The following is a 115,343-nucleotide window of genomic DNA, read 5'->3' on the forward strand; positions in this document are numbered from 1 at the left end:
GTCTTGGCTATCCTACGCATTCTTCCTCGTGTAGCTTCAAACACTTCGACCCCTTAAATGTGGCGAATTCACCATTCGCATGCGAGAACAACTACTACTTTGAAAATGGCTATCACGTCCATGAGCAAGTCATGACGTTACCTTGCGGCAGAAGATTCGAACAGTGTTGAAAGATGTGTCGGCACAAAATCCGTCGCGCGGGTGAGACAGGGGACTGTAAACGAGCGATGTAACTCCCGATCATGGAAGTGCACCTGATGACCGACATGATGTCCGGCGTGGAGAACGCTGAGGACTCGAAGCCCTTGACCGGCCTGGACGGCTTGGACGAGCAGCTCGTCGCGCAGCTGCTGAGCACCGCCAAGGCCAGCGGGCTGAAGCTGACCGGTGAGGGCGGGGTGCTGCAGCAGCTGACCAAGCGGTTGCTGGAGTCCGCGCTCGAGGGCGAGATCACCGATCACCTCGGCTATGACAAGCACGACCCGGCCGGCCGCGGGACCGGCAACTCGCGCAACGGCACCCGCTCGAAGACCGTGCTGACCGATGTCGGCCCGGTCGAGATCGACGTGCCGCGAGATCGGGACGCCAGCTTTGAGCCCAAGATCGTCGCGAAGCGGCAGAAGCGCCTTGGCGGTGTGGACGAGATGGTGATCTCGTTGGCCGCCAAGGGATTGACCACCGGGGAGATCTTCGCACACCTGGCCGAGGTCTATGGCGCCGAAGTGTCGCGGCAGACCATTTCCACGATCACCGACAAGGTGGTCGAGGGCATGACCGAATGGCAGAACCGGCCCCTGGACCCGGTCTATCCGGTGATCTTCATCGACGCTATCCACGTCAAATCCGTGACGGGCAGGTGGCCAACCGGCCGATCTATGTCGCGCTCGCGGTGACCTGCGAGGGCCGCCGGGACATCCTTGGCTTGTGGGCCGGCGACGGCGGCGCGGGCGCCAAGTACTGGCTGCACGTCCTCACCGAGCTGAAGAACCGCGGCGTGGCCGACGTGCTCATGGTCGTCTGCGACGGGCTGACCGGCCTGCCCGACGCGATCACCACCGTCTGGCCGCAGACGATCACCCAGACCTGCGTGGTGCACTTGCTGCGCAACAGTTTCCGCTACGCGGGGCGTCAGCACTGGGACGCGATCGCCAAGGCCCTCACACCGGTCTACACCGCACCGACCGAGCCCGCCGCAAAGGAGCGGTTCGGCGAGTTCACCGAGACCTGGGGCGCCCGATATCCGGCGATCGTGCGGTTGTGGGACAACGCCTGGGCCGAGTTCGTGCCGTTCCTCGCGTTCGATCCGGAGATCCGGCGGGTGATCTGCTCGACCAACGCGATCGAGAGCGTCAACGCCCGCATCCGCCGCGCTGTGAAGGCCCGCGGGCACTTCCCCAACGAGCAGGCCGCGCTGAAATGTGTCTACATGGCGATCATGAGCCTGGACCCGACCGGCACCGGCCGCAAACGCTGGACCATGCGGTGGAAACCCGCGCTCAACGCGTTCGAGATCGCCTTCGACGGCCGCCTGGCCGCCGGACGCAAGTAGTTTCCGTCAACCCGACTTACACCGCTCGTTTGACAGACCCCTCACCGGCCGCAGTGATCTGAGGCTGCTTGATGCCGTCCGCGGCTTCACCGGCACCCCTGACCAGCTCAAACTTGACAGTGGCATCAAGCAACAGCTCAACCTTGGCGGTCCACGCGCGAAGGCACACTAGCCACGGTTAGCCTGGCCAATCCGGCGGACTGCCGTACTGGGAGGCTCCACTGCCGCCTCGCCACACGTCGGCGGCGCCGCATCCACCGGGGTCGGTGCGATCGACCGCAGCATCGTCGGTGTAACCGCCAGCGCGTCCGACGTCCACGACCTCTCCGCCGCCCGCGACCGAACCAGCGGGTGTTGCCTCCATCGCGCGCCGGAGGAGCGGCGCTGCTCCTCTGAGCGTGAAGTTGATCTTCTTGACTGAGTCAAGTGGTCGAAGTGCGGGTCGAGCTCGATGAACTCGTTCGCTGCGTCGTGCAGGCGAGCTGATCGCGCGACCAGGACACGCCCTCCGCCCCCGAGGCTGCAAGGACTCGATCGTCGGCGGGAAGTCGCCGGTCGCCGGAACCGCTGCTACTCGCCGGGGTCGTCCTGGAATGGCAACGACCCGTCACCTTCGGGGATGCCGTGTGGCGAGTCCAGGTCCTTGATGAATCCGTCGCCGTAGTCCAGCTTGTGCGTCCTGCTTACGCCTTTGACCTTTGGTCGGTCGTTGTCGATGATGATCAGCTGAAAGGGGCGTTCATAGCGGCCGTCCCCGATTGTGCCGCGAATCTGCAGGGCGTCGAGGAACTTCTGGTACACCCGGCGCGCCAGTTCCCGGTCGGCGGTGTTGGTCCCGAGGTTCTTCTGCGGCGAGTCGATGATCAGCAGGCCCGGAAGGCTCGACTTGTCCATCTCCAGGGTGTAACTGAGCAGAGTCAAGCTGTAGGCGACCGAAACAGCCACCCGAGCACCTCCGCCGCGCCCCTCGAATGGCTGTTCGTCCACCAACGGCAACAGGGTGTCCGCGTCGATGCGTGCCCGACCAGTGGCGTTGGGCAACCCAATGTCAGCGATGGTGCTCCGGAAAATGTCGGTTAATGTCTCGGCGACCCATTCGCGATGTTCGCGGTCGGACTCAGCGACACGCAGCTCCTCGTAGCGCTGTCGCTGCTGCGCCTTCAGCTCGTCGATCGCGCGTCGTTCCTCCTCAAGGCGGCGCAGCGCTGCGTCGACCTGCCGCAGATCGGTCAGGCGTTGCCGCAGCGCGGCTAGTTCGGCAGTGGCGGCCGCGATGGCGTCCACGTGCGGGGCGACCGAGTGTTCGGTCTGTGCGTGGTGGGCGGCCAGCTGCGTGGCAAGGTCGGCGCGGGCGGCCTCGACTGCCTTCTGCGTCAGCTCGTCGGCCTCGCGCAGCTTGGTCAGCTTCTGCTCGATCATCTGGCGCTGCTTCTGCAACGCGATTCGGGTCGCAAGGTTCTGCTGTCCACGCAACGGCCGGCAGCAGAGGTTGCAGTGCCCAGGTGGTGGCACGTACTCCAGCAGGTTCGCCTCGCACTCGGGGCAGGTCCTCTCCGAGATCAGCTCAAGGGTGACCCGGTCGGCGGGGTCGGCGGCCTCCAGCTGTCCTAGCACAAGCAGCGACTTGTCGACCTTTTCCAGGTCAGCCTCGGCCTCGCCGAGATCCCGACGCGCGAGCAGCAGTTTCTGCTCGGCCACGTTGACTGCGTCGTAGGCGGCACGACGGCGTTGGTGCCACTGTTCAGCACTGTCCAGGGCAGCGTTGGCGGACTTGCGCAGCACGGCCAGGCGGGCCGCAGATGCCGCTTCGTCCGCGGACAGGTCGGTCAGAGCCGCGCGCACCGCCGCCGGGTCGGTCGCCTGGGAGGACGCCAGGAACTCCGCGATGCCGGAACACTTGCGGTGTCGCTGATTGATTTCGCGGTCGATCCTTTCCAGCTCGGCCCGGCGCTTGGCCAATTCGGTGTCGGTGATACCGGTCATGATCTGCAGCGCGTCCAGGCGAAGCCGGTCGGAGGAGGACGGCAGCACAATGTGCCGGTCGATGTCGAACTGGCTGCGGTGCAGGTAGGGCCACACTGCAGAATGGAACGTCGGCTTGGAGCCGAGCACGGCGAACTCCTCAGCCATGCCGAGCTCCTCGAACAGCCAGTCCGACATCGTCGTTTCCCCGCTGCGCTGCTTCACTGGGAAACGCCCCACCAGGTCGCCGACCTCGTCGGTCACCTCCACCCGCGAGCTGGACGAACGCAGCCGCCGCAGCGTGTAGGTGCGGTTGCCCAGCCTGATGGTGAGCACGACCTCCAGGAGATGCAGGTCCACAGCGCCACGGAAATGTACGTTCTCAAGGCCCATCGCGAAGCCAATCGCGTCGGGGATCGAGCTCTTGCCGGTGTCCGCCGGGCCATAGATGACTACGACCTGGGCGTCCAGATCGTACTCGTGGGCCTGCCACCCGCGTGTAGTCCTGATCTTGAGATTCAGGACACGCAGCACCCGCACCATGGGTGCTCCTTCCTCCGCGGCCATAGCCGCAGGCGTTCGACGACGCAGCCGTGGGCCGCTGGCCTGAAAACCCTGCACGAGAAGCGGAGCGGTGCAGGTTCACCGCGCCTCCGCACTACCCATTCGGCCGTACAAGACCCCTCGAACGGCCGCACTGCACAATCACGTGATTCCAACTTGCGTGAAGTTATAGCGGATGGAAGGAGAGTCGCGCCAGTCGGGCCCCGATCGGCACGCTGCGCGGTGTGCGCTGGAAACGCCGAGGCTCGTGGGTCCCCTGTCATCGTTGTTTCGCAACATCCTTGGACTCGTTGATGCGTATGTCGCACTCGACTGACACAAAGGACTTGGCCGGGCCTATTGCGTCACAGGCGACACGCGAGCCCGAACCCAAACTCGAAAGTTGGATTCCAAGTGTGTAGAGTTCGCCGGTGAGTAGATCGCGCACGAACGCGACGGAGGTGGCGTGCATGGTCGGGACGCAACACACTGACGACGGGTCACCCCCGCCGAACGTGGACGTCTTGGTCGAGGGCATCCGGAAGTTCCTGGGCTTGACGCAGACGTTGCGTCAAGCAGGAGCAGTCGTGCAGCTTCCGCCGCAGCTGGTGCAAGTATGTCGTGAGGTTCTGAACGAGGTCGAGAGCTCGCCCGCGAGCAGCCCGCGTCCCCCGTCCAGCGGAAACTCGCAAATGTCGGTCGCGGACAAGGCGCTACAGGAGTTACCTCTGCGGCGCCTGCTGCTGCAGGTGATCACTCCAGGGGAGACCTTCACGGTGACGGAGGTGGTCAACCGTCTCGCAATGCTGGGCGTGACTGCCGACTCGGCCAAGGTCAGCAATGCCCTTGGCTACCAGGTAGACCGTGGGCAACTGGTCCGCGAACACAGGGGCCTCTACACCTACCCGGTGGAAACCCTCTCGGCCAACGCCACCGGCACCACCGTGCCGGGCTACGCGCCAACGCCGGACGCGGTCGGCGGATCCACTCACGACGATCGTCGCCAGTCGGGCAACGATCACGGCCACCGCACCGTGGCGGTGCGGGGACAGGAGGACCGCCGTGGCAAAAGCACGGCGCAGGAGCGGAAAAAAGCCGTGTAGATCAGGAATCTACCGGCCCCTACTACGACGAAGGAGCCCCGCTTCGCCGGGCTGCCACCCGGCGGGGACTCCTCGTCACGTCCAGTGCCCTCAAGCACGTAAGACTCGACTTCACGGTACCAGTAGCGCCTTGCAGCGTCTATCGCTGCTGGCCCGCTGGTGCGCTGCGATCGTCGGGTTCTGGTGGAGTTTGCCACCCGAGGTACACCTCTGGGTGGCTAACCGAATTCAGGAATTGATCAGCTAGAGCTGCAGGGTGGGGTGGCGCACGACCGGCCACCTCACCGCTTAACAACAGTATGATCCATACCAGATGGATGTCGAGAGAATGAGACACGGAGACGCGCAGATGGTGTCCCGCCCGTCGTGGCCGCGAGCCACACGATCAAGACACGAACCCATCTGGACACGGCAAGTGCGGCGACAACGCGGTGCAGGTAGAACAGGTCGATGTGGGTCGTCTCCAACCTGTGCAGTGAGTATTCCACGCACGTCTGCAAGTAGTCCGGGCGCCCGTTCGGGCCGCCGACGAACTTCCCGGTCTGGTCGAGAGTGACCCTCACCCTTAGTTGCGACGGTCAGTCCGTCCCGGCGCCTCTTTAGCGCCTGTCCGAGCTGTTCCTCTCCACTGAAAGGTCCGTACATGTCCGCTGTGTCGACCATCGTGACGCCCAGTCGACGGCACGGTGAATGGTCGCCGTCGCCTCGGCCTCGTCCGGGGTGCCGTACATCGCCATCATGCCCATGGAGCCAAGACCCTCGACGGAGGTGACGAGGCCGTGCTCGCGGATTCTGCGTTTCCGTCGCGCCTCCCGCTCGCGTCAGGCACCCTCTCGCCGTCCGGGTGGCCGATGTTCACTTCAGCGGCGAGGTGAAACGCCAGTCCAAGAAGACTCGCGGTCGAGGCCGTCATGGTCGAACCTGCTCATCGGGTCGGCGTGCAAGCCGGCGGTGCGTACCGCGAGGATGAAAAAGCCGGATCTTGAATGACCCTGTGACTTTGTCTGTCTGCTCACGGCGCAGTCGCCGAGATCAGTGTCAAGGCGTCGACGTTCCTTGGTTTGGCACTTGACAAAGGATGGACTTGAGCGCTCGGCGTACGTCGCCGTCTGAGTCGCAGGTCAGGAGCCGCGTGACTGCCGCGGTTCCCACAAAAATCGACCTGAGCCCATTCGCGCGGACGGCTTGTCGATATGCGGATTGTCATGAAACGTCGGGCTTGACGGCGTCATGCCGCACCGGTGCCGATCTCCTCCGCCTAGGCAGGCCGAGCAGCTCGGTCACGGCGTGATCCTGGCCGCAAGCACGGCGCCCTAATGCGTCCCTGTCCGCCGTAGAGCTGCTGTCATGGGGCTCGTATAGGTCACATAGAGAAGGACTGGAGTCGTCCTGCGCAGACTTGTCGTCAGAGCGTCTAGGGCTGGAGGGACACATGGAACAGGTTCGAGTGGCTGTCTCTGCCTCGGATCCGATCAGTCAGGCCGGGCTCGTCCGCTGCCTCGAATCGCAACCTGACCTGGCAGTGGTCGCTCAGCCGGAGTCAGGACAGGTCGACTGCGTTGTCGCGGCCTTCGAGCACCTCAACGCCGCTGCCGTCGCGACCCTGCGCACGTTGGCCAACGAGCTGGACGTTCCGATCGTACTGATCGTCAACGAGATCAAGGACGAAGAGCTGTTGACGGCGGTCGAGGTCCGCGTGGCGGCGATCCTGCCGCGTGACGCGGTGACCGGCACCCGGCTGGTCACGAGCGTCCGCGCCGTGGCGGAGGAGGGCGCGGACATACCGTCCGACCTGCTGGGGCGGCTGATCGCGCAGACGGAGCGACTGCACCGCGAAGTGCTCGTACGGAAAGACATGGTGGGTGCCCCTGGCCTCACCGCAAGAGAGATCGACGTGCTCCGGATGGTGGCGGATGGCCTGGACACGAACGAGATCGCGCTCAACCTGCGCTATTCGGAACGGACCGTGAAGAACATCCTCTACTTGATGACCAACCGGCTGGGGTTGCGCAATCGATCACATGCGGTCGCCTACGCGATGCGTGCCGGGGTGATCTGAGTTCGCTATCCGGGTGAATGACCACGGATCGGTCCGGTACACGGCCGCGACCTGTACTGAGCCAGGCTGAAAGGAGCAGGCCCCCTTGGTCAAGGGCGGCTGTCGATGAAATGTCCTCGGTGGACGACGGTGAAGACAGGCGTACGGCTTTCGGCAAGCTGTTGTTCGGCTACCGGCGCCGAGCAGGCCTTTCGCAGGCGGACTTGGCGCGGGCATCTGGCATGAGTGTGCGCGCGCTGCGGGATTTGGAACACGGCCGGGCACAGGGGGCACAGCGGCGTTCGGCCGAAGTGCTGGCGGACGCGTTGCGGCTCGGCGGTGACGAGCGCGAGTCGTTCCTGATCGTCGCTAAAGAAGGGCGTCGCCGTACGGCGCGGATCTTGGACGAGGCGGGCCTGTGCATGGTGCCTTCGGCGGTGCCGGACCTCCTCGGGCGTGACCGTGAACTGGCTCGACTCCGTGACGAGGCTCGGACGGGCGGTGTCGTCACGATCGTCGGTCATCCCGGTGTCGGCAAGACCGCGCTGGCGGTGCGGGCGGCCCACGACCTGAGCGCCGACTTCCCGGATGGTTGTCTCGCGATCGACATGCGCGGCATGGACCAGGTGCCGTTGTCCACCCGAGTGGCACTCGATCGGCTGCTGCGGGCCTTGGGTGTGGCGCAGTCGGAGATCCCGGTTTCCGAACCAGATCAAGCCAACCTGCTCCGGTTACTCATGGACGGGCGCAAGGTGCTGCTGTTGCTGGACGACGCGGCAGCTGAGGCGCAGATCCGTCCGCTACTGGTCACGGGAAACGGCTGCTTGACGCTGGTCACCTGCCGCCGCACGCTTTCAGGATTGGCGGAGGCGCGTACTGTGCGCCTGGCCGCCCTGTCGGGCCCCGACGCAGTGGGCTTGCTGAAGGCGATCGTGGGGCCGGACCGGGTTCTGGCGGAACCCGGTAAGGCGATAGAGCTGGTCGCGTTGTGCGGGAATCTGCCGCTCGCCGTCCGGATCGCCGGCAATCGCCTTGCCACCCGGCCGCACTGGTCCCTCTCGTACCTTGTCGAACAGCTTCATGATGAGCGGACCCGGCTCAGTTCGTTGTCCGCCGGTGATATCCAAGTGCGCTCGGCCTTCGCGGTCTCATATCGCCGCCTGTCTCCTGCCGCGCGGCTTTTCTTCCGGAGACTGTCCCTCCTGCCTGGTGCGGATTTCGGTGTCGAGCTGGCTGAGGTGGCCACGGATGCTTCCCCCATCGAGGTACGACGTAACCTCGACGAACTTGTCGGTGCGAGTCTGCTGCAAGTCACGTCCGAGCCGGATCGGTTCCAGTTTCACGACCTGATCCGGCTCTTCGCCCACGAGCGATTGGGCACGGAGGAGAAACCCGGGGAACGGGACCGACTGTCAGAGCGCGTATTCGATCACCTGTTCAGCACGGCGATGGCCGCGGCCAAGGTGTTCTTCCCCGACGCACTCGAGACGGGGCCCTTCTCATCGCGAGACAGCGCTGCGGAGTGGCTGACTCGTGAGTATTCACATTGGCTGGCCGCGCTTCGCACGGCCGGCAGGAGCGGGCGGCACCGCGAGGTGGTGGATCTGGTCCTCGCCATGCATTGGTATTCCGATTTTCGCTACCGGGAGTATCCATGGGATGAGATCTTCGGGTTCGGTGTCAGGGCCGCTCGTGCACTCGGCGGCCGCACCGAGGAAGCCACGCTGCTGAATTTCCTCGGCTGGGCGCAGCGTGCCTGCGTCGGGGACAACGCGACCGCGCTCGCCACGCACAGGGAGGCGCTGGCCGTCGCGGTCGAAGCCGGATCTCGGCGTGAACAGGCGTGGGCACACGCCTACCTGGGATCGGTGCTGATGCGCCTGGGACATGGCGACCAAGCTCTCGAGCATGCGAGGCGATCTTGCGAAATGGCCGGAGATTTCGAGCTCAGAACGGCGGAGTTCTCCGTCCGGAACGGGTTGGGCCGGGTCCTCCAGTCGATGGGCCGCCACGAGGAAGCACTGGACGTCCATCGCGCTCTGCTCCTGGAGGTGGAAGATCACCGAGACGAGACTCATACGGAGATGTGGCGGTGGCACCGGGCGGTGATCATGACGGAGGTGGGCAACTCGCTGTCAGGGCTGGGGCGGACGGAGCACGCTGCGGCGGCGTATCACGAGGTGCGGTCCATGCATGCCGAGGCAGGCTTGGCGATCCTCGAAGCCGACGTGGCACTGCTGGAGGGTGTCGCGTGGCGCGCGAGCGGTCAGAACGGGCGAGCGCGCGAATGTCTGGAAAGGGCGCTTTCGGTCTTTGAAGGTCCTGTCTTACGCGCGCAGCGAGAACGTACCTTGTCCGAGCTGGCACTTTTGCCGGAAGTCTGAGGGGTAAGATCGCGGGCGCAAAGGGACACTTTTCGACCTGCCCACCTGGCACAGCCGGAATCATTTTGTTTGAATGGCGAGAATTCCACAAATAGCGGGGAGTCTCGTGATTCAGTCGAATGGACCGTCAAGGGATGTGTCGACCGTAGCGCCGGTCGTCCGTGAGAAAGCAGCCATCACCGCTCTCACCGGGCTGGCGGACGGAGTCCTGCGATGAGAGCGGCCTGTGCTGCCGCCGGCCCGGATTTCGTGCTCTCCGACGAGGAGTTCGGAGTCTTGTGGCGTGCGCTGGAACTCGGTGAGGTGCCTCCTCCCTTGAAAGCGCCGTTCGCGGATGCCGATGCGGCCCAGGTCGCCGCTCTCACCGCCGAGGTGTATCGGGAACTCGCGGACCGGGAGGTCGTGTCCGGGACCGATGTCGACACCGACCTGGTGGAGTTGCTGCGATTGCTCGGCAAGTACCGTGCCTCGATCGAGGTGGTGGGTGACGTCGGCTACCCGTTCCGGGCGCTGGCAGCGGTCGGTCACGAGGCGGGCGTACTCGCCGCACAGGCCGGTGGTGAATTGTGGATCACGAGAATCGAACCGACGGCGCTGGTGCCGGCGATCGTCGGTATGCTTCCCGCCGCAGGCCCGGGGCCGGGCACGCCGATGCGGGTCCACCACAGCGCGGCCCGTGCGGAGGACGATGTACTGGAGTTCTTCGCAGATCTGGTGGAGGAGGGTCCGGCAGACGCCGCGACCGGAGGTCTCTCGGTGCTGTTGGCGCGGCGGCACGCCGTCGGCCGGTTCGGGTTTTCCGCAGCTGATCACCATCGATCCGCGGCTGTGGTGCCCTGGTTCGACACCGAGCAGGGCCGCTACCTGATGATCGCCGAGGACGGCCTGCTCACCGTGAGTTCGGCAGATCGCGTCGGGATGGAGCGGTACCTCAGCGCTGTGCTGTCCACAGTGGCCTGACGGGGACGTGGCAGCTCCGCGCCCACCTCCTCAGAGAGCCAGGTCGTCCGCGGTGAGCAGGGTGAGTTCGGACATCGCGGTGGAACCGCTCATCGCGAGCCGTGACGCCTGCCGGTCGGCCATACTCTCGAATACCTTTCGCGCGGTCCGGCCGTTGCCGAACGTGCCGTCCTTGGGAATCTTCTCGAAGTATTCCAGCAGGGCGTCTGCCGCGGGCGGATCCAACCGGTAGTCGTGCCGCTTGCAATGTGACGCCACGATGGTCACGAGCTCGTCGGCCGTGTAGTTGGTGAACTCGATCGTCCGGCTGAATCGCGATTCCATGCCGGGGTTCGCCTCGAGGAAACTCCGCATTTCATTGGAGTAGCCCGCCGCGATGACGACCACGTCTTCGCGGTGATCCTCCATGAGCTTCACGAGGGTGTCAATGGCTTCGCGGCCGAAGTCCGGTCCTGACCCGCCGCCACCCGCGGACAAGGTGTACGCCTCGTCGATGAACAACACGCCACCGAGTGCGCTGTTGAACGCTTCGGTCGTCTTGATCGCCGTACCGCCGATGATGTTCGCGACGAGGTCCGCTCTGGCCACTTCGACGAGGTGCCCGGAGCGTAGCACGCCGAGTTGGTTCAGGATGGCACCGTAGAGCCGGGCGACCGTGGTCTTGCCCGTGCCGGGCGCGCCGGCGAACACGAGATGCCGTGACATCGGCGGTGCCGAGAGTCCCGCGTTCTTGCGGAACTGTGCCATCTTGTTGAGATTCACCAGCGAGGTGACCTCGCGTTTGACGCCGTCGAGCCCGACCAACCCGGTGAGCTCGGTCATCGGGTCTCCTGCGCCGGGCCGCGGTCGTGGTACAGCTGTGCCGGACTCTGCCGCGGAGTCCACCGTCGTCGAGGCCGATTCACCGTAGGCGTCCGGGATACTGTTGTCCAAGCTGGTGAGCCCCTTGACCTCCACCGCTCCGCTCGCCTTCAACTGCCGCAGTCCGGCGCCGCCGTTGTCGCGCACCGTGCAGCCGGCTATGTGCACCGCGTCCGTGCTGCGCACCTGGATACCGTCGGCGGTATTGGCCACGAATTCGGAGTCGGTGATCCTGCCGGAGGCGCCGGAGTCGACGTGAAGCCCGTTGCCCGCGCAGCGCTGCACGCGGCAGCGATGGATTTCCAGCTCGGCGCCGTTTCCGGCGTACACCCCGTCGGCACCGGCTCCGGCGATGTCGCAGTCGGACAGTTGCACCGATGCTTCACTGACCGACGCCCCGGCCTCGGTCGTACCGCGAACGGTCAGCCCGCTAACTGAGCTTCGCGCACCGGCTTCGACTCGAAGACCCACAGTCGCGGCCCGGTCGATCTCGACGTTCTCGAGCCTTCCTCGCGCACCGTCGTACAGCCGGATACCGATACCCTCGGAGCCTGCGACGCGCAGCTGCCGGAAGAAGGGATCTGCCTCGCCGCCGATCTGCACACCCGCGAGTTTGCTGTCCGACACGCTCAGCCGGTCGAACTCGGTGGTACTTTGCCCGGCCACGTCGAGCCCGGCACCCGTGCTCCCGGAAGCGTCGCATTCGATCACCCGGCCCGCCGCCTTGCCGGTAAAGTGGAACCCGTGCCTGCCGGCGCGGCTGACCCGGCAGCCCTGCAATACCGGGGCGCATGATTCGGAGACGAACACGCCGTCCGCTCCGCTGCCGACGACCGAACACTCGTCGAGCGTCACGGTCGCCCGGGTGGCGAGATAGAAGCCGATCCCTTTCGTGTCACGGACCTTGATCCTGCTACCCGTGGTCGTTGCCCGCTGTTCGACCGCCATCGCCGGCTGACCCGCCCCGGTGATCGTGGTGTCCTCCACGACGGCATGCCCCTGCCCGTTGAGGCAGATCCCGTTTCCCCCGGTGCGGTCGATCTCGCACAAGCGGACACTCAGCGAACCGCTCTCGGCGACGACGATGGCCGAGGTGCCCAGATCGCTGAGCCGGCAGCTCTCCAGGACGTTGTCCTGGGAAGTGACGACGACACCAGCACCGGTCGCGTTCTGCACCCGGCACTGCCGCATCAAGATCGTGCCCCTGTCCAGGGCGTATACCGCTGCCCAGCCCGCGGCCCGAACGTCGCATTCGGTAACACTCAGCTGACCTGCGGACACGACAATCGCCGGGCTGTCCGGATCGTCGGCTTCCACCGTGAGGCCGGACAGCGCCGCGGATTCCGCGGTCAGCGTGATCGCGCTGCCCGACGGCGCGGCCACATGGACGGTGCCAGGACCGTCCTCCGCGGCTATCGTCACCGCCTTGGTCAGCGTGAGGCTTTCCGCGTAGCGGCCCGCCCTGACGACGATCAGCGAGCCATGCGTCGCCGCGGCCAGCCCGGCCGCGATACTTCGGTAGCCGTTCTGAGTCTGGCCTACCTGAATCACATCGTGGCCCACATATGCTCCTGATCGTGTCACGCGCTGACCGCGGTGAGCAGTCCTCGAGCCTTCGCCGCAGCGAGATCGACCCGGGAACGGCAGCCGGTCTTAAGGAACAACCGCGTTAGGTGGTACTCGACAGTCTTTTCCGTCACCCGCAGAGTGTCCGCGATCTGACGGTTCGTCCGTCCGACCCGGATGAGGTCGATGACGCGCATCTCCGTGTCGGACACCGTGGGCCGGTCGGCATCCGCGCGAGGCGGCGCCACGTCGCGGTCCCGCATGATCGCTTTGCTCCTCGCCCGGAGCGGTGCGGAGCCGAGGCCCCCCGCGATCTCGTACGCGTCGTGTAACCAAGGCCGCGGATCCACGGCCAGTTCGCCGAGCGCCAGGAAAGCGACGAGCAGGTCTGGGAAATGACCGCGACGCCGCGCCATGTCGGCGCTCGCCCGCAGGCTGCTTTCGTCCTTGGTGGCGACGCCACGGACGAATTCCAGGGCAGCGCGGCCGACGGGGCTTCCCATGCGATCGGCGAGCGCCGTCATCACGGTGAGCAGCCTTCGGCCCCAATCAGCCTGCCCGCCGCTCATGGCGATGGTGGTCAGACGCGACAGTAGCCGCTCCCCGCCGACCGGGACCTCTCCGGCACCGAACTGCCGGTATGCCCACCAGCCCCGTGCCAGCGCACTGGCATTGTCCCCGTCCGCCGCCAGCAGCCCGATCTCGGCCCAGCCACGCATCGCAGCGATCCTGCGATCGTCCCCGACCGCCGCGAGCCAGTTCGCTGCCTGCTTGAGCTCTCCGGTCGTGACACAGATTTCGGCGGCCAGCAGGCGACCGAGGTTCTGGACCGGGTTGGCGGAGTCGGCTGGCATCGGGGTGGCGATGAGTGTACGAACGGCTGACAACGCCGCCGGAAAGTCTCCGCGGGAGTACAAGGTGACGACACGGTGGTACCGGGCCAGCACGCCATGGTCGGGAATGCCGGAGTTCGTCCTGATAGCGAGTAGCGCCGCGACATCCCACATCGCCAGGGCATCGGCGAGCCCGTCGGACTCGGCAGTGTTCCGGTCGACGGAAAGCGGAGCGGTGATCGCAACCAAGCCCGCGAAGTCGATACTGTCGCCTGCGAACCAGCTGTCGTGCCATTCCAGCATCTCGTCGTCATCCTCGACGGCCTCTCGAACATCGTTCCCGATCGGGGAGGACGTGTGCAGAGCGGCGATGAGCGCCGCGGCCGAGAGTTCCTTCGGGTCGATGAATCGGGCGTGTTCTTCGGCAACGACGCTGAGACGCTCGTAGTCACCCGTCCGGAGCAGCAGTCGAAGCAACGCCGACAGCACTCGTGGTCGCACCTGGTCGTCGCGATCCAGGTGCCACAGGGCCGCGTGGTACCAGCGCGCGGCGCCTTCCTGCTCGTTCTCCCCGGAACCGCCCGCCTGGTCGAGAAGCACTCGCGCGAACGTGGCCGAAGGAGTTACCTCCTTTTCCGCCGCCGCGATGTGGTCGGCGATGGCGGTCTCGTTGCCACCGGTCTTCAGTAGATGCTCGGCGACTTCCCCGTGTAACCGGCGGGCCACCGGGAGGGCGTCGGCGAGCACCGCCTCGGACAGCGCCGGGCACGTGCTGCTCAATTGTCCCGACTCGTCGCTCACCAGCGCGCCGACCGCCGCCAGGGTGTCGACCGCGTGGCCGTATTCGGCGAGGTCGCGCCCCGTCGTGGCGGCGAGCGTGGGGAGATCTTCGACGCCGAATGCGGGCCCCGTGGTCGCGAGCACCATGAGCTCATGTCCGGCTGTTCCCAGCCGTCGCACCTGGCTCACGAGATCATGGCTTGCTGCGAGCCTTATCGGGGCGTCACCCGAGAGACATGCCCGACCGTGCACAATGGTGATCCGCCCGTCGCCGCAGAGTTCGTCCACTGTGGACAAAAGTGTTCCGGGGTCGCAGGCAAGGGGGCCGAGCGTGTGCCGAAGCGCGGTGAGCAGTGAATCGTCCGCGGTCTTGCGGATCCGTTTGCCGACGAGCGGGCCGACGTAGTCCTCGGAGAGCGGTCCGAGGTCGATCAGGTGGTCGGCCAGTTGAGCCAGCTGCACCGCAGGAGCGGCGAAGCGCCCGTCGTCGCGACAGGCCGCGACGACGAGGCATCCCGGTAAGCAGGCCGGAGCGAGCGCGAGCGTGGGATTCGGGACGGTGTCGAGATCATCGGCGATCACCACGATCGGGCCATGACGGTGAATCTTGCCGAAGATCATCGCGAGGTTCACGAGGAGACTCGAGCGCTGCCGCGTCGAGCGATAACGCTCGGGTGTGCCCAGCAGGCTCGCGGAGTTGACCGCACGGATCAGTTCGAAGTCGCCGAGTTCGTTGCAGAACTCCTGAAGCGCCGCGATGATCGCGTTGAAACCGAAGAGATCCCACGGCTCGACCGCCCCGGAGAACGGGATCCGGATGACAGTATGCCCGTCCTGCTGCCACCCATGCGCTGCCGCGGTGAGCAGCGCGGTCTTTCCGATCCCCGGCGTGCCCCGCACGACGGCGAGTGTGTGCCGATGAGAGTTGACGTCGGCCAGCGCGGCGTTCAGTTCGGACATTTCCGCGTCTCGTCCGGAGAGCGTTGTCCGTGCCATGCCGACTCCTTTCGCACTCATTGACTGTGTGTGTTCATGATGCGTGAGCCGGAAGGAGTACTCATTGGTTCAGTGACGGCACCCGTCTAACGTTGCCCGAACGACCATGGCCGGAGGGGACTGTGTGAGGGAAAACCCGTAAAGGTCACCAGGCCGAGGTGGCACTTGTACCGCTGCCAGCGGCAAGTGTGGTGAGGTGCAGGACGACCCATTTCCCCGGACGGGAGAAGCTGACGTGACGGGAGCCGCGATCGAAACGCGTCCTCTGGTGCCAGGTCCGGAAGAGGACCGGCTTGTGGCGGAGTGGCATGGTCCACACGCGCTGGTCCGTTGCCGGAACGAGCAGGCAGGAGAAGCTGAGCAGATCGCGGCATGGCCACGACGGACCGGGCATCTCACGGTCCTGGTGTCGGCCGCGGCGCACGGAAACAGTGCACTCGACGACACCGTCATGGGGCTGCTTCACACTGTGGTTCGTCCGGGATCCGAGTTTCACACCGTGTGGATCGCGCTGGACGGTCTCGGCGGGGAGCAGGGCAGCGGGATGCCATTGGCACGGCGTGTCCTGGCGGAGCTCCGGGTCGACCTCGTCGCTCCCGACGGCGCTCTCGCGGGAACGCCCGCCAACGGCCTGTATGTGGGGCCGAGCACGGGGTCGGTCGGTTGGCGCCGGTTCCACGGCGGCAGCCCGAGCACGGTGGTGGCCACCCGGCTCCCGGTGCCGGCCTGGGAACGACCTCTTCCCACGTCGCCACTGGCCGCGGGAGATGCGGTCGCCGAGCCGGTAGCCGCCGGCCTGCTCGTGCGCGCCGCACCCGCGGCACCGCTGACCTCGGCACATCCGGCGTTCCGGATTCCCATGGACCTGGCACGGCCCAAGCTGATCATCGAGGATCACGATCTGCTGCCGAAGCAGGTGAGTGCGCTGTTCGACACGGTATCGGCGGCCGTGCGGGCCGCGTTGCTGGTCGTCCCCCTGAACCCGGCCGGCACCGGTATCGGCTGGATCTCTCAGCTGGCTGATCTGTGGTCGCACGACGTCGTGTTCAGCACCGGGGTCCAGGTCGCCGTATCGCCGACACGGTACGTGGTCGTCACGGGACCTGACAGCGACAAGGGTTTCCGGCCTTTTCCCACTGTGGTGCGGCAGCGGCTGGGCACGTACGAACAGGAGGTGCTGGACGTCGCAGCGCCCCCGGACGGTTGGACCCGGTATTCGACGGTGGGATACCGGATGGCGGATGGCGGTCCGGTCGCGGAGGTGGTGCCCGCCGGTCTGGTCCTGCGAAGTGAGTCACACGCCGTATCCGGCCCGCGTGCGCCGTTCGATCCAAACGGTTGGACACTGACGGTCGGCGTGCTCGGTGAGGAGATCACGGATGACCTCGTGACCGCGTTCGACCGGCTGCTCGTAGGTGCCGGAAAGGATCGGCTGCGTACCGTCCGGGTGCAGGTCGACGGTGTGCTGGACCTGCGCGGCCGCGCGCGGCTCGCCGCTTTCGCCCACAAGGCCGGCGTCGTCGTCGATCTCCCCGCGGTGCCTGTGCCGCCCGAAGACGACAGCGTGGAGTCGCTTCCGGCCACTGAGGTTCCGGCGTTTCCGGTCGCCACGGTGTCCGGCCCGGGAACGCCGTCAACGACCGCGTATCCCCCTGTTGCCGAGGTGGTCGGACCAGAAGGCCCGCTGGAGACCGAAGTGGCCGGTGCGACGGAATCCGAGGACGACGTTGTGGTGATGGCGGATGTCGCGCCATGGCCGGAACGCACGAGCACGTCCGGTGAGCAGGCCCGGTTCAGCACCGCCGCAGGGAGCTCGTTCGCCGACGGGCTCTCGATGGTGAACTCGGCCATGGCCACCTGGCCGGCGCTCCGGCGGACTGAACTCGGGGCGAAGGCGGACTATGTCGCCGTGTGTCTCTACTTGACTCGTGGGCCGACAGGCGCCGTGGAGGTGAATCAGGCGCTGCGGGCGGGGGAGGAGGTCCAGCTCGACTCTTACCTCGCCTGTCTGGTGTCGGGCCTCGGCAGGCTGCCCGTCCATCGCCGGGTGGTGTTGCGACAGGCGCGATCCGATCGGAACTGGGACATCGGTACGGTTCTCACCGATCCCGGCTTCGTGAGTGCCAGCGTATCGCACGACGTCGGTGTCCCGGACGCCGAAGTCGACCTGCTCGTCTGGCCGGTCTCGGCTCGCCGTACCTCCGAACTCGTGCTGCACCGGCCGATCGACGAAGCGGTGTTCCTACCTGGCCGGCGATTCAAGGTGCTCGCGGTGCGGACCGCGGAACAGACCGATGACGATGACGACGTCCCTTCCGCGCCGGCCACGACCGTGTTGCTGCGCGAGTTGAGGCCGGACGAGCCCGATGCGCGGAGCATGGACGAGGCCGCGCTCGCGCGGCTGGAGCGTGCTTGGGAGAAACGGAAGCGTACGCAGGTGAGATTCATCGAAGAACCTGACGTGGTCCGCCGGCTGACAGTACCGATGGTCGTGGCAGGCTAGTGCTTCTCATCAGGTGATTTCTCACTGACTTTTAGGGCAGAACGCACTGAAGAACGTACAGATCGATACCCGCTGAGCTGGGCCAGGTGAACCATGTGGGTTCTCTGCGGCTCCCTTCGTCGCATGTTCATCTAGCTCGTCTAGAGGTCGGGTGAAGAGACTATGAAGGTCTTCGGGTCACCCTGGGTATGTGCCAGAACCCAGCGAGTACCCGGGGGCAGTCGTGAAACCTGTTCAGGTCTCGATTCACACTTCGGATTGGCTTCTTCGAGCGGGAATCACCGCGCTGCTCAAAAGCTCGCCCGACGTCAGCCTCGTGGCCGACACCGAGCGGACGGCCCCAGAGGTACTCGTGTTCGCCGAACACGTGGTCGCGTCCGCGCAGGTCGAGACCATCCGTCGGCTTTGCTCGGGCGGTACGACGAAGCGGGGCGCCCGATGTGTGGTCGTGGCGGATCGGTTCGACGTGGACACTGTCTTGACCGCTGTCCAGGCCGGCGTGACGAGCGTGCTGCCGACGCCCTGTGCGAACGAGACCAGGCTGACGGACGCCATCGTGGGCGCGGGTGGCTCCGTCGCGCTCATGCCACGACGGCTGCAGACGGTGTTCCTCCGGCAACTCCGTACTTTGCAGAGCGAGGTGCTCGAGCCCAACGGGTTGACGTTCTCGGGGCTGGAACTGCGAGAGCTCGACGCGATCCGGCTCGTGGCAGAGGGTTTCGCCACCGGCGAGATCGCCTCGAAGCTGTCCTGTTCGGAGGGCAGCGTGAGGGCGATGCTCTACGGCCTCATTCGCAGGCTTGGTCTGGCGAATCGGCCGCATGCGGTCGCCTACGCGATCAGGACCGGTGCGCTCGCCTGAAAGGCGCGGGCGACAGGGCTTTCGAGATGTGTTGTCGGCGCGAATGGTCATTCCGTCCGCGCCCTGATTCCATGCCGCTGTCTCGTTCTCGAATAGATCGGAGAAAGACGTCCCATGCGCTACGGAGTGCGGGACCAGCGTAGACCGCTGGTATTCCCTCGGGGGTTCCTTTGGGGTGCCGGTACATCCTCCTATCAGGTTGAAGGGGGTGTCACGGAGGGCGGTCGAGGTCCGTCGATCTGGGATGTCTTCACCGGCCGTCCGGGGACGGCCCATCACGGTGACACCGGGAAAGTCGCTTGCGACCAGTTTCACCGGTACCCGGAAGACGTCGCCACCATGGCGAAGATAGGACTGCCGGTCTACCGGTTCTCTGTGTCGTGGGCACGGGTGATGCCGGACGGCAAGCATGTATCGCAGGCGGGACTCGATTACTACCGTCGGTTGATCGATGAACTGCGCACTAAGGGAATCGAGCCGATGGTGACGCTCTACCACTGGGACCTGCCGCAGGCGCTCGAAGACGAGGGCGGGTGGCGTTCGCGTGCACTGGTCCGGTGTTTCGCGGCGTACGCGAAGATCGTGCACGCCGCGCTCGGCGACCGGGTCCGGTACTGGATCACGATCGACAAGCCGTTCTGCGGGGCATTCCTGGCCTATGGCAGTGGACTTCATGCGCCCGGCCATGGCGACCCATCTGCCGCGCTCCTCGCGGCGCACCACCAGATGCTGGCACATGGAACGGCAGTCGCGGAGTTGCGTGCCTCCGCCCCGCCCGAACACAAATTCTCGCTGGCGTTGAGTTTCTCCCCGGCGCTTCCCGAAAACCACGAACCGGAGAATATCGACGCGACGCGGCGATTCGATGGCCTGCGCAATCGGTTCTTTCTCGATCCGTTGTTGGGAAAGGGATATCCTACGGACGTTCTGGCTGACGCCGCCCAAGTGGCCGACCTCGGTGCCGCTGTAAAGGACGGGGACCTGGCGAAGATCGCCGAACCGATCGACTGGCTGGGGGTGAACTACTACGCACCGACCAGGATCAAGCGGCTCGCCGATACGAACGCTCCGAGAGAGTGCGCGCTGCCCGGGTTCGGTGGGATGAGTGTGGCGCCACCGCATGGCCGGCTGACCGCGTTCGGCTGGGAACAGCATCCGGATTCGCTGTCGGACTTGTTACGCTGGTTGAACTGGGAAACCGGCGGTCTGCCGTTGGTCATCGTGGAGAACGGCGCGGCGTTCGACGACACCGTCGCCGCGGACGGTCGGGTACATGACATCGAGCGGATCAACTATCTCCGAGAACATCTGCGAGCCGTTCATTCGGCGATCGAGCGAGGTGTGGATGTGCGCGGCTATATCGTGTGGTCCTTTTTGGACCACTTCGACTGGGTGGCGGGGTACTCGAAGCGGTTCGGTATCGTCCATGTGGATTTCGCTACACAGCGGCGCACCCTCAAGGACAGCGCATATTTCTATCGTGACGTGATCGTCGGCAACGCAGTACCGGCCATCGGGGCATCGAGTGGTTGAGCCGTGCGGGCCGAATAGACGTTCACGGTAGGTCGGTGATCCGGCGGGCGAGTCGATCGCGTCCGGCGGTGTCCAGCTTCGTGAGTAACCGCTTGACATGTGCCTGCACTGTGCGAGGCGGCAGGCCGAGCTGATTCGCGATCATGTTATGCGAATGCCCGGCGGCGACCAGCCTGGCGATGTCGATCTCGACCGGGGTCAGCGATGCCCACTCGTGCCGAGATCGTAGTGGCGCAGCGAGGGCCCGGCGGCGGATACCGAACGCGGAAAGGCGGAAATCCGCTCGCTCGAGGTCCCAGCTGGCCGCCAGTGTGGAGTAAAGGTCGGCGACCTCGTCGAAGATCGCTTGTGCGGTGACGAGCTCGCCGGTTCCGGCGAGCAAGGCGGCCAGATCCTCCAGCACCTGGCCGAGCTCGACAATCCGACCGACCTTGCGGTAGTGATCAGCGGCCACCCGCATCGCCTCGGGGTCGCCCTCGATCATGCCGCGACACCAGTTGCCTGAGGCGGTCGCCGCTCCAGCGAGCTTTTCCTTGGCGGCCTGGTGTTCACAGATCCCCAACGCACGACGAGCTCGGTCGTGGTCACCGACGCCGACGGCGAGGCGAACGATGATCGGCATCCATTGGTGCCGGCCTGGCAGTACCGATTCATACTGGGTCAGTAAAGGCGTCAGCAGTTCGAGCGCGGGTTCCCGGCCACCTTTCCGCGCGGCAGACATCGCTTGGGCGGCCAGGAGGAAGTCACCCGCCACGTTTTCGGGGTCTCTCGCCGGCGCGTACTCTTCGGCTGCGCGGAGGTGCGTGGTGAAGAGTTCCATGTCGCCACGTTTGCCCGCGATGAACGCCGCGATGCCATGGAGAAGAAGGACGGTGCTGGTCGGCTCCCGCGTGCCGAGAAACGTGAAGGCCAGCTCCTCCTCTGATCCCGACTCGACTTGGATGAGTGCTTCGTCCCACTTGCCGGTCCAGAAGTAGTGCACCATGGCCGGAACCCGGACGTCGTTCGGGGAGGCGCTGACGGCCGCGGCTCGCTGGGCGAGGAGCAGCGTTTCCTCGGCTTCGTCGAGCCGGTCCAAGCTGTGCAAGGCGAAGATCCGGTTGTCGAGCAGATCTAGCCTAAGGTCGCTGGATGCGTCCAACCGGTCGGTGATGGCGAGGGCCTTGTCGATGTGTACCAACGCACCCTCGTGATCTCCACGGGTCGAGCGGACGAGGCACAAGGTCTGCAGCGCGTGTGCGGTGCGGTACTCGTCGCCCGCGGCAGGAAGCAGCTCTTGGCGCGCCGCGGCCTCCGCCGCGTCGAGATCGTCGAGAGGGCCGCGTCGGAAGTTCGCGATGAGATGTTTGTGCCGTAGCCGCCACAGTTCCGGCACGTCCGGGTCGTCGATGGCATCGGAGAGGATGCGCATGGCATTGGTGGTCTCGCCGGCGCGGAACTGGATGGTCGCGAGCAGCTGACGCATTTCGGAGGCACGCGACGGGTCGGTCGCGACCGCCAGTGCCATCCGTGCCTGTGCCAGTGGCTCCCGGTTGAGCCGGAAGAGCACCTTGACCAGTGCAGCGGCGAGGACCTCCCGATGTGGATCGCGCGGAGGGCAGCTTTCGACAGCGTTGGCCAGCAGATCCGCGGCGACCTGAGGTGCCCGGCTCGAGACCTTTTCGTGGTTGTCGGCCAGCCACTGGAGCACCCAGGGATCGGCGATGTCGATCGCGGACAGCTGCTCGGCCACTCGACCGGGTGACGTGCCGGCCGACGCCAGTGCCTCGGCTGCCTGGCGGTGCAGGCTGGCGCGGGCGCCAGGCGGGATCCCATCGTAGAAGGCCTGTCGCAGTAGTGGGTGCCGAAAGGCCAGGTGGCTGGCGGAGTCGACGACGACGTGGGCGGCGGCTGCCTCTTCGAACACCACCAGCAGCTCCGACGGGCGTTTGCCGGTGACCGCGGCGACGTCCGACATGGTGAACTCAAGACCGAGCAGAGCTGCCCAGCGCAAGGCTTCGCGAACGTCGTCGGACAGCACGTCGAGCTTGCGTTTGATGGTGGCGACGAGCGACTTCGGCACGGTATAGCCACCGAGATCGGTGAGGTCGGCGGTACCCACGTCGGTGACGAGTGCGTGCTCGCGAACCAACCCGTCGGTCAACTCGGTGATGTACAACGGGTTGCCTGGGGTACGGGCTACCAGCTCACGGAGTCCTGGCCCTGCCGATGCGCCGATGATGGTCTCGTGCAGTCGGAGTGCCTCAGCTGAGGTCAAGGGAGTCAGTGGGAGGACCGTCCCGCCCTGGGCCTCGATGGCCCGGAGAAGCTGGTCCAGGTCCGGCCTGCGTGGGACGAGGCGAGCCGCACTGATGAGCAGCAGAGGGGCCGTGCGCGTCGCGGCGGCGAGGCGATGCCACAGCAGCACGCTTGCCTCGTCCGCCCACTGCATGTCGTCGATGATCAGGATCAGCGGAGCACGCGCGCACAGTTCGTCCACGTGGCCGAGTATCTGGCCGGCGACCGTGAGGGCCGGGTCCGAGCGGCTCCAGACGCTCGACGCGTTAGGTGAGCCGTGTTTGGTCGGAGCCAGGTCGCGAGGCTGGGGTGCCAGGCCGGGCTTGTCGATGTCCAAACAGTCGAGAATGACCTGGAAGGGCATGCGGGCGGACAATTCGTCGGCGATCGCCCAGCCGAGCTGGTAACGATCGCCGCGAATCGACCCGACGGCCTGGGCCAGCAACTCGGACTTGCCGATGCCGAAATCACCTTCGACCCATACCAGGCCGCCGTGACCGCGGCCGAGCTCGTCGACAAGACCGCGCAAGCGGTTCAGCTCTTCGTCCCGGCCGACGAAGGGAGCGGGTTCGCCTGATTCGAGCCTGCGTGCCACCTGGGCCGGCACCGCGAACAGCCGGTGTGAGCGGTCGGCTCCGTCGTCGTCGAGCACAGTGTTTCTCGGTACGCTCAGGGCCGGATCCTGGGCGAGGATCTGCGCGTGGAGCCGGCGCAACCCGGTTCCGGGCTCGGCGCCGAGTGTTTCGGCGAGGATCGCGTGCGCTTCTCGGAAAGCTTCCAGCGCCGCTGTCCGCCGTCCGCTCCGGTAGAGCGCCAGCATCCACAGCTCGCGGAGCCGCTCCCGCAGCGGATGGTCGTGTACGAGCTCCGAGAGTTCGGTATGAAGCTCGCCGGGCTCACCGAGGGTAAGTAGCGCCTCCGCGCGCAGTTCGATCGCCGCGAGCCGCAATTCGGTGAGGCGTACACGCTCGCGCTCCGCGAACGGCCCGGGCAGGCCGGACAAGGGCTCGCCATGGCACATCGCGAGGGCTTGATCGAGCAAAGCGACCGCGTTCCTCGAGATGCTCGCACCGCCCTGCCGCGCCCGCCCGATCAGCCGTTCGAACGCCGCGGCGTCGAGGAGTTCGGGCTCTATACCCAGGGTGTAGCCCGCGCGGCCCTTGACGAGCAGGACATCGGTGGACGATCGACCGCCATGCGGCTCGAGGGCCCGCCTGAGGCCGGAAACATAGTTGTGAATACCGGCGTCGGCACTCGACGGTGCGCTCTGGCCCCATACCGCGGAGACCAGTTCTGCCGTGGTCACCGGTTGACCGGCGCGCAGCGCGAGTACCGCGAACACCGCGCGTTGGCGGGGCGGGCCGAGTTTGAGCTCCGTGGGGCCGCTCAACGCGCGGACGGGCCCGAGTACCTCGATGCGAAGTCCGTCGCCTTCGCCGACCATGTACACACTCCACCACGTCCTCGGGCCTGTGCTACCGCGCCGCATTGCCACCGCACCGGGAGCAACGACAATGGTAGGCCGGTGCCGGTGAAGAGGCCGGGACGTTCATGATGCGGGTCCGCCCCTCGCCTTGAGTTCCCTCTCGACGAATGGCCGCCAACCCTAGTCCAGTCGACCCGCGGGGGCGGCGGCCGGGGGGAGAGCGGACAGCCGAGGTGTGTGCCTCACTGCGGAACGCGGAACCAGGCGGTGTCATGGGCACCGTTGATCACCGACATGGCCAGCTCGACACGCGACTGGACACCGGTGCGGGCGAACAGACGCGCCAGCCTGCTTTCGACGCTCTTCTCGCTGGCTCGCAGCACCAGCGCGATCTGCTTGTTGCTGAGTCCGTCGGCGACCAAGGTCGCCAGCAGACGTTCGTTCTCGGCAACGGTCTGTTTACGACCGGGTATGGAGAGGTCATGGTGTTGCATGAGGTTCCGGAGCCAGGCGCGGTGCAGCAGGGCATCCAGATCGTCGGCCAGCTCGTATGCCTCGTACAGCAGGGCCGGATCACAGAGTTGATGAGCGACGAGCTTCGCGAGCACGTTTCCGAGTTCGAACGGCCGGTCACGTTTCCGGGCCAGCCGGATAGCCTCCTCCGCGGCCGCATGGTCCTGTTCGACGAGAGCCGCAGCCAGAGAACGGTTGAGGAGGGCACTGTCAGTACCGGTCAACGAAGCCACGCGCTCGATCTCGGCCAGGCAAGCGTGCGCGGACGAGACGTCGCCGTGCTTCACCTCGAGCTCGGCGAGTTGCCGCCACAGCTCATCGGCTTCGATGACCAGTCCGTGTGCAGCGGCGTACGTGAGCCCGCGACGCAGTTGTTGCCTGGCTTGATCCGTCTGGCCCAAGGTCCGGTCGAGCAGCGCTTCGGCGCAGTCCAACAGGTGTGGCAGCGGAGGCCGGCTCTCGCGTGCCAAGCGCAGCAGTTCACGTCCGCGGGAAAGCTTGCCGCGGGACAGCTGGATCATCGCTGCGGAACGGTGCAAGAAGGTATGGGCCAGCTCATGGCCGTATACCGCGCCGCCCGCGATGGTCCGCCGGGCGAGTGTCATCGCCTGGTCGAACCTGCCTTGGTCGCTCGCGAGGATGGCTTGGATCGCGGGAGGCAGCGCTGAGTCGAACAGCGTGGATCGCTCACTCGACAGCTCGCCGGCGACACCGGTGAGCAAGGAAACCAGCAGTTCGAAGCCACGGAGATCCGCGCGATGCAGCGCAGAATGCTCAGGGAGACGTCGGTATGCGTCGTCGATGTGTGCTTTGACGAGGCCGTACCGACCTGAGACGAAGTGCGTCTGCGCTTCGAGGAAATGTCCGAAGAAAGCGGACATGGGTATCTTCGTCCAGCTGTCACGCTGCGCGTCCAGGAGGGTGCCGCATTCGTGCCAGCGGCCGAGGAGCTGCAGCGCGGTCGCTCTACCGATGACGTCTCGCCGGCTCGGATCATCCGCGATCCGCTCGACCGCCGTGAGGTCACCGGTGCCGTGCAGGGCGAGGACCTGCGCCCGATCCAGTTCGACGAGCTCGTCGTCGGTCAGCTGGGGGCCGAGTTCGCGTCGGACTGTGTCCGAGTGCAGCAAGGTTTGCCCATAGTCTCCCCGCGCGAGTGACATCGCCACGCGTACGAGCAGTATCCGCGCCTGATCCTGCTGTCCGGTAGGCAGGGCCGCCGCTGACCGCAGCCAGAGGTCGTTGTAGTCGCCGTTGGCCGGGATCGCGGCGGTCGCGTGCCGGACCAGTTGGGTACGGGCTCGCTCCGGGTCGACGAGCTTGCCCGCGATGGCCAGTTGATCGGCTGGGAAGTCCTCATCCTCGCACTGTGCCTTCTTCTGCCAGAGCGCGGTGATGGTTCGTTGCGCCAGGTGCCGTCGCTCATAGGGGCCGAGGTGTGTGGACAGCGCCGAGGCCAGCAGTGGTACCCGGAAACGCCAACCGCGTCCAGTGCGGCTGCGCTGGAGTACGGCCGCTTCTTGCAGTTCGTCGAGGAGCTCGAGGGCCGAACTCACCTTGATGTCCAGGAACTCACTGAGCAGTGTCGGTACCGATTCCCCGAGCTGGCACAGGACGGAAACCGCCTTGGCCGCCGTCCACAGTCGAGAGCCGAGCCTCCGGACGTTCATGACCAGTGGGTGATGTTCCGGCAGTGATAGATCACGGCGTTGCCGCACCAGGTGCGCGTATCCGTCGACGATCCGGATCGATCCGGTTCCCTGGTACTGCTCGATCACCGGAACGAGTGCGGCCGGGAGGCCCGCAGTGAGCCGCCGCAGGCCCGACACCAGCTCCTGGTCCGGCTTGGCCCCGAACGCGACCACGCCCAGCGCGGCGATGTCCGCCGTCCCCAGCGGCCGGACATTCACGTGGCTCAACAGCCCTTCGCGCCGCATTCTCTCGAAAGTGTCACGGCCGGCCGCGAGCAGGGGGGAAGGAACCGGCACTCGTATGGCGCAGACACAGCGCACAGTCGTTCCGGCGATCTGGCGTGCCAGTGACTCCAAGATGGCCAGCGAAGGAGCGTCGATCCATTGCGCGTCGTCGACCAGGATCGCGACACTGCCTTCTGACAGCAGCGGTTGCGCGATCGCCGCCGCCGTCTGCTCCGGGGTCGTGGCGGCGGGCGAGCCGAGCAGTGGTGAGGTGGATGGCCGCGTAGACGCCGAATGGGGGTCGTCACCGGACCGTCGGGCGACCGAGAGCAAGGCAGCGTGCAGTGGGTTGGCGAGCGGGTTCGGCGACAACCGCAACGTGACGGTGCGGATGCCCGTGCCGATCAGGATCGGCTCGAGCTGGCTCAGCAACGCACTCCGGCCGATGCCGAGCGGACCGGTCAAGGCTGTGATCGGAGATCCGGTGGCGCTCGTGACCATCTCCACGATCTCCGACAGCACCCGCTCGTTTCGTGCGGTGTCCGCCGGGGCCCGGTTCTCCCCGCTCACCGGTCGTCCCAGCTGCCGGACCACGGTTCGCGATGGGTCTTCAGGTGGAGTGCGTAAGTGTGGGGCTCGCTACCGCACGGTTCGGACAGGAGGCGAATTACCGTTTCGTCCGCGGCCGGTCGGGGATTGTCGATAACTGGCATTCGTCGTACCTTCCAGGTTGGCCGACGGGTCGAAGATACAGTTTTCCGTGGTCCACCGGTGCGCCCTGTGCGAATGGCGGACTTTCTTGAAGTGGTTGTGCCCGCGAGGCCGCGCTTATGTACGGTAAGCGGCCGATGCTGCCCAATAGTCTCTTTCCGCGGAAAATCGGAGAGTTCAACCTGCGGCGGCGAGCGAAGTCGCTGTGCTGGTCAAGGGGCCGACGTGCTGTCGGTGCCGGTTGAGCAGCGGATCGAATCCTTCGATCAAGAGTGCCTCAAGCTTGCGGGAGCACGTACGCTTCGACGACCGGTGTGCCTTAGTGTCGTCGGGAGCCGTTCCCGTGAGCGTAACGGAGGCGGCTTGCGGCAATGGTGCGTGCAAGACCGGCTGGAGGTAGTCATTATGGATCAGTCCGCTTTTTCCGGAGTCGGCGATCAGATCAAACCGCGGCGGAGAGCATGTGCGACAGCGTGAGCGCGGTTGCGGAGGCCGAGTCGAGTGTGCATACGGTGCAGGATGTTCTTGACGGTGCGTTCGGAGTAGTTCAAATGAGCGGCGATCTCGACGGTATCGAGTCCATCGGCGAGCAGCCGAAGTATTTCGGTCTCGCGGGAGGACAGGCCACTGAGTGTCAGGTCCAACGGGGCAAGAGTCTTTTCCTGCAGATAGGTCAGCTCGCGCAGAAGCCGGCCGAGTTGGTCGGCCGGCAGGTCACCTCGGTTGTGGTAGGCGTCCGAGACGGCCCTGAGCAGTCGTGTCGAGGTCACCTCCTGGCGCGGTACCAGCACGGTCAGTCCGCGTTCGATAGCGGTCCACAGATCGTCCATCTTGGGGCGATCGGCGATCAGGACCAGCCGACAGCCAGAGGGGATCAGGTCTTGCAGGCTGGGTTCGGCGACGGCGACGACGACCTCGGCTTCGGCCAGTTCATTCCTGAGTTCGATGCCTGGCTTGGCGCTGAGTTCGCCGATGAGGCCGGACCGTACGAGTCGGTCGGTCGCATGTACGGCGACACGAACCGGGGATGTTAGTGAACGGATCTTGGTCTTCTCATCGACTGGGGCAAGGGTTGAGGACATACTGCAAGAACACAGGTTGTGGTCGGCTCGTGACAAGGTCGGCAGGGCGGCAGTTTCTCGCGACGGTCAAGATTTCCGGTACGGTCGATGACCGCGGATGAGGCCGGCCTGGGGCCGTCGTTGTTCGGCAGTCTCCTCCTCGCCCATCGGAAGGCGGCCGGCATGTCACAAGCCGAGCTTGCCCGGGCATCCGGTATCACCGACCGCACAGTGCGGGATCTTGAGCGAGGCCGGACCAAAGCAGCCCAGCGACGTTCTGCCGAGATACTGGCCGATGCCCTGGCACTGACCGGTGATGAGCGTGAGAGCTTCCTCTCCGCGGCGAAGGACGGCCGCCGTCGTGCGGCGCGTACGTCCGAGATCGTGGCGGGGAACCGTTTTTCTCAGCCGGCGGTACCGGATCTTCTCGGTCGCGAATTCGAATGGGACCAGATTCGCCTGGCGGCAGGGGCCGGAGGCGCTGTGACCGCCATCGTGGGGCCTCCCGGCGTGGGCAAGACCGCGTTGGCCATGTGGGCCGCGCATCAGCTGGTCCCTGACTTCCCGGGCGGCATCCTGTCGATCGATCTGCGGGGCATGGATCAGCGGCCGGTCACCGTCCGTGTCGCGCTCGACCGACTGTTGCGTGCGCTCGGAGTGCCACCTGCGCAGATCCCGACGTCCGAGGTCGAGCGGTCGAACCTGTATCGGAGGTTGCTGGGTAGCCGTCGCGTCGTGGTGCTGTTGGACAACGCCGCCGACGAGGCGCAGGTCCGCCCGTTGCTGGCCAGGAGTTCCGGATGCTTGACCTTGGTGACCTCCCGTGTCGCACTCGCCGGTCTCGAGGCGGTCCGTTGGCTGAGGCTGAGTTCACTCACGTCCTCGGACGCGGTCGGGATGCTCACCACGATCGTAGGTGCGGAACGGATTGCGGCGGAACCTGAGGCAGCCGCGGAACTGGTGGCGCTCTGCGGGTATCTACCCCTCGCGGTGCGGATCGTGGGTAACCGGCTGGTAGCCCGGCCGCATTGGTCGCTGACATATCTCGTCACGCAGCTGCGTGACGAGAGTACTCGCCTCAGCTCGCTGCGCGCTGGAGATCTCCAAGTGCGGTCGGCGTTCGAGATGTCCTACCGCCGTCTCTCGCCGGCCGCGCGGTTGGTGTTCCGGCGGTTGGCGGCGATCCCCGGGGCGGACTTCGGTACGGAGCTCGCCGAAGTGGCGACCGGGATGACGGATATCCACCTCCATCTCGACGAGCTCGTCGACGCCGGTCTGCTTCAAGGCGCCTCGGTGGCGGGACGTTTCCGGTTCCATGACTTGATCGGCATTTTCGCCGTGGACAGGCGGAACGACACGGAACGACCGGAGGAATGTGAGCGGCAGGATCGAGAGGTACGCGAACACTTGCTCGGCACGGCGACGGCCGCCGGCCGGGTGCTCCTGCCGGAAACACTTGACACTCAGGAATTCCGCTCACGGCAGGAGGCCGCCGACTGGTTGGAGAGGGAAGGCGTGAACTGGACGGCGGCGCTGCGCCGTGCGGCGCGGCAAGGACAGCACCGTGAGGTGCTCGACCTGGGAAAGGCGATGCACTGGTACTCCGGCATCCGCACTCAGGAGTTTCCCTGGGACGAGATCTTCGAGTACGGCGTGACCGCTGCCCGCGCACTGGGTAGCCGACACGAAGAGGCCATGTTGTCGAACTTCCTCGGCTGGGCGCACTTCGTCTGCCGGGGCGAGGATGAAGTCGCGCTCACCTGGCACCGAGAGGCCCTGACGATCGCCGTCGAGATCGGAGACCGGGTCGAGGAGGGGTGGGCACACGTCTATCAGGGTGTGGTCATGCTGTGCTTCGCGCGAATCGATGAGGCACTTGTGCATGCGCGGAAAGCACATGACCTCTTCGGTGAACTAGCCTTCTGGGCACGCGGCGCTACCGCCAAAGTCTTGTTGGGCAGATGCCTCCTGGCTACGGGGAACACAGCCGAAGCGCTGGAGGTCCACAGGGGAGCGCTCAGCGCCTGCGAAACACATCGGTCCGAGGCCAGTCCGGAGGTTCGGCGATGGATCGGCTCTCACATCCTCGGATCGATGGGCCAAGTGCTGATGAAGGTGCCGGACCCACGTCGGGCCGCAGAGGCGTTCCGGCGTGCACGCGAGCTGTACCGGGAGGGGGGCTTGCACTTGCGTGAAGCCAACGCCGCGTTGAGCGAGGGCATCGCCTGGCGGGCGGCAGGCAACTACGCAGAGGCGCATCAGTGCTTGAGCATCGCCGCGGCGATGCTCACCGGTGTGTCGACCCGGACACAGTACGAGCGGGCCATGTCTGAATTGGCTCGGCTTCCCGAGTGCTGAGCCCTTTGTGGCTCTAGGGGTGCCTGCGGCGCATGAGGAGAGTGAGCAGTAGCAGGCCGGCGACGACGAGTGTGATCCCCAAGACGACAGTGCCGGATACGTCGGCTCCTGTGCTGGCGAGCCGGCGCCCCGGCAGGGTGGAGTCGTTCGTGCCGGTGCGTGCCGGAGACGTCGTGGCGGTGCCGCTGTCGTTGTTGAGCTCGGAGGGCGCGCCACCACCTCCGGCGGGCGCGGTGGTGGTGGCGGTGGTGGTGGTCGTCGTGGTCGCTGACGTGGCGGGGAGCGAGGGTACGGATTGCGTACCGGTACTGGTAGACGTGGTGGCCGAGGGTGGCGCAACCGAAGTGGTGGGTGTGGCGGTCGAGGTCGCGTCGGGCGGTGTGCTCGTCGAAGTGGGAACGTAGCCGACGTCGAACCGGTTCGTCGCCGACTGTTCGTCCGTCACCTCGACATGCGCGAATCCGGCACTGTCGAAGTCCGAGTCGGTACCACGACCGTCGCCTTGGTTCGGTGCGGTGATGGCAAAGCCGGGAATCGCTGTCGGCACCTGCACGATGACGCTGCCCGGCGACACATCGCCGAGCCGATAGCGGCCTCGGACGTCGGTGATGGCACGTTGCGCGGTTCCGACGATCTGGACCGTCACGCCGGCCAGGGGAGGGTCTGTGGGCTGCCGGATCCCGTCGCCGTTCGTGTCTTGCCAAGCTGATCCGCGGATGGATCCTGTCCGGGTGGTCGTCGTACTGATGCCGGTGATCGTCGCCTGTGAGGTGTCTTGAGTCGTCTGCGCGGATGCGGTGATATCGATGGCCGTCGGGAGAGAGGCGGATTTCGCTGTCATTGCCGGCGCGGCAGTGAGCGTCACGATGAGCCACCCGGGAGCGGCGGCCGCGGCGGCCACCCAGTGAGCTCTCTTCAAGGGGGAGTCCAATCAAGGTGTGGGCTGGTCAGGTGAGCGACCTCCAGCAGAGGAGGGCCGGCACGCTCAGTCGATCGCGTACCGACTGCGTGGAACCTCTGCCCGAAAGTCTCGCCAAACCGGAACCGGGTCACTATGCGGCGGTCGCCCAGAGTGATTGGTCCGATGGATCATCTTCCAAGGCTCGCAGTCCTCTGTGGTGCTTCACGGTGCTCACCACAAATAGCGAGGATGCGGTCGGTTCGCGAGGTCATAGTGCGATGAATGCCCTCGAACCTGGGTAACGTGCCCGATAGGACCAGGTGCTCGCCGGGTGTGGACAGGCGAGCAGCGGCGAGCGCACCTGGCGGGGACGAGTCTAAAGGGCAGCGTATCCCCGAGGGGAGACAAGACTGCCGAGGTCGTCTGGTCGTCGTGGCGTGACCGATCGTATTCTTGTGGGAACAATTTTGGGAGTCCGCCTCGAAGATCACAAGAATGATTGAGCCATGAATGATGACACGGATACTCCAGTAGCTGTTCCGTCGAAAGAGCGCCATGTCACACACCTTCACAATGCGGTGTTCGACCTGATTTTCAAGAACGGCAAGAAGGTGCCGATCAGGCTCGTTCTTCGGTATGACACGTTCGATCCTTATGCGGTGACGTTCTCCTTCGGAAAGTACTCGTCCGACTGGGTCTTCGGGCGCGAGCTCCTGGTGGCCGGCCTGGAAGAGGGGTGCGGGGAAGGAGACGTTCGGATCCGGCCCTCCACCACCCCCGGCCGAACCGTCATCGAGCTGGAATCGCCGGATGGGTACGCCCTGCTCGATTCCTCCACGCGGCAGCTGGAGGAATTTCTCGACTGTATCAACGAGATCGTTCCGCTGGGCTGTGAAGCTGCGTTCTTCCAGATCGACGACGAGTTGCTGACCTGGCTCGGATGACTCGTCATGGCTGACGTGACCTGAAATCGGCTGAACACACTCGGCTGTGACACCGGACGTGGCCGTGCCGTCGCGATACCTCGCAGGCTCGCTTGCGCACGACGCGGCGGAGGTCCTGTCGATGTTGTCCTCGACCCAGTAGCGCAGCGCTCGCCGTGGCTTGACAGTGCTGTGACCGAGCTCGGTCAGCGAGTACTCGACGTGCAGCGGCATCGCCGGATAGACGGTGCGGTCGATCAACCCGGACTTCTCCAGGCGTCGCAAACTCTGGGTGAGGACCTCGGGGCTGATGCCCTGCAGGCGCCGCTGTAACTCGCCGAAGCGCAGCGAACCGTCTTCCGCCGACGTCGACGTCGTCATCGACTTGGTCGGTGACCAGCACGACAGCACCAGCATTCGATCGCTGGACGTGCTGGGTTCCGGTGGCTTGATCGTCGCGATCCCCTCCGGTGTCTCGCCCGGGCTGGCCGCCGCGGCCGACGCGAAGGGGATGCGCGCCACGGCGTTCCTGGTCGAACCGGACGGACCGACGTTGACCCGCATCGCCCAGCTGATCGACTCCGGCGAAGTGGTCGTCGAGGTGGACGAGGTCTTCCCGCTCGATCAGGCCGTCGCCGCCCATACCCGCGGCGAGTCCAAGCACACCCGCGGCAAGCTCGCCCTGCGCGTCGCTTCCTGACGCTGTCGACGGCGACTGTCAACCAGCCGTCGACAGCGACCCTGAGATCCTGAAGCTGGTGGACAAGTGCTGGTCCCAGGACCCGAGGTCGGAACCGTAGCGCCGACGCGGCAGCGCGGAGCGGCCGCGAGTCGATCCGTTGTCGTGCTTCTGTCGACCGGACCGGATTCTGCCGCAACTGATCGCCTCACTCCTCGGTGCCTGAAATGGCGACGGTGACAGCGATGTCGTTGAGGTAGCGCGGCGACCTGACCAGGTCATCGAGTTCGTCGAGGGGCATGGCGGCCATTAATGATCGGGATGGAACCTCGTGCCGTGAATCGCCAACGTGGCCGGAATGTAAAGCGCGACAAACTCTGAGTGTGTGTCCGGGCAGGAAGTCGAATACCTTTACGAGCCACCTAAACTGAAGGACACCGAGCGGCGGTCACGCGAAGCTGCTTTCCGCACGAACCCGGCCGAAAGACCACTTGACCACGTATGGTCCCCTACCGACTGGTTGTGAATAGGCGGCAGTTGTGAGGAGAGGTCGCTCGGCCATGGTCTGGCGTGCGTAGGCCTGCCTGGGCTGGGACATCAGTGGTTTTCGCTTGTTCGCGTCTCGGTGCGCGAACCCGATTATCGGTCTGTCCAGGTATAGCGAAGGGATCGGCATGAACAACCGCAAGGCATTGGTTCTGGGGGGCGGGGGTCTTACCGGCGGTGGCTGGTTGATCGGCATGCTGTGCGGGCTCGCGGACGCCGGCGTCGACCTGTGCGAGAGTGACCTCATCGTGGGCACTTCATCAGGCGCCTTGGTGGGCGCACAAGTCGCTACAGGGTGTGATTTGGAGGTGCTGTACGACCAAACGGTCTTTGCGGCTCATCCGGAGCCCGCGCTGGAGTTGAGTTCCACCGCACTCGCCACCTTGGGCGGGCTTTTGGGTGGTGCGCAGAATCCGCAATTGTGTCGAGCCCGGGTAGGACACGCGGCGATGGAAGCGAAAAGCGCTTCGTCTCACTTGCGCGAATTCATCGGAGCTCGCCTCCCGGACTCGGAATGGCCGGAACGAAGACTTCGCCTCACCGCAGTGGAAGCGTTATCCGGTGAGTTCGCGGTTTTCGACAGCGAATCCGGCTTGTCACTGCTCGACGCTGTCGTAGCGAGTTGTGCTCTGCCGTTCGTCTACCCGCCGGCCCGGGCGCTCGGCCGGCGCTGGATCGACGGCTTCACCAGGTCGCCGGCGAATGCCGACGTGGCTGAGGCGTACGGCCGGATAGTGGTGCTGGCGCCGATGCCGGAGGGATTCGCCGCAAACAGCCGGGTCGTCGACCAGACCGCCGAACTCGCTTCGCGAACCGGCGCTTTGATCGCGACTGTCGTCGCGGACAGTGTGCCGGTCAGGCCGCTTGACCCCGCTCTGCTTCCGGAAGCTGCCGTGGCGGGCCGCGCCCAGGCGGCCGCTGTGGTGGACGAGATCGCCGTGGTCTGGAACGTGCCTTCGAAGGCGTCGGCGCCGGCCGGTCCAGCGGTGCGATGAGGAAGGAGCCGTCATGATGTCGACGGATGCTCAGTGGGTCGACGACCTCCTGTTGGCTCGATCCGATGGCACCCTTCTGCTCGATCGACCGATGACCCGAGCCGTCCTCCGGGAAGCCGTCGAGGCACGTCAGCAGGAACTGCGTGACCTCGGTATAGGATCGGAGTCATCAGTGGCCATCCGGGTGCCCGCGTGCGCTGAGTTCGTGACGACCGCGCTGGCGACCTGGCGATGCGGAGCCCGGCTCATCCTTGTCGACCACCGGGTCCCCGACGTCTATTGGGAACGAATCCTCGGTGAGTACCACCCTGATATCGGCGTGACATCGAGCGACGAAGCGTATCCCGACGGGCGGCTGGGCACTCGGCTGACACAACTGCCTGGAAGGCCACCAGCCACCGAGCACGCTCTCATCCAGTTCAGCTCCGGCTCCACCGGGATCTTCAAGGGAATCGGCCGGAGCGTCGAAGACATCGTGGCCGAAGTCGAAAAGACCGCCAGTGTGGACCACGCCCCCAAAAATGGCGAGAAGGTCGTTCTGTTGACCGCCTTCTCACACGCTTACGGGCTCTTCGCGGGGCTGCTCAACTCTTTGCGCACGGGCGCCGACTTGATCGTCCGCGGTGAGGGCACCGCCTTCGCGGTCTTTCGTACCATTCAGGAATGCCGTGGGCCCACCACGGTGCTCGGCGTACCGTTCCACCTCAGGATGCTCTCGACGGTCATCGACCCGCCGTCGCTCACTCACTTCGAGCGGTTCATTTCCTCTGGTGAGGTCGCTCCGGCCGACTTGTGCGACGCGGTCGCCGACCGCTATGGAACCCGGGTCGGTCAGATCTACGGTATGACCGAGACCGGAATGATCGCAGCCGACCTCGGCGGTCGGCTACGCCCGGCGGTCGGCGTTCTCGCACCCGGCGTGGAGGCGCGGACCAGGCAGGGAGAACTCCTCGTCCGGCTGTCCGCGTCACCGTATGTGAACGGTGCCGATCAGCTACGCGGCGGGTGGCGAAAAGGGTGGTTCCATACCGGGGATGCGGCATCCATCGATGACGAGAACCGGGTGCGTTTGGACGGGCGACTGGATTCTCAGATTGCGGTCGGCGGGCTGAAAGTCGACTTGATGGCCGTCGAAGACATCCTCGCCGCGATCGAGGGCGTACGCGACATCGTGGTCGTCCACCACAATGCGATACACGCCTACCTGGTGCTGGACACGCCCGACGTGCTCAACCACGTCCGCGACGCGGCCAACCGGTTGCTGGCGCCTCATCAGCGGCCTGCGGCCTACCACGTCGTACCAGCGCTGCCGGCCACGCCCACGGGAAAGCGAATACGCGATCCCGAACAACTCTCAGCCGCCGCGACGGTATCGTCTGCGCGGGTCGCCCGATGACCGGCCGACTGGAGTTGGAACGCATCACTGCTCAGATCGTTGATGCGCTGTGCTCTGTTGAACCGGCGACGCCGTATTGCGCTACGGCCACCCAGTTGGGCAGACCAGGTCTCGGGTTCACTGGCGATGAGTTGATCGAGCTCGTGCTGGGGCTCGAGAGACGCTTTGGCGTCGAGCTGCCCGATGAGCAGTCCGTACGCCTCGAGACCATGACGGTCCAAGAACTCACGGCCGACTTCGCGGCCCTGCTGAGAGACCCTGCGTTTCTCCGCAGCGGAGAAACGCGGTTGCCGACGCGCGCAGAAGTGCTGCACCTGGTCGCGGAAGCTCGCGGCGTCGATCCAGACGAAGTCTCCGAGGAAATCGACTCCTTCACGCGGATGTGGGTATTGCACGCAATGGAGCAACGTCGGCACGCGCACCTGGAAATCCCGAGCACCCGACTCGCGCGTATGGACTCGGTAGACCATGCGGTGCAAGTACTCAGGGAAGAGCTGCAACGGACCGAAACTGGCCAGCGCTCAGATACTTCGTCACCGGGCATGTCAGGAAAGACTTCAACGCAGGGAGCGTGAGCACGCGATCCCGTCGCCGTCACGGCGTCACGGCGTCACGCTGTTCGCGCGTGGCCGATGGACGACACAGCCGCTGTCGGATACGCCCCGGCACGGACACCGGCTGAACCAAAGTCATGTCGGAAACTCTCCCAGGTTATGCTAATTGTGTAAAATCTGGCGACTTTGTTGACTTCTTCGGTTTCGGGGATGTTCCATTGGCTGGTTCGGAACCATGAATTCTGAACAAGGGATTTCTATTGCCGATCCAGTAGGAAATGGTCGAAGTCGGGTGTGGAACGTGACAGTGAGAACGACGCGAGAACCTTCGGTCGCGACACGAAGGGTCCTGATGATCGGATTCTTCGTGATGGTCTTGGAAGGGTACGACCTGATCGCGTTCGGCGCCACGGTGCCGCTGCTGCTGCGGTACGAGCCGTGGGGGCTGACGCTTCCAGCCTTGGGGATCCTGGGCAGCCTTGCGCCGATCGGGATGCTGTGCGGGGCGCTGTTGGCGGGACCATTGAGTGACCGGTACGGCCGCAGGCGCACCACGCTGTTGAGTCTTGTGGTCGTCTCGGTCGCAATGCTTGCGTCTGCGGCGGCACCCGGCCCGTTCCTATTCGGTGTCAGCCGCGTAGTGGTCGGGCTCGGCGTTGGCGCGATCTTCCCCGCGATGGTGCCCTTGGTCTTTGAGTTCGCTTCTCCGAAACGAAAAAACTTCAATTCCGCGATCATCCTCTGTGGCATCACGGTAGGCGGTTCATTCGCGGCACTGGTGGCGGCGAATTTCCTGGTGACGCAGGGATTTCGCACGGAGTACCTCATCGGCGGGATGGTCGGCCTCCTGCTGGTGCCGATCACCCTTCGGTGGCTGCCGGAGTCTCCGGAATTCCAGAGAACGGACGGGGCGACATCGCGAATCAGGCCGGTTACTCGCGGTGTCGGCTTGGTGCTCCGGCGCCCATACCTGGCCAGGACGGTGCTGTTCTGTGGAACCGTGACCTGTTCCTACCTGCTCATCTTTGGAATGAACACCTGGTTGCCGCAGTTGATGCTGGCGGCGCGGTACCCGCTGGGCTCGTCACTGACCTTTCTGATGCTGCTCAATCTCGGCGCCACCGTGGGGACACTTCTCATGGCACTGCTTGCCGACCGTGCCGGCTCCAAAGGGCCGGTCGTTGCCTGTTTCGTGCTCGGCGCGGTCGCGATCGTCGCGCTGAGTGTCCGATCTGCGCCGGTAGTCCTTTACGCCATCATCGTCCTTGGCGGCTGTGGTGTGATCGGCGGGCAGGCACTGATTACCGTCTACATTTCCCGCACCTATCCGTCGCGTGCCCGAGCCAGCGCTGTCGGCGTCGCACTCGGTGTCGGCCGGATCGGCGCTATCGTGGGGCCTGCGCTCGGCGGGTGGATCCTTGCTGCCGGCTTGCCGCCGCAGTGGAACTTCGTGCTGTTCGCGGTGCCCGCGGTTCTCGGCGCGATCCTCACGTTGGTGATCCGTACCCGCTCGGAGGAAACAAAGGGAAACCCGTTCACCGCGATACCGCTGAACGGCCGCGACCTCGCAAGCCTGGTCGGCGAGGCGAACTGGCGCCCGACACTCGTTGGCACAAGGCCACACGCAGTCCCTGCTCGACGGGGCCGCGGCAGAAAGCGCCGATGAACACCCGCCCACGGACCGCTCCGCCACCTCAAAAGTCAGCGGCTGATCGGTCGGCTGATCGCGGACTTCAACTCGTTGTCCACTGAGGGCGAAAGCCAGGCCGATCTCGTTCCCGGACCAGTTGGATGTCGAGAGCCCGGCTTGCTCCCTGCTGTGAGCGTGGGGTGGGGCCTTGCCGGCGTGCCGTTGTTGTATGGCGCCGACAACGCCATCGCCACCGATTACCCACGGGGACGCTCGCCGCCTGCCGTGAAGGTCCCGGGAAGCGCGCCGAGCGACGAGGTATGGCTCCGGCCATAGACCCCGCCTAGGTCGCATCCAGATGGAATGAAGGACGGAGGCTGACAGTAGAGGTTGACCAGACGAAGTATCCAAGTAGGTGATCGTGATGGCTGAGAATCATGTGGCGGACGACTTGAACCAGCGAGAGTACGCGATTCTGCGCGCTGTCGCGGAGGGGCGCGGCACGCTCGTCGCCGGCTGTGAACCCGATCTTGCCGTCGATGGTGGCTGGTGTGACCACATGGCCGTGCACTGCCTTGTGACACGGGGCCTCATCTGCGGGGAGCGACCAGTTCCGGTCGGCTCTCCGACACCGGCGATGGTGACGTCGGCGGGCAGGGCCGCGCTGAACCAGGTGGCTCACGGAATGGCGGCGTGAGTCGACGGTCTCCTTGTGGCTTTCGGCCGGGCGCCGCAGTAGAACGGTGTCAGACTGTGACGACCTTGACACCCGCGCGTTCGATCTCCTCGGCCATCGTCGAATCGACACCGTCATCGGTGAAAAATGTATCCACTGCCGACAGATCAGCGAAGCGGGCGAACTGGTCGTTGCCGACTTTGGTGTGATCGGCGAGCAGGACCACACGGCGTGCACCGGAAATCGAAGCACGTTTGACCGTCGCCTCCGCCGGGTCCGGGGTGGTCAGGCCGCGCTCGACGGAGATTCCGTTCGTGGCCATGAACGCGACCTCGACGAAGGTCTCGCTCAGTGCTTGCAAGGCCCATGTGTCGACCGACGCGAGCGTGCGTGGGCGCAGCCGCCCGCCTACCAGCATCACCGTAAGGCTCGGACGCTTCGAGAGCGACAACGCGATGTTCAGGGAGTTCGTGACCACCGTGAGGTCGCAGTCGAGCGGCAATGCCTCCGCCAGGTATGCGGTGGTCGTTCCGGCGTCAAGCAGGATCGCGCCCTCCTCGGGAAGGAGGTCCAGCGCAGCCTTCGCGATACGCTTTTTCTCCGCCGTCATCACGGTTTCGCGGATGGTCAACGCAGGTTCGAAATTGACCCGTCCGATGGGGATCGCCCCACCGTGTACCCGGCGAAGGGAACCGTGATGCTCCAGTGACGTGAGGTCACGGCGGATGGTTTCTGTCGTCACGGTGAATTCGGTGGCGAGTGAGGCCACGTCCACGCGGCCTCGCACTTGGGCGATCTCGAGGATCCGCTGCTGACGCTCCTCTGCGTACATGGTGGCCCCTGACCGGTTCGGCTGTGCGGTTGGTGATGTGACTTCATGTTGTATCACGTTTGGCGGTGTCTGTCAGAGTTGCCCCTTGAGATGTGGCTTTGTGTTGTTTTGATGCTGGTGTGCACACTGGGCGAGGTTGCCAGGAAGTCGGAATATGCGCTGTGTACTCAAGGGCACAGAATCTGTCCGTTGGTCTCATCGGCCTCCTCGGACTTGCAAAGCACAGGGAAACAAAGGCAAAATCACTCAAACCCATGAGGTTTGATTTGAGGTGTGTGGAAGTGATCGTGACCTTCACGGCGAATCCGAGCGTCGATCGCACGATCGAGCTGGACAGGCTTGATCGGGGCGGCCTGCACCGAGCCTTTCGGGTCAGGGTCCAGCCTGGCGGCAAGGGCATCAATGTCACGCGGGCGCTGGTGGGCAACGGGTTCAAAGCACGTGCGGTGGTGCCCGCAGGCGGGTCTGAAGGTGACAACCTGATCAGTCTGCTCAGGGACGACGAAATCGACGTGATCCGGATCCGGATCGAAGGTCCGGTGCGCAGCAACATCAGCCTCGTCGAGCCGGACGCGACAGTGACGAAAGTGAACGAGGCCGGCCCGCGCTTGTCCGACTCTGAGATGAAGGCCTTGTGCGAGGTTCTTTTCACACAGGTCGCCGACGCGGACTGGGTCGTGCTTGCGGGGAGTCTCCCTCCCGGTATGGACTACCAGATTTATGCCGACCTGGTCGCGCGGCTGAGCATGACCGGAGTCAAGGTCGCCGTCGACACCAGCGGGCCGGCTTTCCTGGCGTCGGTGAAAGCTGGGCCGGCGCTGGTCAAACCGAACCTCGAAGAGCTTGAGGAGGCAGTCGGCCGACGGTTGGACACCTTCGCCGACGTCATCGACGCGGCACAGGAACTTCGTTCGCTCGGTGCGGGTGCCGTGCTGGCAAGTCTCGGCAGCGAAGGTGCCGTGCTCGTCGAAGACACCGGGATCTGGCGTGCCAACGCCTCGGCCGTGCCGTTGAGTTCGGTCGGTGCCGGTGACGCGATGCTGGCCGGTTTCCTGGCTGCCGGGGGGAACGGTTCCGAGGCGTTGGCGGAAGCCGTCTCCTGGGGCGCTGCCGCCGTGTCCCTTCCGGGAAGCACGATGCCGAGCCGTGAGGACGTGACGAGGTGTGAAAGTCATGTCGACCCGAAACCCGACTGGGACGAAAGCGTGCGGGGCTGATCGGTGGCCCCGCGTTCGCCATCGGCCGATGGCGCAGCTCTCCACAATCCATATCCGAAAAGGAAGCCAACGATGTCTACCACCATGGATTCCGGCACCGAAAGCCCGAAGAAGGTCGACCGGCTGAAGGTCACCATCCAGCGTTTCGGCGGTCATCTCGCCGCGATGGTCATGCCGAACATCGGCGCTTTCATCGCTTGGGGCCTGATCACTGCCCTGTTCATCCCGAGTGGGTGGGCACCGAACGCGAAGATCGCCGAACTCGTCGACCCACTCATCAACTTCCTCCTCCCCGTCCTCATCGGCTACACCGGTGGCCGGATGGTGCACGGACGGCGCGGCGCGGTCGTCGGTGCGGTGGCGACGGTCGGGATCGCGGTCGGGGCGGCGATCCCGATGTTCCTGGGCGCGATGCTCGTCGGCCCGCTCGCCGGCTTCGTGCTCAAGCTGTGGGACGAGAAGGTCGGTAGTAAGGCCGCACCCGGATTCAAGATGCTCGTCGACAATTTCAGTGCAGGCATCATCGGTGGAGCCATGGCCGTGCTGGGCATGCTCGGTATCGGGCCGGTCGTGCAAGGCATCACGAAGGCGCTCGGTAGTGGTGTCCAGGGCCTGATCGACATACACCTGCTGCCGATCGTTTCCGTGCTAGTGGAACCGGCCAAGGTGCTGTTCCTGAACAACGCGATCAACCATGGCGTGCTCAGCCCGCTCGGCGTGGCCGACGCGGAGCAGCATGGCAAGGCCATCGAGTTCTTGATCGAGCCGAACCCCGGCCCAGGATTGGGAATTCTGCTGGCACTGATGGTCTTCGGCGCAGGCGCCGCGCGGTCCACCGCGCCCGGCGCGATCATCATCCAGTTTCTGGGTGGAATCCACGAGATCTACTTCCCGTACATTTTGGCCGCTCCGCGCCTGCTCCTGGCCGCGATCGCCGGTGGCGCCGCTGGGGTGGCGGTGTTCAGCCTGACCGACGCTGGCCTGGCCGCGACACCTTCCCCGGGCAGCATCATCGCGATTCTCGCGGTGACACCGAAGGGCGGCTACGTGGGAGTGATCGCCGGTGTCCTGGCCGCGACCTTGGTCTCGTTCGTGGTGGCGTCCGCGCTGCTCGGATTCGGCCGCAATGCCCGGAAGGAAGAGCGTGCCGCGGCGGTTGCCGCCGGCGGTCCCGTCGGATGACCGATCAGTGTCGATCGAGGAGAGGTAAGTACGGCTATGAACACGATCGAAGGCAAAGACGTCGAGAAGATCATCATCGCCTGTGACGCGGGTATGGGAAGCAGTGTGATGGTGGCGTCCCAGCTCGCGAAGCGGTTGAAGCCCTATTCGGTGAAGGTGGAACACGTGCCTGTCAACCAGATTCCGGCGGACGCGCAGGTGGTGCTGTGCCAGGCCACGCTGGCGGACCGGGCTCGCAAGGCGAACACCTCGGCTGTGGTCCTCGGGTTCCAGAGCTTCCTGGGTGATCCGGTGTTCGACCGCGTCGAACAGGTGATCCGGGATGGGGGCAGCCTTGACGGCTGACAATGCGATTCTCGGTGTCGAAGGGATTCTCGTCGGCTGTACCGCCGTCGACCGGCGCGACGCGATCGACCAGGTCGGGCGGAAACTGCTCGAACTCGGCGCGATCGAGCCGGAGTACATCGGTGCGATGCACGAACGTGAGCGTTCGGTGACGACCTTTCTCGGCGAGGGCGTGGCGATTCCGCATGGGACCGATGAGTCCCGGCGGTTCGTCAAGCGGGCCGCCCTCGCGGTTCTGCAGTTCCCCGACGGAGTCGACTGGGACGGTAGCGATGTCCGCTTATGCGTTGGTATCGCGTCCAAAGAAACCGAACATGTCCGCATTCTGGCGAGTCTCGCCAGTGTCCTGATCAAGCCCGAGCAGGCGCGACAGCTACGTGAAGCCCCGGACGCGGACACGATCTTCCGAATGTTGGACCATATGGATGAGGAGCTCTCTTGATGAAGGTGGCACGTTTCTACGCGCCAGGAGATCTGCGGGTCGAAGACGCCGATGAGCCGTCGCCCGGTCCCAACGAGATCAAGATCAAGGTGCACAACACTTCCACGTGCGGCACGGACTTGAAGATCTTCCGGCACGGGCATCATCACATCGATCCGCCCCGCGTGATCGGCCACGAGATCGCCGGCGAGGTCGTCGAGACAGGTGACGGCGTCCCTTGGTGGGAGCCGGGCGATCGGGTCCAGATCATCGCGGCGATCCCGTGCGGCGAATGCCTGCAGTGCTCACGCGGCTACGAGACCATCTGTCCGAACCAGCTGTCGATGGGTTACCACTTCGACGGTGGGTTCGCCGAGTACATGATCGTGCCCGAGCGAGTCCTGCGGGTCGACGGTGTCAACCTGATCCCGGCTGGAGTCAGCTATGCCGAGGCGTCGGTCGCTGAACCCTTGGCATGTGTCCTCAATGGACAGAACTTCGCGCAGGTCGGTGACGGCGATGTCGTCGTGGTGGTCGGTGCCGGGCCGATCGGCTGCCTGCATGTGCGGCTGGCCAGGGCGAAGGGCGCGGCCGCGGTGTATCTGGTCGACCTGAATCGTGGCCGCCTCGACATGGCGGCCGCGCTCGTCAAGCCGGATGCGGCGATCTGCGGCGCCGAGGTTGATTCGGTCGAGAAGGTTCTCGAACTTACCGACCACGTCGGCGCGGACGTGGTCATCACGGCCGCGGCGGCGGGTAAGGCACAGGAAGACGCACTGAAGATGGCTTCACGTCGCGGCCGGATCAGCTTTTTCGGTGGTCTGCCAAAGGACAACCCGATCATCGCGTGTGATTCCAATCTGGTGCACTACCGCGAACTGACCATCTACGGAGCCAACGGATCGAGCCCTGAACACAACCGGCAGGCGCTCGAACTCATCTCGACCGGACAAGTACGGGTCGACGACCTGATCACGCACCACCTGCCGCTTTCGGATGTGCTGCGGGCGATCGACATCGTCAGCAGTGGCGAGGCCATCAAGGTGACCATCGAGCCGGGTGCGGCCGACGCCGCTTGAGGCGCGGGCCGCCGACGACGAATAAGAAGGTGGATAGTGCAGGTCGACGAATTACGCGGTAACCCGGCCAGCTCCGGAGCCGCGGTCGGGCCGGTCGTGCGGTTGACGCCGCCGCTGGTTCTGCCCGAGCGGTGGGATCCGCGGGTGACACCGGAGGTCGAACTCATGATCGCCGTCGATGCCCTCAATGCGACGGCAGAGGACTTGGAGAGGAGGGCGTCGGCTGTTGACGGAGAGCTGAAGGCAATCGCCGAGACCCAGGTCATGATGGCGAAGGACCAGTCGCTGCGGACGGGGATCAAGACGTCGGTGGAGACGGGCCGACCGGCCGCGTGGGCGATCAAGGACGCGTTCGACACACACATCACCGAGCTCCGGAACGTCGGAGGCTACCTGGGAGAACGGGTGGCTGACCTGATTGACATCCGGGACAGGGCGATCGCCGCCGCACTGGATTTGCCGTCGCCTGGCATACCGGAGTCCGATCGGCCGTTCGTCTTGGTGGGGCAGGACATCTCGCCGGCCGACACGGTACTGCTCGACCCGGCGAAGGTCCTGGGCATTGTCACCGAGAAGGGCGGGCCGACAAGCCACAGCGCGATCGTCGCCCGTACTTTGGGTATTCCCGCTGTCGTCGGGTGCTCCGCTGCCGCGTCGCTGGATGACGGGCAAACGATCGCGGTCGACGGCGCGCGTGGCGTGGTCGTTGTCGATCCTCCGGCCGACTACGTCGATCGGATCAGAGCGGAAGCGGTGGCCTCACAGGCGAAGGCCGCGTTGCACAGCGGCCCGGGAGCGACCGCGGACGGGCATCCGGTCAAGCTTTTGCTGAACGTCGGCGGCGCCAATGCTGCGGAAGCGACGGCCGATGCCGAAGGTATCGGGCTGTTCCGCACGGAGTTCCTGTTCCTCGACCGCACGGAAGCTCCGGGGGTCGAGGAACAGCGAGCCGCCTACGAGGCCGTGTTGCGGTGTTTTGCCGGCCGACCGGTCGTCATCCGGACACTGGACGCCGGTGCCGACAAGCCCGTCTTGTTCGCCAACTCCGACGAGGAACCTAACCCAGCACTCGGTGTCCGTGGTTTCCGCATCGACATACGCAACCCCCAGCTGCTCTGTACGCAGCTGGAGGCGATCAGCCTCGCCGCCGCCGGCTGCCACGCGGATGTGCGGGTGATGGCGCCGATGATTTCGACCGTGACCGAGGCCGTCGCGTTCCGGACGCTGGCCAAGTCGTACGGCCTCGAGAAGGTCGGCGTGATGATCGAGATACCGGCTGCGGCCATCAGGGCGAAGGACATCCTGGCGGAGGTGGATTTCGTCAGTATCGGTACCAACGATCTTTCGCAGTACACCTATGCCGCAGACCGCCTGCTCGGGGAACTGGGCGAACTGCTCGATCCCTGGCAGCCTGCGTTGCTCGCGCTCGTGGCGACGGTGGCCGCAGCGGCCACGGAGACCGGTAAGCCGGCAGGGATCTGTGGCGAGGCCGCCGGCGACCCAGGCCTCGCCCCGATTTTCGCCGGTATGGGCATTACAAGCCTGTCGATGTCAGCCTCGGCGGTGCCGGCGGTCCGTGCGGCGCTGAAAGGCTACAGCCGCGAGCAGTGTGAGGCCCTCGCTCGTGAGGTCCTCCTTGCGAGGGATGTGCAGATGTCGCACAAGATCGGACGAATTGGTCCCAAGCAGGCCCATTCCTAACGGCAATGGCTGCCATGTAGTTATCTGGAGATTGGATTTCGGCAATGCCGAGCAGGAATGTGGTAATCGGTTCGCCCGTCGGCCTGCACGCCCGGCCGGCGCGGCTGCTCGTGGAAGACGTGGCCAAGCGCGCAGTGCGGGTAAGGATCGGACGGAGCGAGGACGATCTCGTGGACGCGTCCAGCATCCTTGCCGTGATGTCGCTCGGCGTCCGCGGCGGCGAGGAGATTCTGCTCTCCGCCGAGGGGGAGGGAGCGGAGGTCGCGGTGTCCGAACTTGCCGAGCTGCTGGCTCGCGACCTCGATTCGGTCGAGTGAACGGCGGCGTGGAGGCCCACCCTTAGGCCAGCCGCGTCGTCGCTTCGGGCGAGTGCTGGAGCGAGCCGACACAGCTTGGTCTCCAGCTCTTCGGTGGGGCGTCCGGTCACTGTCCGGGCGCCCCACCGAAGCCCGCCCGGTCAGACATCTGGATCGGATTCGATCCCGTGTGAAGGAGATCAGTGTCAGAGGAAGTCATCGCATCGGCCGTCGCCGGGCACGCGTGGGTCGGCGCGGTCCGGCGTGCGCCGTCAGGAGCGCTCATCGTCCAGCCCTCGGCGGATGCCGTATTCCTCGGACGTCGGCCTTGGGCATTGGTCAGCGAGTACATCGAGAACTGGACTGATCTATACGAATGGGCGTTCAGAGCAGCCGATCTGGATGACGCCGCCGATGCGGACCTCGCGGGACTGACTTCCACTGCCCGGCAGTTGCCGGATACTGACATTCGTGAGTGGCTCGACCATACAGTGGCCATGGTGCTGGAGTCCTGGCCCCGGCGTCTACTGGAGCTCGGATGCGGAACCGGGCTTTTACTGCGGCACTTGCACGGGCACATCGGATGCTACGTCGGGGCCGATGTGTCCAGGTACGCGGTGGATCGGATCCGGGCGGCATCTCTGCCCCACACTCAGGCGGTCATCGCCGGGGCACATGGCATCGCGTCGCAACAGGTCAAGCGGGCGATGGCCGAGACTATGGGCATCGGGAAGCGGCCAGACTGTGTGCTGATCAACGGTGTCGTGCAATGCTTCCCAGGCACCGAATATCTTGCCGCCGTGCTCAGCGACGCGATCGATCTGGTCGAGGTGGGGGGCCGGGTGATCCTCGGCGACTTGCGGAACTTGAGTCTGCGCAAGGAGTATTTCGACTGGCTGGAATCAGGCGCGGAATTGGGGGCCGGTCGTTTCCATGGCGAGGAAGAACTATTCGTCGACCCCCGGCTGATCGCTTACCTCGCCGAGCTCTCTGATCGGTGTGTCAAGGTTTCGGTCCGCGCGAAGACCATGAGCGGGGATACCGAGTTCACTCGATATCGGTACGACATGGTGCTGCATGTCGATACGAAGAACGATCAACCGGCCCTCGACGAGGTGTGCTGGGAAGATCTCTCCGGCGATCGTCTTGAGGCGTTGTCACTCCTGGTCAAGGCCAGGCCCGTCGTGGTCACCGGAATACCCAACGCATTTCTGGACCCACATTCGGATGGAGTCACGGCCAACGAGTTGAGTGTCGTGCTGGAAGGTACCGGCCTGGTCGCGGCAATGGCACTGGAGAGCCCGACACGACTCGAGGTTCGGCCCGCGGGAGGTGATATCCCGAGAGCTCACAATGCGATGCTGCGAGACGAGCCACTCGAACGGTTTACCGCTCGTCGGCTCCCGGAACTACTCCAGAGTTTCCTGGCCGAGAACTTCCCGGGGGCCCGACTACCAGAGATCATCGTCGATCCGCTGCCGGTTTGGTGAACTCCAAATGCCACGCTCCAACGGCGCTCCGGTGCCGTCGGAAATGCCTTCTCGCGGAAACGGATGAATATGGATGCGGCGACGTGCAGTAATGATGTTGCGAACTATCTCGACCACCTGTTGCTCTCGAGATCCCCCGGCGATCGGCTTCCCTCGGAGCGCGACCTCGCGCGCACTCTCGGTGTGGCGAGGAACACCGTGCGGATCGCTATTCAGCAGTTGATCGTGGCTGGGCGCCTTGTCCGGTGGTACCGGCGCGGGATCTTCGTGGCCGAGCCGAAAGGTATCGTCTACGCGGGTGACAGAATCGACCGCTTTTTCAGAGGTCGAGCTGCCGTCCGTTTTGACTGTCTGGCCTCCATTGCTCGGGAGGAAGTCGCCGACGCGTACGTGGCGAAGCTGATCAATATCGCTCCGGGGCATCCGACCACTGAACTTGAACGAGTTCTGTCAATCGGCGAAGTCCCCATGGCGACGGAATCCCTGGTGGCCCCCAGGCCTGCTATCCGCTGCTCGGCCGGTCTTCAGACCAGTTCCTGCCCGTGCGTGCTATGCATCCGTAGGTTCACGCTCGGCGCGGCCAGCGTCTCAAGTGAGTTGGCGGGTGGTGAGCACGCCAGCAGCCTGCGTGTCAGCATCGGGCATCCGCTCCTCGTTGTTGAACAGGGCTGTTCTCTGGTTCACGAGGGCATCATGGCGTATCGGAAAATACGATATCGCGCGGACCGCTTTCGCATGGTCGTCGGTAAGTCGCGGCACGTGGACCTCGGTGGGTTGTGAGGATGCGTATGAAGTCGAGAATCGTCAACCTCGTCGTAGTCGCGGCAGTACTCATGCTGGCGGCGTGTAGTGGGGAAAGCGGTGAGAACGATCTGCACCGAACAGAGCTGGAAGGTCGTTCGATTGAGGTCATCGGCGCCTGGTCCGGCAGCGCCGAGAGGGCGTTCAGGGTGCTATCGGCTGCCTTCGAGCGTGAGACCGGTGCGAAAGTGGACTATGTGTCCGCCGGTAGCGACCTACGGGCGATCTTGCAAACTCGCGTGGATGGCCGTAGGCCGCCGGACGTGGCGATCCTGCCGAAGCCTGGACTTATCCGGCACTTTGGCGAGGCGGGAGCGTTGAAGCCGTTGGCCGCGCCTGTGGTCGAGACGCTGGACAAGAACTTCGCGACGATCTGGAAGCAGTTCGGCTCGTTCCGCGGCGTGCCGTACGGCGTTTACCTAAAGGCCGAGAACAAGTCCACGTTGTGGTTCAACAAGAAACTCTACCGGCAGGCCGGGGTGACCTTGCCGAATTCGGTGGATGCGCTCACCGACTCCTATTTCATGTCGTCTGGCAAAGGAATCAAGCCGTTGTCGGTAGGCGGGGCGGAAGGGTGGGTGTTGGTCGACTTGTTCCAGAACATCTACCTGCGTTCGGCAGGACTGGCGAACTACGACAGGCTTGGTAGGCATGAGATTCCGTGGACCGACTCGACCGTACGCGACGCCTTGGCCGTAATGGCACGAATCCTGACCAGCGACGCGCTGGCCGGGGGAACCCAGGGCGCGCTTCGGGCGACTTTCGCGAACTCGATCGGTAACGTCTTCGGTGATACGCCCAAGGCAGCCATGGTGTTCGAAGCCGACTCGGCCGGCAGAGGCATCACGTCGAGCGAGAATCGCGCTGACGCGGGTGTCATCCCCTTCCCGGCTGTCAACGGCTCTGTGCCGTCCGCCGTCGTCGGCGGTGATGCGGCGGTCGCGTTCACCGACAAGCCGGAGACGGCGAGGTTTCTAGACTTTCTGGCGTCTAGTGAGGCCGCACGCAGGCTGACAATCATGGGTGGGTTCCTGTCACCGAACAAGAACGCGGGGTCGTCGTCCTATCCTGATGATCTCACCAGTGCGATGGCCGAGCAGCTCATCGTGGCGGGGGACGGCGTCCGGTTCGGTATGTCCGATTCTGCTCCGATGGCCGCGGGTGGCGCCGTAGACGTCGGTGCGGGAGAGATCTTGCGGGACTTCCTTGCCGGCTCCGCCGATATGGCCGGTGTCATGACGAGGCTGGAGGCCGTCGCGGCCAAGGCGCATGGAAAATGATGATCCAAACCGCCATCTTTAGGTGAAGTATGCGCGAAACCTGGACCGTGCCCGCAACGTTTCCGATCGCACGCTAAGAGTGCCGTGGGGGATATCGAGATTAGTTCGTAATTCCGCGTTGAATAATGTGCAGAATGTCACTCAATGGTGTCCCCTGGGGCAGAAATCATGGTTTTATCGAATTTACACTTCTTGCGGCTATCGGCCCGGGGCTTCTCTCTATCATAATCGGTCTTATGGATATGATTCTGGTCTTGAGTGATAGTTCCGGCACGGTAGGCCGGGCTGCTTCAGTTCTTCAGTCGACCTACTTGATCGATCGTGCCGGTTCGCTGGGAGATGCGAGGTTCGCGGTTCGCGACGGCCAGCATGCCGGTGTGATCTTGAATATGGAGATCGCCAGTATGGCCAAGGTGGTCGAGTCGGTAAAGACAATTATATCGGTTCGGCCGGTGCCGATTCTCGTGCTCACGGTTCAGCAAAACGAGGCAGACGTAGTGCGAATCTTTCAATCGGGCGCCGATGAATGCTTGCCGCCGACCGTGACCGGCGCCGAACTGCTGGCCAGGACCAAAGCGATGATCCGCAGGCATGGAAACCGTCGGCCGACGGATATCGAGACTGAGGCTGATATCGTGGTCGGCTCACTGCGGATCAGTCCCGCGGCGAGGGAAGCGACATTGGACGGCCGTCCCCTCGGACTCGCCAGCCGCGAGTTCGACCTCCTGCTCGCGTTGGCCCGACGCCCGGGTCATACCTTCGATCGGCGCGATCTTCAAAAGGCATTGTGGGGAACGCACAGCTACGGAAGGTTCAACGTCAACGCCTATGTCACCCGCCTTCGTCGGAAACTGGGGGAGCTGGCCGAAAAGCCACGCTTTCTTCACACCGTCTACGGCGTGGGCTTGAAGCTCCATGTGTCGAATAGTGACCAGCCGGGTCAGGTCTGACTAAGGCTGCCCAGTTCCAGGAAAGCCATGATAGGAAGTGTCGTGGTCCCGGTGTTCGTATCGTCGACTCCGACCAGGCCAAGGTCGAACGATGTTCGTTCGAAGGCGTAGTGAAGCGCGTGGCTGGCGGAGGCCGCTCGAATCTCCGGCATGAACCTGTTGCCGATCAGAAGCCCTGCCCAGCCGGACAGGATGACCTGCTCCGGTTTGAGAATAGTGACGAGGCTGCCGATGCCGGCGCCGAGATGTCTGACCCCGGCTGTCAGAATTCTTGATGCCGAAGGCGACTTGTTCGCCATTTTTATGAGCGTTTCGAAACGAGCCTTATCGCTGCAGTCTGCCTTTGTCTCATGTCCGAAGTTGTGGAATTCCGCAAGGATTCCTGTCGCGCTTGCGTACGTCTGAAGGCAGCCGCGGGACCCGCATTCACATTTCTTCCCATTGTAGACGAGTGTGCTGTGTCCCCAGTCGGTGATGCTCGAATCATGTTCCGTTGATCCGGCGATCATGAAGGCGGCGTCAATCGTCGAGTCAACGGATACGACAAGAGAATTCCGGGAACCGCGGGCGGCGCCGTACAACATTTCGGCGCGGCCAAGTGCCTCCGTCCTGCTGCTCAGGAACAACGGCCACGCGATACCTTCGGAACGGAGCAGGCCTGTAAGCCGGACGTCGTCCCAGTCCAGGGCTGACGAGAAGACCCGAGGTTCTTGTCGCGGGTCGACAAAACCAGGAACGCCGACACCCACGCCGACTATGCTCCGGCTGGAGACTCTCGCCCTTTTGTGTACCTCGCGCAAGCAAGATGCGATCAACTTGGCGACTTTTGACGGTCCATTGCTTCGCGTGGAGATCGGCCGCTCGATGGCACTGAGTTGATTCCTGCCCAAATCGGAGAGCGTGACCCGAACGCGGGTTCCGGTGCTGTTGATGTCAACGCCCGCGAAATGGGCGTAGCCTGGGTTGACGCGGAGCATCACTCGCGGACGGCCTCCGGTGGGCCTGGTGATCCCGGTTTCCTCGACGATGAGTTCCGTCATTAGTTCCGCGATCACGTTGCTGATGGTCGGTGCGCTCAGTCCCGTTTTGGCCTGCAGTTCGCGCTGGCTGAGCGGTCCTTCGAAATACAACGTCGCGAGCACGCTGGAGCGAGTGCGTTTTCGCAAGCTGCGAACGGTCGAGTCAGCCATTGATACTGCTCTGGTGGGAAGTCGTCATGTATATGCCAGCTCCGAAACTTGCATCTTGCGGGTCGTTTGCTGTATCGACGGCTGACGGCCGGAATGTGCCGCAGGGAATCATCGACCGTTTTCGTTTCCATGCTACTTCCTGTGGGGGGTGAGAGGAAGCCGGCCGCGAATCGCCGTCGAGTTGCTGCCCAAAGCTGTGCCGTCGATGCCCTTTTGATCATCAGAGTCACCCATTCGAGGGTAAGCGAGAGGTGTGGCCGGATCCGTCCGGACGTCAGCCCCGTGGTCCCAGCCTGCGCAACCCTGCCGCGCAGGCTTCAAAGCGGAACCTCATCCTCCGTGTTGTGCGACGACACGGATCCGTACAGCGGCACGCCACGGTACTGCTGTTCGGTGTCGACTTGCCCTGCTTGCGAACCCGGCCTGCTGACTTCGGCGGCCAGGTTGCTGTTCGACGTAACGGGAATAGATCCTGGAGGGGAGGCCGCGGTGCCGAGCGTCGGCGCGATCACGCGGCTTGGCCGAGTGGTGCCATTCTGGCCCGGTTCACATGCCATGACGGGCATATTGTCGAAGAGCTGCGGGTTGCTGGTACGGAGGTTGGCCAGTGCCGGAAGATGCAGGCCCGCTCCAGTTCGGCCGAGTCCTACGACGAGTGAACGCACTGGTGAGCCTGCTGCTCGAGTTTCGCATTCGAAACCCGTGACAGCGTTGACAACGGAACGATGAACTGTCAACCCTTGGCCCTGGAATTGACCAGGAAGTGCGAAGCTTATGCAAGGGGTCGCTAACTGTCCTACGCTCGGGATCGGTTCCTATGTCACCGGGAGGTGGGCAAGCTGTCGGTGTCTTTCTGTAATCATCGACCACAATGGAGAGTCTTTGGAACCTCACGAGGTGGCATATTCTCGACGTGGTCGAAGACGGCAGCATGGCAGCAAGGTCGCCGAGTTCGAGGCCGCGCTCGCCGCCAGCAAGCATTTCGCGCCGGGATCGCGGTCGGCGACGCCACCGCGGGCCTGATCGACGTCGACCCGGTGCCTCAGCTCTTCCCAAGGCGGGCCGGCTCACCCGGTGTACGGTCGCTGATACGCCGAACGCGTCACCTGCGAGATCAGCTGATCTCGGCAGGCATTACGGACAACGAGCTTGCCGAGGACCGTGCGGTCATGATGTATCCCCGGTTCCTGGCAACGTCGTCTGTGGTCTGTTCCGTGCAGGGAAGGCGTCCCGAATGAACACCGCGCTGGATGCGGTGACCGTGGCGGGGCCCGTTGACCTGCCCCTGGCCGGTGAGCTCGACGTGCAGGCCGCATGCGGGATCATGCATGTACATGGCCGGAGATTCGGTGAGCCGACACGGCTGGGTCTCGACTACGCGTCCATACTTGCGGCCGAGCTCGCCGAGATGGGTGCCGTGGCATTGAGGCTGGCCCGGGACCGAGGGATCCCGCTGCGCGGCGTATCCACTTCACTGGCGCAGGCCGCTTTGCTCGCGATTGCCCAGTATCTGGCGGCGGCGACCGAGGGCGAGCACCGCGAGCAGTTCTGCCCCGGCGGTCCGCCCTTTCAGTCGGCGGAAGGTGTCACGTTCGAGATCGAGACACTCGATCCGTTGGTGTGGCGACGATTCTGGACCGCGATCGGTGCTGACGAGGCGGTGATTTCGAGCGGTTGGCGGCCGTTTATGCACAGGTTCGCGACCGCGACCTGTCCACTGCCGCCGCAGTTGCCGGAAGTCCTTGCCGTCCGGCCGATCGCCTGGGTCGAACGGGCCGCCGTCCGCACGGGTATGACGCTGGTGCGGGTGGCAGATCGTGCGATCGACAGGATGCCCGCGTTCGCCGTGAGCGGGTGCGTACGTGGACACCGGTGGGCCCGGGCGGCGGAACTGCTTCCATTGTCCGGCTTGGTGGTCCTCGAATCGTGCCGCCGGGTACAGGGCCACATGACGGGGCATCTGCTGCGTCTCCTCGGCGCGACTGTGCTCCGGATCGAGCCGCCTGGCGGCGATCCGCTGCGGTGGGTTCCGCCGATCGCCGGCGATACCTCGGCCAGGTTCCGCGCGCTCAACGAAGGCAAGGAAGTCGTCGAGATCGACTTGCGCACACCAGACGGCAGGCGGCAGCTGCTCGAGCTCGCCGCCGGGGCCGACGTGTTCTTGCAAAATTGGGCGCCGGGTAAGGCTGAGCAGTGGTCGTTGGGTGCGCTCGATCTGGTACGGGTCCGTCCTGGGATCGTGTACGCACAGGCATCGGGTTGGGGCTCCGAGCTAGGGCCGAAACCGCCGGTGGGCACAGACTTCGTCGTGCAGGCCTACGCGGGGGTTCCGCCGTCGATGATGACGATCGTCGACGTGTTCGGCGGCGTCGTGTCCGCACATGGGATCGTGACGGCATTGGCTCGTGGTGCCACGCGGGTGGACTCGTCGCTCCTGTCGGCAGCTTGCCGAATGAACGCGGGTGCCCGACGATGCGGCCGTCCGTTGAGCGTGCCTGTGTGCGACGACCTCGCCATCCTCGCCGCAGATCAACGTTTTTCCCGCGTGCTCGTCCGCGGCGACTGTGCGCTCGTCGCATCACCGTGGGAGTTCACCTCATGACCTGAGACTCAGCGGCAGGGGTCGGGTGCTCGGACATCTTCGCGCGGCGCTGATCGACGGCGAGGGATCGGTCGCCTACGCCGAGTTGGACACCGCGGCGCACAAGCTGCTCGCCATCGGCACCAGCTTGAATGACAGTCATCTGCGTGATCGGGCAGGGCAGCGAGGAACCTCGGCCCCAGAACGGATCTGTGCGAGCGCGCGTACGCCGGTGACCGTGCACGTCGTGGATCCTTGCCCACTTGGCCCGAGCCGGGCCAGGCGCACTGACCAGCCCGAACATCTGATGATGAACACCGTCGCCGGTCAAGTGACCTTCTTTGCCGACGACACCGTCGGCGCGGCCTGTCTCCTGTGGAACGGACCCAGTTGACCGGGCTTTAGAGCGTGTCTCAGTAGGGGTTTGCCTGGTCATAGTGCATGATCTTGAGCCGTGGACGATCTGTCTCGGCGGCTGGTGCCGGATGAGTTATGGGCGCTGGCGGAGCCGCTGATTCCGGAGCATGGGGTTCGCCCGCAGGGCGGTGGACCGGCGCGAGCGGACGACCGGGCGGTGTTCACCGCGATCGTGTTCGTGCTGACCAGCGGTTGCGCGTGGCGGTATCTGCCGCCGTCGTTCGGTGTCACCGTGCCGACCGCGCATCGGCGGTTCACCGAATGGACCAAGGCGGGCCTGTGGCCCCGGCTGCATCGTGTGGTCCTGGATGAACTCGGTGGCCAGGGCATGATCGACTGGTCTCGGGCGGTCTGTGACGGTGCCTCTGTCAGAGCCAAAAAAAGGGGATCTATGACTGGCCCGAACCCGGTCGATCGCGGCAAGAGTGGCTCGAAGGTCCATGTTCTGTCCGACCGGGCCGGGCTGCCCCTGTCGGTGGCGGTGTCCGCGGCCAACACCAACGACTCCTACGCGCTCAAGCCGCTGGTGATGGCCGTCCCGGCGATCAGATCCCGACGCGGCCCCCACCGGCGCAAACCAGGGAAGCTGCACGCCGACAAAGCCTACGACCAGGTCGAATTGCGAAAGTGGGTCAGCGGACGCGGCATCAAGGTCCGGATCGCCCGCAAAGGCATCGAGTCGAGCAAGAAACTCGGCAAACACCGCTGGGTCATCGAACGATCCATCGCCTGGCTCTTCGGCTACCACCGGCTCACCACCCGATACGCCAACCACTTCTGCGCCTTCCTCACCCTCGCCGCCACCCTCACCTGCTTCAAGAAGATCACCTACTGAGACACGCTCTTACCCGGACGAGGTCGTGATCGCGACGAAAGCCGGTTTGACACGCAACGGACCGGATCTGATCGACACACCGGAGGGGCCGAAGCGGCTCGGGCCCGCTGCGTGGCCGCCCCTGGGTCGGCCGGAGTACCTGCGCCAGCAGGCGCTGATGAGCTTGCGCAGGCTCGGACTGGAACAGATCGACCTCTTCCAGTTGCACCGCGTCGACCCCTTAGTACCACTGGCCGACCAGGTCGGTGAGCTGGCGAAACTGAGGGAGGAAGGCAAAATCGCGGCCGTCGGGCTCTCGGAGGTCAGTGTCGCGCAGCTCGCCGAAGCACGCGCCATCACCGACATCGCGACGGTCCAGAATCGCTACAACGTTGTGGAACGCAAGTCTCAGGACCTGCTGGACGTGTGTGAGCGCGACGGCATCGGGTTCATCCCGTGGGCACCGGTGGCGCAGGGCGGCCTGGACGGGGCGGCGGGCGTGCTGGCCGTCGCGCGGGAACACGAAGCCACGGTGACGCAGGTGGCCATCGCGTGGTTGCTGGCGAGTTCGTCCGTGATGGTGCCGATCCCAGGAACTTCGCGGCGAGCGCACCTGGACGAGAACCTCGCCGCCGCGGACATCCGGTTGTCGGATGAGGATCTCGCACGGCTGGCGGCCGCGGCCGGCTGACGCCGGACGGTCAGGGACGGCGATCGTCTACTGTGGATTCTCCTGTGCCGCCTCGGCAAGGCGGCGCAGGAGAACGAACGCGTCCTCGGCTGCGCTGCCGGGCTCGGCGGTGTAGACGGAGAGATGCTGGCCGGGCGCGCTGGTCACGGCCAGCGCCTCGAAGTGCACGGACAGCTCGCCGACCCGCGGATGGCGGAACCGTTTGTCCTCGTGGGTGCGGGGACGCACTTCGTATCGCGCCCAGAGCGTCGCGAACATCGGGCTGCACGCGCTGATCTCACCCAGCACCGCCTCGATCCGCCGGTCGCCGGGGAACCGTGCGGACGACGCACGCAGGTTGTTCACTGCGGTCTGGGCTGCATTGTCCCAGTCGGTATAGAACTGCCGTGCGAAAGGATCCAGGAAGATCATCCGCAGCAGGTTGTCGAAACGGGCGAAACCGGAGTACAGTGCCTCGGCCATGGCGTTGGCCGCCAGCACATCCTGGGCGGATCCGACCACGAACGCCGGCGCGTCACGCATCCCGTTCATCAGCGTGACAAGATCACGGCTCACCTCGGCGACCGGTGCCACCGTCGCACCTGGCACCGGCATGCCCAACCGGAACAGGTGGGCGGCCGCCGTTTCGTCCAGGCGCAGCGCCCGTGCGATCGCCGACAGCACCTGCTCGGACGGATGCCGTTCCCGGCCCTGTTCCAGGCGGACGTAGTAGTCCGTGCTGACGTCGGCCAACAGCGCCACCTCGTCACGCCGGAGTCCTGGCACCCGCCGTGCGCCGTCGTCGGGCAGCCCCGCGGTGGTTGGCGTCACCGCGTCACGGCGTGCTCTGAGATAGTCACCGAACTCGTTGCCACTCTCCACGGCTACCACGCTAACCAGATGGGCAACTGGGAGGAGGGGGCATCGCACCCTCCCGCGCTTTCCTAGACGCTGTTGGATGCCATTGCCCGCCGCATTGGCGCTATGAGCACGCCGGAACGAGACCTCAGCCGCCGAGGCGAGCCGCGAGTTTTCCTTGTCCGGGGCCGGACAGCTCTCCCACTACGCCCCGACGCCCCGCGATGGCCATCATCAGCGGTTCGGCGGGACCGCGGACCTCGAGCCCGGACCCGGCCGTCCAGTCGAGGTCGGTCGCCACCAGCCGCAGCCCCCGCACTCGCCAGAACCCGCCGAGGACCGGTGCGGTCAGCGTAGAGCGCAGGACCGGCGCGAGCCGCTCCGGTGGGATCTCCCGTGGCAGGCCGAGCGGCCGACGAATGTCCTGATGGTGGATGAGCGCGTCGGTCAGGCCGACTGCGCCGCCCAACGCCGCAGTCATACCGCGCGGCTCCAGGTGATCCCGTAGTAGCTCGATCAGTTCTGCCGGAGTACGGGCGGTGTACTCGGCTACGCCGACGGCGTTGACGCGGCTCGGGGAAAACCTGCCTTTCCCGAACCGCCCGAGTACGCCGAGTACGTTCAGTTCCTCGTAACTGACCACGTGGGCGACGACGTCACGGACGCGCCAGCGCCGGCACAACGTGGGCGCGTCCCACTGCTGCGGCGTCAACGTTTCGAGGAACGCCGCGAGGTCAGCCCGTTCGTCCCGCACGAGGTGTTTGAGGTCCATACTTGACTTGCCTAGTACGCTGCGGCACCGTACGCAACACGAACAGCGACATAGTGCTCACAGATCGAAACCGAAGCCGACACTGACGTCATGGTCGAGCGTGTCGGGACCTAGCCATTGGTGGAATGCAGGAGGTGGGTGTACGCCGAGCTCGAAAGCCGGGCCGTCCGGGGTTCTCCGATGAGGAACTGCGAGCTTTGCCGGCTCGGTGACGGCGTGGGCGTTGGACGTGCACACGATCGGCCAGGTAATCGCAGATTTGGGCGTTTCCCGCGGCATGCTCCGGGCCATGAGCGATCACCAAGCCCCTGGAACAAGCCCAGGGGACGGACTCGCGCTGGTCGACGGTGTTGGCGACGTACCTGTCGCAATCAGCGGGCTTGCGATCGCTGTCGTCCAGCAGATGCCACCTCAACCGGCAGTGACGGCGTATTGGGCGCCTGCGCCGCGAGCGCTTCCCAATGGCGTCTCCCCGCGAGGCGAACAATGCTATCCGTGGCAGCTACGGACACGGCTGACTACAATCAGCCTCGTCTATCAGGGTCCGCCACCCGTCCCACGGCCAACCGGAGGCGCGGCGATGACGCACAGTGAGCGGGGCAGCCTGGCAAGGCTGCTGGATACGGTATGCCTGCACCCCGTCGGCCGTCGCTCCCCGTATACGAATGTGGAACTCGCCTTGATAGTACAGGCACAAGGGGGAGAAATCACCCATACGTACATCTCGCAGTTGCGGAAAGGCGACAAGGACAACCCGAGTAGCCGGACCATCGAAGGCTTGGCCGAGGCGCTCGACGTGCATCCGGCATACTTTGTCGGAGGTCGTCGCGACCGCCCTCCGGAAGAGCGTCCTCGATGGGAGGCGGAGCGCCTTCGGTACCTGTTCGCTGCGGTACACCCTCGTGGAAGGGGACCGTACTCCCCGGAAGAGGCCGCTGCGGCAATCAGGCAGGACGGTCGATATGGCGGGATCTCTGCGAGCTATATCCGGGAGTTGTTGGCAGGGACGAGTGACAACCCGCGGTTGAAGCACATCTTCGGTTTGGCGGGATACTTCGGAGCGCCCCCGGCCTACTTCTACGACGCTGAACTGGCCGCCCGGGTCGATACGCAACTCAAGACGCGCCTTGCGATGGAGAAGCTCGGTGCTGACAACGTGATCTTACGAGCAGCCGAACATTTGCCATCGCCGGAAATCCGGCGCAAGATACTGGCGGAATTGGCTAAGGCGCTGTGTCCGGAGCGCAGCACTGAAGAAGTTGTCGCTGAGGCGGTGCGGCCCGAGAATGTTGAGCCGCGAGACGCGGCGGAAGAGTAGCTGAGGCCGTCGAGATGAAGGCAAAACATCTGCGCGCCCTGAGTTCAGGGCTGATTCGCGATCTGGATCTGGACCCGAGTGCGACGACGGAAGACGTCTGCGGCCGCCTGTGTGAGGTGATGGCTGTACGCCTCGGGGAACCGGTCAACCTACGCTTCGACGACCTCGGCGACTCCCGGATCAGCGGCATGTGGGTTGTGACCGAGGATCGGACGAACGTCATTATCGTGGCCGCGGTCCGAAGCTGGATGCATCGGTTGCTGATCTTGCTGCACGAAGTCGCGCACATGTTATGCGGCCATCGGCCGCCCCGGTTGTCCGCCGAGGACAGTCACGATCTCTTGTTCCCGGATCTTTCGCCGACAATGCTGCTGATCCTTGCCAGTCGTACGGACATGTGCGAGGCCGACGAGCGCGAAGCGGACAAGGTCGCCGGTGCGCTCACGCGAGAGCTAGTCGAATGGGCTGATAAGGTGCACGCGCGACTGGGCTGGCCGGTCGGCGGCCAAACAGTTACGCAACTCGGGTACTCGCTCGGTTTTTCACATGACGGGAGCGGGAATGGATAGGTTCCTCATCATTTGCTCGGCCGTCGCGATCGTGTTCGTGATTGTCAGAGGCTTGAAATTGTTGCATGCCCCCCGTGGGGAACGTCCGATTATCTGGGCGATGTGCGGATTTTGGTTCACTCGCTCCGTAATCGTCCTGATGTTAGCGCCGACGGTGGCTGCGGCAATCGACCGTCTTGTGAACGTACCCAATCTGTCGTTCGTCATCGCGCTGCTCTTCTTTGTTGCCACTGCGGCCTATGCGCAGAGGATATTCTTCTTGATAGATGGAACGCGGGCGGCGGTGTGGTCTACAGCTGCACGCTGTCTGCTGATGAGTGGGTATCTACTCGTTGGGCTCATTGCATTTCTCGTGGTCAGCGATTCGGCGAAAAGTGGCTCTGTCCTCCTCTTTGATGCGGCAACTCAGGATCCGTATCTGGCGATTTCGCTGGCGATCTATTTCGCGATATCCCTGGCTGTTTCCGTGTACATCAGTGTGCGATGGCTGCTATGGATCCGCGCAAGGTTCGAGCAGGCATCCCTGCGTCGAGTCGTCCGGATCCATGCTCTGCTGAACCTCGTGTTCATAGGATTCGGCTGGTCAGGAATCTCGCTGGCGGTCGTGGTAGCCGGCTGGTTCCATGCAGAGACCGGTCGGTGGCCGGAGATCGCGTCGTTCTCGGCAGGGGCCGGAACGCTACTTGTCCTGATCGGCAACAACCTGGCGACCTGGGGCCCGCAGTTGCGGGGTGTGGGGAGGCTGGTAGCCCGGAACTGGTGTGATCTCCTGGACTGCTGGCGGCTACGATCGTTGTGGCGGCTGCTCCGGCCGGTCGCGCCCGAGATGGTGCATACCACTTCTTCTTGGCGGGAATGGCTCAGCCCTCGGTCCAGACTTTTCTGGCGGATGATCGAAATTAACGACTGGTTGTATCAGCTGTCCATGATCCGTGCGGCGGGGAACGAGGTGGAGCTGGTGAAGCCCGTCGGTCGTCAGGGCGTGGTCCTGGACGATCTGCTGCGGGGAGCCGAGGCTGACCAGATGAGGTTCGCATTCATGGATGAACGCGAATTCTTGGTGGCAGTCTCCAGAACTTTGAGCGCTGCTGGTCGTACCTGACCGGCAGCCGCGACAAGGGGCGCAGGCAAGGTTTCCGGGCTCCGTCTGCGCGTCACGAGGTCGTCAACCCACGCCGTAAGTGCGTCGGCGTGTTCGCTCAGATTGCGCAAGCAACTCACAGCGCTCACTCCCGAGGTGTTGTCTGAGGGCTCGGTTATCGCCGCGCCGCCGATGGTTACCGGTATGGCTGTTGACTGGATGATGGTGACGACCAAGTCGGATACCTGCCCGTGCGCCGGGCGGTTAGTGCGATGAGTAGGACATACATGTGCCGCACAGTGCGAGATCCACCAAGCGCTGTGCCGCTGTTGATGTGCCTCGGTAACGGGTTCTCGTTGATCAACGCTGCGCGGGGTCACTTGTCGATCCGCAATTGAGCCATCAACCCCATGGACGAGTGATCCATCATGTGGCAGTGGTAAACGTACGTCCCAGTATACTGGAAGTCGAAGGTGGTCAGAATGCGCACAGTCTCCCCTGGCATCACCCGCACCGTGTCCTTCAAACCGGTTTGACCTGGGTCTGGTGGCCGGCCGTTGATGTCGAGGACGCGGAAGTCCACCAAGTGCACGTGGAAGTTGTGCGGTGCACCATCGGTGTTGATGTTCGTAATCTCCCACACCTCCGAGGCGCCGTACTTGACAACGGTATCGATTCTGTTCATGTCGAACGGCTTGCCGTTGATCGTGCCCATCATCTGGGCGGGGTCCATGAGCAGCGTGAACTTCCTGGTGACCGAGGGAGCCTGCAGAAGTGGCAGAGTGGCAAGCCGCTCGGGTATGCGGCTGCGGTCGGGAGCGGGGCGAACAACGTCGAACCGCATGACGTCCGTCGTCGTATCCGTCGCGAAGAGACTATTTCGGAGTACGACCTGCGTGCCTAGCGGGTAGCGAGAGAAGTCCACGATCACATCTGCGCGCTCCGCGGGCGACAGCGGGATCATGGTCGTACGCCACGGGGTCTCGAGGAGTCCTCGGTCGGAGCCGATCTGTACAAACTCGTCGCCAGTGGAAAGGTTGAGCTCGAAGGGGCGCAGGTTGGCACCGTTGAGCAGCCGGAATCTGTATTTGCGCGCGGCTACGCGAAAATAGGGCTGCGGCTTACCGTTCACCAGGATAGTGGTCCGGCCGAAGAAGTCATCCTCGTCGTAGACCAGTGAGCCGTCCGGTGCCAGCTCGGCATCACGGATCATGATGGGCACGTCGTAGGGGCCTTCGGGGAGGGAGAGCCTCTGCTCGTGGGCGTCCGAAAGTAGATAGAAACCTGCCAAACCGCGGTAAACGTGTTCGGATTCCAGATGGTGGGCATGATCGTGATACCACAGCGACGCGGCAACCTGGCTGTTGGGATAGACGTATGTCCGGGACGTTCCGGGTGCGATCACGTCCATCGGAAGGCCGTCGTTGTCTTGGCTCACCACACCGCCGTGCAGGTGCACGTTGGCCTCTTCGGAGAGTTTGTTGTGTTGCCGGACAATGGTGCGGCGTCCCGCGTGTGCGTGAATGGTCGGTCCAGGAAATTTGCCGTTGAACGTGATCACCGGAACCGGTCGCCCGCGCAGTATTTCCGCCCGTGCAGTCTGGATGTCAAGGTCGTAGTAATCGGTGGTGGCCGAACGATGGCTCGGCCGCAGTACGGCGGGTATCGGCATCGGGACCTGGAAAGGAGTGGAACTGGTCGGAGGACGGCGTTTCACGCTCGACGCGCCCATCGCGAACGGCATCCCCGCGGCGACCGCCGCCTGAAGCATCTGCCTCCGTGTGAGCACCATGGTCACTCCTCCTCGGTCGGATCGCAGGGATATCCAGCGCGGGGGTCAGCACATCGTGTGCTGGTTGGCGGAATTTTCCGGGATGGACTGGACCGTGCTCCAATGCTCCAGCAGCTTGCCGTGACGGACCCGGAAAAAGTCGCCGGACACCGACCCGCGGGAATCCGGGAAGTCCAGCAGGTGACTGAACAAGAAGACCAGATCTCCTTCGGCGACGGCGAGCTTCACGTCGGCTCGGTAGCCGGGGTACACGGCGTACATGTCTTGCATGAACTGTTGCAGGGCTGCGGCACCGTTCGGGACCCCTGGCCAGTGCTGAACGTACGTGTTGTCACCGATATAACGGTCGAGCGCCTGGGTGCGCAGAGTGTCGGAGCGCTGGTTGATCGCCTCGGAGAAGAGACCGAGGGCCGCATGCTTACTGCGAGCTGCTGTGGACAGTGGCGTCGGCCACGAAACCTTGGGTGAGGTGAGCGTGGAGAACATGTCGTTGCCCACGTTCGACGGCTGCAGGACCTCCTGGCTGACTGCCCACTGTTCGGCGATCCTCCCATGTCTGAACCGGAAGAGGTCCATCTGTGCGAGGCCCAGATCGCCGGGCCTTGGGACGAAGTTGCCGTGTACTGCAACGAGATCGCCTTCGGCGACGACCCTTTTTATGTTGTAGCGGAGCTGCGGGAATTTTGCCCGAAGGTCGGCCTGATGATCACGGAAGGCCCTGCTGCCGTTGCGCATTTCGGGGTTGTGTTGAATGAGATCGGGTCGCATGGCCTTGTGAACAAAGGAAAGGTTGCCTTCGTTCAGCGCCCGATAGAGCGTGAGGGCGACCATCTTGTTCGCGGCCTCTCCGGGCGCCTTCGCCGACCTGTGCGACGCAGGCCGGCTCTCCTGCGGGGCGGCGACGGCGGTCGACGCGAAACCAGAGACCAGGGAAATCGCAGCGGTAAACCCACCCAGTAGCAGCGAAGACCTGCGTGACAGGCTTTTTGTTGACATGAATACCCTCGTTCCCCGCAATCAGCGGATCATGGACAGTAAAAGCCGTGGTCGGAATTCGGTGTTCCGTGCCATTGTTAAAGGGAGTGTGGTCAATCGCCCTCTGTGGGGGTATCTGCTCTGTTGCTTTAAATGATCTTCATCGAGACAAGTCGGGGGATTTGAGTCCAGTGGAATACGGCCGGTCGGACGCGTTGCATGCTGCCTTTTTTTGGGGCACTTTTCCAGTGCCTTCATGCCTTCGTTGCAATAGCTGCCGCCCGGGAAATAGACTTTCGGCTCGTGTCGCTTTGCCGTCGACTAGATCGTGACGTACCCTGCCGCGTGTCTCCGGACCGATCGTCGGCAAGTGGTGAGCCGTGCAGGATGAGTGAACCGCTTCTCGCCGATCCAGTGCACCATCACCTCTGCTCGTTCGCACCGTTGCGCCACTTGCAACCGGCAGTGCGGACGACAGGTCGTGGTGAGTGGACTGCCCTCGGGCTGCGTGATCATCACCTGGCCGTTGACGATGTTCACCTGCCCGATGTCCCCGCCATGGCACCAGTTCCTGCTCGGTACGCTATGCACGGGCGGAGCCGGCTACTCGGAGTGAGACCCCGCCTGATCCTCGGAGACTGTCGAGGAACACGGTCGGAGTGGGATGTGCTTTCGCCAGGGGCGACGGAGCCCAGTGGTCACGAGAACACGATCATCACAGTGAAGGTCTCGGCGCTGCTCGCTCTTCGTCCTTCCACGGTGTCATCCCGCAGGCCGGCGGACGACGAGTTCACCGGTCGCTCGTGGCCGGAGACATGCGACACTCCTGCACTGCCACCATCCCGCGACCGCCGAGCCAAGACCGTCACCGCCTGGCTGTCCGAGTTCGACTGATCGATCCACTTGATGGCGAGACACCGTGACACTCGGAAAGTCAGCTTGCTCCCGCCGGTGATTCAGCGCCGGGAGCGGACCGCCCCGGCCAGCGCGTCCAGCAGGTCGGAGGTGGTGTCCCAGTCCATGCAAGCGTCGGTGATGCTCTGGCCGTAGGTCAGTTCACCGCTGCGGCCGAGTTCGAGGTTCTGCCGGCCGGCGACGAGGAAGCTCTCCAGCATCAGGCCGACGATGCCGCGTTCCCCGGCTCCGATCCGCCCGGTCAGCTCGCGGACGACCTCGGCCTGCCGGACGTGGTCTTTTCCGCTGTTGCCGTGACTGGCGTCGATGATCACCCGCTCCGCCGATCCGGACTTCCTTAGCCGTGCGAGGGTGTCCGCGACTGTCGAAGCGTCGTGATTCGGCCCTGTCGAGCTCCCCCGCAGGATGACGTGACATTCCGGGTTTCCGGACGTCGCGAGCAGCGCGGCCAGTCCATCGGAGTTGATCCCGGCGAAGACGTGGCTCGCCGCCGCCGCGCGGGTCGCGTCCACCGCGACCTGGATGTCGCCCTCGGTCGAGTTCTTGATACCCACCGGCATCGACAACGCGCTGCACAGCTGCCGGTGCACCTGACTCGCGGCGGTCCGCGCGCCGATCGACCCCCAGGTGACGACGTCGGCGATAAACTGCGGAGTGATCGGGTCGAGGAATTCGCAGCCGACCGGTAGGCCCAGCGCTGACACGTCGAGCAGCAGCCGCCGCGCCATCCGCAGACCCTTGTTCACTGCGAACGTGCCGTCGAGGTCGGGGTCGTTGATCAGGCCCTTCCAGCCCAGCGTAGTTCGCGGCTTCTCGAAGTACACGCGCATGACGACGTGTAGTTCGCCGCGTAGCTCTTCGGCTTTCGCGGCGAGGCGGCGGGCGTAGTCGAGGGCGGCTTCGGCGTCGTGTACCGAGCACGGGCCGACCACGACCAGGAGCCGGTCGTCGTGGCCGTCTAAAATTTCGACGGTTTCCGCGCGGCCCTGGCGCACGACCTTCGCCACTACCGCGTCGGCGGGATGATCCTCGCGCAGCAGGGCGGGGGAGATGAGCGGGCTGATGCTTGTGGTGCGCTGGGCATCGAGCGGGACGACGTCGGCGGGACCGGCAGTCGGAGACATGAGGTGGTTCCTTCCCGGAGGACACCGACCCGCGAAAACCACCGAGCCGGTGGTAAGTCCGGCTCAGGTGGACTCAACGCAGGATCACGTCGCCGCGCCCACCCGGGGTCGACTTCGAAAGGTTTCCTGGGTCAGGAGTAGCACAGTACCAACGTCGTTCGCATCGAAGAGCCGGGAGAAATGTACCTATTTCTCCCGGCTCTGCCCCTTGTCGTGACCGTGGGCTGAAGGATGCTGAGGACGGTGCGTTCGCCGCGTTATTCGGCTTGATCGACAGCCAGGTCTTCGACGCGGCCATAGAGCATGTGTTCCCGGCATATTCCGTCGTCGTCGATGCCATCGGCGAAATCCTCCCAATCCATATTGGCGATCGAGAGGTTGTTTTCGATCTCCTGAATGGTGTGAGGGACGGCGCGGAACGAGCGGCCAGCGGGCTTGCCTGGCCAGTCGTTGGCCGGGTCGGGTTCCGAGCCGAGGTCCACGACCAGGATCGGGTGCTCCGGGGAGCGAATCGTGGTTTCGTCGACGACCAACAGCAGCGCGTGCGTGGCACGGTCAGGCCCGGATTCCAGCAGGGCAGTGACCGTCAAGCCGACGAACGCCGGGTCGTCGACATACGTCACGTTGGCCTCGAACTCGTCCGGTGTCACCCAACTGATCCCGGACTTCACTCGTTCCCAGGCCGTCTGGTCGGAGAAGTCGGTGCGGATCACCGGCACGTTCCGCGTAGTCGGCAGCTGTCGTGCACCGACCGGAACCGTGGGGCGACGGGAGGTGCGCTTCCGGCCTATTTTCGCCTGTGGCTCGTTCGAAGATTTCGCGAACTTGGCGTGGTCGCGTCTATACCCGTTGCGCCACATGACCTCACCGTCGGTGTCCAGCATTTCCAGATCACCGCTGTCGCGGACCACAATTTGTCTGGGGTGGAACGGGAACCCTGGGTGTGGTGAGGCATGTCCCATGCCTTGCGGACGCCGCGCAGGTCCACGCCGTCGACTTCGTCCTTGGACCAGCGCAGGAACAGGCCGTCCTCCTCCAGGACGAGCCAGGTGCCGAATGGGTCCGGATACATCGCCGGGACCAGGTAGAACCAGCTGGTGATCTGTCCCTGCGGCCCGTAGAGGAAGGTGCCGCTGTGCTGGTGGTCGTGTACCAGCACATAGTGGCCGTTGGGGGAGGTCAGGCTCTGCTCTGCGAGGCTCTGCCCGACCTGCATGCGGTCTCCGCGTGCCACGGTGAACGGCGGTAGTTGGATGTCCGTGGTCGCGGTGTCGGTATGCCACACGATCTCGCCGTCATTGCTCAGCAGGACGACGTCGCCGTCGTCACGGACCTCCAGTATCGCCACGCCACGGCCTGCTGTGCCGGTGGACCGCAGCGGGACACCGTCCTCAGCGTGCGCCACGAGATCGCCGTCCGGTTGCAGGGTGACGTCACTGACACCAGTGCCGTGGCGCTTTTGCCGCCGGTCCCCAGGGCTGAATGAACTGGACCACCACAGCGGTTTGCGATCGTGGTTGCGGAAAAGAATGAGATCGTCGAAACCGAGGTGCTTGAGGGTGAACGCGTCGTTGAGGGAGGTCAGGGACTGCCGTCGCAGACTCTCGCCAACCCGCAATCGGTGTCCTCCTGCGATCAGGTCGTCTCCCACCGGCGGCGTTGACGGATAGTCGCCAGAGTGCACATGGACCGTAGTGCCCGGGAAGCGGCTCAGCCGGCGGGGAAGCTCTTCAGGCAATGGTTCCATCGGCATGTCCGGTGCTCCAGGCACTGCACACACTCCGCGGTATGGAATGGGGGCATGGCCCGTGCGTTGACGGTAGCCGGTGAAACCGCTGGCCGGAGCCAGGAACCGGACGGTTTCGAGTTGTAGATGCAGGGAGCCATTGTTGCCGACGATGTCAAGGCGGTAGCAGGCATAGGCTCCGGGGTCGGCGATCGGATAGGTTCTGGACTCGTGCCGGTCGGTGAACGGCTCGTGCGTGCGTGTGTCCAGGATCCGCCACAGATTCCCGTCCACGGAGCCGCGCAGGATCCATGCCGCCGGGTCCCGATCGGGTGCGTCGTTAGCGGAAGTGAGGACGTATCGGTCCGCCGCGATCGGGTGCGGAAATTGGAATTCCAGGGGCGCCCGCTCGTGTGGTGCGAACCATTTGCTGTGTACTCCGTCGACGAGGTTCGAGGCCACCTCGCCCGCGTCACGATTCTCGGCGCTGGCCCACACGAGGGTCACCATGCCGGTGATATCCGCGCTGCCGTTCGGGCTCACCGAACGCAGCGAGACTGAACAGGAGTTGCCTGTCCGCTCACGCCAAGCCGCCCACAACAGCGGCGCGTCAGCACCATCGTCGATCAGCAACCGGAGCCGTCCCGGCGGCTGCCGGCCTGTCGTGCCCTCGACCTCCGTGTCGAACTCATACTCACGAGCATCGCCGGTCCCTGGTGAGTCTCCCGGCTGGGCGCGAAACTCGCCCCGCACCTCCACCACATCGCCGTTGGTGGTGCGGCGATGGCCGTAGCAGCTCGTCATGTCCGGCGAGAAACCGACTGCGGACTGGATGCCGTCCGCGGTACCCCACGACAGCTCGTCCAGAACCACACTCTCACTGTTGTCGACGTGCACCAGCAGTTCGTGATCTGGCGTCCAGTCCGCTGAACTCCGGGCACGCCACCACATCTGAAAGGCGCACCTGGACACCGAAACCGTCATAGGTTCGAATGCTCCTCGCTGGTCATGGCGTCAGCGGTGATGGTCCAGCGACGCTTTATGTAACTGGACGGTAGTAGGGTGCATCACCCGACGGTCAGGAGTCATCCGGTGAAGGTGGTTCTGGCAGTCACGAAGTCTGCACGAAGTGCCTATCCCGCATCGAGATGTTGGGAGACGGGCCGCTTGGGTTGGACTGCTGAAATTGAGGGCTCGGCGGTCGACATTGGTGTTCCCGGGGTGTGGGCTATAACGAAGTCGACCGCGGGCGTGAGGCCTGATGTCCGACCTGGGTGCGACAGGATAGGCGAGAGTTCTTCAATTTCTCTGCGTTGATACTCTTCCCGTTAATCCGGGCGGGCATGATTCGGTAGGCATGATGCTCTGCAATGCGTACTGGGTCGCCTTCGCTGGTCTCTGGTCGGCGCCGGTGTTCAGTGCGAGCCGGTGGTGGACGCTGGCCGACGGGCCTCCCGCTAGTCGCTCGGCGACGGTGACTCCCTTGACCTTCTGTTGTGTTGACCTGCAGGTGCGTCATTTCCGGTAAGTCAACCGCGAGGAAAGGCCTTCGGCTTCCGGTGATGCCACGAGTGCGGATGTGGCCACTGGTGGGCGCGGGCTTTGAATGACGGCCGGAACTGTGAGCGCGCTTCATGAACCGGGGTGTCCGGGTGCTCGAACTCTTGGATGACCTGGCCAGTCTCAGTCGAATCACCGATCGAGAAAGGCCAATAGGTGGTGCGTTTCTCACGCGAGCCGACGACGAAGCCGGACGTCTGTCGATCTCGAGCAGAGGCGTTCATGTGGGTCTTCGGAAGACCCGCGCCTATCCTGGATCCAGCGGCAGATGAACTGCGCTCGCCCACACGAGACTAAAAGGCAGAACTGCGGGTGTTCTCGTCCTTCTAAGCTCGGACGTAGCGGACATTTCACCATGCTCGGAGTGATCATGTGCTCATGCGACTTTTAGCCGTGCTCAGACACGACGTGCCCGCATCCCTCGTGGTCTTCCTCGTGGCCGTGCCGCTTTCGCTCGGGATCGCACTGGCCTCCGGCGCTCCGGTGGTGGCCGGGCTGATCGCCGCCGTCGTTGGCGGAATCGTCGCCGGCGCGCTCGGCGGCTCGGTCCTCCAGGTCAGCGGCCCGGCGGCCGGGCTGACCGTCGTCGTCGCGCAGACCATCGCCACCTTCGGCTGGACGGTCACCTGTGCGATCACCGTGGCCGCCGGTGCGCTCCAGGTTCTGCTGGGCTTGAGTCGCGTCGCCCGTGCCGCGCTGGCGATCTCGCCTGCCATCGTGCACGGGATGCTCGCCGGTATCGGCGTGACGATCACGCTCGGCCAACTCCACGTGATCCTCGGCGGTACCGCGCAGAGTTCCGCGATCAAGAACATCGCCGAACTGCCAGGCCAGATCGTCGCCCACCACGATTCGGCGACCTTGATCGGGCTGCTCACGCTGGCGTTGCTGATCCTGTGGCCGCGGCTGCCGCAGTTCGTGCAGCGCCTGCCGGGTCCGCTGGCCGCGATCGCCGTCGCGACCGGGGTGTCACTGCTGGCAGGGATGACGCTGCCCCGGGTGGACCTGCCTGGTGACGTGCTGAACATCCAGCTCGTCCCGCGGCTGCCGTCCGGCGGCTGGGGTGGGTTCGCGCTCGCGGTGGTCACCATCGCGGTGATCGCGAGTGTCGAGAGCCTGCTGTCGGCCGTCGCGACGGACAAGCTGCACAACGGCAAAAGGGCGAACCTCGACCGCGAATTGACCGGCCAGGGTGCCGCCAACATGGTTTCCGGCGCGCTCGGAGGGCTGCCCGTCACCGGCGTCATCGTGCGCAGCTCCACCAACGTCAACGCCGGGGCGAAGACCCGCGCGTCGGCGATCCTGCATGGGGTCTGGGTGATGGTCTTCGTGGTCGTGCTGAGCGGGCTCATCCAGAGCATCCCGCTCGCCGCGCTCGCCGGCCTGCTGGTGTATGTCGGCGCGAAGCTGGTGAACCCCGGTCATGTCCGCCAGGTGCGCACCCACGGTGATCTGTACGTCTACGTCGTGACGCTGCTCGGTGTGGTGGCACTCGACCTTCGCAAGGGCGTACTCGCCGGGATCGCGCTGTCGCTGTTCCTGATGCTGCGCCGCACCTTGTGGTCCGGCATCCACGTCGAGCGTGACGGACAGGGCAGGCAGGAGTGGCGGGTCGTGGTCGAGGGCGTGCTGACGTTCCTGTCCGTGCCACGGCTGACCAAGGTGCTCGCCCAGGTACCCGAGGGTGCGACAGTGAAGCTGGAACTGGTCGTGGACTACCTCGACCATGCCGCGTTCGAGTCGCTGTCGAACTGGCAGCAGGCCCACGAACGTGCGGGCGGCACGGTGACCGTCGACGAGGTCGGTCACCCGTGGTTCGCCAATGGTAAGGAAGGCAGCCCGACCTTGAGCCGCATCGCGGCCGCGCGGGCTGTGCCTCGCTGGCTCGCGCCGTGGTCGGACTGGCAGGCCGCCGACATCCAGGTGCCCGGCCAGCGCGGCGGGCCGACCTTGCGCGGGGTCAGCGAGTTCCACCGCAGAACGGCGCCCCTGCTGAAGGACACGCTGTCCGGGCTGGCGAACGGCCAGGAACCGCACACACTGTTCATCACCTGCGGGGACGCGCGGATCGTGCCGAACCTGATCACCACGAGCGGTCCCGGCGACCTGTTCACTGTGCGCAACATCGGCAACCTCGTCCCGGCACGGCAGGCCGATTCCTCGATGAACGCGGTCGTGGAGTTCGCGGTCGGCGTACTCGGTGTTCGTGAAATCGTGGTGTGCGGACATTCGAGCTGCGGGGCGATGGGCGCACTGGCCGACGGAGCGCCGAACGGGACACCGCTGCTGTCGGCTTGGCTCCGTCACGCCGAGCCGAGCGTGCGGCGCACGGAGACAGTGACCATCGGCGGCACTCGGCCGGCGCGGGAAACCGACCGGTCGGCCCTGCACAACATTCTGCAGCAGTTGGAACACCTGCGGCACTATCCACTGGTGGCCGAAGCGGAGACGCGCGGTGACCTGACGCTGACCGGGATGTACTTCGACGTCGGTGCGGCACAGGTGTCGCTCTGGGACGGCCGAACCGGTGATTTCGTGCCCGCGGGGTCACCGACCAGAGCGCGGCTGAACGGGGCCGCCGGATAATCCCGGCGGGGCGAACCTCTCACATCTGTTAAGTGTCGGCGCGATACCGTGGGGATGACCTTCGCCAGACGCTGTTCCGTGCGAACCTGTCGGCGAGGGTTTGTACGCGCGGCGTCTTGGAGATGTCTTGAAAGGGTTGTTCAGGGCGAACCGTATCTTGAACAACCCTTTCAAGTGACATGGTCCGCAGCGGGGCAGCTGTGAGTCAGGTGCGGTGTCGCCGTAGTCCCGTTGTCCTGAGTGGATCGATCGGGTGAGCTGCCGCGATTAATCGAGAGATCATGCTGTAGTCCGGTCGGGTCATGGAACTCCCAGGCGATCGGCCCAGTCGCAGCCTCGGGGAACGTGGTGAACAGCACAATCGCCACTCACGGTTGCCCTAAAAGCTTCACTTCGACTTGACCGCTGGTGCGCGCCTTCCTCGTAGTGGAACCTGAACCAGGTGCTGGTCTCATCCGTTCCGCCGGGCATCGGACCATCGGCGATGCCCGGTTCGAAGCGAGAAGAATAATTGGGGAAGCGATGCCCAAGACGGCTATGAAGATCTCGGTGAATGAAAGCTTTATTGCCGACGCAATGGAGTGGCATTTCGCGCCGGAGACGGGTTCGAAGTTCTGGTTGGAAAAGCAGCGGGTCCTCGAGTTCGATCCGCGCCGGGACGTGCGCACACACGCCGATTTGAGGCTCTTTCCCAATGTGGTCGACGAACTGCGGTACACGCCGATCGCGGATCTCATTCCTCGGGGTTACGGTTCGTGCCCGGATATCGTAGGGGTCTACGACAGTGGGGGTACCACTGGTGCATCGAAACGGGTGCCACTGTACGCCGAGTGGTTGAAGAGTTACGTCGCCTGGACCAGTCGCCGGATGGACGTGCTGGGTTTTCCGGCTGGGGGCAACTGGCTCGCGGTGACACCGACCGGCCCGCACGTGTTCGGTCGCATCATCGCCGAACTGGTCAGGCATCGGCGCGGTGTGCATTTCACCATCGACCTCGATCCGCGATGGGTGAAGCGGAGCCTGCGGGAAAAGCGTGACGCCGAGGCCTCACGCTACATCGATCATTTGATCGAGCAGACCGTGTCGATCTTGGAATGGCAGCCGATCGACGTTCTTGTCGTACCGCCGCCGCTGTTGGAGCGGATGGTCGCTCAGGAGGACATCGCCGACCTCATCCGGCGGAAGGTGAGTGCCGTCCTTTGGGGTGGCGCCCACCTGGATCCAGACTCCCGGCAGTTGCTCCGGACCGAGGTTCTCCCACGCGTCGGCATCCACGGGATGTACGGGAGCACGACCATTCTCGGTGGGGCTATGGAACGCCCCGGGAAACCTGCGGGCCTTCAGTGCGTATTCGACCCTTTCTCCCCGGCAATGAGCTTCTCCGTCGTCGACCCGCAGACCTTGGAAGAGGTGGCCGACGGCGAGCGCGGCCAGGTGGTCATGCATCACATCAGCAGGTCCCTGCTGCTTCCGAACAACCTCGAACGCGATCTCGCTACCCGGATCGCCGCCCCCGCCGGGACGATGGGCGCCTCGGTCGCGGACGTGGCTCCCATGCCGAGCTTCGCCGATACCGAAGTCATCGAAGGCGTGTATTGATGTCCGCCTTGTACCCGGTCGACGCGCTGGGACCCGATGGGCCGTACCGGACCGCCAAGCGGCTGACGATCGCCGATGTGGCCGGGGTGCCGGTCGCCGAACTCAGCCAGGTACCGCCCCTCTATGCGCGGCGGGTGGTCTCCCGGCTCCGCTCGGCGGCTCCACTGCCGCCGTCGCCGAGATACTCCGCGCTGGCCAAGGCCGCGCGTCTGTTCGCCAGTGAGACGGGGGATATCTCGCTGGCCGAGCATCACTCGCTGGTGGCGCGGGTCAGCGGCGTGCCGGTCAGTGCGGTTCGTGCCGCGACCGAAGCGATTGTGCGAGCCGCTGAGTCAGCAGCGTCCGTGGTCGAGGCGGCCCGCCCCGCGGGTACTGAGGCAGACTGGCGGACCGGTGCGATCAACAGCCAACGTGCGGTATGGGGACGTCGCGGCGAGGTACTCGTGGTTCACGCCCCAGGAAACCATCCCGGCGTCCATGCGGCGTGGCTCGAAGCGCTTGCGCTGGGCTATCGCGTCGCGGTCCGCCCGTCCAGTCGTGACCCGTTGACTCCTCATCGACTGGTGCTGGCACTCCGTGCCGCTGGATTCGCTCCGGACCACGTGGCATTGCTGCCCTCGGACCGCGCGACCGCGCATACGCTCATTCGCGCCGCGGATCGCGCGATCGTGTACGGCGGCGAAGACATGGTCAACACCTATGCGGCTGAGGAGAACGTCCTGGTGCAGGGGCCGGGTCGAAGCAAGATCCTCTTGGCGGACAACGACTGGGAACGTCATCTCGACGTCATCGTCGATTCGGTCAGTGGTTACGGCGGGACGGCCTGTGTGAACGCCACCGCGGTACTCGTCGCCGGAGATCCCGTGCCGGTGGCGGAAGCGCTCCATCAACGTTTGGCGTCGCTTCCCCCTGCGGCGCCGGAACTTGATGGAGCGGTCCTCCCCGCGTTCTCGAGCGAGCAGGCACGGTCGATCGAGGCGTATCTACGGAGCAAGCTCCACAGTGCTCGGCTGCTTGGTGGCCCTGGGCTCGTCGATGAGCTTCCCGGCGGAGGAGCTGTTCTGCGGCCCGCCGTGATCCTGCTCGATCGACCGGTGGATACGGAGAGGGCCCAGATCGAATTGCCGTTTCCGTGTGTGTGGGTACTTCCTTGGTCTGCGAAAGGCATCTCCCAACTCGAGAACAGTCTGGTCGTCACCGTGTTCTCCGTGGACGACGACCTGCTTGACCGGCTTGTCGCGGCTGACTCGATTCGAAATGTCCATATAGGACATTTTCCCACCTTTCTGATGCAACCGGCTCTGCCCCACGACGGCTACCTTGCCGAATTCCTGATGCGCAGCAAGACAGTGCTTGGCCGATGACATCTTCACTGAAGGAGGCACACATGCTCGACAGGATCGATCAAGTCAGTTTGACCCGGCTGCTCGGTGAGCTGGCGGAACTCGACACGGCGCGTACGCTCGAACGGGTGTCCGGCGTCAGGGTCGGGAGGGACACCATGGCGCGCTTCGTCGCCGCATGCTCATTCGAGCATGCGGCGACACTCATCTTTCCGGAATCGGTGGCCGCCGTGGTGTCGTTTCTCAGGGAAAACGGCTTCGAAGTAGCCCCTCCAGCGCCCAGCGTCATCGTCCGAGAACGCCTCATGGAGCGGTACTCGATCTCCGGCGACCTCGACGTCACGATCGTCAACGCCGCGACTGAGATTTCGCCAGGGACGCGGCGAGGCGTCGAAGTCTTTTGCGTTGATCCGCGGCATGCCAGTCCCGAGATGATCGAACGGGAACGCAGGGAAGCCAACGAAGACCATTTCGCACTCCGAGTCGGCGAATGCGCGGAGGGCGAGCTGGGTGCCCTCCGGGACTTGCTGGTGGGCCAGTTCGCGCTGCGGCCCAGCGGCGGGGGCTACAACCCCTGGGTGAACCAGGCCGATGGTGGGGACTCAGTCCTCTATTTCGACTCGGCTTCCGGGGCGCGGTTAGAGCTCACCTGCGCTGGTGACGCCCGTGACGTCGTCGCCGAGCACCGGCTGGACTCCAGGAGCGCGGACGAACATCACCTGCTCAGCATCCTCGCCGGGCACTGGGCGGCCAGGGCTGTTCATGTCGCGGCGAAGCTCGGTGTCGCCGATGTTCTCGCCGGCTGCTCGCGCACCGCCGAAGAGATCGCACGGGCGCTCGGGGCCGACGTCGAGCCGTTGACGCGGTTCTTGCGTTATCTGACACGGATCGACGTTCTGTGCGTCGATTCCACCCTGCAGTACGCGCTCGGCGCGACGGGAGAACTCCTCAGGTCCGGTAGCCCATTCCGAGATTTGACCCTCCTCTACGGTGAGGAGTTCTACGATGCTTGGGACAACTTCGAGCCGTCGGTGGTCTCCGGACGCAGTGCCTTCGGGCTCACATTCGGCGTCGAACACTTCGACTATTTCGCCGACCACCCGGAGTCGGCGCGGCGGTTCGACCGGGCGATGTCGGCGGTGAGCGGCCTGATCTCGCACTGGATCGCGGCCGAGTACGACTTTTCCGGCAGTTCGTCCGTGGCCGACATCGGCGGCGGTGACGGCACGCTGTTGCGGGGTGTGTTGCGTGCGAATCAGGGGCTTTCGGGAGTGCTCGTCGACCGTGAGCACGTGTGCGCCGGCTTGGTGATCGAACCGGAGCTGGCGACACGTTTGGCAGCCGAGCCGACGGACTTCTTCGAACAGGTACCTGCCGGTCACGACGTATACCTGCTCTCCAGGGTCCTCCACGACTGGGCCGACGCCGATGGCATCCGCATCTTGCAGGCCTGTCGCGAGGCCTGCGGTTCCGATTCGACCCTGCTGGTGGTCGAGAGACTGCTGCCGGAAAACGGTGGTCGTTGTCTCGCCGCGGATTGGGACATGCAGATGCTCGCGATCACTGGTGGCCGGGAACGGACTCGAGGTCAGTACGAAGCCCTGCTCGCCAAGGCGGGATTCAGCCTTGACTCCACACAACGGCTGCCGGCGGAAATGAGCCTCCTCGTCTGCTCCCCGCTGGAGTGACACGAGACAGGACGACCGGCTGGCGGCATCGTCACGTGGGTCGCCCGCGGACGTGGGTTGGTCGTTACTCACCCGCAAAGGCGACGCTCGGTTGCCGCCGCGCTGGTGCCGGCCACTGGCGATACCGGTTTATCGAGACGTGTGGCGATGCTGCTTCCGTTCCTCGATGTCGTCCGGTAGACCTTCGGAGAGCGCATGATCGAGCGAATTGATCAGCCCATCAGCCGAACGGGTCGTCGAGGAGTCGAAGACGGTAGCGCACTTTGCCGCGACAACCGGCACACATGAGCAATCCCTGTATCGCCTGCTGCGACTGCTCGCCAGTGCCGTGTCTGCCGGGAGACGGACCCGGAGCCGATCTCATGAATGCACGACCGGCTCCGTTACCGTGACTTCAATCTGAATACACGTGCAAGGGGCAGATCAGGCAGCCGACCTCCTTGTACCTTGTGCGTCGAAAATCTGAGGACGGTTTCACCCTGTCCTCGGATTCCACCTCGGAGCCGCATCTCACTCATCGCCAGTGAGGAAGTCGACGAACGCCGAGAGATCGTAGGCGTTCTCCCAGTGCTCGACAATCCGGCCGTCAACGAAGCGCCAGACGCCGCAGAAAGGGACTGCAAGGACCTTGCCATCCCGGTGGGCTCGCAGTATCCCGGTGACGGCTCCGAAGAAATCGTTCGCCACGATGTCCTGAACGTCCATGAAGAGAGTGTCGCCGGTGAGTGCGATCAGTTCTCGCTCCTTACCGACGACCGCTTCTCTACCCCGTACCTTGGCGCCGACCGGGTTCACCTCCCGGTCTGCGGTGTGCAGGACGACATCGTCCGCGGCGAACTCGCCCAGACGTCTGAGATCGGCGTAGATCATCCGCAGCGTGTTGACATTCGGGTGGGTCGTCGACGTTTCTGGGTGAGCAGTCATGACTACTCCAATTTCCGGCGCTTGTCTCCTGTCCGGCCCGGCCAAGCCCGTGATCGCCGCCGTACTGCAAGCTGTGTAGAGGCGAGTCGGGGCTTCCGCCGCATCCGGACGAGCGACTGATCGTGAGTCCGGCAGGCCGTGGTCATCGCGTACCTCAGCGTACTCTTGCGCATTGAACCTGCCGAACCGGAAGGCGCCGGGGCCGGGACACGTCCCGGCCGGCTCGCGCGACAACATCGGCACGAGCGTGGTAGCACACGCCTCGACTGTGCAGCAGAACCATCAGATCGCCGCGTACAAGGTGTGGCCGAAGTTCGAGGACGTCGGTGTGCGCAAGAACGCCGGTACCTCGTCGGCGGTCTTCGGGCACAAGCACCTCAACGTTCTGTCCCGGCTCCGGGGAAAGAAGTCACCTCAACGCACTGAACCCAGCGCTCAACCGCGACACTGACGCAGCCGAGATGGTACGCACGACCATGACCGACGGCGAACTCCGCACAATCGGCGCAGGCATGGTGGTCTTGAGGATGCCGCTGGACATCCTCACCCGGACCACGAGACCGACGACGTAACGATCACCACCCACGGTCGGGACGGCCGCTGTCCTCAGGGACGGCGGTCGCGTATCGACTCTCTTGGCGGAGACGGCCGTCGAACACGGTCAGCTGACGGGGAACGTGGTGCCGATCCCCATGCCGGTGATCCATTCGGGAACTGGCTCGTAGCTGGTCCACGCCAGCGGTCGCCCGGCAGCGGCCTGGCCGATCAGCCAGCACCGCACCTCGTGGCCTCCGCTGCCCGCCTCTTCTTCGAGTTTCTCGTGACCGAGCGCGGCGACTGCGTCACCGTCGTTGGCGGTCAGCCTGGAGAGAAACCACTTGTCCCACTCGGCGTTCACTCGTGCGTTCGAATTGCCACCCATCGCGCGTACCTTGGGCTCACGGGCCGCGGCGAACGCCTTGGCATCGGCGCGGCCGTGAATCAGCGCCATGCGCCGCTCGCCACCCACAGACGGATCGCGTGGATCGTTCGAGGGTAGCCAATGCGACAGGCCACCACTGGCCGCGATCAGGATCCGGCCACGGAACTGTGACGAGCGCAGCGCCGCTCCGAGCGCTTGTCCCATTTCGACACAACGCCGTAGCGATGGCAGGGGAGGCGCGGCGGTGTTGACGACGAGGGGGACCATCGGCAAGGAAGTACCACCGGTGATCATTTCGTAGCCTTGCACGATGCCGTGGTCGACGGTGAGGAAATACGACAGGGTCAAGTCGAACCCGGTGTCGGCAAGTCCTGAATACGTCGACCAGGCGAGCGCGCCTTCCACTGGCAGCGGGCCGTCGGTGCTGCCGTAGTCACCGAAGCCGATGGCCTCCTCGACACCGAGCACGAAAGGCGGCATCACGTCGTAGAAGTTGCTGTGGAAGTGGTCAGGGCCGATAACGACGATCGCGTCGGGCGCGAGCTGTTCGACGGCACGGCGAACTCGCTCCGCGTCGCTGAGGAACTTCCCACCGGGGCTGTCCACACGCGAGGGCGGCAACAGGGTCGCGAATGGACTGTGGGACATGCCGACGAAGCCGATGATCTCCGCCATCAGGAGGGATCCTTTCCGTGAACAAGCCACGTGTGGTGTGTCTCGAGGAACTGGTCGACTTGCTCCCATTGTGGCCAATGTCCTGCGTCCTCAATGACGTGCAGGCGTGCGTCAGGCAGCCAGCCGAGCAGCATTTCGGCCTCGTCGAGGCCGCCTGTAGGGTCGTGGCTCGTCCAGAGCAGGAGAGTAGGTGCGGTCACCCGCGAGACCCACGACGGATCCCACGCGAAGTCCTTGCGGACTTCCGGATCCTGCAGCACCAAGGTGTTGCTGATCGCGCGCACGAAACCAGGGCGGGAGTAAACCTGGCGACGCAGGTTCACCAATTCGTCGGTGACCATCTCTTTGTGGTGGAAGAGGAACTCGACGCGGCGTCGGACAGTCGTGTCACTCGGGTCGCGAACCGCCGCCATCGTGCTGTCACGCATCCGGGTCATCACTTCCGGCTTGTTGGCGATGTTGCCTGGAGTGTTCAGGACAAGCCGGTCCACACGGTCGGGATGGTGAGCGGCCACCCACGCGGCCACCCAGCCGCCGAGCGACTCGCCGGACAGGTGCGCCCGGCCGATACCGAGAGTGTCGAGCAGGGACACGAGGTGATCGGAGAGGACATCGATGGTGTACGGCTGGTCAGGTAGGTCCGACCAGCCGTGGCCCACCATGTCGTAGGCCGTGACATGAAAGTCCAACGCGAGGCCGGCGATGTCACGGGCGTATGCCTCGAGATGCCCGCCGGTGCCGTGGAGGAGCACGAGTTCCGGGCCGGTGCCCGCTTGCAGGACCCGGGTGCGCACCGTGCGTCCGGCCAAGGGGACATCGACGTGGTGCAGGATGTGGTCGACATCGGAGAGTTCGCCCCAGATGCTGATGTGGTCAGGGATCGGCCGGGTTGTGGTGCTCATGTCTCCGTACCTTTCTCGTGGTGGTCGAAACGTGCCCGGGCCTCGGCGAGGGTGACGAGTCCGGCGCTCTCACGCCGGGCCAGCCCGAAGAGGCCGAGCAACCTGGAGTTCTCGATGGTCAGGAACTCCACCGGCTGTTCGGCCGAGTCGTTGTAGTGGCGGTGCCAGGCCCACGGCGGTGTGTAGATGAATGACCCGGTGGTCCAGTTGACGATGTCGGCTGGCGCGTCCCCGTCTGCACCCTGGATTTCGCTGTGCCCGGTTCCGGTGAGCACGAAGTGGACGGTTTCGTGGTAATGCCGTTGCATGTCCGAAGTTCCGGCGGGTGGGATCACCTGCCGGAACAGCTCGAAAGTCGTCGTGGGGAGTGTGCCCGCGACTCGTAATGTGGTCGGATTCGACACCGTGCCGGATGGGATCGTCTCGAGATCACGGTCATGCACCACCAGCGGGCGTCCGCCGCCGGGGCGCACCGTATGGGTGATGCCTGCGAGGAAGTCGGCCATGGAGAAACCAGGACCCGAGGTGGCCATGAGCAGTCGTCCTTTCAAAGCGGGTATTCCGTGCGACCGCCGTCAACGGTCAACGTCGTGCCGTTGACGTAAGCCGCTTCCGGTGAGGCCAGGAATGCCACCGCCGCGGCGACTTCAGCGGGATTCGCCGCGCGCTTGGCCGGGATGTCGGCATTGTCCCCCGTCATGGTGTCGTCGAGGTTCATGCCTTTGGCAGCGGCCTGACCACGGAGGACCTCCAACCGCCGGGGGGTGAGGGTCGCACCGGGGGCGACGCAGTTGACAGTGACCGCGTCCGTCGCGTACTCGCGGGCGACGAGCTTGGCGGCTGCCGTCATCGCTGAGCGCAGCACTGTCGACGTGGCGAGTTGGGGCTGAGGCTGCCGCACCGCTGTCGAGGTGAGTACGATAACCCGCCCGAATCCTCGCGCGGCCATCGCGGGCAATGCGGCACGCATCAAAGCGAGCGGGCCGAGCAACAACAGGTCGAGGTCGCGGTGCCATTGTTCGTCGGGGACATTGAGGACCCGGCCGAGAGCCGGGCCGCCCGCGTTGGCGACTACGACGTCGAGCGAGCCGTGCCGGTTGTGTACCTCGGCGACAGCGTCCGTCACCGCAGCGGGATCTGCCAGGTCGCACACGATGTAGTCGGCGGAGTCGCCGAGAGTCGACGCAGTGGCGGCGAGGCGGCCGGCGGTGCGACCGGCGAGCACAACCCGGTGGCCGGTTCTGACCAGCGCGAGAGCAGTGGCCGCGCCGATCCCGCCTGCACCGCCGCCGACGAGAGCGGTGCGGATACCAGCAGGCGGAGGGCGACCGAAAGTGTGATCGATCGGGGATTGGTAGCTGTTCATAGTGTGTTTTACATTCGACTCGTGAGCGAGGCATACCAAACATGAGTCCCATTCCGCGGGACGCCCGATCGGTGGGCGACGATCCAGCGACCGGTTCGCTCGAACGTGCGGCCGCGCTGTTGGATGCCTTCGACGCCGCACATCGCGAACTCGGCCTGGCCAAACTCGTGGAGCGCTCTGGCCTGCCACGTTCGACCGTGCACCGCACCGCGTCGCGGATGGTGCAGCTCGGCTGGCTCGACAAGCCCGGTGATCGATATCGGATAGGTAACCGCCTCTTCGAGCTGTCCGGCCTGGTACCGGTGCGGCACGAACTGCGTGAGGCGGTGTTGCCGTACCTGCAGGACCTTTACGCCGCGGCCCGCACGACAGTGCAACTCGGCGTGCTCGACAGCGCTCGGGTACTGGTGGTCGAGAAGATCACCGGCCACCGTCCGATGCCGATGCTCTCGCAGGTGGGAGGCGTGGTCCCAGCGCACTGCTCCGGGCTGGGAAGGGTGATTCTGGCCTGGTCCGACGAAGAAACCATCGAAGCCGTGGTCGCCAGCGGGCTCAGCAGGCGCACTCCGCGTACGATCACCAGCCCGGAGGTGCTCCGGCGCGAACTCGTCGCCATCCATGAACGCGGCTGGGCTTACGAGCGAGAAGAAGGAAACCTGGGAGTCAGCTGCGTCGCCGGGCCGATCTTCGATTTCACCGGGAAGGTGGCCGCGGCGTTGTCGGTCACCGGCCCCACCGCTGTGGTTCACCCGGATCGGGTAGGGCCCGCTGTGCGGATGGCGTCGGCGGCGGCCACGCGGGCCTACTCGACACGGCGATGGGCCGCACCGCGTCCGCAACTGGAGTTGCCGTCCTAGCCAGTGGGACTTTCCTTTGGGCCTCGGACGTGCCGTACCTGAGGCTGGCGGAATCGCGCCGACCCGTTCGGCAAAGACCCCCGCATCAGGAGGACAGACATGCGTGTCGCCATCATCGGCGCCGGAATCGCCGGTATCACCACGGCCAAAGTGCTGACTCAGGCTGGCCACGATGTCGAGATCTTCGACAAGGCGCCCGACGTCGGTGGTGTGTGGAGCCGGACTCGTCGCTACCCGGGCCTCACCACCCAGAGCCCCAAGGCTCAGTACTCGTTCTCCGACTTCCCGATGCCCAAGCATTTCCCCGAGTGGCCGGCCGGTTCTCAGGTGCAGGAATACCTGGAGTCCTACGTCACGGAGTTCGGGCTCGGCCCGTGTCTGCGGCTTGCGCACACGGTCGAATCCGCCGTGCCGGTCGGGGACGGGTGGCGGGTGATCACGCGGTCGGCGGGGAAGGAGGCCAAAGCGGTTTATGATCGGGTGGTCGTCGCCAACGGCGTGTTCTGCGAGCCCTCACTCCCCGCCTTTTCTGGTCATGAGGAGTTCGCGGCTGCTGGAGGACGGCTGCTGGCGGGCTGTGAAATCCATGATGTGGAGGAGACGCGGGACAAGCATGTACTCGTCGTCGGTTATGGGAAGTCGGCTTGCGATGTGACCGTGCCGATCAGCCAGGTCGCGGCGAGTACCGACGTCATCGCCCGGCAGTTGCTGTGGAAGGTGCCCCGCAAGGTCGCGGGATTCCTGAACTTCAAGATGCTGCTGTTGACCCGGATGGGTGAGGCGTTGTTCCGCTACCGATGGCTTCGAGGCTTTGAGAAGTTCTTGCACGGCCCTGGCGATCGGATGCGGCGCTCGATGTTGAATTCCGTCGGGGCGGTGTCGGTAAGGCAGTTTCGGCTCGAGCAGCACGGCCTGGTGCCCCACGGTCGGATGGAGGACATCGTCAAAGGTGCCATCGGGCTGGCCACCGAAGGCTTCTTCGAGGGCGTAGCCGACGGTTCGATACGAGTGCACCGTGATATGACCGTGAAGCGGCTCCGAGTCGTCGATGGCAAACCGAGCGCCGAACTGGCCGACGGCAGCGTGCTTCCCGCCGATCTGGTCGTCTGCGCGACCGGCTACATCCAGGGCGTGCCGTTTCTGAGCGACGCCGTGTCGCGGCGGCTGTTCGACGAGCGCGGCAATTTCATGCTCTATCGGCAGATCCAGCCACTCGACGTTCCGGGTCTGTACTTCAACGGTTACAACTCATCGTTCTTCAGCCCGCTCAACGCCGAGATGGCGGCGCTGTGGATCGCCGCAGATCTCGCCGGCGCCCTCGAACTGCCTGCCGAGAAGGACCGCCGTGCCGACGTCATCGGCCAGCTCGCCTTCCTGGACGATGCGACCGACGCCCACCACTGCCGGGGAACCAAGATCATTCCGTTTTCGATGCACAACGTCGACGAAGTACTGGGCGACCTCGATGTGCAGATCGGCCGCATGACCCGGGCAGGGCACTGGCTGAACCCGATCTCTCCCGCGGCGTACCGCAAGGTCACCCCCGTGGTGCTCGAACGGCTAGCGGGCGGGGACGGGGCTCTGCCCACGAACGTGACCCGGCTGCCAGCCGGCGGCGGTGCTGGTACTTCAAAACACACCAACGCGGCGAGCTGACCGCGGTAAGGAGACGGACATGGACACGGATATTCCGGCCGAACGAGCGCACCACGTCGTCGGTCTCGGCGAGGGCACCGATGTCGGGGCGATCGGACTGGGCATCTATACCCGCATGACCGGTGCCGACACCAAGGGTGCGTACTCGTTGTTCGAGTACGTCGCGCCTCCGGGCCTCGGCGGACCGCCCACCCACGTCCACACACGTGAAGACGAGCTGTTCATCTGTGTGCGGAACAAGGTCGTGGTCGAACTCGACGGTGAAGATTACGTCCTTTCCCTAGGCGATTCATTGCTGACTCCACGCGGGACTCCGCACAGGTTCTACAATCCGTTCGACGAGGAGACCCGGATCATCGCGATCGTTTCGCCGCCTGGACTCGAGAAATATTATCAGGAGCTGAGTGAGTTGCCGCCTGGCCCTCGAGACATGACTCTCGTGGGGCAGATCATGACTCGTCACGGACTGGAACTACGGAAATGAGCAGCACGACCACCCGCCAAGCGCGGGAGAAGATGGTGCATGCCATGTGCACAGCCGTGGACGTCGGTGACGCGGAAGCCTTTGGCGCTTGGTTCGCCGAGAATGCCACGTACACCTTCGGCAATGGAGAGACACTGACCGGCAGGGACGCGATCGTCGCGGCCACAGCCGGTGCTGCGAGCGCCTTGCCCTGGGTGCGTCATATTGTCGACCAAGTCGCCGAGGTAGGCGATCAGTTGTTCTGTCGGTTCACGATCGAGACGGAAGCCCCCGACGGCACGGCTCTCGCTCTGCCGTGTGTCACGGTGATGCAAATGGACGGTGACGACGTGGTCGACTACCGCGTCCACATGGACATCACTCCCGCGCTCGGGATAGTGGTCATGGAAGACTGACGCCGGCTCTACGAGTGCTGGCCTCTCACCGCTGCTGCGCCGTCGGCTCGCTGCGGCGGCGAGCTCGGTGAGCACTTCAGTGGTGACAGTCCAGCCCAGGCACGCATCAGTGACACTTCGGCCAGCAGTCCAACTGGTGGCCGTCCACTACCTCATGTCTCCCATCCAGCAGGAAGCTTTCCAGCATGACCCCGCGGATCGCCGTGTTGCCGGCTGCGACCTGACGACCGATCTGAGAGGCAACGATCCGTTGGCGCTCATGGTCCTTCGCGCAATTGCCATGACTGGCATCGATGACCAGGCGTTCGTCCAGGCGATGAGAGTGACCGCTGCGGTCTGGTGAGAAAATGCCGGGGCGGACGATCAACGGTCATCGTGCATCTCCAATGCTGGGTACCACGAGAAACGGGCCTGGTATCGGGTCGGAAACCTGGCAAGCTTTGTCACGAAACAGTCCACGAGGGACGTACGTTCAGCTCTGCGACGGAGAAACCGGCCTGCTGGCGATATCGCGACATAATTTCGTCCAGCTCGCCGGCATTCAGCACGTCCTCGATGCGGCCGAAGCCGTCGGGGGTCCGCTGCTCGACGAGGGCCATGATCCGTTCGGGACCCAGTTCGCGGCTGGCAAGGACCAACTCTGTGGTCGGAGGACGACGTAACGCCTCATAGGACCGCAGCCCGACCTGTGGGTCGTCGCTTTCCGCAAGGCACCACGCCAGGACTCGGGCGTCGAGGATGGCCTGCGACGCCCCGTTCGACCCGACCGGGTACATCGGATGTGCAGCATCACCGAGGAGTGTGACGCGCTCCTCGCCCCAGTGACGTAACGGATTGCGATCGACCATGGGAAACTCGATGATGTCGGTGGTGGCTTCGATGAGCGCTGGGACGTCGAGCCAGTCAAAGCGCCAGTCGGCGAATCTCGTTCGAAAGTCGTCGTGCCGGCCACGCTGTCGCCAATCTTCCGGCGCCGATCCCGGTGCTGCGACCTTTGCTTCGGCAACCCAGTTCACGAGTGCACGTCCTCGACTCTCCGCCTCGGCCGAGATCGGGTACGCGACGAATTTCGACGAGAGGTTGCTGCCCGCCACGATCATCGTGCGGCCACCCAGAAAAGGTTCCCGCTCCGCGGTTCCGCGCCACATATTGATACCGCTCCATATTGGCGGCCCCTCACTCGGATGCAGCTTGCCGCGGACGACCGAGTTGATCCCGTCGGCGCCGACCAGCACGTCAGCAGAGACGACCTCGCGAGTATCCGAGTGGCGCGACCGCAGGGCCACGCACACCTCAGTCCGGCCAGTTCGGAAGTCTTCTACCGCGACGCCGCAGCGGACTGCCCTCTCGCCCACGCGCCGGCGCACGGTATCAAGCAGCAGTTGCTGGAGTCGACCCCGGTGAATCGAGTACTGCGGCCAGTGGTAGCCCGCTGCGACACCACGCTGCTCGGTCCAGATCGGCCTGCCGAAACGATCATGATAGACGAGCGCTGCAGTAGGTACACCGGAACTTGCAAGGGCGTCGCCGAGGCCGAGTTCGATCAGTTCACGAGCGGCATGCGGCAGCACGTTGATGCCCACGCCCAGTGGACGAATTTCGTAGGCGGCGTCGACGCATATCGCTTCGATCCCGGCTGCCTCCAGGCTGAGCATCGCAGTGAGCCCGCCGATGCCCGCTCCAGCGACTAAGACACGCATTCGCACCTCGCCCTCTCGGGCAGGATGAACATCTCGTGGACGACGGCGGCCAGGCCCTGCGCTGTCGAGACCATCGATCGCCGCCATGGTCTCTGGTCGGCACCAGACTCGTCGAAACCGGAGGCGATGATCCGCCGGAGGACTGGGACTTTGTGACAGTGCAGGAGTGCACCGAGGGGTACGTCAGTGGTTGCGAGGTCGCGGAGGACCTCGCTCGGGAGGTGCTCGGGCACGAGCACGCAGGTGGCATCGACGTAGGCAGCCCCGGAGGTCCGTCCCCGGAGCCGGACCGATCGAGTGGTCTTGTCGGCGGTCAGACTCACGACAAGCGGGTACGACTGGTCAATCAAGCCGACGTCAACCGTTGGCGCCACCTCTGCTGCGATCTGTTCGCCATAGAACACCTGCGAAAGCAGAGTTGCATGTCCGTAGGTACTGGTAAGAAGCCTGCGCGGGAGGGCTGGATATCCAGAATATTTCAAATCGGATTCTCCCTGGGTTGGAACAGGGCATTCGTCCACCCCGGACCGTGTTATTGAGGTAACAGTTCATGGTCAGGTCGCCGCATTCGCACATCGTGCGATGCCATACATTGTTGTGCTGTACACGGTAGGCCTGACCGTGTGCCGGCTCAAGCCATGATGCCGAATCAGCCTAGTGTCGCAATGAATTTGCTGGCGGTCGGCAATGTTGCGACTGCTCCTGCAATTACTGTTGGTGCCGTTGTCGTAGATCATTGTTTTATGGGGTGGTCGATGTGGCGATGGGTCGGATGGACGCGGTGGTACGTTTCACGCGCTCGTCCGGCTTGATCGACGCTACGCGAGCTACCGGCCGGCCGGCACGCGCAAGCGGACATACTTGAGGGTCGTGAGCTTCTGCCGTCTGCAATTGACGAGATGATCGCTCCCCGCTAAGTATGGCCAGGCGCGGAGTCGTGAGTGTTCTGGGACGTTCTACGACCCAGAACACTCACGACCGTCCTGAGAGCAGGTCTCACCGCGCGAGATGAGAGGCGATCTTCGCGACGTGCGCACCTTGGAAACTGGCCATGCCCAGTTCGAGTTCGCTGGGCTGCCGCTCGCCCTTGCCACCGGTGATCGTCGAGGAGCCGTAGGGACTGCCGCCCTTGAGCTCGTCGATCCCCATCTGGCGCTGCTCAGAGTAGGGAAGGCCGACGACGACCATGCCATGATGCAGCAGCGTGGTGTGGAAGCTGAGCGCGGTGGACTCCTGGCCGCCGTGCTGAGTGGCGCTGGCGACGAAGACCGACCCGACTTTCCCCACCAAGGCACCAGAGGCCCACAACGACCCGGTCTGATCCAGGAACGTCCGCATCTGGCCGGTCATGTTCCCGAAGCGAGTGCCGGTGCCGAAGATCACCGCGTCGTAATCGGCCAGCTCCGACGGTACGGCCACCGGAGCGGGCTGATCGGTCTTGCCACCCGCCGCGGCGAACGTCTCAGGGTCCATGGTCTCGGGTACCCGCTTGACCTCGACGCTCGTCCCGCTTACGGTGCTCGCGCCCTGAGCGACGGCATAGGCCATCTTCTCGATGTGCCCGTACATGCTGTAGTACAGGACAAGAACCTTGGTCACTGGTGTTCCTCTCGATCTCTTCTGCCGTCGGCTTTGTGCCGGCGGTTTCGTTCCAGACACGGGTTTCGCGACTGAAAACATGGAATCGGACGGTCATCGACTCAATACCCGCGCCAGCGCGGACCCGAGCGACTCGGCGGGCCGCGCCGGGCCCGCAGGACAGTGCCAGGCCACGATCGCGTCCGGACGGACCAGCAACGCGCCCGTGCTGGTGAGCTCCGATTCGGCGAGCCAGGCTTTTCCGGCTTCGTCTTCACCGATCTGGATCGTCCGCAGGCCGATTCCGTGGGCCGCGGCGACCACGGCCGCTGCCTCTTGCCAGAATTCACCGTCCGGCCCAGTAAGCATGAGGAAATCCGTCCCGACCATGTCCAAAGTGGATACACGTTCACCGTCGGCGTCGAGCCAGGCATGCGGGATCCTGGTTCCTGGCCGTCCGCCAGGGGCGTATCGGTCCCACGGTGCGGGGTCGCGACCGTCGGAAACGAACGCTCCTTCGGGGTACTGAGCCCCGAACATCCCGGCGGTCATGTCCACGGGGCGGTCGCCGCCGCCGGTGACCGCCTTGGCCATGGTGCCGAGGTGGCCGCGGACCTGGCTGGAGAACGCGGCGGTCGCGTAGCCGACCGGATGCCGCTCGGCGTGGTAGCTCTCGAGCAGCGTGGCCGAGGCGCTCCCGCCGAGTACGGCGGCGAGTTTCCACGCAAGGTTGGCGACATCGGCGATCGCCGTATTGGCTCCGGCCGCGGCCATCGGTGGCATCACATGTGCGGCGTCGCCGGCGAGGAACACCCGCCCTTCGGCGAACCGGTCGGCCACGTACATCCCCGATTCCCAGGGCATCCTGGAGAGGATTTCGATGTCCACGGAGTCCGGATCGGACACACCGAGCACAGTGCGCAGCAATTGCTCCCACTCGTGGTCTTCGAGGTCGCGGGCGCGCCGGTCACCCACCGGGAAGTCCGACGTCGAGAACAGCCAGCGGTCCGTGCCGTTGACCGAGACGAACGCGCCCGAAGCGGCCGGGTTCTCGATACGGCAAATGTTGAACTCCTTGCCGCGCACGAGATCGGTGAGATCGGCGCGGAAGCAGATGTCGAGGTTGTCGGCGAGGTGCTCTGCACCGCTTCGCGGGATCCCGAGCGCTTCGCGGATCCGGCTGTGAGCTCCGTCGGCCGCGATGAGGTAGTCGGCGACCACGGTGTAGGACTCGCCACTACTGGTGTGCTGCAGCCTGACGGTCACGTGGTCGTCGTACGGGCTGAACGCCACGAGTTCGGTGGCGAACCGCACCTGCGCCCCACGTGCCTGGGCTGCCTGCCGAAGCACCGGCTCGAGAACGTCTTGCGGGCACAGAATGGGTGGCGAGGGGCTGTAGCGGGCGAACAACGCGCGCGGATCCGGGGCCGTTCCCGGCTGCCGCCCCGCCGGAGGTGGAGGCGAGCCCGCTTCGGCCAAGGTCGGGCCGGCCAGCATCCTGGTGAACTTCGCGAGTGGCCTGGCGGCCTCCGAGACCTGATCGCTCAGCCCCAGCATGCGGAACACTTCATTGCTGCGAGGGTTGAATCGGCGTGCCTTCGGCAGGGGCGACGTATCCGCGTGCTTCTCGACCAGTAAAGTGTCGACGCCGTGCTGTCGCAGCAGTAGCGCCGCTGTCAGCCCGGCGACACCGCCTCCGACGATCAGGACCGGGACGTGCTCATGGGGCACGCCGTCCACGGTTGGCGAAATGCTCACGTACCCTCCTTGAGATCTTCCCGATGCCGGAGGCGTGCCGAACCCGGGGGACAGGCTCGTGATAGCGAAATCAGCCGGGTGGTCATGCGGCGGCCGCTTGCCGATATTCCTCGCAGGCGGCGATTCCGCCGTGCAGCTTGCTGAGGAAACGTCGGCAGGAGTCGTAGTCGAGTTCGTCCATGCGCCACGCGATGTGACCGTCCGGCCGAACGATGTACAGGGCTTGGGAGTCCGGTTCGGTCAGGCCGTAGTGCTCGAACACCTGAGGCGAGTCGACATACTCGACCCGGTCGTCGCGCCGGCAAGCCACCCGGCCGACGAGATGGGTCGCGATGTTCCCGCCGAAGGCGGCGATGCTGCGTAGCTGGGCGGTGTGCTCAGTGATCTCGGCCTCGGAGAGGTGTTTGCGCGACAGCGCCACGACCTGCAGCTGGTAGCCCTGCAGCAGATCGAACATCTGCCGCTCGGTGCTGAGCGTCGCGTCGGGGGCGCGTTGACCGGCGAGCGGGCCTTTGAGGGAGTACAGCAACTCGTTGACGTTGTACTCACTGGCCGGGTAGGCGAGGCTGATTTGCGAGAGCCGTTGGAAGGCCTTGCGGTGAGGTAGCGGGGTCGCGGACATCCTGGCGACCAAGAACGGGCCGACGGTGTCGCGGAACCACGCCTGCCAGCTACGTAGGTCGGCAGCGGCCTTGTACAGCCGATCAGTGAATCGCAGCAACTGGACACCGACCGGGTGCCGTTCTTCGGCGTAGGTGTCGAGCAGCGCCGGGGCAGCACCGTTCCGGAGGACAGCGCCCAGCTTCCAGGCGAGATTGGCCGCGTCGTGGAGGCCTGTGTTCATCCCTTGGCCGCCCGCGGGCGAGTGGATGTGTGCGGCGTCGCCGACCAGGAAACCCCGGCCGACCCGGTAGCGCTCCACCTGCCGGAGGTTCACCTGATATCGGCTGGTCCACACAGGTTCGCTGAGGGTGACCGGCACGTTCATGGCTTCGCGCAGGTCTTTCTGGAGCTGCTCCAGAGTCACTGGCGCGCGATCGGTAGTCGAATCATCGCGTGGGCTGAGGTCGGTGGCCATGACGCGAGACACTGCGGAGCCCTGCAGCGGCAGGAAGAGCCCGATGCGGTCGCCCTTCATGAAGACCCGGAAGTGCGAGTGGTCGAAGGGCCATTCGACCCGGCAGTCGGCCAGCAGATAGCGCTGGAGGTACGGGCTTCCGTCAAAGGTCAGCCCGAGCTGCTTACGCACTGTGCTGTGGGCGCCGTCGGCGCCGACGACGTAACGACATGTGAGGGCACGATCGCGCTCGAGGTGACCGTTCCGGACGAGCTGGGCAGTGACCTTGGTTTCGCTCTGGGTAAGCGAAACGAGGCGAGTGCCGCGTTCGACGATCACGCCGTGGCGAGCGAGATCCTGCAGCAGCAGCTCTTCCACCTCGGCCTGAGGTGCCATCAGGATGAACTGGTACGGCGTGGTCGTCGCCCGGGACCGGTCGAAGTCCAGGCCGCCCACGTCTTTGCCCTTGATGTGGAACTTGATTCCCGACGTGACGACACCACGCCGCAGCAACTCGTCGGCCAGCCCGATGCTGCGGAAGAGCTCAACGGTGCGGGCTTGGACGGCGAACGCGCGCGATTCGACGGCGGGGCCGGTGTTCGCGTCGACAACGCGCACCTTGACACCCTGACGGACCAGCAGTGCTGCGGTCATCAGACCGCTCGGTCCGGCACCGACCACGAGAACCTCGCAGTCCGCCACGTCAGTCTTCCCGGTCGTCGCCAGGCTTTCTCGTCGGGCGGCGTCAGCGGCCCAACGCCATCCGTCCACTTCCATGGCGGTCAGGTTGGTTGCGGACCGGGCCGGGGCTTTGGCCTTGCCCAGCCCTTCGAGGAAGCCTCGCACTGTTCCGGCTTTGCCCGGCCGCCTGAAGACGCGTGGCATGGGCTTCCCGGTGATCCGTGCCCAGAGGCGACGAAGTACGAGAACGATCAGTGTCACCAAAGCGATGGTGAGGAGCACCATGACGTCACCCCTTGCCGACTCGCGTTGCGGGAAGCTCGCTGCACATGCGCAGGAACTGCTGGCGCAGCGGTCCCGTGACGCAGGACTGGATCTTCTGGATGAATTCCTGCGTGTAAGGCTGAGTGATATGTTCTTCGAGATCCTTCTTCGAGCGGAACACCTCGTAGATCACGAACAACCTCGGCTCAGTCCGGTCCCGGTGCACGTGAAACTCGATGGCTCCGGGCTCGGCTCGTAACGGTTCTACCAAGTCCAGAATCAGTTTCTCGACCGTGTTCTCGTATCCCGGCTTGGCTTCGGCGAAGCCAAGGTGGCAGTAAGGGCCGGTCTCATCGACATCGGGCTCTGGCAGAACGGCAAGCTTGGTGCTCACAGGCCTCTCCTATCATGTGTGTGCGGACCTATGCCCTGAGTAGGAGCCAGCACGAATGCCAAAGGTCCGCCGGTGCGCTTTGCCCAGATTCGCAGCCGACGGCCGAGACAACACAATCCGAGTCCCGCGTGGTGGGACTTCGCTCGGATCCCTGGTGCGATCAACGATGATTCTTGGCGGCCGTGCGGTGGCCTGCATTTCTCGAATCAGAGAAATCGGGAGCGAAACTCTGCCCAATTGTCCACGCCCGAGGCCCTCCGACGTGTGACGTCGGAGGGCCTCTACGACTACGACCGCTCAGGCCAGGCTCAAGCCATAGGTCTGCAGCGTACGAACGAGCGGGTAGTAGTAGCTGACTTGGTCGTTGCCGCCGGACAGCGTGCCCAGACCTTTTTCACCGTCGTAGGCAGGGCCACCCGAGTCACCGGCGGCGGTAACGATGTCAGCACCGAACTCGTGCTTGACTTCGCCGAAGTCGAAGTTCACTGTCTCGTCGACAGAGAAGACACGGCCGCCGCGATTACCGGTGGTCTTGCCCTGCGACCGGATCTGCTCGCCAACGACCGGGTTGGCCGCGACGGTGATTCTCTGGCCGGTGTTGATCACGCCGGGGCCGGTGCCATTCGGCCGGGACAGCACACCCACATCGGCGCCGGGAGAGTCGCTGAGGAGGATCTTGGCGCCGGTGACGTCCCCGCCACTCCAGACGCCACCGTGGTCAGTGCAGTGCCCGGCGGTGAGCAACAACGGCTGCCCGCCGGCCTTGACGTTGAATCCCAGCGAGCAGGTAATGCCTTTGTCGTTGTGAATGGCGTCGCCGCCGGCGAGGTGGGCTTTGAGCTTCCCGGAGCGATATTCGACACGAACGCTGTCACCGTAACCGGCGGCCGCCGCGGCGACCCGGTCCGCGACGGCTTTCGTGGCCGCCGCGTAGATCGTGACCACAACCTGGTTGGCCCGGGTGTCGATGCCCCACGAAGTCTGCGGAACATTCTTCACCGCGTCCAACTGGGTCTTGATGTCGGTCAGTGCGGCGAAGGTGCGCTTGACCTTCCGGGCGGTGAGGCCCGCGGCCCGCACTGATCGGAGAGCCTTGTCGTCGACGACGTTCACGACAGCCTTGTCTTCGTCGAGGTAGATCCCGCCGGAAGATGAAGTCCCGAGCGCGTCCGCGACTTGGGTGGCGTGGACGAGGGCCTGTGTCCGCAGTGGCCCGAAGGCGACTGGCGATGCCGACGCGGCGACAGGGCACACCCCCGTCAGTAGTAGCGCAGTGCCCGCGATCGCCAAGGATTTCCGGAGATTCATCAATACGCTCCAAAGGGTTCCAGTCCGACACTTGGCAGCGACGGTCCGGCACCGATGACCGAAGCTCAATCGAAGTTCGTTGGCGATTGCCGATCTGTAGGGTTTTACCTCACGAACCTGCCGCCGGTCACCCTCTCGCCGTTCATGCTGGGGTTGTCGCCACGGGGCGCGGTCTTCGGTTTGCCGCGCAAGAGCCAGAGGTGCCGGGTTGCCGCGAGTGTTCAGCCGTTGAACACAGGCGACCTTCTTGAACACGCCGCCACCCAGATCTCGATTCGCCTTGGGAGGCAGTGCTGTCGCACGGTACGGCCTCGGCCGTGTCGCCGCCCGCAGTCGAGTTCAGACCGGCCGGCACGTGGCGGTCAGCGGAATGCACCGGCCCGCATGGCCAACAGGACCAGCTGTGCCCGGTCGCCGGTATGAAGTTTATGAGCGATCCGCGCCAGGTGTCTCTTGACCGTTAACGGCGACAACCCTTGTGCCTCACCGATCTCCTTGTTCGTCATCCCTTTCGCGACCAAGTGAAGCACGCGGATCTCAGGAGGCGAAAGTGTTTGCGCTTTGCCGTCGACACTATCGACAGCTTTGCCGGGGAACAATGGGTCGTCACTCGACGGTGGGACGACGTCGTCATCCAGTTGGACGGGAAGGTCATCGTCGATGTTCGGCAGGAAGAGATAGCCGCTGGCGCCTGTCCGCAGGGCGTCCCGTACCGCATAAGGGTCAGGTCCCTCGGCCGCAACGATGATCCTGTGCCAACCTTCGTTGCGCAGTTCGGACACCACGGCATGCGCATCTCCATCGGGCTGATACGTCTCCACAAGCACCAGATCGTCGCTGTCGGAATGCTCCCTCTTCGGCCTTGCGTCGATCGACCTGGCTTGCGACACAGGGGTGACGCCCATGGCTTCCAGCCACCGGCAGAGCTGTCTCCTCCACGGGGAATCGCGAATCGCGAGCAGCATGGACGGGGTCCCGTTCGTCCCGGTGAGAAGCGCCCAGGTGGCCGACGTTCCCTGGCAGGGGTCGGACCCGGTCCCTCGCACCTGCCCTTCCTGAGGCAGGGAAGATTTCGACTCCGACTTGATCCCCTCCGACGCGCTAGACCGTATGCGGCGATTCGGACGAACCGGAGCGCCGCGTTCTGCAGGATTGATAAGGCACACCTTGCTGTTCAGTCGACCAAATCGGCGCGTTTCGCAGCTGAGCGTCCAGTTCGACGTACATGCAGTCAAGGCGGGAGAGACTGAGGGGCGCGAAGTCTGCCCTTCCGTACACGGATTGCGGAGGGTAGATCCTGCTCGCCTTAGGTCATTCGAGACAGGCGAAAACGCAACTGGGCGGACGGTTCGTCGCAGCCGGATTCCGCCGCGTGTTGTCCGGCTGAACGCACTCGCCGTCCCTCCGGGAACGCAAACGGCACCGTCACGCGCGCCCATGACAGGCTCCTCAAATGCCTCCGCCGCGATACGGTCGCATAAGCAGCTTGGGCTTCGACCGTTCAATTAGGTCGGCCATGGGCGTCGGGAATCCGGCTCCGTATGAGGATTTGAACGCCGCGACTGCATTCGACGCGGGCGGGCCGGCATTCCGCGGGGGTGCCGTCGTGGACGATCTCGTCGAGCAACGAGGATCTACCGGCCACCGGGGTGATCCTGAGTGACTACGGCGAGGATGAGTAGGCCCCGTCCGGGCAGAACCACAGAGCCACCGACTGGTCGTTGGTCGAGTATCGGCGGGCGTGCGGACTGGTCGGACGATGATCGCGCCTGCGACATCATCGTGTGACCATATGAGTTGGCCAAGGTGTACTGGTCGTACGAAGTGGAGACGGGAGCACCCGGCAATCCGCAGAACGGATCGGCGCAGGAAGTGGGCTCGATGGAGACGACAAGATCACTTCTGTCGGCAGTCCCGTCCGTCGCACGGTGCCAGGTCTCGTGGGTTTCCGACGGACTCTGCGAGGCGTTCCCGACGCTTGCCCAGACGGGGCTGGTCACCGCAGAGATGGAGGAGCCGGTATCAGAGTCGTGCCCTGGAATCCCATGGCGGGATTGGATGAAGGGGCGTGGGGCAGTACGCGTCTACAGTGGATCCGCCGGTCGGCTCGCATCCGGTGCGGTGAGCTGGGGAGCTGAAACTTCGGAACCGTCGCGGCACGATCGGTTGAGACCAACCCTTCGCCGGAAGCAGAGGCTCCCGTCCCTCTGCTTCCCCTCCCGTGGGTCCGCCCGTCGAAGCGGGCGGGCCCACGGGGCCACTAACATACATAGCTCTTCTCGAGTTCGTTTATGGCCAAGTTTGAACTAAAGTTCATGTCGATCGAGAGGAAGCCGCACAATGGGGCGCAGGGCACCGATTCGGTAACGAAAGTTTGCCGGGAAATCGGGAGGGTCAGAGCGATGGAAGCGGTTTGGGGAAGTTTGCAGAGTATTTCGGGCAGCTCGGGTCGGTTTCGGTGGTTCGCGCAGAAACGCGAAGGTAGTGTGTCAGCGGCATCATGGGCTGGTCGGTAAATTATCGCTGCGCCGGTTCTGAAAGCCGTCGAGTCAGCCCTCTGAACGTTGATGATTCCACCTGACTGATCGGCGGTGAAGCCGCCATCCGTGAAACTGGCTAGTTCGGGAGATTGTCGTATGACGGAAAGCTGCGAGATAGCGTTGGACAGGCGACTTGACGCCGATCTCCTTGCCCGCTCACACCTGCCCGTCGATGTGCGGTTGTCGGACGCTGCACGTCTTGAGCTGAAACAGTGTCGTGCTTTCGTCGACACGCACTTGGCCGAGGGACACGAGGTGTATGGCGCGACGACCGGTTTCGGGCCGCTCGTCACTTTCGCCGGACGTGATTCGCTGGTCGATCAGTGTGACAACACGCTCCAGCATCTGTCCGCGGGGCAGGGGCGTGAGTTGCCCTCAGAAGTGGTTCGTGCGGCCGTTCTCACCCGGCTCTGGTCGTTGGCCAAGGGCAGGTCCGGAGTGTCACCGGCCGTGATCGACACGCTGTGCGCGATGTTGCGCACCTCATTCACGCCTGCCGTGCCCTCTCTGGGGTCGGTGGGTGCCAGTGGTGACCTCGTCCCGCTCGCGCATGTCGCACAGTGTCTGCGCGGTCATGGCCATGCCTATTTCGAGGGCCGCCGGATGCCCTCGGCGGAAGCGCTGACGGCAGCCGGGCTGGAGCCTCTCCAGCTCGATGGACGCGACGCTTTGGCTCTGGTCAACGGGACGTCGGTGACCGTTGCCGCGGCGGCGCTCGCGTGGACGTCGATTCGACGTTCGTCGTCGTCTGCGCTTGCCTTGACCGCGTTGCTGGCCGACCTGCTCGGCTGCACACCCGCGTTCCTGTCTCAGCCGCTGCTGGCTGCCTATGGCCATCCTGAGGCGGCAGTGGCGGGGGAACGGATGTCGGCGATGCTGGCGGGGACCCGCCCGACCGGTGATCGTCCCCTGCAGGAGCCGTACAGCATCAGGTGCACGCCTCAGCTGCTCGGCGCTGCCAGTTCGGCGATCGCCTACGCCGGTACGGTCGTGGACAACGACCTCAACGGCGTGAGCGACAACCCGCTGTTCTTCGCCGAGGAGAACCTCGTAGCGCACGGCGGCAACTTCTTCGGGCAGCCTTGTGCCTTCGCGAGTGATCTGCTGTCTCTAGTCGCGATCCAGACCGGCAATCTCGCGGAACGGCAGCTTGACCTGCTCGTGGACCCGCACCGCAACGGTGGGCTGCCACCGATGCTTTCGGCGGCTCCCGGACGACAGCACGGAATGCAGGGTGTACAGCTCGTTTCCACGGCCATCGTCGTAGACATGCGGCGCTCGGCCACTCCGGCCAGCATGCAAAGTGTGCCGACCAACCTGCATAACCAGGACATCGTGCCGTTCGGCACTCAAGCGGCCTTGAACGCCGGAGAACTGGCGGGTTCCCTGCGGTTGCTGCAAGGTTCGCTCGCGCTGGGACTTCGCCAGGCCGGGCACGTGGGTGATCGAACCCCGACCGCCCCGTTCTGTGTGGAACTCTACGATCGGCTCGCCGCCGCCATCCCCCCTATCGACATCGACCGGCCGCTTGACGAGGACGTCCGAACCGCCGCCGACGTCGTCGACGAGCATCTCGCCGATTGGCGGGACCAATGATGATTTCCGTGGTCCGATCGCCGGTGGCGGTCGTCGAGCGACCAGGATTCGATATTCAGGCCCTCCCCATGCCCATGCCATCGGAACGGTTCGGGGTCTGGGGGAGCCCCGCGGGGATCACGGACTTCTCGGCGGACCTTGCCGTGGCGCTCCGGCCGTCCGCTGACGAGCTGACTCCGCCCGATACCTTGGACGAGCGCGCCTTTTATCGGTGGTTGCTCGGCCACCATGTGACTTTTTGTATCTGGCGGCGTATCACCGAGGTCCTCGAGTTCATGGTCCACGATGGACCGACACGGGAGCGGGTCGACGAGGTCGCGTGGTGGTATGACTGCTACTCGGCCATGTTCCTCTATGCGGGAAGCTGTACGGCGGGCACGTACGCTCGGGCCATCCGATCGGAGATGGCTGCCGCGCATCCCGGTTTCAGTGGTGTCTGGGCCCGCGACTACGAGCGGATTCTTCAGCTGCTCGGACGGCTCAGCCTTCCGGCGAACAGCACGCTGAAGGCCGCGCTCATGCGTAACCGCCTCGTCCATGTCACGGTGGCGAAGGCTCTTGTACCGCAAGGCGCGTCACTGCTCAAGCAGAGCGGCCGGCGGGCGAACCAAGGTGCGACGGATGCTGAGCGGGACCTCTTCGACAGGTTCTTTCTGATCGAGCGCGGGCCGGTAACCCGCGATACGTTCGTCGCGCACGCGATCCGCCGGATGGCGGCGGTTCAGTGCGATCTCTTGCGCCATCCGTTGGACATCTCGCTTTACGAGGATGTCTGCCGTCAGTTGCCCGGCGACCTGCCGGCGATGGTGCGTGACATGGCCGTCTTCCTGGCAAGCACCCACAGTGGAGGAATGAAATGCACAGCGTGACTACGGGTGTGGGCCCGCAAGACAAACGAGTGCGGTTGACCTCGCGAATCGTCGACTATGTCTTGGCCCAGGTCGCACCGCCGACCGCTGCCGAGCAGCGGCTCATCGACGACACCACCGCTCTCGGCGGGATCGCCGAGATGCAGATCCCGCACGAACAGGGGGCGTTGCTCACGCTGCTGGCGAAGCTGGTCGACGCACGCACCATCGTCGAGGTCGGCACGTTCACCGGGTATTCCACCCTCGCGCTCGCCAAGGGCGTGGCACCTGGTGGTGTCGTGCTCACCCACGACATTTCCAGTGACTGGAGTGAGCTCGCCACCCGGGCGTGGAAAGAGGCGGGCGTGGCGGACCGCATCCAGCAGCGCATCGGACCGGCGGCTCCCGCCCTCGCCGGATTGCCGGAAGAGCCGTTCATCGATCTGGCCTTCATCGACGCGGACAAGGTCGGATATCTCGAATACTGGGAGCTGCTCGTGCCGAGGATGGCCGAGAACGGCCTGATCCTCGTCGACAACGTGCTGTACGCGGGGGAGGCGGCCGACGAGGATGCCACAGGCAACGCGAAGGCCATCCAGGAGGTCAACGCCCACATCCGGGCGGACGAACGTGTCGAATCGGTACTGCTCGCCATCTCTGACGGGCTGACGATCGCGCGCAAGAAACGCGCCAGGGAGTTTCCCGGCGATCGAGCCAGAGCAGAGGTGACCCCATGAAAGCTGTAATCCTGCGGGGAAAGTACGACGTCGCGATCGAGACGGTCCCTGACGCGAAGGTCCAGTTTCCCACGGACGCGGTCGTCCAGGTCGTCGCCGCGGCGATCTGCGGTACCGACCTGCGCGGCTACGGCGGACTGCCCGGGCCGGTGCACGGCCCACGTTGCGGGCACGAGTTCGTCGGTCTGGTCACCGAGGTCGGTGCCGAGGTCAGTCGCTTGCGGCCAGGCATGTTGGTCGTCGCCCCCTTCGTCTTCTCGGATGGAACTTGTGTCCAGTGTGTCCGTGGTCTGCCCAGTTCGTGTGCCTCGGGCGGCATGTTCGGCGTGGACTGCGACGGCGGCCAGGCAGAGGCGGTTCGGGTCCCGTTCGCCGATGCCACCCTGGTCGAGGTGCCGATGGACGAGCACGACGAGCGCATCCCAGCGGTGCTGGCGCTGGCCGACGTGATGGCGACCGGGTTCCACGCGATGCATACGGCCCGAGTCGGACCGGACACTTCGGTCGCGATCGTCGGCGATGGGCCGGTCGGGCTGTGCTCCGTCCTCGCCGCCAGGGCACTCGGCGCGAAGCGGATCATGATGCTGGGTCGGCACGGCTGCCGTACTCGGATCGGCAGGTCCTTCGGCGCCACGGATGTCATGGAGTCGAGCGGAACCGGGACGGTGGCCGAGGGCATCGACTTCGTGCTGTCACGTAGCGACGGTAGTGGTGTGGACGTCGTGGCGGAGTGCACCGGTGAGTCGGCTGCATTGGACACCGCACTCGGGAGTTGCCGAGACGGTGGCACGATGAGCTTGGTCGGCGGGCCGCACGGCGAGGCCGGCCAGATGATGGCGTGTTTCCTTCGCAACATCACCGTTACCGGTGGACTCGCTCCGGCCGGTGCCTATCTCCCCGCCCTGCTCGACGACGTACTGGCGGAGCGGCTCGATCCCGGCCCGATCTTCGACCTGACCGTCTCCCTCGACGAAATCGCTTCCGGTTATGAGGCGATGCGCTCCCGGACGGTGACCAAAGTACTCGTGCAGGTTTGACGAACCACGGATCTGGAGGCAAGTGGTGGTGGACACCTACAGCGACCCTGGCGATGTCGGCTTGGTCGAGGCGATCTGGGGCGCGGACCTGGGAGAGCCGGACGATGACCGGATCGCGGTCGTCGATCAGCTCGGTTACCACGAGCGGCGCAGCAGTCGCGGGCAGCTGGCCTCGGCCGTGGCGCAGGTTGCGCAGCATCTGCACTCCACCGGTGTCGTCGAGGACGAGATCGTCGGCCTGATCCTCGACAACAGTGTGGAGTTCATCGCGGCGTTCCACGGCATCCTCGCAGCTGGAGCGGTCGTGCTCCCGCTCGATCCCAGGTCCACTGTGGACGACTGGATGGGCGGTCTCGTGCGCCATGGCGTCGAGGTGGTCGTCAGCGGGGAGCGCCAGTGGAACGAACTGGTGGCTGCGGGTCACAAGCCTCGGCACGCGATCGTCGTGGGCGCGTCGCCGGAAAACGGCGCGTCGTGGGACGAGGTTCTGGCGGCGCCCGTGCGGGCCGGCGGTCTGCCGGTCCGCCGAGGCGGGGCGCGAACCGCTGTGCTGGCGCATTCCAGCGGCACCCAGGGAAAGGAAAAACTGGTCGAGATCAGCCATCACAACCTGATCGCGAACCTTGTCCAGATCGGCGGCGTGCACCGGCTCGCCGAGGGCGACACCGTCTTGGCCGTGACGCCGTTCCGGCACATCTACGGCATGCAGATGGCCATGAACCACGCCCTGCTGGCCAGGGTACCCGTGGTGATCGCGCCTTCGCCCGTCACCGCGCCGGTCGTTCTCGATGCCGTCCGCCGACACGAGGTCACCGTCGCATACCTGGTACCCAGCGTCGTCGCGGAATTGGCGGTCGCCGACCCAGGAGCGGTCACGAGCCTCCGCCTGATCGTTTCGGGCGGCGCTCCGCTGGCCGCGTCGGCCGCCATCGCCTGTTCCGACCGGTTCGGCGTGCCGGTGGTGCAAGGTTTCGGCATGACAGAGGCCGGATGCATCTGCTTCACCCCCGACGGCGCTCCCGGCAGCCCGACGTCGGTGGGTGTGCCGGTGCCGGGTACCGAGGTCCGGTTCGTCGATCCGGGTACCGGAACCGACGTCGGGCAAGGCGAACCCGGTGAGCTGTGGGTCCGCGGACCGCAGGTGACGGCCGGTTACCGCGACGACGTCGTGGCGACGGCCGGGCTCATCGACAGCGACGGCTGGCTCCACAGTGGCGATCTCGCGGTCCAGGACGAGGGCGGGTACGTCAGCATCGTCGGAAGGCTGAAGAACCTGATCAAGTACAAGGGGCATCAGGTCGCTCCCGCGGAGCTTGAGGACCTGCTGCTCAGCCATCCGGCGATCGCCGACGTCGCCGTGTTCGGTGTTCCGGACCCGGTGGCGGGGGAATTGCCCAAGGCGTTCGTCGTGCGGACCTCGCCCGTGCCTCTCCCCGAGGTGGTGTCCTATGTGGCTGACCGGGTGGCGCCGCACAAACGCGTCCGGCTCATCGAGGCTGTCCCGGCGATTCCGAGGTCCGTCACCGGCAAAGTGTCCGGAAGGCCTTTGCTGGAACCGGGCGAGCTGTTATGCGGGCGTCGCGTGATCGTCACGGGTGGCGGGCGTGGGCTCGGCCGGGCCTTCGCCGAGCGGCTCGCCGGGGCACGAGCCTCCGTGCTGATCACCGGGCGAGACGAGGACACCCTGCGAGCCGCTGCGGCCGACTTGCGTGCCTGCGGCGGACAGGCCGAATGGGCGGCGTTCGATATCCGGGACACCGCCGCTGCCGCTCGTGCGCTCGAGGCGTTCGGCGAAGCAGACGTGCTGGTGAACAACGCCGGTGTGCCGGGGCCGCTCGGCTCGACCTGGGAGACTGACTCCGACGATTGGTGGCATACCATCGAGGTGAACCTGCGCGGGACGGAACTCGTTACGAGGACTGTGCTGCCGGGCATGATCGAGCGCGGGGCCGGGCGGGTCATCACGGTGGTCAGCAACGCCGGGCGTCGGCGCTGGCCGTTCGCCAGCGCTTACTCGGTGTCCAAAGCGGCGCAGATCAAGCTGGTGGAGAATCTGGCGGCGGAGCTGCGTGACACGGGCGTGGTGGCGCTGGCCTACGATCCCGGCTTGCTCGACATCGGCATCACCCGAGCCCACTTCGATCGGGGGAGGACGGGCGAGCCGGCCGCGGACCGGATCCTGGACTGGGCGACGAAGATCAAAGCCGCGGACAGTTTCGCCGATGTCGACGTCGCTACGTCGCAACTGCTTCGGTTGGCATCCGGCGCGGCGGACGATCGTTCAGGGGGATATGTGACCCATGACGAGGAGTTCTCCACTGTGGAGTAACACAGTTGTGAGCCGAGGACGTCATGGGTGGGCAGGCGCGGTAGCGGGCCAGCCGACCCACTCCAGCAACGACTGGCCCATGACCTGACGCAGATCGTCGCCGGACAGGAAGTCCAGCGCATCGGTGAAGAAGCGCACGTTGTCCTGGTAGGGGCAGGGCAATCGCGTCCAGTCGCTGCCCCAGAACATGCGGGCCGGGCCGAACGCGTCGAATACCCGGCGCATCGGCTCGTGCAGGTCGGTGAACGGAAAGGCTTCGCCCGAATTGCAGGGCAGTGCCGTGGCCTTGACCGCGACGTTCGGAAACTTTGACAGGGCAAGGAGATCGTCGAGATCTCCCCACGCGTCGGCGCCGATCGCTCCCACCGGCAGGGCCAAGTGGTCGACGATCAGCCGGAGGTCCGGATGCCGACGGGCCACGATGGCGAGCGGGTCGAGCCCACCGGGCGGATAGACCATGACCGGCAGAGCCGCTTTTTCGGCGGCCGACCAGAACCAGGGAAAACCACCTGCCCGGAACATGGATTGCCACGGCTCGCGGTGCAGCGTAAGTCTGACACCCAGCATTCCGGGCTGCTGCCGCCACTTCGGCAGGTCTCGTGTGACGGTCGGTTCGTGGAACGGAATCCGGCCCATCACCGCGAACCGGTCGGGATGCCGCGCCGCCGCGGAGAGTGCGACGTCGTTGCGATCGCCTTCCCAGGACGGTGGGACGAGCACCGCACGCCCCACGCCCGCCGCATCGAGCACCGCGAGCGTTTCTTCCACCTCCGGTGGGGTGGCGCGGTGTGCGGTATGCCGGGCGTCCGGCGGCCACGGGCGGTCCGGGGAGTCGGCCGCCCATAGGTGGATCTGAGCGTCAACCAGCATGGTCGGCTTTGAGCGCGGCGATCACGGCGGTGGTGACCTCGGAAGTGGAGGAGGCTCGCTCCGTACCCACGAGGTCATAAGTGAGGGTTTGCCCCTCGCGCACCACTGACCGGACCGCGGCCTCGATCCGGCCACCCGCGGTGGCCAGCACCGGATCCGAGTGCTTGTCGCTCAACCACGTCAACGCCTGGGCAGCGGCGAGGATGGTGGCCATGGGATTCGCGCGGTTCTGGCCGGCGATGGGGGGCGCGGAGCCGTGGATCGGCTCGAACATCCCGTGCCGGTCGCCGATGTTGCAGCCCGACGCCATGCCGATTCCGCCCTGGAGTGCCGAGGCGAGTTCGGTGATGATGTCCCCGAACATGTTCGGCGCCACCACCACGTCGAATTTCTCAGGATGGCGAACCAGCCATTGCGTGAACGCGTCGACCAGTACGACCTCGCGCTCGACCTCGGGGTAGTCCTGGCCGATCTCGTGGAATACGTCGACGAAGAGCCGGCATCCGAGCAAGACGTTGTCCTTCACCACACAGGTCACCCGTCGTCTACGACCGACCGCGGCACGCCGCCTCGCGATGTCGAACGCCGTCACCATGATCCGTTCGGTCGCCGTACGAGTGATGATCCGCGTGTCGATGGCGACTTCCTGCCTGCCCGCGATCTTCCTGACCCCACCGATCCCGGCGTAAAGGTCCTCGCTGTTCTCCCGAACGAACACCATGTCGACGTCCTCGGGCGCCCAAACGTTTCGATGGGTGCCGGAGATCATGTGCTGAATACCCGGCAAGAGTTTCACCGGCCGGATGTTCGCGTACAGCTCGAGCTCGGCACGATTGCCCACGATCGCCTCCCATCCCGCCATGCGCCCATCGGCGCGCCGGGTGGTTCCCGAGCCGTCTTCGGCAGGCCAGCCGATCGCGCCGAGCAGGATGGCGTCGGCGGAAGCACATCGCTCACGGGAACCTTCGGGCCAATCCGCACCGTGTTCCAGGTAGTACTTCGCACCGCAAGGAATCTCGTCGTAGCGGAATTCGAGACCCTCCAGTTCGGCCGCCGCGTCGAGCACACGTCGTGCTTGGGCGACGACCTCCACGCCGATGCCGTCGCCTGGCAAGAGCGCGAAAGTGTAGGTGGTCACGGTAGGTCCCTTTCGTAGTGGCCGCGCAGGCCGGTGGGGTCCTGGTCCAGGCCGGTTCCGGCGAGCAGGTCGTGCTCCTGGTAGGTCACGGCGATGCCGAGCATTTCAGCGACGATCTCGCGCTGCCGGTTCGCCGAGAAGCCACCGAAGAGGTTCATCGGCGCGTCCCGGTACAGCCGCTCGGCCGGGTACCCCGGCGTGACCCCCCACGATCCGAGGATCTCTATCGCGCACTTGGTCGCGCGAACTGCCATCTCGGTGGCGAAGGGTTTGAGCATTCCCACCAGATCCAGCACGAGGCGGCCCTCCCCGCGATGCCACGCGCAGCGATAGGCGAGCAGCCGCGCGGCGTCGATCTCCATTCGGGTCTTCGCCAGCGCGTCGCGGACACCTTCCATATGGCCCAACGCCCTGCCGAACGTCACGTGGTGACGGGCGTGCCGAGCGGCAAGGGTGAGTGCCGACTCGGCGATCCCGATGGCGGCGACCGAGATGAACAACCAGCCCCAGGACACGGCCGACCTGATCTCGGAGAGGTGCACCGACACCACATCGGCCGCGGGCACGGGCACATCGTCGAACACTACGCCGCCCCACGGCATCGCGCGTAGCCCCAAGTGCGGCATAGGGTAGGTGCGGATACCGGGTTGGTGCATATCCACGAACGCGTAGCACCAACCGGATCCGTGTCCTTCGATCCGGGAGAGCACCACGGCCATATCGGCGGTGGTGACATTGGCTATGCGTGCCTTTTCGCCGGAGAGCACGTAGCGGTCCCCGTCCTGGCGCACCGTGGTTGTGCAAGTGCTGAGGTCACAACCGGACGTCCGTTCGACTACGGCGTAGCAACCGAGCCGTTCCCCCTTGACCAGCTGGTCGATCAGCGCGCGATGGTGATCGCCGCCGTGGGCTTGGAGCAATTTCACACACTCAAACCCCGACATCGTGGCGGTCCAGTAGGTACTGGCGCACGTACGGGCCAGCGTCTCCATAGCCATGACCTGCGTGACCCCGTCCACGCCAAGGCCGCCGATCTCAGTGGGATGGAATACCCTCAGGTAGCCACTGGCCACGATGTCCGACCAATTCTCGCTCGGCAGCTCGCCAGTGGCGTCAGCGTCTCCCGCACGGGCGGCGATCCCGGCGAACGCGCGCTCCAGATCGGTGATCAGCCGACGACCGGCCTCGTCGATCGAGTAGTCCATTCGCCCTCAATTCTTTCGGAGGAGCGAGTCGGCCACGACGGAGCGCAGGGTGACGCCGGCACCATCGGCCGCGGCGAAGTTGAGGGCGTCCCGGTACGCTGGCGTGGGCGGACGACCGGGCGAATGTCCTCCCAGCGTGGCCACTGTGCGCGTCGCGGCGTCCAAGGCCTCGACCAGGAATGTCTTCGCCATCGCCGCGTTCTCCCGGGGTGGCCTGTCCAAGGCATCGAGCTGCCAGGCCGCCCGGTAGAGCAGGTCGGCGGCGAGTTCCGTCCGCGTACGGAGGTCGACCGCGGCCATCCGAGCCGACTGCGACCGCGCCAGTACCGGTCGGACGGAGACCAGGTCCACCACCTCCAGCGACATCTCGCGCAGCAAACCGAGCCAGGGCGCCAGCAGGCAGGTCCGCTCCAGCGCGGCCAGCAAGGGGATCAGCTCCGCGTCGGCACAGCCAGGCGTGCCGAGAACGGCATCGGCGGACACCGCGCACTCTTCGAGTACCACCTCGGCGGTTCGAGAGGTTCGCAGTGCCGTCAGTACGGGTGCCTCACGGACGACGACGCCTGGAACCTCGCGGTCGATCAGGAACGCGGTCTGGACACCGCCAGGGCCGGTAGCGATGGTCAGGAAGTGGTGTGCGTCCGGCGCGTTGACCACGGCAGGAAAGCTGCCGTCGAGCATCCACCCCGAGTGGTCCTCACGCGCCTGTACGGCGGGCCTCACGTGACCATCCACAGTGGAGGGACAGACGGCCCCGAGCCAGGCGCCCGAAGCCATCGGGGCAAGGTAGCGGCGCTTCTGTGCGATGCTCCCGTGCACCGCGATCGACACGCCACACAACACACCATGAGCGCCGATCGCCGATGACAAGCCCATGTCGCCGGAGCCCGCGCCGAAACCCTCCAACAGGAACACTGTTTCCAAGGCTGTCGCGCCTAGCCCGCCCGAATCCTCCGGCAGCGGAGCGCCGGGAACACCTTCCGCGGTCAAACCGATGAACAGCTCAGGATCCCACCGGGCGGACCGGTCCCGGCTCGTCAAGCTCGGCTTGACGAGGGCCCGGCCCACCCGGCGGCCCCTTTCACGGAAAGCAGTGAGCCTGCCGTCCGTCTCGAAATCCACTAGTTCCCTCTTCTCCTTAGGAGGGCTCAAGCCTCGACCGGCACGCAGCGTTGCGGTGACAGATCGCTGATGTACTTCGCCTCGACATCGGATTTCTTCAGGAATTCAAGGCACAGTGCCACCCGCTGCACTCGTTGCCGAATCGTGTTCTCGTTGACCGGGTCGTGAGGATGGGATTGCGCGCTCGCGCCGATCTTCAGCATCATTGGTGCGCAGATCTGCACCAGTTCGGCCACTTCGTAGAAGCGGATGAAGCCGCCCTTGGAACCGTAGACGTCGGTCGGGACATCAATGGTCAACCTCGGTGCCAGGCGCCGCATCTCCTGCAACACGGGCAGTCCGACGTCGTGGATCACGGTGACGCTGTTGGCGCCGGTTTCCGCGTAAACCTGTGCCGTCAGCGGGTTGGACACGATGCAATGCGACGACGATTTGATCATGAGGTCCGCGGGCAACGTGCCGGCCTGCCGCATGTTCGACAGCATCCGGATCACCCCGAGGTCATAGGCGATCAGCCCTCGGCAGCCCAGTTCCGCCAACCGCAACGCTTCTTCCGCGGACTGTGCGAGAGCATCGTTGTTGTTGACACGTCGGCCCTGTGACGCTCCGAAACCACCCCGGTAGAACGCAGCCTTACGGTCGTATTCCGGCCGCGGTCCCAGCGCGAACACCATGCCGACATCGCTTTCCCTGCACAGGGCGAGCATGTCCGCCACCTCGGCGTCCGAGAGCAGGAACGCGCCCAGCGTCTCATTGAACCGGGTGACCGGAAGCCCTTCCTCGCGGAGCAGGCGCAGTGTCGCCTCCAATACCCGGAAGTTGTTCACCACGGGGATCTCCACGCCGTACTCCCCGCCCTCGTCGAACGCCGACCCTGAGGCCCGCAACGGAATCTCGTCGCTGTGGGGCAGGCCGTTGTCCTCAAGCCATCGGCGTGCTCGCCCGGCACCCCTGGTGATTTCTGTTCCGATAGCAGCGGCCACGATTCCTCCTAAGGATAGGTGGTACCCGCGATGACGTAAGCGTTAGTAGCGAATCGGGCCGAACTATGGGGCCAGGTCCTTGCCGATGGCTGCCAGTCATGGCGTCACGAGTAGCGTTACAGATACCGCTAGTCAGATCAATTAGACCTTAGTCTAGATGGCGGCTTTGATTAGTCGTTTCTAACGTCTCGATCCGGGCCGCGGCGGAGTGTGTCGACGCGGGTGCGCGGTAGTCGTGTTCCGCCGCATGTCGTCCGTCTGAACCCGCTCGTCATTCCTTCGGGCACGTGAGACCGTCGCAGGACAGCGAACAGCGGGCTCCGGCCGCCCGCCGGCTTGGCGCGGTGAGCGGCATCTGAACGCTGTGTTCGACACGGTCGGTGTGGCTGGGTCGCGATAGGACTCGGGTGGTGACGGCAACCGGTCGGCGACTAGCTCGCGCCTGAATAAAAGCCGCTCGACAACAGGTTGTTGTCTGTGGCAATGCGGTCGTATGGGTGGTGTCTGTCGAATGTCCGCTTCCGAGGCTGACGAACGGCGCACGATACTCCGGGTGCGAGCGCACCGTCCGCCTGGTCGGGGAAGGGGGTTAACAGGGTGCCTTCTTGTCTTAGCCGCCGGGTCCTGCCGGCTCAACTCCTCGCGGTAGCTTGCGTTGTTACGGCGCGGGCCACAGTGGCCTGGGCTGTGACCTGTGATTCCATTTGGTGGTGATGCAGGGCACGTGTTCGGGGTCAAGCGATCAATTGCCTCGCCCTCATCGCGTATCAACGGTACTGGCTAAGCCTTTGGTCCACTCCGAACCACGGTCCGGCTGGCTTGTTCGCAATGTGTCCGTTGATCTAGGCCGTCCCGGGGCGTAGAAAACCCAGCTCGCGGCCTGCCAGCTATCGCGATCGAGAACGTCGCGCCCGTCGACAATGGCTCGCCGTTTCACGAGTCGTATGGCGTCGGCCGGTCGCAGGGTGCGAAACTCCAGCCATTCCGTGAGCAATACAACGACGTCGGCGCCTGCCAGTGCTTCGTCGATGTTGTTAGCACAGTCGACTTCGGGTACGGCGATGCGTACCCTTGCCATCGCTTGCGGGTCGTACACTCGCACCTTCGCCCCTTTGGCGGCGAGCTCGGTGACCACGGCGAGGGCGGGCGAGTCGCGAATATCGTCCGAATTCGGCTTGAATGCCGCGCCCAATGCCGCCACGTGACAGCCGTTAATGTCGCCGTCACATGCCTGTTCGACCAACTCGACGATGCGGTGTCGCCTGCCACGATTGACGCGGTCCGCGACTTCCAACAATGCTGGCAGGGATGTGACGCCGAGTTCACGGCTCCGCGTGGCGTAGGCGCGTGAATCCTTGGGCAGGCAGCCGCCGCCGTAACCAAGGCCAGGTGAGAGGAACTGGGTTCCAATCCGTTCGTCGTGGCGGAGCGCCGCCGCGACGCTGGTTACATCGGCGCCTGTGACCTCGCACAGTTCTGCGATGCTGTTGATGAAGGAGATCTTGAGCGCGAGGAATGCGTTTGCGCTCGCCTTCACCAGTTCCGCGCTGGCAAGATCCATTGTCATCATCGGGGTTCCGGCGTCGAGCAGTTTCGCGTAGACGGTCCGCATGATTTGTTCCGAGCGGGCGCTGCATACGCCGAGTACGATGCGGTCGGGGGCCAACGAGTCGGCGACCGCGCGTCCTTCACGCAGGAACTCTGGGTTCCACACTACATCGACATCGTGTCCCAGTTCCGTCGCGATCGCGGCGGCCGTGCCGACTGGGACGGTGCTCTTCCCGACGACCACGCTACCTGGGCGCAGATGGGGACGGAGTGCATCCAGTGCCTGATGGAGTTGGCTGAGGTCGGCTTTGTCGGAATCCGGTGCCTGCGGGGTGCCCACGGTCAGGAAATGAACTGTCGCGCGACTGGCGGCGCTGACATCCGTCGTGAAGGACAGGCGACCATTCCGCAGGTTGCATTCCAGCAAGTCGTCGAGGCCGGGTTCGAAGAATGGCAGCCGTCCGTCCCGTAGCTGTTCGACTTGGTGTGGATTCACGTCGATTCCGATGACCTCGAATCCCAGCTCTGCCATGCAGGCGGCATGCGTGACCCCAAGGTAACCGCAGCCGATGACCGAGAGCGCCGGCAATTCTTCATGCCGTAACGCGGACATCGTCTGCTCCTTTCGGTTGAAGGGAAGCGAAGAAATCAATGAGCCTGGGAAGGTGGTGGTCGAAGGTGAAGCGATCCCTGACGGCCCGCATGTTCTGCCGTGCCTGTCTGGTGTTTTTCTCTTCGCGCAGCCGCCGGGCAAGGTCATCGACGTCGCTGTAAGCGATGCCGACGTCGTGGTCGGTCGCCAACCGCTCGACGCCGACGATGTGCCCGCGGTTGGCCCGCATGATCCACGGCAGCCCGGCGGCCGCGTACGTCCCGATTCGGGCTTGGAGGTTGAGGTCGGGCCAGGTCGCGCCGCGGATATGCCCCTGGTTGACGCTGGTGAACACGTGTAGCCAACCCGCGTCGTACTGGGATAGTTCACGCGTCCAATCTTGTGGGTTCACATCGCCGTGCAGGTGCAGGAACGGGCTATCTTCGGCGGCGGACACCCAGGCCGGCGCTGACGGGACGGCCCACTGGCGATACGTCGCGCCGTAGTGGTGGACGTGGATCTTCCGGTTGGCGAGCTCGTTCATGGGGATGTCCGTGACCAGCAGCCTGCCTGTACACACCGTGTGGACCTCGTCCTCGTCCGGGGTGAGATCTGATCGCGGTGGGGACCACTCGTCGGTCATCCACTGCCGGTTCGGCAAGTCCGCGTTCATGACGAGACTGGGGCCAAAGGGGCTTCCAGGGCTGAGCACCGTCTCGAAATGCCGCTCGGACTCCTCCGAGATGAAGATCCTTCCGGCACTGGAGAGCATCAGGTCACGCAGCATCGGCCAATAGCCAACTTGCATTGCGGCGGCCGGGCTCTCCTGCATGTGCACCACGAACGGGGCGAGGCCGGCTCGCATCACCTCGTGCAGCAAGGGGATGCTCGGCCAGTTAAGCAGTCCGTAGATCACGTCTGGGGCGAAGTGGCGCACCCGTTCTCGCCATCGGTCGTCGTGCGGAATGTCCAGCACGTTGCCGAACGGCAGGGGGCCCGCCGTCTCCCAGAAGTGCGGCGCGGTCGACCACAGCCCGGCTAGCTGGTGCCCCGCCTGCTCGAGGACCAGCAGGTGCTCGGGGTTGAAGCCGAGCGCCCCGGTGAGGAGGATCTTCAGTCCATGCTGGCCGGTTGTGCCTGCCGAGCTGCGTCCGCGCAGCGGATAGTACCGCTTATCCTCATCGACGGGTATCCCGTGGCTTACCGGCTGCCAGTTCAGCCTCTCCCCGGACGGCACCAGATAGAATTGCCGGTATCGCGACAGACCGTAGACGAAGTTGTGCCGGTTCTGCGCCCCGCGCCCGGAGATGATCTTGTGGTGCTGGTCAGGATGGTCTCCCCATTCACATGTCACCGAGCCGGTGTAGGAGAAGCGTGCGCCCGTGGCGAGCAGCCCGGTCCAGAAGTCCAGCTCCAGCGCGTCGGTGACGACCTCCGACCGCTCACGCCAGCGCACCGCAGCCTCGTGCCCCCTGCGGTGCACTACCTGGACCAGGGCCAGATAGTTTCCACTGCGCACGTCAAGGTTTTCGGTGGCGTTCCCGCCGTTCCAAGGGCTGACGCAACCGTACAGAGTCGGCGACGGCTCGGGGGCGCCAACCAGCACGTCATGCATGCGTCGGACCCAGCGAACACCCGCATAAGCCAGGTAGGTCTCCCGGTGGTCCCGCAACAGGTCGACGCACCGCTCCAGGTGCTCAGGGTCGTAGTAGTCATCTGACGGCAGGTATGCCAGGAACTCGCCCGTCGCGGCTCGTGTCGCGACGTTGAGCGTAACCCCAGGCCCGCGGTTCCGTGAGTGCCGCAGGTAGCGGATCCGGGGGTCGGCAAAGGCTCCGACCGCCGAGGCGGTGTCGTCGTCCGAACCGTCGTCGACTACGACCAGTTCGAAGTCCTGGAAGGTCTGGTCTAAAAGGCTGCCGATCGCCCGCGCGATGAACGCCGCTTGCCGGTAGGTCGGCATCAGCACGGACACGGTGGGCATTGCCGTGGTCGTCATGCCACTCTGCCGTCCGTGCAATGGGCGTAGGCAGCGTGGTAATAGCGCATGGTGTCGTCGAGAGTCTCTCCCAGAGACTTCTGGGGCGTCCAGCCAAGGAGTGTTGTTGCGTTGTCGATGCGTGGCATGCGACGGTCGCAGTCCTCATAGCCGGGCCCGTAGAATTCCTCGGCGCTGACTGACACGATCGGATGGTCGCGGTACGCGGGGTCGCCGGTGATCGAGGCATATGTCTCGCGCATGCGTTCGGCCAACTCGCGGATGGTCACCTCGTTGCGAGGGTTGCCGATGTTGAAAATCCGATTCTGCGCGCGGTCAGGACGGCGCAGTATGCGCAGGACCGCGTCGATGGCATCGTCGATGGAAACGATGGTGCGGCGGGCGTCGCCCCCGTCGACCAACTGCATGGGAGTGCCGTCCAGCAACGCCGCCATGAAACAGGCTAGAACGCGGGGAGTACCCTCGCCATCGCGTCCGGGAAGGTAATCCATACGCGGGCCGAAGAAGTTCAGCGGCCGCACGATCGTGAATGGCAGGCCGTTTTCCCGGTGATGGGCGTAGATCAAGCGCTCGGCAACCTGCTTGGCCGCAGCATACGTCCAGCGCTGGTTGTGGACCGGCCCCATGATCAGCGGGGTGGTTCGCTCGTCCAGCACGTACAGCTTCTGATCCAGCGTGTCCTGCGCGCGGGTGACATAACTGGACAGAGTGCGACCATAGACCTCGCTGGTGGAGAAATGGATCAGCCAGGTGTTCAGTTCCGCGCACAGGTCCATCACCGGGTAAAGGTCGAACAGATTGGCCCGCAGCACCGTCAGCGGTCGGGTGTTGTACTCGGCCGGGTTGCAGATGGCCGCGAGGTTGATCACCACGTCAGCGCGTTCGACTGCCTCGCGCAGCCGCCCCAGTGCCTGTGACGAGGCGAGATCTTCGCGGTGGACGCGAAGACGCGGATGCCCGAGGTGCTCCTCTATCTTGTGTGTCTCAAGGTCCCAACCAGTGACCCGATACTCCTCGGATGCCAGCAGGTGATCCAGCAGGTGGCTACCGATGTAGCCGCCGCAGCCGAGGATCACCACGTTCATCTCGCTCATGCTTTCCTCTCTTTAAGAAGGCAAGGTGTCCCCACTGTGACCACCTTGGTGTCCAATGAACAAATGTTTCACTCGGAGCCCGGTAAAGTGTGTTCAATAACATCACGCGGCCGGGAAGCGTCTCGCTGGAAATGAGCTAGATCGCATTCGGCGACTCCGATCGACTATAAGTGCAACAATTGGCAAATAAGGGCTCGGTCCAAAGGGTGTTGTCCGATGCTAATTCGACTCGTGATCGTCGGACTATAAATGAACACCTTCGTTCAACTGTTCGCCCGAAAATGTTTGGCCAATGGTCTATTGGTCGCACCCGTTTTAGTTCGTCGGACGGTTGATCATACTGTCAGTGGTTGTGGTGCGCGCCGGTCATGGCGGCCGATCTGTCTGAGCGGCTGGTTGAGGTCGTGGCTAGTCAGGTCAATTAGACCTTAGGCTAGTTGGCGGCCTTGATTAGTCGTTTCTATCGTCTCGATCCGGGCTGTGGCGGAGTGTGTCGACGCGTGAGACCGCCGCCTAAGGCGCGTCGCAATGATTTCGATTTCGTGCCCACATCGGAACTTGCTGTTCGGCCGAGAGGTAAGGTGGCGTGATTGAAGCTGGCGAAGAAGCCCTTCACTGCAGAGGCTCGGCCCCGCGACCCGAGGCGCGCCCCCGGGAGCGATGGCAGGTAATCACCGGGCACTCTCGCGAACACTGAGCCATGTTTGCCTTACCCGTCAACGGAATTCAATTACCCTGTCTCCCCAGGCCAGGCAGTGCCAGCCGGCCGGTACGGCTTCGAGTTCGATGGTGCCGGCGTTGGGGATGAGCGCGCTGTCGGCGATGTCGGACCGGATGGTCGGTACGAGCCACTGGGCGCCCAGCCGGATCACGCCGCCATGGCTGACAAGGACGATCGTGCCGTCCGGGTGGATCCGTTCGTGCGCCGACCTCAGTGCGGCGACCGCGGCGAGCATGCGGGCGCGGACCTGCTCGCCGGTCTCGCCGCCTGGGATCGCGATGGCGAGATCGCCCCGGGTCCATCGGCCGACGGTATTGAGGTAGATGCTGCGGGCCTCCTGGTCGTTGCGGTTCTCCAGGTCACCGGCGTCGACTTCCTTGACGCCTGTGATGACCTCGACCGGGAGGTCGAGCGTGGCGGCTAGTGGTGCTGCGGTTTGCTGTGCGCGGATGGCCTGCGACGCGTAGACCGCGACGATGGGCTTGCCGTCCAGGCGAGTGACGAGACTCCGTGCCTGTTGCTCGCCGGCCTCGGTGAGCAGCGGACCGGGCACCGTGGTTTCGAGTGCGCCCCGCAAGTTTCCTTCGGTTTGGGCATGGCGGACGAGCAGCAGTTTCACGGGAGCTTTCCTTTCCAGACCGCGTTGTCCCAATCCTTCGCTTAGGTGGGCTCCTGATTCTGGCGCATCGTCGGGTTCGTTCGCCAGCAGTTGCCACCAACAGGACACCATTGGCCAGATCCCATGTCTCTCAGTCGCCGGACAGCCGTCTGCGATTGCTTCATTGTCCGTGTTGGGGTTCGCAGCCGACGCGGTCGCAAACCGGGGCCAGGACAATCCATTCTCGGGGCGGGGCGGATATCTGCCGACATAGATACGCGGGGCTCGAAGCAAGCGAAGCTGGCCAATGGTTTATTTCGCGGGGACAAGCCATGGCTTGTTGTCGATTGTGTCGAAGGCGCTGACGTTCCTAGGGTGAGGGGCCGGGCGGAAGCTGGTTCGCCCTGTCAGGAGGCCAGTGGGGATGAATATGGCGAAAACAGGTCGGCCCCACTTCCCCTCTCTCGCAGTGTGTCGCACTACGCGAATCCCGAACGGGGATTCCGGCATTTCGGTCGACAAGATGGTCGGAGAGGTAGCGGTGGTGTCCACGGGTTCGGGCGAGCTTCTGTCGGAGGTTCTCGGCGGAATGGGCGTCAGTGCGGCCGTTGTGCGACATCGGCTGCTCCCCGCCTACGCATCGGACATCGTTCAGGTCGTCACCGAGGTGGATACGGGTGGGTGGCGGCGAGCGTGCCCATCGGCTCCGGTGCTGAAGGGAGAACTCGAGCGCTGCGGGGTCGCGACGCGGTTGGTACGCGCGGTCACCCCGGGCGTGGCGGCGGGGTGCCTGCCGAACGACTCCGGTGATGGCGGCAGTCAAGTGGTGGTAGTGGAACCCGACGTGACGGAACTGTTTCGTGCGGCCGCCGAGACGGTTTCCTTGGTTGCGTTCGTCTGTGACGACCGGGAACCTGCCCGGCATGAAATGTCGGCGCCGGTGCTCGCGGCTCTGCGGGCCTGGGGGGCGGTCGGACCGCGGCAGGTCGTGCTCGGGGCCTCGCGCGTTTTGCGCGGGAGTCGAGCGAGCGATTGAGATCGTCGAGTGGGCGCGAGAAAACGCTCGGTGAGGCGCCAGACCGAGTCGTGCTCATGGAGACTGCGGATGCCGTCGATCGGCTGGATATCGACGGGCCCGTGTCGACGAATCGTCAGGAAGCAGTGCGCGCGGTCGCGGCGGGTTCAGATCTTGTTCTCCTGGTCGGTTCGGTGAATTCGTCCAATTCCCAGCGTAGCGGTACCGAGGCGTACCTCATCG

Annotated in this window: 90 protein-coding genes and 3 pseudogenes (1 of these 93 only partly in view); 51 read left to right on the forward strand and 42 right to left on the reverse strand. The window is 64.8% G+C overall.

Annotated features, from left to right (window positions below; all coding sequences use genetic code 11):
- Positions 1–269: 269 nt before the first annotated feature.
- Positions 270–1,549, forward strand: a pseudogene (locus ACIBTM_RS36025) (IS256 family transposase).
- Positions 1,550–2,119: 570 nt separating this feature from the next.
- Here the strand turns inward: ACIBTM_RS36025 and ACIBTM_RS36030 are convergent.
- Positions 2,120–4,054, reverse strand: a complete 1,935-nt coding sequence (locus ACIBTM_RS36030; protein ID WP_395881632.1) for a hypothetical protein — start codon at positions 4,052–4,054, stop codon at positions 2,120–2,122.
- Between the two features lie 692 nt (positions 4,055–4,746).
- Between ACIBTM_RS36030 and ACIBTM_RS36035 the strand changes: the two genes are divergently transcribed.
- The gene (locus ACIBTM_RS36035) at positions 4,747–5,157 is read left to right on the forward strand and encodes a hypothetical protein (protein ID WP_395881633.1); all 411 of its coding nucleotides are present in this window, start codon (positions 4,747–4,749) and stop codon (positions 5,155–5,157) included.
- 288 nt (positions 5,158–5,445) lie between these two features.
- Here ACIBTM_RS36035 and ACIBTM_RS36040 read toward each other — a convergent pair whose 3' ends face one another.
- Positions 5,446–5,820: an aldo/keto reductase gene (locus ACIBTM_RS36040; RefSeq protein ID WP_395881634.1), complete on the reverse strand. Its 375-nt coding sequence runs from the start codon at positions 5,818–5,820 to the stop codon at positions 5,446–5,448.
- Positions 5,821–6,604: 784 nt separating this feature from the next.
- Here ACIBTM_RS36040 and ACIBTM_RS36045 point away from each other — a divergent pair.
- The 3 genes from ACIBTM_RS36045 (at position 6,605) to ACIBTM_RS36055 (ending at position 10,539) form a co-directional block, all read left to right on the forward strand.
- Entirely contained in the window at positions 6,605–7,216 is a 612-nt protein-coding gene (locus ACIBTM_RS36045; RefSeq protein WP_395881635.1) for a LuxR C-terminal-related transcriptional regulator, read from the forward strand.
- 119 nt (positions 7,217–7,335) lie between these two features.
- Complete coding sequence (locus ACIBTM_RS36050) at positions 7,336–9,579, forward strand: ATP-binding protein (protein ID WP_395881636.1); 2,244 nt, start codon at positions 7,336–7,338, stop codon at positions 9,577–9,579.
- Positions 9,580–9,792: 213 nt separating this feature from the next.
- A complete protein-coding gene (locus ACIBTM_RS36055) occupies positions 9,793–10,539 on the forward strand; it encodes an ESX secretion-associated protein EspG (RefSeq protein WP_395881637.1) in 747 nt (248 codons plus the stop codon).
- Positions 10,540–10,569: 30 nt separating this feature from the next.
- On the opposite strand, the gene ACIBTM_RS36060 is transcribed toward ACIBTM_RS36055, so the two are convergent.
- Positions 10,570–12,963, reverse strand: a complete 2,394-nt coding sequence (locus ACIBTM_RS36060) for a right-handed parallel beta-helix repeat-containing protein (protein WP_395881638.1) — start codon at positions 12,961–12,963, stop codon at positions 10,570–10,572.
- Between the two features lie 17 nt (positions 12,964–12,980).
- Positions 12,981–15,575 (reverse strand): AAA family ATPase, encoded by a 2,595-nt coding sequence (locus ACIBTM_RS36065; protein WP_395881639.1) that lies wholly within the window; start codon positions 15,573–15,575, stop codon positions 12,981–12,983.
- A gap of 499 nt (positions 15,576–16,074) precedes the next feature.
- Between ACIBTM_RS36065 and ACIBTM_RS36070 the strand changes: the two genes are divergently transcribed.
- The 3 genes from ACIBTM_RS36070 to ACIBTM_RS36080 all read left to right on the forward strand — a co-directional run bounded on the left by ACIBTM_RS36070 (position 16,075) and on the right by ACIBTM_RS36080 (position 20,473).
- The gene (locus ACIBTM_RS36070; protein ID WP_395881640.1) at positions 16,075–18,078 is read left to right on the forward strand and encodes a hypothetical protein; all 2,004 of its coding nucleotides are present in this window, start codon (positions 16,075–16,077) and stop codon (positions 18,076–18,078) included.
- A 190-nt stretch (positions 18,079–18,268) separates the two neighbouring features.
- Complete coding sequence (locus ACIBTM_RS36075) at positions 18,269–18,940, forward strand: LuxR C-terminal-related transcriptional regulator (RefSeq protein ID WP_395881641.1); 672 nt, start codon at positions 18,269–18,271, stop codon at positions 18,938–18,940.
- A 114-nt stretch (positions 18,941–19,054) separates the two neighbouring features.
- Positions 19,055–20,473, forward strand: a complete 1,419-nt coding sequence (locus ACIBTM_RS36080) for a GH1 family beta-glucosidase (protein ID WP_395881642.1) — start codon at positions 19,055–19,057, stop codon at positions 20,471–20,473.
- Between the two features lie 22 nt (positions 20,474–20,495).
- On the opposite strand, the gene ACIBTM_RS36085 is transcribed toward ACIBTM_RS36080, so the two are convergent.
- From ACIBTM_RS36085 to ACIBTM_RS36095, 3 genes are all read right to left on the reverse strand, one after another.
- A complete protein-coding gene (locus ACIBTM_RS36085; protein ID WP_395881643.1) occupies positions 20,496–24,194 on the reverse strand; it encodes a BTAD domain-containing putative transcriptional regulator in 3,699 nt (1,232 codons plus the stop codon).
- A gap of 224 nt (positions 24,195–24,418) precedes the next feature.
- Positions 24,419–27,175, reverse strand: coding sequence for an AAA family ATPase (locus ACIBTM_RS36090; protein WP_395881644.1), 2,757 nt, complete (start codon positions 27,173–27,175; stop codon positions 24,419–24,421).
- A gap of 578 nt (positions 27,176–27,753) precedes the next feature.
- A complete protein-coding gene (locus ACIBTM_RS36095) occupies positions 27,754–28,398 on the reverse strand; it encodes a response regulator transcription factor (RefSeq protein WP_395881645.1) in 645 nt (214 codons plus the stop codon).
- Positions 28,399–28,485: 87 nt separating this feature from the next.
- Here ACIBTM_RS36095 and ACIBTM_RS36100 point away from each other — a divergent pair, with 87 nt between their 5' ends.
- Positions 28,486–30,735, forward strand: a complete 2,250-nt coding sequence (locus ACIBTM_RS36100) for an NB-ARC domain-containing protein (protein WP_395881646.1) — start codon at positions 28,486–28,488, stop codon at positions 30,733–30,735.
- 13 nt (positions 30,736–30,748) lie between these two features.
- On the opposite strand, the gene ACIBTM_RS36105 is transcribed toward ACIBTM_RS36100, so the two are convergent.
- Entirely contained in the window at positions 30,749–31,600 is an 852-nt protein-coding gene (locus tag ACIBTM_RS36105) for an SdrD B-like domain-containing protein (protein ID WP_395881647.1), read from the reverse strand.
- A gap of 542 nt (positions 31,601–32,142) precedes the next feature.
- On the opposite strand from ACIBTM_RS36105, the gene ACIBTM_RS36110 reads away from it, so the two are divergent.
- Positions 32,143–32,580 (forward strand): SsgA family sporulation/cell division regulator, encoded by a 438-nt coding sequence (locus tag ACIBTM_RS36110; RefSeq protein WP_395881648.1) that lies wholly within the window; start codon positions 32,143–32,145, stop codon positions 32,578–32,580.
- Positions 32,581–32,754: 174 nt separating this feature from the next.
- On the opposite strand, the pseudogene ACIBTM_RS36115 reads toward ACIBTM_RS36110, so the two are convergent.
- Positions 32,755–32,976, reverse strand: a pseudogene (locus tag ACIBTM_RS36115) (winged helix-turn-helix transcriptional regulator); the annotation flags it as partial.
- Between ACIBTM_RS36115 and ACIBTM_RS36120 the strand changes: the two are divergent.
- The 6 genes from ACIBTM_RS36120 to ACIBTM_RS36145 all read left to right on the forward strand — a co-directional run bounded on the left by ACIBTM_RS36120 (position 32,870) and on the right by ACIBTM_RS36145 (position 39,056).
- Complete coding sequence (locus ACIBTM_RS36120; protein WP_395881649.1) at positions 32,870–33,259, forward strand: zinc-binding dehydrogenase; 390 nt, start codon at positions 32,870–32,872, stop codon at positions 33,257–33,259. The pseudogene ACIBTM_RS36115 and the gene ACIBTM_RS36120 sit on opposite strands and share 107 nt — an antisense overlap.
- A gap of 653 nt (positions 33,260–33,912) precedes the next feature.
- The gene (locus ACIBTM_RS36125) at positions 33,913–34,779 is read left to right on the forward strand and encodes a patatin-like phospholipase family protein (RefSeq protein WP_395881650.1); all 867 of its coding nucleotides are present in this window, start codon (positions 33,913–33,915) and stop codon (positions 34,777–34,779) included.
- A 13-nt stretch (positions 34,780–34,792) separates the two neighbouring features.
- The gene (locus ACIBTM_RS36130; RefSeq protein WP_395881651.1) at positions 34,793–36,175 is read left to right on the forward strand and encodes a class I adenylate-forming enzyme family protein; all 1,383 of its coding nucleotides are present in this window, start codon (positions 34,793–34,795) and stop codon (positions 36,173–36,175) included.
- Positions 36,172–36,750, forward strand: coding sequence for a hypothetical protein (locus ACIBTM_RS36135; RefSeq protein ID WP_395881652.1), 579 nt, complete (start codon positions 36,172–36,174; stop codon positions 36,748–36,750). Before ACIBTM_RS36130 ends, ACIBTM_RS36135 begins: the two co-directional genes overlap by 4 nt.
- 331 nt (positions 36,751–37,081) lie before the next feature.
- On the forward strand, positions 37,082–38,395 hold the full coding sequence (locus ACIBTM_RS36140) for an MFS transporter (protein ID WP_395881653.1): 1,314 nt from the start codon (positions 37,082–37,084) through the stop codon (positions 38,393–38,395).
- Positions 38,396–38,783: 388 nt separating this feature from the next.
- Positions 38,784–39,056 (forward strand): hypothetical protein, encoded by a 273-nt coding sequence (locus ACIBTM_RS36145; protein WP_395881654.1) that lies wholly within the window; start codon positions 38,784–38,786, stop codon positions 39,054–39,056.
- 49 nt (positions 39,057–39,105) lie between these two features.
- Here ACIBTM_RS36145 and ACIBTM_RS36150 read toward each other — a convergent pair whose 3' ends face one another.
- Positions 39,106–39,867 carry a DeoR/GlpR family DNA-binding transcription regulator gene (locus ACIBTM_RS36150; RefSeq protein ID WP_395881655.1) on the reverse strand — a complete coding sequence of 254 codons (762 nt, stop codon included), beginning with the start codon at positions 39,865–39,867 and terminating at the stop codon, positions 39,106–39,108.
- A gap of 161 nt (positions 39,868–40,028) precedes the next feature.
- On the opposite strand from ACIBTM_RS36150, the gene pfkB reads away from it, so the two are divergent.
- The 11 genes from pfkB (at position 40,029) to ACIBTM_RS36205 (ending at position 50,629) form a co-directional block, all read left to right on the forward strand.
- Complete coding sequence (gene pfkB, locus ACIBTM_RS36155) at positions 40,029–41,084, forward strand: 1-phosphofructokinase (protein ID WP_395881656.1); 1,056 nt, start codon at positions 40,029–40,031, stop codon at positions 41,082–41,084.
- A gap of 72 nt (positions 41,085–41,156) precedes the next feature.
- On the forward strand, positions 41,157–42,266 hold the full coding sequence (gene mtlA / locus ACIBTM_RS36160) for a mannitol-specific PTS transporter subunit IIC (protein ID WP_395881657.1): 1,110 nt from the start codon (positions 41,157–41,159) through the stop codon (positions 42,264–42,266).
- 36 nt (positions 42,267–42,302) lie between these two features.
- Positions 42,303–42,611: a PTS lactose transporter subunit IIB gene (locus ACIBTM_RS36165; RefSeq protein WP_395881658.1), complete on the forward strand. Its 309-nt coding sequence runs from the start codon at positions 42,303–42,305 to the stop codon at positions 42,609–42,611.
- Positions 42,589–43,053 carry a PTS sugar transporter subunit IIA gene (locus ACIBTM_RS36170; protein ID WP_395881659.1) on the forward strand — a complete coding sequence of 155 codons (465 nt, stop codon included), beginning with the start codon at positions 42,589–42,591 and terminating at the stop codon, positions 43,051–43,053. The genes ACIBTM_RS36165 and ACIBTM_RS36170 overlap by 23 nt, the downstream gene beginning before the upstream one ends.
- Positions 43,053–44,111: a zinc-dependent dehydrogenase gene (locus tag ACIBTM_RS36175; protein ID WP_395881660.1), complete on the forward strand. Its 1,059-nt coding sequence runs from the start codon at positions 43,053–43,055 to the stop codon at positions 44,109–44,111. The genes ACIBTM_RS36170 and ACIBTM_RS36175 overlap by 1 nt, the downstream gene beginning before the upstream one ends.
- Positions 44,112–44,147: 36 nt before the next feature.
- Positions 44,148–45,812, forward strand: a complete 1,665-nt coding sequence (gene ptsP / locus ACIBTM_RS36180; RefSeq protein WP_395881661.1) for a phosphoenolpyruvate--protein phosphotransferase — start codon at positions 44,148–44,150, stop codon at positions 45,810–45,812.
- A gap of 44 nt (positions 45,813–45,856) precedes the next feature.
- The gene (locus tag ACIBTM_RS36185) at positions 45,857–46,129 is read left to right on the forward strand and encodes an HPr family phosphocarrier protein (RefSeq protein WP_395881662.1); all 273 of its coding nucleotides are present in this window, start codon (positions 45,857–45,859) and stop codon (positions 46,127–46,129) included.
- Positions 46,130–46,311: 182 nt separating this feature from the next.
- A complete protein-coding gene (locus ACIBTM_RS36190) occupies positions 46,312–47,598 on the forward strand; it encodes a methyltransferase (RefSeq protein ID WP_395881663.1) in 1,287 nt (428 codons plus the stop codon).
- Positions 47,599–47,661: 63 nt separating this feature from the next.
- Positions 47,662–48,378: a GntR family transcriptional regulator gene (locus tag ACIBTM_RS36195; protein ID WP_395881664.1), complete on the forward strand. Its 717-nt coding sequence runs from the start codon at positions 47,662–47,664 to the stop codon at positions 48,376–48,378.
- An 8-nt stretch (positions 48,379–48,386) separates the two neighbouring features.
- Entirely contained in the window at positions 48,387–49,679 is a 1,293-nt protein-coding gene (locus ACIBTM_RS36200; protein WP_395881665.1) for an ABC transporter substrate-binding protein, read from the forward strand.
- Positions 49,680–49,813: 134 nt separating this feature from the next.
- A complete protein-coding gene (locus ACIBTM_RS36205; RefSeq protein ID WP_395881666.1) occupies positions 49,814–50,629 on the forward strand; it encodes a winged helix-turn-helix domain-containing protein in 816 nt (271 codons plus the stop codon).
- Here ACIBTM_RS36205 and ACIBTM_RS36210 read toward each other — a convergent pair.
- A complete protein-coding gene (locus ACIBTM_RS36210) occupies positions 50,620–51,819 on the reverse strand; it encodes an ROK family protein (protein ID WP_395881667.1) in 1,200 nt (399 codons plus the stop codon). The two genes, ACIBTM_RS36205 and ACIBTM_RS36210, sit on opposite strands and share 10 nt — an antisense overlap.
- Before the next feature lie 317 nt (positions 51,820–52,136).
- Positions 52,137–52,484, reverse strand: a complete 348-nt coding sequence (locus ACIBTM_RS36215) for a hypothetical protein (RefSeq protein WP_395881668.1) — start codon at positions 52,482–52,484, stop codon at positions 52,137–52,139.
- Between the two features lie 232 nt (positions 52,485–52,716).
- On the opposite strand from ACIBTM_RS36215, the gene ACIBTM_RS36220 reads away from it, so the two are divergent.
- From ACIBTM_RS36220 to ACIBTM_RS36240, 5 genes and pseudogenes are all read left to right on the forward strand, one after another.
- Positions 52,717–52,842, forward strand: a complete 126-nt coding sequence (locus ACIBTM_RS36220) for a hypothetical protein (RefSeq protein ID WP_395881669.1) — start codon at positions 52,717–52,719, stop codon at positions 52,840–52,842.
- A gap of 211 nt (positions 52,843–53,053) precedes the next feature.
- Complete coding sequence (locus ACIBTM_RS36225; RefSeq protein ID WP_395881670.1) at positions 53,054–54,421, forward strand: CoA transferase; 1,368 nt, start codon at positions 53,054–53,056, stop codon at positions 54,419–54,421.
- Positions 54,422–54,446: 25 nt separating this feature from the next.
- Positions 54,447–54,794, forward strand: a complete 348-nt coding sequence (locus tag ACIBTM_RS36230) for an FAD/NAD(P)-binding protein (protein WP_395881671.1) — start codon at positions 54,447–54,449, stop codon at positions 54,792–54,794.
- Positions 54,795–54,863: 69 nt separating this feature from the next.
- The gene (locus ACIBTM_RS36235; RefSeq protein WP_395881817.1) at positions 54,864–55,652 is read left to right on the forward strand and encodes an IS5 family transposase; all 789 of its coding nucleotides are present in this window, start codon (positions 54,864–54,866) and stop codon (positions 55,650–55,652) included.
- 16 nt (positions 55,653–55,668) lie between these two features.
- Positions 55,669–56,322 (forward strand): annotated as a pseudogene (locus ACIBTM_RS36240) (aldo/keto reductase); the annotation flags it as partial.
- 27 nt (positions 56,323–56,349) lie between these two features.
- On the opposite strand, the gene ACIBTM_RS36245 reads toward ACIBTM_RS36240, so the two are convergent.
- Entirely contained in the window at positions 56,350–57,183 is an 834-nt protein-coding gene (locus ACIBTM_RS36245) for a helix-turn-helix transcriptional regulator (protein WP_395881672.1), read from the reverse strand.
- A gap of 124 nt (positions 57,184–57,307) precedes the next feature.
- A complete protein-coding gene (locus ACIBTM_RS36250; RefSeq protein WP_395881673.1) occupies positions 57,308–57,931 on the reverse strand; it encodes a maleylpyruvate isomerase family mycothiol-dependent enzyme in 624 nt (207 codons plus the stop codon).
- Between the two features lie 580 nt (positions 57,932–58,511).
- Between ACIBTM_RS36250 and ACIBTM_RS36255 the strand changes: the two genes are divergently transcribed.
- Genes ACIBTM_RS36255 through ACIBTM_RS36265 form a run of 3 tightly spaced genes read left to right on the forward strand, consistent with a single transcriptional unit; the run spans position 58,512 to position 60,920 of the window.
- Complete coding sequence (locus ACIBTM_RS36255) at positions 58,512–59,249, forward strand: helix-turn-helix domain-containing protein (RefSeq protein ID WP_395881674.1); 738 nt, start codon at positions 58,512–58,514, stop codon at positions 59,247–59,249.
- Between the two features lie 14 nt (positions 59,250–59,263).
- The gene (locus ACIBTM_RS36260; protein WP_395881675.1) at positions 59,264–59,818 is read left to right on the forward strand and encodes a hypothetical protein; all 555 of its coding nucleotides are present in this window, start codon (positions 59,264–59,266) and stop codon (positions 59,816–59,818) included.
- Positions 59,811–60,920 carry a DUF6545 domain-containing protein gene (locus ACIBTM_RS36265; RefSeq protein WP_395881676.1) on the forward strand — a complete coding sequence of 370 codons (1,110 nt, stop codon included), beginning with the start codon at positions 59,811–59,813 and terminating at the stop codon, positions 60,918–60,920. The genes ACIBTM_RS36260 and ACIBTM_RS36265 overlap by 8 nt, the downstream gene beginning before the upstream one ends.
- Positions 60,921–61,275: 355 nt before the next feature.
- On the opposite strand, the gene ACIBTM_RS36270 is transcribed toward ACIBTM_RS36265, so the two are convergent.
- The 5 genes from ACIBTM_RS36270 to ACIBTM_RS36290 form a co-directional block, all read right to left on the reverse strand.
- Positions 61,276–62,691: a multicopper oxidase family protein gene (locus tag ACIBTM_RS36270; protein WP_395881677.1), complete on the reverse strand. Its 1,416-nt coding sequence runs from the start codon at positions 62,689–62,691 to the stop codon at positions 61,276–61,278.
- 45 nt (positions 62,692–62,736) lie between these two features.
- Entirely contained in the window at positions 62,737–63,687 is a 951-nt protein-coding gene (locus ACIBTM_RS36275) for a nuclear transport factor 2 family protein (RefSeq protein ID WP_395881678.1), read from the reverse strand.
- Positions 63,688–64,622: 935 nt separating this feature from the next.
- Positions 64,623–65,705 (reverse strand): 3-deoxy-7-phosphoheptulonate synthase, encoded by a 1,083-nt coding sequence (locus ACIBTM_RS36280; RefSeq protein WP_395881679.1) that lies wholly within the window; start codon positions 65,703–65,705, stop codon positions 64,623–64,625.
- Positions 65,706–65,962: 257 nt separating this feature from the next.
- Positions 65,963–66,418: a DUF6924 domain-containing protein gene (locus ACIBTM_RS36285; RefSeq protein ID WP_395881680.1), complete on the reverse strand. Its 456-nt coding sequence runs from the start codon at positions 66,416–66,418 to the stop codon at positions 65,963–65,965.
- A gap of 74 nt (positions 66,419–66,492) precedes the next feature.
- Complete coding sequence (locus ACIBTM_RS36290; protein ID WP_395881681.1) at positions 66,493–68,415, reverse strand: hypothetical protein; 1,923 nt, start codon at positions 68,413–68,415, stop codon at positions 66,493–66,495.
- Between the two features lie 954 nt (positions 68,416–69,369).
- On the opposite strand from ACIBTM_RS36290, the gene ACIBTM_RS36295 reads away from it, so the two are divergent.
- The 4 genes from ACIBTM_RS36295 (at position 69,370) to ACIBTM_RS36310 (ending at position 76,207) form a co-directional block, all read left to right on the forward strand.
- Positions 69,370–71,577, forward strand: a complete 2,208-nt coding sequence (locus ACIBTM_RS36295; protein WP_395881682.1) for a SulP family inorganic anion transporter — start codon at positions 69,370–69,372, stop codon at positions 71,575–71,577.
- A 522-nt stretch (positions 71,578–72,099) separates the two neighbouring features.
- Positions 72,100–73,176 (forward strand): AMP-binding protein, encoded by a 1,077-nt coding sequence (locus ACIBTM_RS36300; RefSeq protein WP_395881683.1) that lies wholly within the window; start codon positions 72,100–72,102, stop codon positions 73,174–73,176.
- Positions 73,176–74,540, forward strand: a complete 1,365-nt coding sequence (locus ACIBTM_RS36305; protein ID WP_395881684.1) for an aldehyde dehydrogenase family protein — start codon at positions 73,176–73,178, stop codon at positions 74,538–74,540. The genes ACIBTM_RS36300 and ACIBTM_RS36305 overlap by 1 nt, the downstream gene beginning before the upstream one ends.
- 23 nt (positions 74,541–74,563) lie before the next feature.
- The gene (locus tag ACIBTM_RS36310; protein ID WP_395881685.1) at positions 74,564–76,207 is read left to right on the forward strand and encodes a methyltransferase; all 1,644 of its coding nucleotides are present in this window, start codon (positions 74,564–74,566) and stop codon (positions 76,205–76,207) included.
- A gap of 510 nt (positions 76,208–76,717) precedes the next feature.
- Here ACIBTM_RS36310 and ACIBTM_RS36315 read toward each other — a convergent pair.
- A complete protein-coding gene (locus ACIBTM_RS36315) occupies positions 76,718–77,131 on the reverse strand; it encodes a nuclear transport factor 2 family protein (RefSeq protein ID WP_395881686.1) in 414 nt (137 codons plus the stop codon).
- Positions 77,132–77,303: 172 nt separating this feature from the next.
- Here ACIBTM_RS36315 and ACIBTM_RS36320 point away from each other — a divergent pair, with 172 nt between their 5' ends.
- Complete coding sequence (locus tag ACIBTM_RS36320; protein WP_395881687.1) at positions 77,304–77,582, forward strand: hypothetical protein; 279 nt, start codon at positions 77,304–77,306, stop codon at positions 77,580–77,582.
- A gap of 210 nt (positions 77,583–77,792) precedes the next feature.
- Here the strand turns inward: ACIBTM_RS36320 and ACIBTM_RS36325 are convergent, their stop codons facing one another.
- From ACIBTM_RS36325 to ACIBTM_RS36340, 4 genes are read right to left on the reverse strand one after another with little or no spacing between them, the layout of a single operon-like run.
- Entirely contained in the window at positions 77,793–78,728 is a 936-nt protein-coding gene (locus ACIBTM_RS36325; protein ID WP_395881688.1) for a 2,3-dihydroxyphenylpropionate 1,2-dioxygenase, read from the reverse strand.
- Positions 78,728–79,630 (reverse strand): alpha/beta fold hydrolase, encoded by a 903-nt coding sequence (locus tag ACIBTM_RS36330; protein WP_395881689.1) that lies wholly within the window; start codon positions 79,628–79,630, stop codon positions 78,728–78,730. Before ACIBTM_RS36330 ends, ACIBTM_RS36325 begins: the two co-directional genes overlap by 1 nt.
- Positions 79,627–80,163, reverse strand: coding sequence for a cupin domain-containing protein (locus ACIBTM_RS36335; protein ID WP_395881690.1), 537 nt, complete (start codon positions 80,161–80,163; stop codon positions 79,627–79,629). The genes ACIBTM_RS36330 and ACIBTM_RS36335 overlap by 4 nt, the downstream gene beginning before the upstream one ends.
- Before the next feature lie 14 nt (positions 80,164–80,177).
- Positions 80,178–80,996, reverse strand: coding sequence for an SDR family oxidoreductase (locus ACIBTM_RS36340; RefSeq protein WP_395881691.1), 819 nt, complete (start codon positions 80,994–80,996; stop codon positions 80,178–80,180).
- 41 nt (positions 80,997–81,037) lie between these two features.
- Here ACIBTM_RS36340 and ACIBTM_RS36345 point away from each other — a divergent pair, with 41 nt between their 5' ends.
- The 4 genes from ACIBTM_RS36345 (at position 81,038) to ACIBTM_RS36360 (ending at position 84,388) form a co-directional block, all read left to right on the forward strand.
- Positions 81,038–81,853: an IclR family transcriptional regulator gene (locus tag ACIBTM_RS36345; RefSeq protein WP_395881692.1), complete on the forward strand. Its 816-nt coding sequence runs from the start codon at positions 81,038–81,040 to the stop codon at positions 81,851–81,853.
- Positions 81,854–81,952: 99 nt separating this feature from the next.
- Positions 81,953–83,509, forward strand: a complete 1,557-nt coding sequence (locus ACIBTM_RS36350) for a flavin-containing monooxygenase (protein WP_395881693.1) — start codon at positions 81,953–81,955, stop codon at positions 83,507–83,509.
- A 19-nt stretch (positions 83,510–83,528) separates the two neighbouring features.
- On the forward strand, positions 83,529–83,993 hold the full coding sequence (locus ACIBTM_RS36355) for a cupin domain-containing protein (RefSeq protein ID WP_395881694.1): 465 nt from the start codon (positions 83,529–83,531) through the stop codon (positions 83,991–83,993).
- Positions 83,990–84,388: a nuclear transport factor 2 family protein gene (locus ACIBTM_RS36360; protein ID WP_395881695.1), complete on the forward strand. Its 399-nt coding sequence runs from the start codon at positions 83,990–83,992 to the stop codon at positions 84,386–84,388. Before ACIBTM_RS36355 ends, ACIBTM_RS36360 begins: the two co-directional genes overlap by 4 nt.
- A 106-nt stretch (positions 84,389–84,494) precedes the next feature.
- On the opposite strand, the gene ACIBTM_RS36365 is transcribed toward ACIBTM_RS36360, so the two are convergent.
- The 9 genes from ACIBTM_RS36365 to ACIBTM_RS36405 form a co-directional block, all read right to left on the reverse strand.
- Positions 84,495–84,755, reverse strand: a complete 261-nt coding sequence (locus tag ACIBTM_RS36365; protein WP_395881696.1) for a hypothetical protein — start codon at positions 84,753–84,755, stop codon at positions 84,495–84,497.
- Between the two features lie 76 nt (positions 84,756–84,831).
- The gene (locus ACIBTM_RS36370; protein ID WP_395881697.1) at positions 84,832–86,043 is read right to left on the reverse strand and encodes a flavin-dependent oxidoreductase; all 1,212 of its coding nucleotides are present in this window, start codon (positions 86,041–86,043) and stop codon (positions 84,832–84,834) included.
- Positions 86,044–86,075: 32 nt separating this feature from the next.
- On the reverse strand, positions 86,076–86,492 hold the full coding sequence (locus ACIBTM_RS36375) for a hypothetical protein (protein ID WP_395881698.1): 417 nt from the start codon (positions 86,490–86,492) through the stop codon (positions 86,076–86,078).
- A gap of 592 nt (positions 86,493–87,084) precedes the next feature.
- Positions 87,085–87,687 carry an NAD(P)H:quinone oxidoreductase gene (gene wrbA / locus ACIBTM_RS36380; RefSeq protein WP_395881699.1) on the reverse strand — a complete coding sequence of 201 codons (603 nt, stop codon included), beginning with the start codon at positions 87,685–87,687 and terminating at the stop codon, positions 87,085–87,087.
- A gap of 93 nt (positions 87,688–87,780) precedes the next feature.
- On the reverse strand, positions 87,781–89,424 hold the full coding sequence (locus ACIBTM_RS36385) for an FAD-dependent monooxygenase (protein WP_395881700.1): 1,644 nt from the start codon (positions 89,422–89,424) through the stop codon (positions 87,781–87,783).
- A gap of 82 nt (positions 89,425–89,506) precedes the next feature.
- On the reverse strand, positions 89,507–91,327 hold the full coding sequence (locus ACIBTM_RS36390) for an FAD-dependent monooxygenase (RefSeq protein ID WP_395881701.1): 1,821 nt from the start codon (positions 91,325–91,327) through the stop codon (positions 89,507–89,509).
- A 124-nt stretch (positions 91,328–91,451) separates the two neighbouring features.
- Positions 91,452–91,820 (reverse strand): putative quinol monooxygenase, encoded by a 369-nt coding sequence (locus tag ACIBTM_RS36395; RefSeq protein WP_395881702.1) that lies wholly within the window; start codon positions 91,818–91,820, stop codon positions 91,452–91,454.
- 297 nt (positions 91,821–92,117) lie between these two features.
- A complete protein-coding gene (locus ACIBTM_RS36400) occupies positions 92,118–93,128 on the reverse strand; it encodes a S1 family peptidase (protein WP_395881703.1) in 1,011 nt (336 codons plus the stop codon).
- Positions 93,129–93,490: 362 nt separating this feature from the next.
- Positions 93,491–94,093, reverse strand: coding sequence for a LuxR C-terminal-related transcriptional regulator (locus ACIBTM_RS36405; RefSeq protein ID WP_395881704.1), 603 nt, complete (start codon positions 94,091–94,093; stop codon positions 93,491–93,493).
- 1,671 nt (positions 94,094–95,764) lie between these two features.
- Between ACIBTM_RS36405 and hutH the strand changes: the two genes are divergently transcribed.
- Genes hutH through ACIBTM_RS36430 form a run of 5 tightly spaced genes read left to right on the forward strand, consistent with a single transcriptional unit; the run spans position 95,765 to position 102,215 of the window.
- Positions 95,765–97,264, forward strand: coding sequence for a histidine ammonia-lyase (hutH, locus tag ACIBTM_RS36410; protein WP_395881705.1), 1,500 nt, complete (start codon positions 95,765–95,767; stop codon positions 97,262–97,264).
- Positions 97,264–98,133, forward strand: a complete 870-nt coding sequence (locus ACIBTM_RS36415; RefSeq protein ID WP_395881706.1) for a hypothetical protein — start codon at positions 97,264–97,266, stop codon at positions 98,131–98,133. The genes hutH and ACIBTM_RS36415 overlap by 1 nt, the downstream gene beginning before the upstream one ends.
- 29 nt (positions 98,134–98,162) lie before the next feature.
- Positions 98,163–98,849 (forward strand): O-methyltransferase, encoded by a 687-nt coding sequence (locus ACIBTM_RS36420; protein ID WP_395881818.1) that lies wholly within the window; start codon positions 98,163–98,165, stop codon positions 98,847–98,849.
- Positions 98,846–99,886: an alcohol dehydrogenase catalytic domain-containing protein gene (locus ACIBTM_RS36425; protein WP_395881707.1), complete on the forward strand. Its 1,041-nt coding sequence runs from the start codon at positions 98,846–98,848 to the stop codon at positions 99,884–99,886. Before ACIBTM_RS36420 ends, ACIBTM_RS36425 begins: the two co-directional genes overlap by 4 nt.
- A gap of 25 nt (positions 99,887–99,911) precedes the next feature.
- Positions 99,912–102,215 carry an SDR family NAD(P)-dependent oxidoreductase gene (locus ACIBTM_RS36430; RefSeq protein ID WP_395881708.1) on the forward strand — a complete coding sequence of 768 codons (2,304 nt, stop codon included), beginning with the start codon at positions 99,912–99,914 and terminating at the stop codon, positions 102,213–102,215.
- Positions 102,216–102,236: 21 nt separating this feature from the next.
- Here ACIBTM_RS36430 and ACIBTM_RS36435 read toward each other — a convergent pair whose 3' ends face one another.
- The 9 genes from ACIBTM_RS36435 to ACIBTM_RS36475 form a co-directional block, all read right to left on the reverse strand.
- The gene (locus ACIBTM_RS36435) at positions 102,237–103,085 is read right to left on the reverse strand and encodes an amidohydrolase family protein (protein WP_395881709.1); all 849 of its coding nucleotides are present in this window, start codon (positions 103,083–103,085) and stop codon (positions 102,237–102,239) included.
- Positions 103,075–104,223, reverse strand: coding sequence for an isocitrate/isopropylmalate dehydrogenase family protein (locus ACIBTM_RS36440; RefSeq protein WP_395881710.1), 1,149 nt, complete (start codon positions 104,221–104,223; stop codon positions 103,075–103,077). The genes ACIBTM_RS36435 and ACIBTM_RS36440 overlap by 11 nt, the downstream gene beginning before the upstream one ends.
- Positions 104,220–105,428 (reverse strand): acyl-CoA dehydrogenase family protein, encoded by a 1,209-nt coding sequence (locus tag ACIBTM_RS36445; protein ID WP_395881711.1) that lies wholly within the window; start codon positions 105,426–105,428, stop codon positions 104,220–104,222. Before ACIBTM_RS36445 ends, ACIBTM_RS36440 begins: the two co-directional genes overlap by 4 nt.
- A 6-nt stretch (positions 105,429–105,434) precedes the next feature.
- Positions 105,435–106,550 carry an acyl-CoA dehydrogenase family protein gene (locus ACIBTM_RS36450; RefSeq protein WP_395881712.1) on the reverse strand — a complete coding sequence of 372 codons (1,116 nt, stop codon included), beginning with the start codon at positions 106,548–106,550 and terminating at the stop codon, positions 105,435–105,437.
- A 26-nt stretch (positions 106,551–106,576) separates the two neighbouring features.
- A complete protein-coding gene (locus tag ACIBTM_RS36455; RefSeq protein WP_395881713.1) occupies positions 106,577–107,533 on the reverse strand; it encodes a peptidase in 957 nt (318 codons plus the stop codon).
- A gap of 757 nt (positions 107,534–108,290) precedes the next feature.
- Positions 108,291–109,694, reverse strand: a complete 1,404-nt coding sequence (locus ACIBTM_RS36460; RefSeq protein ID WP_395881714.1) for a UDP-glucose dehydrogenase family protein — start codon at positions 109,692–109,694, stop codon at positions 108,291–108,293.
- Positions 109,675–111,672 carry a glycosyltransferase gene (locus tag ACIBTM_RS36465; protein ID WP_395881715.1) on the reverse strand — a complete coding sequence of 666 codons (1,998 nt, stop codon included), beginning with the start codon at positions 111,670–111,672 and terminating at the stop codon, positions 109,675–109,677. The genes ACIBTM_RS36460 and ACIBTM_RS36465 overlap by 20 nt, the downstream gene beginning before the upstream one ends.
- Positions 111,669–112,766 carry an NAD-dependent epimerase/dehydratase family protein gene (locus ACIBTM_RS36470; RefSeq protein WP_395881716.1) on the reverse strand — a complete coding sequence of 366 codons (1,098 nt, stop codon included), beginning with the start codon at positions 112,764–112,766 and terminating at the stop codon, positions 111,669–111,671. The genes ACIBTM_RS36465 and ACIBTM_RS36470 overlap by 4 nt, the downstream gene beginning before the upstream one ends.
- Positions 112,767–113,482: 716 nt before the next feature.
- Entirely contained in the window at positions 113,483–114,106 is a 624-nt protein-coding gene (locus ACIBTM_RS36475) for a histidine phosphatase family protein (RefSeq protein ID WP_395881717.1), read from the reverse strand.
- Positions 114,107–114,629: 523 nt separating this feature from the next.
- Between ACIBTM_RS36475 and ACIBTM_RS36480 the strand changes: the two genes are divergently transcribed.
- Both ACIBTM_RS36480 and ACIBTM_RS36485 read left to right on the forward strand, forming a co-directional pair.
- On the forward strand, positions 114,630–115,121 hold the full coding sequence (locus ACIBTM_RS36480) for a hypothetical protein (RefSeq protein WP_395881718.1): 492 nt from the start codon (positions 114,630–114,632) through the stop codon (positions 115,119–115,121).
- A 56-nt stretch (positions 115,122–115,177) separates the two neighbouring features.
- Positions 115,178–115,343, forward strand: the beginning of a protein-coding gene (locus ACIBTM_RS36485; RefSeq protein WP_395881719.1) for a hypothetical protein. Its footprint extends 182 nt past the window's final position; only the first 166 of its 348 coding nucleotides appear in the window; the start codon lies at positions 115,178–115,180; the stop codon falls past the right edge of the window.

Source organism: Amycolatopsis sp. NPDC049868, assembly GCF_044461365.1.
In the GTDB taxonomy this organism is placed as follows: domain Bacteria; phylum Actinomycetota; class Actinomycetes; order Mycobacteriales; family Pseudonocardiaceae; genus Amycolatopsis.

Bases quoted from the DNA above. Each gene is read 5' to 3' on its own strand.
- mtlA (WP_395881657.1), top strand. From the start codon at position 41,157: ATGTCTACCACCATGGATTCCGGCACCGAAAGCCCGAAGAAGGTCGAC.
- ACIBTM_RS36200 (WP_395881665.1), top strand. From the start codon at position 48,387: ATGAAGTCGAGAATCGTCAACCTCGTCGTAGTCGCGGCAGTACTCATG.
- ACIBTM_RS36305 (WP_395881684.1), top strand. From the start codon at position 73,176: ATGTCCGCCTTGTACCCGGTCGACGCGCTGGGACCCGATGGGCCGTAC.
- ACIBTM_RS36175 (WP_395881660.1), top strand. From the start codon at position 43,053: ATGAAGGTGGCACGTTTCTACGCGCCAGGAGATCTGCGGGTCGAAGAC.
- ACIBTM_RS36165 (WP_395881658.1), top strand. From the start codon at position 42,303: ATGAACACGATCGAAGGCAAAGACGTCGAGAAGATCATCATCGCCTGT.
- ACIBTM_RS36275 (WP_395881678.1), bottom strand. From the start codon at position 63,687: ATGTCAACAAAAAGCCTGTCACGCAGGTCTTCGCTGCTACTGGGTGGG.
- ACIBTM_RS36185 (WP_395881662.1), top strand. From the start codon at position 45,857: ATGCCGAGCAGGAATGTGGTAATCGGTTCGCCCGTCGGCCTGCACGCC.
- ACIBTM_RS36080 (WP_395881642.1), top strand. From the start codon at position 19,055: ATGCGCTACGGAGTGCGGGACCAGCGTAGACCGCTGGTATTCCCTCGG.
- ACIBTM_RS36055 (WP_395881637.1), top strand. From the start codon at position 9,793: ATGAGAGCGGCCTGTGCTGCCGCCGGCCCGGATTTCGTGCTCTCCGAC.
- ACIBTM_RS36325 (WP_395881688.1), bottom strand. From the start codon at position 78,728: ATGGCGGAGATCATCGGCTTCGTCGGCATGTCCCACAGTCCATTCGCG.
- ACIBTM_RS36140 (WP_395881653.1), top strand. From the start codon at position 37,082: ATGATCGGATTCTTCGTGATGGTCTTGGAAGGGTACGACCTGATCGCG.
- ACIBTM_RS36085 (WP_395881643.1), bottom strand. From the start codon at position 24,194: ATGGTCGGCGAAGGCGACGGACTTCGCATCGAGGTACTCGGGCCCGTC.
- ACIBTM_RS36100 (WP_395881646.1), top strand. From the start codon at position 28,486: ATGACCGCGGATGAGGCCGGCCTGGGGCCGTCGTTGTTCGGCAGTCTC.
- ACIBTM_RS36425 (WP_395881707.1), top strand. From the start codon at position 98,846: ATGAAAGCTGTAATCCTGCGGGGAAAGTACGACGTCGCGATCGAGACG.
- ACIBTM_RS36265 (WP_395881676.1), top strand. From the start codon at position 59,811: ATGGATAGGTTCCTCATCATTTGCTCGGCCGTCGCGATCGTGTTCGTG.
- ACIBTM_RS36035 (WP_395881633.1), top strand. From the start codon at position 4,747: ATGTCGGTCGCGGACAAGGCGCTACAGGAGTTACCTCTGCGGCGCCTG.
- ACIBTM_RS36415 (WP_395881706.1), top strand. From the start codon at position 97,264: ATGATTTCCGTGGTCCGATCGCCGGTGGCGGTCGTCGAGCGACCAGGA.
- ACIBTM_RS36250 (WP_395881673.1), bottom strand. From the start codon at position 57,931: ATGGACCTCAAACACCTCGTGCGGGACGAACGGGCTGACCTCGCGGCG.
- ACIBTM_RS36335 (WP_395881690.1), bottom strand. From the start codon at position 80,163: ATGGCCACCTCGGGTCCTGGTTTCTCCATGGCCGACTTCCTCGCAGGC.
- ACIBTM_RS36300 (WP_395881683.1), top strand. From the start codon at position 72,100: ATGCCCAAGACGGCTATGAAGATCTCGGTGAATGAAAGCTTTATTGCC.
- ACIBTM_RS36210 (WP_395881667.1), bottom strand. From the start codon at position 51,819: ATGGCTGACTCGACCGTTCGCAGCTTGCGAAAACGCACTCGCTCCAGC.
- ACIBTM_RS36400 (WP_395881703.1), bottom strand. From the start codon at position 93,128: ATGAATCTCCGGAAATCCTTGGCGATCGCGGGCACTGCGCTACTACTG.
- ACIBTM_RS36145 (WP_395881654.1), top strand. From the start codon at position 38,784: ATGGCTGAGAATCATGTGGCGGACGACTTGAACCAGCGAGAGTACGCG.
- ACIBTM_RS36270 (WP_395881677.1), bottom strand. From the start codon at position 62,691: ATGGTGCTCACACGGAGGCAGATGCTTCAGGCGGCGGTCGCCGCGGGG.
- ACIBTM_RS36350 (WP_395881693.1), top strand. From the start codon at position 81,953: ATGCGTGTCGCCATCATCGGCGCCGGAATCGCCGGTATCACCACGGCC.
- ACIBTM_RS36330 (WP_395881689.1), bottom strand. From the start codon at position 79,630: ATGAGCACCACAACCCGGCCGATCCCTGACCACATCAGCATCTGGGGC.
- ACIBTM_RS36205 (WP_395881666.1), top strand. From the start codon at position 49,814: ATGTCACTCAATGGTGTCCCCTGGGGCAGAAATCATGGTTTTATCGAA.
- ACIBTM_RS36260 (WP_395881675.1), top strand. From the start codon at position 59,264: ATGAAGGCAAAACATCTGCGCGCCCTGAGTTCAGGGCTGATTCGCGAT.
- ACIBTM_RS36125 (WP_395881650.1), top strand. From the start codon at position 33,913: ATGAACAACCGCAAGGCATTGGTTCTGGGGGGCGGGGGTCTTACCGGC.
- ACIBTM_RS36445 (WP_395881711.1), bottom strand. From the start codon at position 105,428: ATGGACTACTCGATCGACGAGGCCGGTCGTCGGCTGATCACCGATCTG.
- ACIBTM_RS36225 (WP_395881670.1), top strand. From the start codon at position 53,054: ATGAACACCGCGCTGGATGCGGTGACCGTGGCGGGGCCCGTTGACCTG.
- ACIBTM_RS36120 (WP_395881649.1), top strand. From the start codon at position 32,870: ATGCCCTGCAGGCGCCGCTGTAACTCGCCGAAGCGCAGCGAACCGTCT.
- ACIBTM_RS36130 (WP_395881651.1), top strand. From the start codon at position 34,793: ATGATGTCGACGGATGCTCAGTGGGTCGACGACCTCCTGTTGGCTCGA.
- ACIBTM_RS36135 (WP_395881652.1), top strand. From the start codon at position 36,172: ATGACCGGCCGACTGGAGTTGGAACGCATCACTGCTCAGATCGTTGAT.
- ACIBTM_RS36355 (WP_395881694.1), top strand. From the start codon at position 83,529: ATGGACACGGATATTCCGGCCGAACGAGCGCACCACGTCGTCGGTCTC.
- ACIBTM_RS36360 (WP_395881695.1), top strand. From the start codon at position 83,990: ATGAGCAGCACGACCACCCGCCAAGCGCGGGAGAAGATGGTGCATGCC.
- ACIBTM_RS36110 (WP_395881648.1), top strand. From the start codon at position 32,143: ATGAATGATGACACGGATACTCCAGTAGCTGTTCCGTCGAAAGAGCGC.
- ACIBTM_RS36255 (WP_395881674.1), top strand. From the start codon at position 58,512: ATGACGCACAGTGAGCGGGGCAGCCTGGCAAGGCTGCTGGATACGGTA.
- ACIBTM_RS36295 (WP_395881682.1), top strand. From the start codon at position 69,370: ATGCGACTTTTAGCCGTGCTCAGACACGACGTGCCCGCATCCCTCGTG.
- ACIBTM_RS36470 (WP_395881716.1), bottom strand. From the start codon at position 112,766: ATGAGCGAGATGAACGTGGTGATCCTCGGCTGCGGCGGCTACATCGGT.
- ACIBTM_RS36315 (WP_395881686.1), bottom strand. From the start codon at position 77,131: ATGACTGCTCACCCAGAAACGTCGACGACCCACCCGAATGTCAACACG.
- ACIBTM_RS36435 (WP_395881709.1), bottom strand. From the start codon at position 103,085: ATGCTGGTTGACGCTCAGATCCACCTATGGGCGGCCGACTCCCCGGAC.
- ACIBTM_RS36040 (WP_395881634.1), bottom strand. From the start codon at position 5,820: ATGGTCGACACAGCGGACATGTACGGACCTTTCAGTGGAGAGGAACAG.
- ACIBTM_RS36405 (WP_395881704.1), bottom strand. From the start codon at position 94,093: ATGCTGCTCGCGATTCGCGATTCCCCGTGGAGGAGACAGCTCTGCCGG.
- ACIBTM_RS36310 (WP_395881685.1), top strand. From the start codon at position 74,564: ATGCTCGACAGGATCGATCAAGTCAGTTTGACCCGGCTGCTCGGTGAG.
- ACIBTM_RS36170 (WP_395881659.1), top strand. From the start codon at position 42,589: ATGGGGGCAGCCTTGACGGCTGACAATGCGATTCTCGGTGTCGAAGGG.
- ACIBTM_RS36195 (WP_395881664.1), top strand. From the start codon at position 47,662: ATGAATATGGATGCGGCGACGTGCAGTAATGATGTTGCGAACTATCTC.
- ACIBTM_RS36340 (WP_395881691.1), bottom strand. From the start codon at position 80,996: ATGAACAGCTACCAATCCCCGATCGATCACACTTTCGGTCGCCCTCCG.
- ACIBTM_RS36280 (WP_395881679.1), bottom strand. From the start codon at position 65,705: ATGTCTCCGACTGCCGGTCCCGCCGACGTCGTCCCGCTCGATGCCCAG.
- ACIBTM_RS36345 (WP_395881692.1), top strand. From the start codon at position 81,038: ATGAGTCCCATTCCGCGGGACGCCCGATCGGTGGGCGACGATCCAGCG.
- ACIBTM_RS36030 (WP_395881632.1), bottom strand. From the start codon at position 4,054: ATGGTGCGGGTGCTGCGTGTCCTGAATCTCAAGATCAGGACTACACGC.
- hutH (WP_395881705.1), top strand. From the start codon at position 95,765: ATGACGGAAAGCTGCGAGATAGCGTTGGACAGGCGACTTGACGCCGAT.
- ACIBTM_RS36150 (WP_395881655.1), bottom strand. From the start codon at position 39,867: ATGTACGCAGAGGAGCGTCAGCAGCGGATCCTCGAGATCGCCCAAGTG.
- ACIBTM_RS36370 (WP_395881697.1), bottom strand. From the start codon at position 86,043: ATGCTCAGCCTGGAGGCAGCCGGGATCGAAGCGATATGCGTCGACGCC.
- ACIBTM_RS36095 (WP_395881645.1), bottom strand. From the start codon at position 28,398: ATGTCCTCAACCCTTGCCCCAGTCGATGAGAAGACCAAGATCCGTTCA.
- ACIBTM_RS36290 (WP_395881681.1), bottom strand. From the start codon at position 68,415: ATGACGGTTTCGGTGTCCAGGTGCGCCTTTCAGATGTGGTGGCGTGCC.
- ACIBTM_RS36460 (WP_395881714.1), bottom strand. From the start codon at position 109,694: ATGTCCGCGTTACGGCATGAAGAATTGCCGGCGCTCTCGGTCATCGGC.
- ACIBTM_RS36465 (WP_395881715.1), bottom strand. From the start codon at position 111,672: ATGACGACCACGGCAATGCCCACCGTGTCCGTGCTGATGCCGACCTAC.
- ACIBTM_RS36065 (WP_395881639.1), bottom strand. From the start codon at position 15,575: ATGGCACGGACAACGCTCTCCGGACGAGACGCGGAAATGTCCGAACTG.